We start from the raw sequence: 115,343 nt of genomic DNA on the forward strand, positions 1-115,343 counted from the left end.
TGGGTGTTCTCATGGATGCAAAACCGCCTAATGCTACCTGCTTGGTATGGCTTTGGTACAGCGATTGAGACGCTGATCAATGAAGATGCAGATCATTTAGAAAATCTCAAAACACACGCCCAGGACAGTGCCTTTGTATATGCCATGCTGTCAAATATGGAGCAAGTGCTTGCCAAGACCGACCTTGGCATCGCTAAGACTTATGTCGAGCTTGCCGAAGACAAGGCATCTGCCCAAGCCATCTATGCGATGATCGAAGCAGAATACACACGCAGTAAAAACGCCCTACTTCAGCTGACCGGTCACGAAGTCTTGCTTGAAAATAACCGCTCACTGGCTCGTTCATTGGCACTGCGCCTACCCTATCTAAATGCACTCAACTGGCTACAGGTACTACTGCTCAAAGAACGACGCGGTGATGAGTCGCTGGATCGAACGGACGGCTTTGATGACGATCGCCTATTGCAGCTGATTCACCTGACCATCAATGGCGTGGCGCAAGGTTTGCGTAATACCGGCTGAGCCATTCATCGGCGAAACTTATGGTTTCACCTTTTTTATTTTATAAACCAAAAAAGAGTATCCTATGTGCGAAACTTTATTAGATCACTTATCTACCGATTCAAATGCCACTAACAATAACAAACCCACCGCACCACAGATCAATGATGAACAGCGTACAGCATTGACGCTGCTGTGTGATTTGATCAAAATTGACAGCCAAAACGATCATGAAGCCAAAGTCGCTCTGCATTTACAACAATTTTTGGCGTCTTATGGTATCTCATCAAAGCTGGTTGAATTTTGTGAAGGTCGGTCAAGCTTGGTCGCTGAGATTCATCATGGCAATGGAAAGACGCTTGCCATCTCAGGGCATCTGGATGTGGTGAGTGCTGGTGATGTTAGTCTTTGGACGCATCCGCCATTTTCGGCGCACATTGATGACGATGGTGTGCTGTGGGGTCGGGGTGCATCGGATATGAAGTCAGGTCTTGCTGCACTGGTGATGGCGATGATTCATCTGAATGAGACCAAAAACTTCACCGGCACGATTCGCCTGATGGCAACCGTCGGCGAAGAAGTTGGAGAATACGGATCTCAGCAGCTGACCAAGCTTGGTTATATGGATGATGTCGATGGCTTACTGATTGCTGAGCCTTGCAATGTCGGCATCATCCACGCCCACAAAGGCTCGCTCAATTATAAAGTCATCGCCAAAGGGATGGCCGCACACTCATCCATGCCTGAGCTTGGCAATAACGCCATCGAGCAGCTGAACAACGCCATGACGCAGATCACTGCCGATATCCGCACTAAGGCTGATGCCATCACCAATCCACTACTTGGCAATACCCTGCATAATATCACGCTCATCCAAGGCGGCACGCAGGTAAATTCCATTCCAGATCATGCCGAATTTGAAGCCAATGCCCGCACCATCCCAGAGTATGATAACCAAGCGGTCATTCATGACATCCAAGCCATCATCGATACACTGAACGCCAAAGACGGCTATGAGCTCAGTCTAATCGTCACCGCCGATCAGCCGCCTGTGTACGCCGCACCAGATTCACCCTTGATTTGTAGCATCATCAATAGCACCCAAGATCTGCCAAGATTACAAGTGCCTTATCTGCTAGATAGCATGGGTCAAGTGCTAGGCCAAGATCTTGGCGCCCTTGCCCAAAAATTCGCCAAGGGGCTTGCGCCGATCACGGCTTCAGGCACCACCGATGCGGCACAGTTTTTGCGTCATCGTGATGACATTGAACTAGCCATCTACGGGCCAGGTATCCCAATGCTGAACCATAAGATTGATGAGCGGATCAATATCGGACAGTATTTTGATTTTATTGATGCATATCAAGCAATCATTGCCAGTTATTTAAATGGCAAATCGTGATCTTGGAAATACACATTGATCTGATTGATTTTGCCATCAGATGTGCGTATCCATATCAAATCCATATCAAGATGCGACCGATGGCTGTTGCTAATAAAGGGGGTGCTATCTGCACCCCTTGGCAATAGATCAAAATAGCGCTATCAGCTTATCGATTACTCCAGCCAGGATAATCGCTGCGTATTTTGAGCTCTTCTGTGATGATGCTGGTGCGTTTTTGGCCAGCTTCATCGATGTACTGCGCCGTATAGGTCGTATCGCCTGGATATCTTTGGATGTCAGTGTAGGCAGTGTATTGGATGATGAATTGGCCATGTTGGTCGATGATGGCATATTGGTCTGCAGGATGGCTTGCACCCTCTTCACGATAAATCTGCGCATCCTTGGCATAATTTATCACCGCGGCATGACCATTAAAGAATGCGCGGCTTGACAGATGATCCTTATTGGTATGGCCAAATCTAAAAGGAATCGCCACACGCCCATCGGCAAATAAATACCCTGATCGATAAGTATCATCGCGTGGATCTTTGATCACCGCATAGATCAGGCCATCAGATTCTTCACCCAGATAGTCATAAATACGGGTATCAAAGCCATATTTAGCTTGGTCGGCAGGCGTGACAGGCTTATTATCAACTGGGATATAAGGTCTTCTAGGGTCTTCGAGGTATCTGCGCGCCGAATCGGTGCCGATGAGCCATTCAAGTCTTTTAAAATTACTCAGCTGTTTATCGTATGCTTGTTCGGGTGTTATGTCTGCTGTTGTGGTGGCGCAAGCGCCAAGCAGTGAGGCTGATAGTATCAGTGCCAGAATTTTTGTCATCATTTCATCCTTTTTAATTTGACTTGGTGAGTGCATCCAGATACAGCGGTTGCACAGATGATTGTAGCGCTTGTAGCTCTTTGATGCGGTTGGTGGAGGTCGGATGTGTACTCAAAAATCCAATGCGCAGATCTTGGCTACTTGCCTCGATGGCCTGCATCTTTTGCCATAAGCTGACCGCCGCCTGTGGATCAAAACCTGCACGAGCCATGATCTCAAGACCGATGCGATCTGCCTCAGATTCTTGGGAGCGAGAATGCGGTAACATCAAGCCCAAGGTGCCTGCCAAGCCCAAAGCCTGCATACCACTGGTGCCCAGACCCAAGGCCGCCGATGCAATGCCCAAAGAGGCACTGGCCGCCGTGCGATGGCTCATCTTTTCGCGAGAATGCTCTCTGAGCGCATGTGCCATCTCATGACCCATGATGGCGGCGATCTCAGCATCACTAAGCGACAGCTTATCAATGATACCGCTATAAAAAATGATCTTGGCATTTGGCATCACATAGGCATTGACGGTATCTTCGCTGATGACATGCACTTTCCAAGACCAATTCGCCGCATCGGCTCGTAGCAGCGTGGTCTGTGGAATTAAGCGATCAGCGATGCGTCGGACACGATTAACCTGAGCAGCATTGACATCCAGCACGCCTTGGGTACGCGCCTTGGCCAATGTCTCACGATAATAGGTATCTGCCATACGCTGTAGCTCTGAATTAGAATAGATCATCAGCTGCTTACGATCAGGACTGATGGTGCCAGCTGTGGTGGAGCTGGCGCAGCCTGTAATCACTAGCAGTGATGACAGCACAACGCCCATGACTTGATGAGACATATCCCCTCCGATTTTAATGCGTGCATTAGGTATGCAAGACTGTTTTACGCTTTTGAATTTAAAAATTATTATAACACAATTATAAATACAGTATATAAAAAAATAAAAAAGCAGAAACTGATCATTTCTGCTTTTTTGGCTAGGGATTAAAGAGCTATGCCCATTGACCGCTTTTCATCTCAAGTATCTGATCAGCACGCGCGGCCAGCTGTCTGTCATGCGTCACCATCAGTAGCGCCATGCCGATGGATGATTGTAATTCGGTCAGTAGCTCAAATACTGCAGTAGCATTTTCATCATCCAAATTACCCGTTGGCTCATCTGCCAAGACCAATGCAGGCTCAGTGACCAAAGCACGAGCGATCGCTACTCTTTGGCGCTCACCACCAGACAGCTCGCTTGGGCGATGATGTAGTCGATGACCCAGCCCCACACGCTCAAGCAGTGCATTGGCGCGGCGTTCGGCCTCTTTGATACTGATATCAGCACGCATCAGTAGTGGCATCGCGACATTTTCGGTGGCATTAAACTCAGCGAGCAGATGGTGAAATTGGTAAATAAACCCCAAGTGCCGATTGCGCAGCTCGCCACGACGCGTCTCATTCAGCTGATTTAGGCAAGCGCCTTTTAGCCATACCTCACCTGTGGTCGGCGTATCTAGGCCACCGAGCAGATGCAGCAGGGTTGATTTGCCCGAGCCGCTACTGCCAACGATGGCGATGCGCTCGCCTGCATGAACGGTGAGATCCAGCCCTGATAGCACGGTGGTTTTGATTTTGCCTTCATCATAGACTTTGCTGATGTTTTTGGCTTGTAAAATGATACTCATCACACACCCCTTATTCGTATCGCAAAGTCTGCGCAGGCTCGATGCGCGATGCTCTGAGCGCAGGATAAATCGTCATCAAAAAACTCAATAAAAACGATGCTGTGGTAATCATCAGCACATCACTGACTTTCACCTCAGATGGCAAAAAGTCCACTGGATACACACTGCCATCGAATAAGCTCACCCCAAACACGCTGCTGATCCCCACCACGATGTCATTGACCGAATACGCCAAAGCCACACCCAATACGGTACCAACAACAGTGCCAATCACCCCAATGATCATCCCTTGTACCATAAACACTTGCATCACAAGCTTGGGTGATGCGCCAAGAGTCTTTAGGATAGCGATGTCAGATTTTTTATCGGTGACGAGCATCACAAGACTTGAGACGATATTAAACGCTGCCACAACGACAATAAGAAATAGCAACAAGCCAATCATCGCCTTCTCCATTTGGATGGCGCTAAACAGATTGCCATGCGTCGTCGTCCAGTCGCTTGGGTATAAGCGCGCAGGCTCCAGACTCGCTGCATTATTGGCTACTTGAGGCGCCTTAAAGATATCATCAAGCTTCATGCGCAGACCTTGAGCGCCCTCAGGCAGCCTAAGCATCACACCAGCATCGCGCATCTGCACAAAGCCTATCATGCCATCGATCTCGCTGCTGATGTGATACACCCCGACCAAAGTAAAGCGCTTAAATCTCGGGATCACGCCTGCTGCCGATGGCGTCGCCTCAGGCAACACCAAAGTCACCTGATCGCCCAGCTGCAGTCCCATATTCATCGCCATCGACTCACCCAAGACGATGCCAAATTCCCCCGCTCTTAGCGCATCCAAACTGCCTGCCGTCATATGCTCATCAATGATCGAGACTTGTTTTTCATAGTCAGGTTCGATGCCTGAGATCATGATGCCTGCGACCTGACCTTCGGCGGTGAGCATGCCTTGTAGCTGTATGAATGGCGCCACCGCTTGCACTTCTTTATTTTGATCTTGAATGCTTTTGGCCAATGGCTGCCAGTCAGAGATGATCTCAGTGGAGCTTACTGCCGCCTGAGGCACTGTACCCAAAATCCGTGATTTGATTTCGCGATCAAAGCCGTTCATCACCGACAACACCGTGATCAGCACCGCCACGCCGAGCGTCAGACCGATTGTCGAGATGAAAGAAATGAAAGAAATAAAGCCATTTTTACGCTTGGCTTTGGTATATCGCAGTCCGATAAATAATGCCAAAGGACGAAACATAAATTTTATCTCAAGTAAATTCAGCGCTATAGTTTAGCACTATTTACCCCAAATACCAACGAAAATACCAATCAATTTGATGGCAAGATCAGCCACTAAGATCAGTTTTTTATTGGTCAAATCCACATAAAATCTCAGTATTTTATCATCGGTTGCTTGATATTTTCAAACCACATCCCCATCAAAGGCTCATCGATTACTTGAGAAACCATCATGAGTCATCAAACTTTACATTACCAATACACCCACGAATTACCGCCTGCCAAGATCGATCTGCCCTGTGACAAAAACGCCAGTCACGGCGATCATTGGGCGATTTTGACCCAAAACATCGGCGAAGATGTGCCGCATTGGCTACAGCAAATGCTCGATCATGCCACCTTGCCCGAAGGTCTATCCGCCCAAGACAGCAGCAATAATGCCAAGCTGCTACTAGGCATGAATCAGCCATGTCACATTAAGCAAATCCTCACCGTCCAAGATGGCACACCCCAAGCATTCATCAATGCCTTTCCTGCGGTGAATAGCCCTTATGGTCTGACTTGCAGCATCGAGCGCATCATCCGCTGTGACTCAACCTCCGATGCCATCTTGTGCCTAAAGAGCACGGACGGTGCGCTGATCTATGCGTTCGATCAGCTGTATGCCATCAATCGCGCTGATTATCGTTCGCCAAAGAAATATTTTGTCAATTTCTCAGCTTGGACATACCACATCGAACCCAGCCGTCAAGATGAGACCATCTTAATCGAAGATCAAGAAGCCATCCGTCATCATCGCGCCTTTAATGACATCGTCGCGAAGCATGATGGCAATATTCCTGATGACATCGATGATCAAATTCGCAATTGGCAGCCCACAGACCATCCTGCCGGCGTGCCGTTTGCACCCGTCGAGATCAACTTAGGCCACATGTGCGCTTATCTGTACGGAGAGACTTTCGGCCAAGAAGATGAGGCGTGGTGCCAAGGCCAAGTGCTGGGCAAATCTCAGACCGAGTTTTTTGGTCAGAGCATTACTTTGTTTGATGTGGTGATTTTGCGCGAGCCTGATGCTGATCCGTTTGTGGTGCGCATCGCGGCTGTTAGTAATGAGCAGACCGAGGCGATCGCGGTCAATGACTACATCCAAGCCAACATCTGGTTACAAGCTGCAATCTACGCCGCTAACCAAAAATAAGCCATCTGTCATCAACAGATGGCATGGATGACCGATGATTTGGTCATGACCGATTCACGATGGCTGCCGATAGCCATCAAAATCGGCGATCAGATATATCCGTCACCATCATGCAGCAAATTGATTTTGCTGCTTTTTTAGCCAGTGATCAATCAAAGATGGCACAAATTTGACCCAGTTGATCGCCAATGCCATTATTGATTAAGACTTGGCAAATAACTCATTCATCCATGCACCAATCGCTTTGATTTGTGCAAGGCAGACTTGATGCGCCATCGGATAGGTGTGATGAGTTGGGTTTAGCCCCAAGTTTTGTAGTGTTTCTTTGGCTTTTACGCCCAGTACCGGCGATACGATGTCATCAAAGTCGCCATGATCGATTTTGACGGCGATGTCTTGGTTGATGCCGACGCTTGGTACTTCGCTGGCTGTCGCAAAATAAGTCGATAAAGCCAGTAGCCCGCCAAGCTTACGAGTATTGGTCAAGACAGTGTGATATGCCACCGCACCCCCTTGTGAGAAGCCTGCAATGATGATGTTTTGGCTTGGTATGCCTGCGCTGATTTGTTCATCGATCAGCTCATTGATGGCAGCGGCTGATGCAGCGATCTGGGTAACATCGACCTTGCGATCAAGTGTCATCTCAAGGATGTCATACCATGCTGGCATGATGTAGCCCCCATTGATTGTCACTGGTATCTGAGGCGCATGCGGAAAAATAAAGCGCACACCCACATCATCTGACAAGCCAAGCTCAGGTACGATTGGCTCAAAATCATGGCCACTTGCCCCAAGGCCATGCAGCCAAATGACAGCATGAGTGATGGGCAGCTGTTTGGGGTTGTGTTCGGTGATGACGGTCTTTAGCATGATAAATCCTTAGGTTTAAAATTAACCCAATCTTACGCGCAATACACCAAAAATGCAAGCAAGCCATTGCCATGCCATCACCAAGCCCCAAAAAATAACTTTGTAAAATATCGTAACCCATCCCCCATTTATCGACATCGTTTTGTATAATAAGCGATATTTACCAACTCAAAGGATCATTCTATGCAATGGCGTGGACGCAGACAAAGCAGCAATATCGAAGACAGACGCGGCGGCGGTGGCAAAAAAGTCGGCGGTGTCAGTATCATCGGCTTAATCATCGCCTTCGTTCTATGGCAAGTCTTTGGCATCAGCCCAGAGACGACGATGGGCGTAACCCAACAAATTCAGACCCAGACCCAGTCCTCTGCCCCTGCGACCGAGACTGCCGATATGGCCGAGTCTCGTGAATTTGTCGCGACAGTGCTTGCTGATACCGAAGATGTTTGGACGCCGATTTTTGCACAGGCAGGTCAGCGTTATCAGCCGCCAAGCCTGGTGCTGTTTACTGGTGCAGTGCAGTCAGCGTGCGGCTCTGCGACTTCTGCCAGTGGGCCATTTTATTGCCCTGCCGATCAAAAAGTGTATTTGGACACACAGTTTTTCCGTGATATGCGTACGCAAATGAACATCGGCGGTGAACAAAATAGCACTGAGCTGACACGCACCGACCAAGCAGGCGACTTTGCTCAAGCTTATGTCATCGCCCATGAAGTCGGCCATCATGTACAGACTTTGCTAGGTATCTCACAACAAGTCCGCCAAGCCCAAGCACAAGCCAGCACCGCTGCCGCCAATAACCTATCCGTCCGCCAAGAGCTACAAGCCGACTGCTTCGCTGGCATGTGGGCGCGCCACAACCACGAACGTACGCAGTTTTTGCAGCCAGGTGACATCGAAGAAGCACTGGATGCCGCCGAAAAAATCGGTGATGATTATCTACAACGCCAAGCGCGCGGCCATGCCGTGCCTGATAGCTTTACACATGGCACGAGCGCTCAGCGCAAACGCTGGTTCTATCACGGCTTTGAGACAGGTGATGTGAATCAATGCGATACTTTCGCCACGCGTGAACTTTGATCGCACTACCGCCACAGCCTGATTTACGGCGGATTTGTTGAATCATGATCAAATATTGGGGTACAATGGCGTATCCCAATTTTTTTAAGGATACTTCATGACCACCTTACCAAATGAGCTCATCGCCCTACTCACCCAGTATCTCACCGAACGCACCGCACAGCCGATCACCATCGATGCTGATGTGCTTGCCTATCGCTGGGTGGGCGGTCTGCATGGCAAGCTTTTGCCGATTGATGTCAGCTTCGGGGGTGATTTGGCAGACCTACTGGGTATTGATGTCCAAAAAGACAAGCTGATTACCAATACTGAGCAGTTTTTGCAGGGTTTACCTGCCAATCATGTGCTGATGACGGGCGCTCGTGGTGCGGGTAAATCATCGCTGATTCGTGCTCTACTCAAGGCTTATCACACCCAAGGGCTTCGCATCATCGAAGTGGCACGAGATGAGTTATTGCACCTAGACACCATCCGCCATGCCATCAAAACCGCTGCCGAGAGTGGCAATACCAACCGCTACATCATCTACTGTGATGACTTGGCTTTCAACGCCCAAGATGAGAATTATCGCACCCTAAAAAGCGTACTCGATGGCGCACTCGGCAGCGAACAAAATAACCTACTCGTCTATGCCACCAGTAACCGCCGTCATCTGCTACCACAACTGATGAAAGACAATGTCAACATTTATAATGGTCAAACCGATGAAGTCAATCCTTATGAGACCATCGACGAGACAGTGTCGCTATCAGACCGCTTTGGGATTTGGCTGTCGTTTTATCCGATGAATCAAGTACTGTATCTGGACATCGTCAAGCATCTACTTGCCAAGCATGGTATCAGCTATGATGACACCATCGAAGCTGAAGCGCTCAAATGGGCAAGCACTCGGGGCGGCCGCTCGGGGCGTGTGGCGTATCAATTTAGCCAACATTGGGTAGGGATGACTGGGCTAAACCAAAGATGGATGACTGATATATGACAGTTGCACCGCCATTTTTTCTGATATTTGTTCTGCTGTTGGTGATGGGTATCAGCGTCTTATTGGCGATTGTCGTTGATGTTCGACTGCTTTTGCGTATCAAAAAAACCAAATCACACGGTGATCATTATCAGATAACTCGAGCCGAAAAGCTGTGGCTGATGATTGCAAATATACCGGCTCTGCTGTGTTTGATTGGTTATGGCATCATCGATTATCAGGGTTATCAATCAGAGCAGCGAGATCAAATTCAAGACTTATATCGTTATGCAACCTTGAGCAGTGAGAAGCCTTATGGTGCCATCACCCTGCCGATCGGCACTCATGTAAAATATGATGTGCCTTATGGCGGTGATGTCCAAAATAACGCCAATGCCAAAATTCTATCAGCCAAATTGCCCGCACCCATGCTCATCAATGGCATATCGGTCATCTATATCAATACAAGATGGCAAATCACTGTCATCAATACCGAACCATTTACACCAAGCGAACTGTTTGTAGATGCCTACGATCGCAGTGATTATGATACCATTACCTGCCCTGCATATTCATGGGTAAGATTTGATATCGGCTTTGAGCAAGCACAGAAAAATCAAGGTACACTGACTTTAGATGGTTGGAAATTTAAAGATTGTAACAAGCCCTATGATTTTGTGGATAAAGACAGTTATGTCGCCGTGCCTTATTGGAAAGATGGCAAATTGATAAGAAATTGGTAAAAAAACCGCCACCGAATGACAGTGGCGGTTTGGTGTAATGGCAGAAAATTAATCTACTTTTTGTAGCATCTTTTTCAACATCGGTGAAATCAGCAAAAATACCACGCCTGCACCAATACCCAGATAAATCATCATATAATAATAATCAATCGGGTTGGCTTCATTAAAATATTCACCAAATAAAATCCCACCAAAAGTCATACCAATCGACAATGCCAAAAAGTTCAATGCCACCATCTGCGTCTTAAAAAAGTCAGGGGCAATCTTGGTCGCAAATGACAGTGAAATCGGTGAAATCAGCAGCTCCGCCACTGTCATCGCCGCCAGCGAAAACAGATATACCAAAATTGGCATCGCATCGCCTGATTTGAGATAAGGCAAATAAAAGGCAAAGGTGATGGCAGTAATCAGCAGTGATAAGCTGAATTTGACTGGCGTGCTCGGTGATTTATTGCCAAGATGTGTCCACAGTGCCGACATCACGCCAGCCAAGGCAATCACCCAAAAGCTTTGCATCGATGGCTGCCAACCCACAGGAAATTCAAAGCCGCCCAGCATACGATCAACTTGGGTATCAAAAAACACCACAAGCAAAGTATAGTTTTGGAAAAATAACGCCCAAAACACACAGATGCACACAAACAGCGGAATGTATGCCAAAATGTGGCGTTTTTGGTCACCAGTGACACGACTGTCGCTCAATAGTCGAATAAAATAAATCGTCGCAATGACAATCACCGCACCAAACAGCATCATCTTAAAGTTTGACAATGTCAACACATCGGAAACCACTAGTGCCGAAACAGCCACCACACCAATCACAAGACCAATCAGCGCTTTGGTCTTATCCGATGCAGTCAGTTGATTTGGCGGGGTTTTTTGACCCAAATCCTTACGCCCAAAGCTATACAGCACCAAGCCCAATGCCATGCCGACAGCCGCCGCACCAAAGCCATAGTGAAAGCCGACACGACTTTGTAGATAGCCGACCAGTAGTGGGCCCAATAGACCGCCGATATTAATCGCAATATAAAAAATCGAAAAACCAGCATCACGCAGCGAACGGTATTTTTCATTTTCATACAATGAACCAACCATCGCACTCACTGGTGCCTTGACACCACCAGAACCCAATGCTACGAACACCAAGCCCAAAATCAAGCCCTGCAGCCCTGGCACAATCGCAAGCAAAATATGACCAATCATGATCACGATGCCTGAATAAAATAGCGTTCGCTCTGCACCAAGTACCCGATCGGCAAACCAACCACCAATCAGCGTTGATAAATACACGCTACCACTATAAGCACCCACGATACCGCCTGCGACGCCTTTATCAATACCCAAGCCACCTTCGGTCAGCGAGTAGTACAGATAAATCATCAAAATTGCTTGCATACCGTAGTATGAGAACCGCTCCCACAGCTCTAGATGAAACAGACTGCCAAGCTGTTTGGGATGTCCAAAAAACTGCTTTTCTTGCATAAAAATCCTTAATGCAGTGCTCGTACTTGGGCTTTATTCATCAGCAAATCGGTTGATGGGATATAGGTATGATTGATTGATGGTTATGAAAAATTCACATCCTGATCAATCAACAATCCAAACACCACAACGATACCACTCATTTGACTCATCACGCCCAAGTACCAATAAGATTAAGCCAAACTTAATCCACCAAACTTGCAATTATATCGCAAATGAGAATAATTGTGAAATAAATTCCACCAGCCAATAAATCAGCCAAGTTTGAACACCTTGCTCAAGACTACATCAAGGCTACATCATGGATACAGTACCCTCTTTTGTGGCGGTACTCACCACTATCAAATCACTTGCCAATATCAATTTACCCTCATAACTAGATTCAGCCTCATGGCGTATATGCCCCATGTTTGGCGTACTATCATCAGGGTCGTCAAACAGCATAAACCGCGCACTAAAATGCGTCAGCACAAGACAAGGCACGCCTGCATCACGAGCAAACTTAGCCACCATCTTGGCGCTTGAATGCTTGGGGTCAAACACCCCTTTGGCAAGTATCTTATCCATCACTGCCTGCGTATAGGTTGCTTCATGCACCAGCATCACGGCACCTTTGACGGCATCAGTCAGCAGGCTTGGTGTATCATTATCACCTGCGATGACGATTTTTTGGGAAGTTTCGTTCAGGTGTAGATAATCTGCCACCAGCACGGTGCGTCCATCAATGCTAAGACTTGGCGTATCAGATTTTAAAATACTGCCCCAGTGGCGTGTGGCAATATGATCAAGCGAGAGTTTGTCGGTATTTAGCTTTTTTTGGCGGTGGATTTGGGTCAGTCCAAACCCAAAACTATCACAGCGGTGGCTAAGTGGGTGAATATCGATTTCTAAGGATAATTCATCAGACAACTCAAGCACAAGCCCTGTATCTAGCACACTATGAATATCAATAAAATCAATCTCATAGCTCAAATTCATCTCAGTTAGGCGGATGAATGCATCCAAAAGCTCCCCCAAAGCAGGCGGTGCGATGATCGGCAAGCTTGTGGTGCGGCCATGCATGGCAAGACTTGCCAATAAACCCATCAAGCCATAACAATGATCACCATGCATATGAGTAATCAAAATCGCTTGTAGCATACTAGGCTTATGTGGCGTGCGTAGTAGCTGATGCTGTGTGGCTTCACCACAGTCGATGAGTATCCACGGTGTTGATTTGCCCGTCTGATGGCTTTTGGCAAGTAGCGATACCGCAAGTCCAGAGACATTGCGACGCAAAGTTGGTACACCGCTTGATGTGCCCAAAAATGTCAATTCAAACATATATTTACTCTTTATTTTCGGTGATGAGATAGCGTACAATAACTGCTGTTATTTTGCATCATTTTTCTTTTGTGCATTTTTTGGAATCTTATGACAAAGTCCGCTGTCGCCATCTGGTCACTGGTCGCCATCGCTGCGACGATTCTACTCATCACCACTGGCATTCGCTTGTCATTAGGCTTATTCATTCAGCCGATTACCGCTGAGACGACGGTCAATATCGTACAAATCAGCTTTGCCTTGGCGATGACACAGCTGATGTGGGGTGTATCACAGCCAATCACAGGGGCGATTGCCGATCGCTTCGGCGCAAGGTGGGTGCTATTTATTGGTACGCTGGTATTGATGCTCGGCTGTGCTTTGGTGCCGCATCTATTGTCCGCTTGGGGGCTGACTTTGACTTTGGGCGTGCTGATTGCCTTTGGTGCAGGTGCAGGCAGTTTCTCGGTACTCATGGGACAAGTCGCCAATCAAGTACCTGAGTACGCTCGGGGTACGGCATCTGGCATCATCAATGCCGGCTCAAGCTTTGGGCAGTTTTTATTCGCACCGATGCTACAGCTACTCATCAGCTTGCCACTCATCGGCTGGTCAAAGGCATTTTATGTTTTGGCAGCCATCAGTCTGCTGTGCTTGCCTTTGGCATGGTATCTGACACGCCATCAATCAGCACCCAAAGCCATCATGCCCACTGAACCGACACAGACGCTCTCACAGGCTGTCAAGTCTGCCATGACTGATCGCAATTATCTATTAATTCACTTGGCATTTTTTACCTGTGGTTTTCATATCGCCTTTTTGGTGACGCATCTACCAACCGAAGTGACACTGGCGGGGCTTAGCTCATCAGTGGCATCATGATCGTTGGCATTGATTGGGCTATCTAATGTCGTGGGCAGTCTGTTTGTCGGATGGTCGGTGGGTCATTGGCGGTGTAAATATATCTTGTTTTGGATGTATTTAAGCCGTGTGATTTTGGTGGCGATTTATTTGATGGCACCGCAGACTCCGATAACTTTTTATATCTTTGCCATCGGTCTTGGCCTGACTTGGCTTGCGACCGTGCCACCGACTGCAGGGGCGATTGGCAAGCTGTTTGGCGTGCGATATTTGGCGACTTTGTTTGGTCTTACCTTGCTTAGCCATCAAATCGGCGGTTTTCTTGGGGCGTATTTTGGCGGACTTGCCATTGACAGCTTTGGCAATTATGCCTATATGTGGTATGCTGACATGGCTTTGGCATTTTTGGCGGCGGTGAGTAATTTACCCATCAAAGAACCCAAAGTTGTGCGTACTACCACCGCTTAAATGAACGATATCATGACCATTCAATTATTCATCTTCTTTGCCATCAGCACCCTACTGGTCTCTGCCACCCCAGGCTCAAATATGCTGTTCGCCTTTCAATGCGGTCTCAACCACGGATTGCGTCGTACACTGTGGGCGATGGCAGGTCTGATGCTTGGACTGATGATATTGCTTGGTGCATCACTGTTTGGCCTAAGCATCATCAGCCGATACCCTATGGTATTGGACAGCGTCAAGGTTTTGGGTGCGATATATTTATGCTATCTTGGCGTGCAGTCATGGCGAAGTGATGGCGGCAGTTTTGGCAGTGATATCGAAGCGAACGGCTCGCACTGGGCATTGTTTCGCACAGGCATTTGGGTATCGTTATCCAATCCCAAAGCGATCTTGTTTTTTGCGGCATTTTTCCCAAAATTCATCAACTTCTCAGCACCACTACTGCCTCAATATGTGATTTTAGTGATTGGCTTTTATGTCATTGAGACCTTTTGGCAGTTTATGTATGCCATCAGCGGTCAAAAGCTTGCCAACTGGCTGGGACAAGGCAACCGCTTATTATGGCTCAATCGCTTATGCGGTGCGGTATTTATCGCCATTGCCGCAGCGCTTATTTGAGAAGTTGTGGCATAAAAAAGCCTGCACATACTCATGCAGGCTTCATATTTTATCAAATCGAACAAGTGCTATATTCAGCACCAAACCCATTTGACATGGTAATTCCAGTATATTCATTATTAAAATTACTAAAATCTTTAGTGATAAAATAATCTCTCATAATACCACCACCGGCCGTCCCTGCCGTATCACCCATTTCAAAGACATACAATGGCTCATACCCTGCTTTTTTCCAAACATAAAATTTTTGATAAAGATGAATAAAATCATCTAATTCTTCAGGAATCGTGCAGTTTGATTTAACTTCTTTAAGTTCTTTTTTGTCAAATAACTGGTTAATTTTATAAACATCCTTGCCATTTTCACTTTCACGATACAATTGAGATGAAGAAATATGAATCATCTCAGGCATTGAGCGACTACCATACGCTGTCAGAGTTCCGTATTTAGAGATACTGCCAGTAATTTCATACATACCGCTATAATTTTTTTTGGGTGTTTTGTTTTGCCATTTGACTTTTGGGGTTTTCGCCAAATTCGCCCAAGTCCAGTTTTGATTTTTCTTAAGCGCAAAATGATTAACCTGCGCTGCATATTTTGGTGCCGCCATCGCCATCATTGGCAATGTACACAACGCTACCGTACATATCAGCTTTTTCATCTCTATCCTCCATAACAAAAGCCTAACTTAATTATATCAAGCTAGGCTTTTGTTTGTAAATCTGTTTTTATAAATTTAAAACAGATAATTAAGCTGCGTCAAAGTTTTCTTGAGCTTTGTCCCAGTTAACCACGCTCCAGAATGCTTTGATGTAGTCTGGGCGTTTGTTTTGGTATTTTAGGTAGTAGGCATGCTCCCACACATCCAAACCAATGATCGGCGTACCTTCGCAGCCTGCAACTGCTTTACCCATCAATGGGCTGTCTTGGTTAGCCGTTGAAACGACAGCAAGCTTATCGCCTTGCTTAACTAGCCATGCCCAGCCTGAACCAAAACGCGTTTGAGCTGCTTTTTCAAACTCTTCTTTGAATGCGTCTACCGAACCAAAATCACGCTCGATGGCTTCTTTTAGTGAGCCGCCAAGTTCAGTGCCAGTTTTTAGGATTGTCCAAAATAGGCTATGGTTGGCATGACCGCCTGCGTTGTTGCGTACAGCAGTTTGCTTATCGCTTGGGATTTTGTCTAGGTTTGCGATCACTTCTTCGGCTGACTTGTCCGCCCACTCAGTGCCTTCTAGCGCAGCGTTAGCATTATTGACATACGCTTGATGGTGCTTTGAGTGGTGGATTTCCATGGTTTCTTTGTCAAAATGTGGCTCTAGTGCATCGTAGCTGTAGCCTAGCTCAGGTAGAGTAAATGCCATTGCGGTATTCCTTCTTTGTTGATTGTTGATAAATTTGCGAACATTGCCAAATGCCTTGTCCGTACTTTCACTATATAGCCATTAGATGACAATTTCAAGAAAAAACTGCAAAAAAGCCAAAAGAACTTCATCATCCGCTGTCGGATTGATGACGGATATGTCATGCTAAGTGATGAGTTTTTGTGATCAAATAATTGATTTTATTGTATTTTTTAAATTTTATTTGGCTTGATTTTGGCTTTTTTCGTGATATAATTTTTCATTTTATCATGCCGACATCCACCAGACGCCCCCTTGACCATATCGCCATCAGTACGATGGTGGTATGCTGTTTGTTTCTTGGATTGAGCAATGTCGCCATCAAGCTTAGCCACCACGAAATCTCGCCAGTGATGCAGCTGTCGATGCGTTCGCTGTTTGGTTTGCTGATTTTGCTTGGCTTTATGGTGTATCAAAAAGAACTGCGGTTCAATCCCAAGCAAATCAAGCTTGGGCTATTTGTCGGTGCATTGTTCGCCTTTGAGTCACTTTTGGCAGGCGAGTCGCTACGCTATACCAGTGCATCTCGCAGTGTGGTGTTCTTATATACATCGCCCCTATTTTCGGCGTTGTTTTTGCATTTTTTGGTCAAAGATGAGCGGCTATCTTGGGTGCAGTGGCTTGGCATGGGGCTTGCTTTTGGTGGGATTGCGGTGGCGTTTTTGCTGTCATCACAGGCGGATGGCTCGCTACTGGGTGATGGCTTGGCACTGGCGGCGGGCTTGTCGTGGGGCTTGACGACGGTGATTATCCGTATGACAAGCCTAGGTACACTGCCTGCCAAACAGGTGCTTGCCTATCAGCTGTTTGCCATTGGCGTGCTACTGTGGCTATATGCGATAGCGACCGATCAAGCGGTGATGAATTGGCAAACTGCCAGCGTGCTTAGCGTCGGATTTCAAGCGGTGTTTGTGGCGTTTTTGGCGACAGTGGCATGGTTTTGGCTATTGACTCGCTATCGCTCAGCAGATATTGGGGCATTGATTTTGATGACACCAATTTTTGGGGTGGTGCTGGGCGCGTGGATTTTGGGCGATGAGATGACCACAAGCTTTATCATCGGAGCGGTGATGGTGCTGGTTGGGATTGTATTGGTGGGCAAGCGGTCAAAGGCTAAAGTAGAGCGTGATTAAATGAATAACAAATTAATAACATCCAAGCCAAATATGTACGCCGATATCCAGCCAAGTCTAGGCGCTGCTGGCTATCAGATAGGCATGGATTTTAATCAATTTTTTCAGGCAATCTCTGGTAATTTTATTTTTCAAAGAACCGATATCGACTTATCTTTGATAAAGAAAGATATTTGGGTGGTGGAATTTTTCTCCAGTGAATATTATCCTGACAGAAAGTTTGCATCTTGGAATAATTCAGTCATATTGATTTTTGACAATAATACACTGTCGAGCATCACACTAAAAAATGAATACAAAGGCAAATTCTTAAACAAAATCGGCATTGGCGACAAGGTAGATTTATTACTTGATCAATTTTATCTGCATTTTTATTGCGAAGAGCATATCTTGGCATTTAAATCAGAAAACAGACAAGTGATTGAGAAATATTTATTTGATAATGATTTATATGATTTAGATATTGACAACGACTATGACATCATGGGTATTATTGACGATATTGACAATCTTAAATACCTTCAAGACATCAGCTTTAGAACAAATTATTTAACACAATATTCTATCGAATCTTCAGATCAATATATTGAAGAGTTTTATGTATTTTAAAAATATTTCAGAATAATTTACTTTACCAAAACGACAATATTAAAGTAGAATATTTAAAAAACGCCAATAGTAATCAGCTTAGAACCACCCAAGCATGATGGACAAATCAACTGGGTAAAGCAAAACCAGATCTGCTATAATAACATATTTTCATCATCGATCACTCATCATGTCACAAATCCAAACTCTGGTAAATCTTATCCATCATTATCAGTCACTGCCTCATCATCGCGATGCATCTATGCGCCAAGCACTTGGCCAGATCCAAGCATGGCAACGCGATCGCATTCATCGTACGCATCGGGCGTTGTTTGATGATCCTAAGACTGCACCACTGGCCAACTATTTGATCCATCGCATTTATGACTACAGCACTTTTGATGCCATCGCAAGCCAGCTACTCACCGCAGGACAAAACGCCCTAAACGGCTCAGGCAAGCTTGAAAAACTGGTGCCAAAAAATGCACTTGCCACAGGACTATTGAGCATCCGTGCTGCCATCACAGCCATTGAGCTGGATCTGGCCTTGGCTGAGCATTATTTGGCTCACCATTTTGATGCCATCATCGATGAGGCATTGATGATTCAGATGTATCAAGCGGTCAATGCCAAAGACCAACGCATCGCTCAGATTCATCAGGTCGGTGAAGTCTGCCAAGCTTGCTATCAAAGCTTCAATTCTTATTTATTATACCAAGCATTCAAACTTGCCAAATCAACCGCGCATGCCAATGGCTATCAGCCTTTGTATGATTTTATTCACGATGGCCTTATGGCGATTCGTGCCATCGATCACATTGAGCGCTTCAGCCAACCATTTACCCGTGCCGAGCTTGCGGTTATTCATGATATCCATAATGGTATGGGTATAGACGGCGACCTCAAGGGCATTTGATGAGTTTTGCGACGACTTGTAAAATTTATCAAAAGATCAGTAAATTCTCCCAATTCACCTGAAAAATAGTGTATCATTAAAGGTTGAAATTTTATTCAAAATTAGGCTTACAATCATGAGCGAAAACCACAACGACACCCAATTTAGCAACCCAAACATCCTACCGACTGGCACACCGCAAGGTCAAAGCGAACTACAACGCCCACAAGGCAGTGAGCCTGTCAGTGAAGAGACCACGCATTTTGGCTATCAAACCGTGCGTAAATCAGAAAAACAAGCCAAAGTCGCCGAAGTGTTCACTTCTGTAGCTCGCAAGTATGATGTGATGAATGACTTGATGAGCTTTGGCATTCATCGCCTGTGGAAACGCTTTGCCATCAGTCTGACAGGTGTGCGTAGCGGTCAGCACGTACTTGATATCGCTGGTGGTACAGGGGATCTTGCCAAGGTATTTAGCCGTGAAGTGGGTCGCTCAGGACGAGTGGTGCTGTCCGATATCAACGAAGCGATGTTGGAAGTAGGTCGCACTCGCCTGATCAATGCCGGCTGCAATAATGTCGATTTTGTCCTTGCCAATGCTGAGACACTTGAGCCATTTGCGGATAATTCGTTTGATCTAGTGACCATCAGCTTTGGCCTGCGTAATGTCACGGACAAAGACAAAGCCCTTGCTGCCATGCACCGTGTGCTAAAACCAGGCGGACGCCTATTGGTACTTGAATTTAGTAAGCCTGTGTTTGAACCACTGTCCAAAGCATACGATTTGTACTCATTCACCGCCCTACCAATCATGGGTAAGCTGGTCGCAGGCGATGCCGAAAGCTATCAATATCTGGCTGAATCTATCCGTATGCATCCTGACCAAGCCACACTCAAAGGCATGATGGAAAATGCAGGCTTTGTCAACTGCGATTATCACAACCTAACCGGCGGTATCGTCGCTGTGCATCGTGGCTTTAAGGCACGCTGATGAGTATGCTTGGTGTACTGACCCTAGCGATGTGCGAAAAGCTACTCAACAGCGTCATCGCCACAGATAACTATACCCAAGAAGGGTTGTCTGCCCTATCAGGCAAAACTTTACGCATCAATATGCATGCGCCTGCCATCAGCATTGATGTGCTGTTTGGCGATGGGCGTGTGCGATTTGAGCCTGTTGCGTCAGCGATTTTTGAGCCACAAGGCGGTATCAGCACGATGCCTGATTGCACCTTGAGTGTGGATAATTTGGCGCATCTGTTAAGCCTGATCCAACATCCTGTGGGCAATCTGCCAATCCGTGGCGATCATCAGGTACTCTTACAAGCCAAGTCCTTATTTGAAGGCTTTGAGCCAGATATCTGGTATCAGCTTGAACAAATCATCGGCACCGATGCCACAAGCCATCTGTATCTACTTGGCAAAGAAATCAGCCCTGTGCTATCGCCGATTGGTGAGTTGATCAAGCAATCAGCCACGCAGCTATTATCACCACGCACGCCATCGGCACGCAGTATCGATGATGAATTATTGGACTTACAAATCCAAGATAAAAAGCAAGAATTACTTCGCTTACAAGCAGATATCGAACGCAGTCAAGCACGCCTAGCACAGCTTCAAAGCTCGCTTGATGACCAAACCAACGCCTAATTTGACAGATCGCCATGCTCATCACTCATCGCAAACGCCTATTGACACTGTATCGTATCGCTGCCAAATATCGGCTCGATACGCACTTTGCTGATGTGCCTGAACTTGCGCCCATCGCTCGACTGATTCGCTTGCATCCTGCATCAGTTGGCAAATCTCATCAAGCACTTGGTGTAAAACTGGCACTCGAAGAGATGGGGACGCTGTTTTTAAAGCTTGGTCAGCTGCTCTCTACTCGTTCGGACCTGTTACCGCCTGAGATTATCGCTCAGCTGGCACTACTACAAGATAAAGTTGCCCCTTTTGATGTCACCACCGCCAAATCAGTCATTGAAGATGGCAAATTTGGCTTGGGTCAGCCGATTGATACGCTGTTTGCTCGCTTTGATGATGTGCCATTGGCTGCTGCCAGTATTGCACAGGTACATACCGCCGCACTGCCTGATGGCCGTGAAGTGGTGGTCAAAGTGGTGCGTCCTGATATTCGTGATGGCATCATTGATGACTTTGAGTTACTGCGGCAGATGGCATCATGGGCATCCGCTCGCATCGAAGCAGCTCGAGCCATTCATCTGATTGATATCGTCGAAGACTATCGCCAAATCATGCTCAATGAGCTGGATTTGACACTCGAAGCCGCCAACAGCACCAAGATGCGTCATAATTTCACCGGCTCACGACTCATCTATGTGCCACAAGTCTATGCTGCCGCCAAGCAAGTGATGGTCGCTGAGCGTGTGTTTGGCGTGCCGATCTCACACACCCAAGTCTTTGATCAGCTCAATTATGACCGTGCAACCCTTGCCGAAAAAGGCTTGACCATCTTTTTTACCCAAGTCTTTCGAGATAACTTTTTCCATGCGGATATGCACCCTGGCAATATCTTTGTGGAGACCATGCCTGATGGTAGCGGTGTCGCTGAGCCACGCTATATCGGGCTTGACTGCGCCATCATGGGTGAGCTGTCCAAAGCAGATCAGCTGATTGTCGCTCGCCTGCTACTGTCGGTGATGAATGGCAATTATACCGCACTCGTCGATATCATCGCTGCCGCTGGCTGGATACCGCCATCTGCCGATAAGCACGCCTTGATCCGTGATATGAGCCGTACGGTCAGCCCCATGGTGACCAAGCCCATTGATGAGATTGACTTTGTCGGTGTGCTGTTTGAGATTTTATCTATCGCACGACGCCATCGCATGAGTATCCCGCCACAGCTGATGCTACTACTCAAGACTTTGGTGCATGTCGAAGGGCTTGGGCGTGAGCTGTATCCTGAGCTCGACATTTGGTCACTTGCCAAGCCGATTTTGACCGCTTGGGTCAAAGATCAGCTTGACCCTGTCAAAAACTTACAAGACATCAAAAGCGAGCTGCCCGAGATTTTATTATCCACCACCGATTTGCCCAAGCTACTTAGCCAAAGCATCCAAAGCCTAGCCACACTTGGTGCCAGTCAAGACACCACCATCCGTGAGCTACAAGCCATGCGTGCCGATATACTCAATGAGCGACGCCATGACTGGATTGCAGGCGGTGGCTTTGTGCTGATGATGGCGTTGGCGTGGTGGTCGGCAGCTGCGATTCATTTGTATCTTGCCCCTGTGTTTTTTGTGCTTGCCATTGGCTTTGTCATTTGGCGAGTGTTGCTATAAGCTTATCCAAGTTATCAAAGGAAGTTCATCCAATGACACATCCATTATGGGAACATATCCGCATTGCGCCCGATTTCCCAAAATCAGGCATCGAATTTTATGACATCACCCCACTTCTGAACGGTCATCATGACAAGCTCATCGATGCCATGATTGCCGCTGTGCCTGCTGATGTGATGGCTGAGACGGATGCCATCGTCGGTATCGAGTCGCGTGGCTTTGTGCTAGCAAGCCTGCTCGCTGTTCACCTAAACAAAAAACTCATCTTAGTACGCAAAGCAGGCAAACTACCGCCACCTGTGCACGCCCAAAGCTATGGGCTAGAATACGGGCAAGACACCCTAGAAATCAGCGCCGAGCTTGAGCCTGCCAAAGTGCTGATCATCGATGATGTGCTTGCCACCGGTGGCACGCTCACCGCTGCTCATTCGTTGTGTGTCAAGGCGAACCTAACACCGCTTGGCTCATTGGTACTGCTTGATTTGCCGGCATTGCATGGGGAGTTGGGGCTAACCTATTGGACTGTGCTTGAAAAATAACCCCACCAAAAAGCGTCTGCAACTGTGCAAACGCTTTTTTTAGTGTATCATTATTAAAAGATGGTAATGCAAGTGCGTAGGGTGCAAACCGTGCACCATTGATTGAATGAAATTTGATGGTGCGTGGTACGCACCCTACTGCTAACTAATAAATGCTGTGTCATCAAAAAAAGCTTTTCTAAAGCCAAAACCTTTTAACCCTGCATCAACTACTCGCTGTTTAAATTGTTCTGTGACATAGATGATTGCTGGATTGTCAGGTAAGACAAACATTAAATTATCGCCAATTTCCTCTTCTCTAAAAACCCATTCTCGAATCAAATCAAAATAACCATATTTTTCATGATCTTCAAACTCATTAACTGTTCCAACAGACTGCTCACGGTCGATACAATCAATCACAGTATGAACGACGACCATATAATAAGGTTCATCAGGTCTATCTTCTAATATCACAGGATATAAAGTTGCGTGCTTTTCCCAGACATCTGATAGCAGTTCGGCTGTTTTTTGATTAATAAGAGAATGCAAACCTGCGTTTATGCAATCAGTTACTTTTTTAAGTTTTTTTCTGCCATTAAGATATTGTACAAGTGTTGGCGTAGTCCACTGCTCAAGTGGTGGCAATGGCTTTCCAAGCACAGGACTATCCCACAGTATACACTCACGATCTTGCTCCGTTTTACCACCATACTCAGCATATTCCATGCTTGAATTTAACCATAAGTAAACCATAATATCTCCTATCGTGTTGAGCGATTGTTTAAGGGGGTGAATTTGTTTTCTAATAATTGATCTCTGATTATTTGGCAATTTGATATATGATAAACCAACACCACCCCCACCCACAAAAAAAAGCGTTTGCACGATACAGTTGCAAACGCTTATCAGCCATCAGTGCTTAAACTTCACCACTTGCTCGGCATTTGGGTAATGATGGTCATGCTCGACATCACACTCTTCACCAATGGTATTGCCCTGCTTATCTTTGGGCTTATGGATGTAGCCTGTGCGTTCGGTGACGGGCAGATACTCATGTTCCCACACCATCACCGCTTGCATACAGGTGGTGCGTTGTGCATCGGTGAGTTTTTCGCCATTTTCCCAGCGACCAATCTCAATGGCGGTGCGGAATTTTTCGACGATTTCGGGGGTTAGGCTGTCTAGGATATCTTGTTTGTTCATTGTAGGATTCCTTATGTACGCTTGGCTGTCGTTGGGTTATTTATCTAGGGCAAATTCTTCGCTGTATAAGTTCCAGTTCAGCTTGGTGCGACACGCTTCATAAAAACTATAACTGTCAGGGTGCAGCAGCAGTAAGGTCTTGTCATGCTTGGCAATCAGTAGCGTCTGGTCATTCTCAAGTGGTGCTGATGCCTTGCCATCTGCGCCCACCATCGGCTGCGTGCGGTTGTCCTTGTGGATATTGATGGCAATCTGACAGCTACCTGCCACCACCAAAGGACGGCTAGACAGCGTATGCGGATGCATCGGCACCAAGCAAATCGCATCGAGCGTCGGATGGATAATCGGCCCACCTGCTGAGAGTGCATAGGCTGTCGAGCCAGTTGGCGTTGCCACGATTAGCCCATCAGCGTGCTGACGATAGACATCATGCTGATTAATTTTTAGTTTAAAATCAATGGTATGCACTGATTTTCCTGCGTGTAGTACGATGTCATTGAGCGCCACATCTTCATGGATGACTTCATCGGTTGGATTGCCTTGTTCGTCATTTTGGACGATGCGAAATTTTAACAAAAACCGCTCAACCAACCAATATTGCCCATCGAGTACCTGACCGACTTTTTCGGTCAGCTCATCAGGATTGACATCCGCCAAAAAGCCCAATCGACCACGATTGATGCCCAATACAGGCACATCTGTCCCTGCCATCACGGACGCTGCTTGGAGCATCGAGCCATCACCGCCGACGACGATGACCAGATCACAATGCTCGCCCATCTTTTGGCGTGGCACGATTTTTAGGCGAACGCCATCAATCTGATCAAAATCAATCGACATACCCTCGATGGCAGCGGTCTCAGTATCGATGATGATGGACAAATCACGCCCTTTGAGCAAGGTGATCAGCTCATTGAGCGTCTCAACGATACTTGCTTTGCCTGCACGCCCCATGACACCGATACGGCGAAACGGCGGGCGTTTTGGGTGATTGTTAATAAAATTTGACATGAAATGACACTTAGCGACAAATTAAAGGTGTATGATACCCAAATTCGCCCATCAACACAATAAAACTCACGCTTTGGGCATAAAATTTATACCATCTTGACAAATGCCCTTGCATTTTGTATTGTTAAACACATATATAGCTTTCAATACATTGAATAAATTGGTAATTAAAACTCGTTAAGGAACTTGATTTTATGGCAAATCCGATCATCAGTCGCACTACACTCATGACCAGCAGTGTCGCCATGCGAACCCAAGGCGTCGTCGCCAAAAGTGCATTTTTATTAAGCTTGGCTGCCGTGTCAGGCTTTGGCGTGTTCTTTTATGGCTTGGCAACCGCCCTATCATCAGGCATTCTGTATGCCATGGCAATCGTTGCGGTATTTGCCGGTATGGGACTGGGTTTGGCAAGCTCATTTAAGCCACATCTAGCCAAGTCGCTTGCCATACCTTATGCACTGACCGAAGGCGTGCTGTTAGGTGCGTTTAGCTTGATCATGTATCGGATGTACCCAAGCGTGCCACTGTCTGCTTTGTCAGCGACTTTCATCACCGCCGCTGTGATGCTGACACTGTATGTCACAGGCATGGTCAAGGTCACCGAAAAATTCCGCTCTATCATCACTTCAGCCATCATTGCCATCGGTATCTTGTACCTTGTACAGCTTGGCTTTAGATTGTTTGGCTCAAGCCTGCCACTACTATTTGATGGTGGCTTGGTGGCGATTGGCTTTAGCGTGTTTGTCACTTTGATTGCGTCATTTAGCCTATTACTAGACTTTGATAATGTCGAAAAAGGCGTACAATATGGCGTCGCTCGCGAGTACGAATGGGTATTTAGTATCGGTATTTTATCAACGCTGGTATGGATGTACATTGAGTTCTTGCGTTTGATCGGCTATCTACAAAGCGAATAATGATAAAAACGCTTAAATATAAAAACGCTTGTCTGATGGCAAGCGTTTTTTGATGCTTATGCGCGCTTAATCCGCATGGCATTGGCGACCACAGCTAGACTTGATAGACTCATGCCGATGGCAGCCAGCCAAGGCGGTACATAGCCAAAGGCGGCAGGCAGTAGCACGGATGAATTATAAATCAATGCCCAACGCAGGTTTTGGCGGATGATGGCTTGACTCTTAATGGACAGTCCGATGGCACGGTCGATCGCCAATAGCTTACCACCTAGCAGTACGCTATCGCTTGAGACTTGGGCAAGGTCTGCAGCACCTGCGATGGATGTCGAGACATTGGCGGCAGCTAGTACGGGCGCATCATTGATGCCATCGCCGACCATCAGCACAGTTTCGCCATTGGTTTGTAGTCGCTTGATATGATTGACTTTATCTTCAGGGCTAAGTCCATAGTAAGCTTCGCCGATACCCAAGTCGGTAGCGACTGCAAGTGCATTTGGGTTCGGGTCGCCTGTCAGCATCAATGGCGTGATGCCACGAGCTTTTAGCCCATCAATCATCGCTTTGGCATCGGCTCGCAGCGAATCATTAAAATAAAAACGCGCCACAATTTGCCAAGCATCACCCTGCCATCTTGACATCAACACCGACATATTGGCTTGATACTCGCTTAAGTTTTCGGCAAATTGCCCCAGAGATGAGCTATCAGCATCAATGGCAGAATCACTGACAAAACGCAGATGCCCGATGCGATAACGCACGCCATCCATCACCCCTTCGATACCACCTGCGGTATGATGCACGACATCCGTCACGACAGGCAGATGCAAACCATGCGCCGCCGTCAACAATGCCTTTGCCACAGGATGACGACTGCCAATCTCAAGCGCCGCTGCTTTGGCAAGTAGTTCAGCCTTGTCAGCATCGCTAACCACCGCCAATAAATTCGCCTGCCCTGTCGTCAGCGTCCCTGTCTTATCAAACGCCACTTGTGTCACCGTCGAGAGCGTCTGTACCGTATGCCCTCGTGTGGTCAAAAAACCAAAACTTGCCAAGCGGTTGGTCGCCACTGTCAAAGCAATCGGCGTCGCCAGTGACAATGCACACGGACAAGTCGCCACCAGTACCGCCACCGTCGCCCACAGTGCTTCATGTTTATCAATAAACCACCACACAGCGAACACCAGCAGTGACAGCACCAACACTCGTGCGACGAACCAGCGTGCCATGCGGTCGGCATCTTGGGCGATTTTGGGTTTTTCGCTCATCGCTCGGTTCATCAAACGGTCAATGAGCGCGATTTGGCTATTATCCACATCGGCAGTAACCAGCATCACAAAGGGCTGTGAGTCATTTTGAGCACCGCCCACCATCGCATCACCACGAGTCTTGACAATCAAATCACTCTCGCCAGTCAATAGACTCTGTGACACGGTCGCCGTCTCGGATAATAGCACCCCATCCGCGACAATCTGACTGCCTGCATCGATGGCGATGACATCCCCCACTTTGACGCTTTGGGCAAGGATTTTGTCCGTATCATCAAGCGCAGATTTGGATAAACTTTGTCCGACATCCTGCCACCATGACTCGATAACGGATGCATCCAAAGCACCTGCCTGCATTTGTGTGATGAGCGGACTGTTTTCGTCCAATCGCTTGACCAAAGTCGGCTCAATCACCACCAAATCCGATGCCATGTTTGATGCTTTTAGGCGAGCATTTTGTTCGATAAATCGCCCAGCAAGCAAAAAGAAAATAAACATCGCCACTGAGTCAAAATAAGTCTCACCACCGCCGATGACGGTGGCATACAGACTTGCGGTAAACGTGGTAATCAGTGCAATCGACACTGGCACATCCATGTTGACTTGACGAGCTTTGATAGCATAAAATGCCGATACAAAAAACGGCACAGCCGCATAAAAAAACACTGGAATACTGACAAATAATGAGACATAACGCAAAAAATCTCGATGCTCAATCAGCATCCCGCTATACTCGCCAAAATACATCCCAATAGAGAACATCATCGCCTGCATCGCCCCAAGCGCAGCAATCCCTAGGCGAATGAGCATTTTTTTGTTTTGGCGTTTGAGCATCGCTTCGTGCGTGTCTTGGCGATACGGCTTGGCATCATAACCCACCGAATGCACTGCCTTTAAGATCTCACTGATGGGTAAGATGGTATCATCCCAATTCACCCGCATCCGCTGCTGAGTCAAATTGACTTGACAATCCTTGACCCCCGCCATCGAACGCAGACGCGTCTCGATCAGCCAAGTACACGCTGAGCATTTGAGATTGGCGACGGATAATTCAGCCGTGCTACCGCCATTTTCGGCATAGACGAACTGCCCTTTGATATCCGCATGATCATAAGCACTAAAATTGATGGCATCAGGTAGGCTTGCCGTTGGACTGATCTCACGGCGATCCAGATAATATTGGCTAAGATTGGCTTCAACGATACTTTGGCTCGCCAGCTGACAACCCAAGCAGCACATCGCCCTTGGCCGTTCAAATATCACAGTATAAAACGGCTCTTTGGGCAGCACTTCACCACAGTGAAAACAGCTACCCTCAGGCGGCAAAATCAAGCTTTGTTCTAGGGTGTCAGTATCGGTCTGATAATCAGTCGAACTCTTTACGGTCATGATGGGTCATCAAATGGTGGTAAATAAGATATTATAGCACATTCGCCATACAAGTTATCCCAAATCAAACCATGCTTTTATACACCAAACCATATCTATTTTTTATTAAGCCCTCAATTTTTGATGACATTTAATATTTCCAACAAAAATCCTACAATCAAGCAAATCTTAGCCAATTTTCTACGCGGATTTGGCTTGAAAATTGAACAAATTTGGGCGATAGTATGACTTTTGATTTTCCGAGGTTTTGCGGTGTTAAAATCGGCTTCATCAACAAAACATCCCCACAAATCACAGCCTCATCAATATGGTTTTGTGATGAGTTTATTGGCATTATTGATGATGGCTGCGGTTGCGGCTATGGTTTTTTATGTGGTGCATCTCAATGCCACGGTCGTCAGCAAATTTGAAGCACGCAAATGGGACATTCCTGCTACCTTATATTCACGGCCGCTGACTTTATATCAAGGTGCAGCGCTGTCGGCATCAGAGCTTGAGTCTTGGCTGAAGTTGTTGCGCTATAGCCAAGATGCCACCACCCAAACTGGCCGCTATCAAAAAAATGCTAACACCTACACCATCTACAGTCGCGGCTTTCATTATGGTGACAGCGACAGTGAAGCGGCGCAGCTCATCGAAGTGCAATTTGATGACAATGCCATCACTAGCCTAAAAAGCACCATTCCAAACAACCGCGGCATGGTGCGCATCGAACCCATCAAGATCGGCAGCATCTATCCAGACAATAACGAAGACCGCTTATTGATCGATGATAAGCAAATCCCGCAGCCGCTCATTGATGCACTCATCGCCACCGAAGATCGCGGCTACTATGATCATTATGGCATCTCGATCCGCGGCATCAGTCGCGCCATCGTCGCCAATGTCACTGGTCAGCCGATGCAAGGCGGCTCTACCATCACTCAGCAGCTGATCAAAAATTTTTATTTAAATTCTGATCGCACATTAAAGCGCAAGGTCAACGAAGCGCTGATGGCGATGCTCTTAGAATTGCATTATGACAAACAAGAAATCTTATTGGCTTATTTAAATGAAATTAATCTGGGTCAAAATGGCAATCACTCGGTGAATGGCTTTGGCATCGCCTCACAATTTTATTTTGATAAGCCATTAAATGAATTGACTTTGGATCAATATGCATTGTTGGTCGGACTTGCCAAAGGGCCAAGCCATTATAATCCGCGCAATCATCCTGATCGTGCGCTGTTACGGCGTAATGTTGTCCTAAAAAACATGCTCACCACTGGCAAAATCGATGACGCTACCTATCAAGATGCCATCAAAAAACCACTGGGCGTGGTCAAAACACCTGCCATCGCCAAGCCCAGATTCCCCGATTTTTTGGATGCTGTTAGCCGAGAAATTAAGCAGTATTATCGCAAAGAAGATCTGCAAAATCGCGGATTAAAAATCATCTCAACGCTTGATCCCATCGCCCAACAAGCCGCCGATACCGCAATGGCCAATAGGCTTGGCGAACTGCGCAAAAAAGGTGGCGCCACCAAAGATCTGCAAGGCGCACTGGTCAGCGCACACCCTGCCACAGGGGAGCTTGTGGCATTGGTTGGCTCAGGCAGCGAGTTTACTGGCTTTAACCGAGCCATCGACGCCAAACGCCAAGTCGGCTCACTGCTTAAGCCTGTGATTTATCTGACCGCTTTTCAGTCTGGCCGCTATCATCTGACCACGCCGGTCAATGATCAGCCAGTCAGCTATACGGTCGGCACTGAGCGCTGGACGCCCAAAAACTACGGTGGCGCGTCGCATGGCCAAGTGCCTTTGATGACAGCTTTGGCCAATTCTTATAACCAAGCAGCGGTGAATGTCGGCCTGTCTTTAGGGATGAACGCCTTTAAGGCACAGATGGCAAATTTATCCATCACCACTGAGATTCCGCCTTATCCATCGGTGATGCTCGGTGCTATCGACTTATCGCCAATGCAGATGCTTGGGATGTATCAGATTTTTGCCAATGGTGGTGCTTATACACCCATTCATACCGTGCGTACGGTGATCGATGATCAAGGCCGAGTATTGCAGCGCAGTCAAACGCATCAGCAATTTCGCGCACCACCTGAGGCGGTGTATCTACTCAATCGCGGTTTACAAGAAGTCATCCGCTCAGGCACCGCCAAAGCTGCCAATGGCATCAATAAAGATCTGGGACTGGCTGGCAAAACTGGCACCACCAATGACAATAAAGATGCGTGGTTCGCTGGTTACAGCGGCAACTATGTCAGTGTGGTATGGGTCGGTCGTGATGATAACAAGCCAATCGGACTGACTGGCGGTACTGGCGCGCTGCCCATCTGGACGGATTATATGCGCAGACTTACCCTAAGTCCTGTCAATCTGGCACTGCCATCAGGCGTGACTTGGCAGTGGATGGATGGCTATGATGGCACGCTGTCTGCCCAAGGCTGCACAGGCGCGCTGTGGCTGCCTGTGATTGATGCCTATCGTCCATCACAGATGAATGACTGCGCCGCTTTGATGGCATATCAGCAGCAGCAAGCACGCATGCAGTCACTGGGAGATAGTCTGGATATGGGCGGCTATTATCAGGATGATGGCTACTACATCGAGGCCGATCCGCTGTATGCTCCAGAATCAGAGTCATCGACACAGGATTATCTCATCGACGACTATGCCGAACCGATGATGCCAAATAGCCAAGATGGGTATTGATTGTTACCCATCTTGGTGATTGGCTTTACAAATTATCACTTTAAATTCGCTTAATTTCGCCAAAGTTTAATGATTAACTCAAGCCATCAGATAGCATGATGCTCTAAAAACTGTGCCAGCACCATCTTTTGGTCATCGATGTGTGCGGTATTGATGCCAAATGTCCGAGTTAATAACTCAAACAGCTCATCGACCGAGCCGATGTCATGGCTTTGGCTTGACTGTCCGATGTGATGGCGACGATAGCGGGTATTGAGCAGGCTGTGTCGCACGCCATGTGGCTCGATGCGTGATGCCATCAGCCGTGTGCGAAATGGCGATGATGGATGCGTTGATACGAACCAATTACCCATCTCAAGCAGCGGCTGATCAGCTGGCGTCAAATCAAAAGCATACAGCATCTGCCATTGTCCCTTGATCTGTACCGACAGCACCCATTGATCCCCAAAAGCTGTGAGCCAATACTCGCCGTGTGGCGTCGTCTGTATGGTGTCAAATTCCAGCTTCAAAGGCGCGGTCGGCACCTGCCCACCAAAGCCCACATCCACCAGATAAGCCACCCCATCTACCATCACCTTTAATAAAGTATGTGTGCGTGCTTTTGGGGTGGCAGGATTGTTCTCATGTACGATATAGCCTGTCAGTGTTACTGCCTCGAAGCCTAGTGCCACGAGTGCCTGACGCAGCAGTTCATTTTGTTCATAGCAATAGCCGCCACGGCGCTCGATCACCAATTTTTGATAGATGGCGGCAGGGTCGATGTCCACTGTCTCATGCAGCACCGTCGATAGGCTTTGAAAGGGATAACGGCACAGATGCATCAGTTGCAGGCGTGACAGCGTTGTCATGCTTGCCCCATTTTTTTGAATGTCTGATGGCGTGATGTCCAGTGTTGTTAGATAATGATCCAGCTGTGATTTAGTTAGCATAATTACTCCTTGTTTTGATTCATTTGTCTGATGAGATCATATTCACATCAATTATAACCAGTCATCTACCTATCACTCAAGCACCGACTGCGACCGCTGTGGTCATTGATATTCATAAATCTGCATCATTTATTAAGCTTGCGATCTTTGTTATAATACATATACTCATTTATTTTTTAGGATCTGCTATGTCTTGGCAACAACTTCATCTACAATGCCCAAAATCCGCCGTCGAGCTTGCCGAAGCTTTATTTTATGAAGCTGGTGCTGTCTCGATTTTGCTCGAAGATGCTGGCGATGAGCCATTGTTTGAGCCGATGCCTGGTGAAGAGCCGCTGTGGAGCGATGTGGTAATGACGGCGATTTTTGATACTAATAGCGATGATAGTTTTGCTGGTACCGATTTTGAAAGCCTTGCCAGTGAGATGGCCACCGAAGTGGATGCGACCCGTTTTTGGCTTACTCGCTTAGATGATAAGGACTGGACACGTGAGTGGATGACTTATTATAAGCCAATCAAATGCGCGGGCAATCTATGGATTGTCCCTGAATGGCTAGAAGCACCTGAGCCAGATGCGACCAACCTAATCCTAGACCCTGGCCTTGCCTTTGGTACAGGCTATCATGCCACCACTCGCCTATGCTTAGATTGGCTATCTGAACAGGATTTGACCGATAAACTGGTCATCGACTATGGCTGCGGCTCGGGTATTCTAGGCGTGGCTGCGCTACTGCTGGGTGCTCGCCAAGTGCTTGCGGTGGATATCGACCCACAGGCGGTGCTTGCCACTCGTCAAAATGCTGCATTAAATGGTGTTGAAGATAAGCTTATTGCCTTTTTACCTGATGAGTTTGTCGCGTATCGCCAAGACCATCCTGAGCTGTGCGATACCATCACCGCCAATATTTTGGCCAAGCCATTAATTCACTTTGCCCCGACTTTTAGCGAGCTACTTAAAGATGGCGGCAGCATCGTGCTGGCAGGTCTGATCCAAAATCAAACCCAAGATGTCATCGATGCCTACACCCCATATTTTGATATCGATGCGCCATATGCCTATGATAATACCGAAGATCATCACTGGCATCGCCTAAGCGGCCATAAGCGCGCAAGCTAAATCACGCCCATCACAAGCCCACATCAGGCAGACTTAAGACTTAAGTCTGCCTGATTTATTCATCATTTACAAAGTCACTACATGCCATAACATAACGGCAATGGCGAGATTTGTCATCGTTTGGTAAGATTTGGCCATATTTTGAGGTTGATATCGATAAGCGGTGCTATCTGACAGTCCCCATATTGAGATCAACCACCCAAATTCAACCCTATCATTATAAGTCGCACTGCACCAACAGGTGTTCTATTTGTGCTCGTTTGTGGATTTATATACATGCACACCACCTCTTACATCGATGCCGACCCAAGCCTTCACGATTCTATGGATGCAGCCATCGAGACCAATGACAAAGATTCGATGCCGCTGCATGTGCATGTTGAGCTTGCAGTGCAGCGCTATTTTGATGCATTGGGCGATGAAGACGCCAGCAATTTATATAATCTTTTTTTGGCAGAATTTGAAAAGCCACTTTTGATGGCGACATTGCAGCACACCCGAGGCAATCAATCCAAAACCGCACAAATTCTTGGGCTTAACCGCGGCACCCTACGCACCAAGCTTAAAAGTTATGGGCTGCTCTAATTTCCTACACCACCCCACCCAAGGCTGATCGCTTTGAGTTTTGTTTATCAAAGCAGAAAATTTTGGATAAATGTACAATTTGACTTTATAAAAATCGCCATCAATGGTATCATTTTGTTTTTAAATTGTCGGTCGAGAATTGCTCGATTGTCATTATCAATTTTATCCATTGTTAAGGGTGATTTATGAGTTCTAAGCGTTTTGCTTTATTGTCCGTATCTGACAAAGCAGGTATCGTTGAGTTTGCCAAAGGTCTGGTCGATGCAGGCTTTGGAATTTTGTCAACAGGTGGTACTTTTAAGCTCTTGACCGACAGCGGTATCAATGCCATCGAAGTCTCAGCACACACAGGCTTTAGCGAGATGATGGACGGCCGTGTCAAGACCTTACACCCAAAAATTCATGGTGGCATCCTAGGTCGTCGTGGTGTGGATGATGCCATCATGGCAGAGCATGGCATCGACCGCATCGACATCGTCGCAGTGAACCTATATCCATTCGCTGCCACCGTCGCCAAGCCTGATGTAACCATGGGTGATGCCATCGAAAATATCGACATCGGCGGCCCTGCGATGGTACGCTCAGCTGCCAAAAACCATGCCCATGTGGGTATCGTGACCAACCCTGCCGACTATGAACGCGTCCTTACTGAGCTAAAAGCCGGTGGCATACTGAGCTTTGCGACCCGTTTTGATTTGGCGGTCAAAGCCTTTGAACACACGGCTGCCTATGATGGCATGATCGCAAGCTGGCTGGGTGCTCGTCTGCCTGCAGACAGCGATGCACAGCCAACGGACGACGCTACTGCAAATACCCAATTCCCACGCACTTTTAACAGCCAATTCATCAAAGCCCAAGATCTACGCTATGGCGAAAACCCACACCAATCAGCGGCGTTTTATGTTGAAAGCACCGCCCGTGAAGCATCCGTCTCAACCGCCAAACAGCTACAAGGCAAAGAGCTGTCATACAACAACATCGCCGATACGGATGCTGCACTTGAATGTGTCAAATCATTCGCCAAGCCTGCTTGCGTCATCGTCAAGCACGCCAACCCTTGCGGTGTCGCTGTCTCACTAGACGGCATCCTAGAAGCCTACAATTTGGCTTATGCCACCGACCCTGAGTCAGCCTTTGGTGGCATCATCGCATTCAACCGTGAACTGGATATCGAGACCGCCAAAGCCATCGTTGAGCGTCAATTTGTCGAAGTCATCATCGCACCAAGCGTCGCTGATGGCGTACTTGAAGTCACCGGCGCCAAGAAAAATGTCCGTGTCCTAGTCTGCGGCGAACTGCCTGCCATCGATGAGCGCGCTAGCCAATTTGACTTCAAGCGTGTCAATGGCGGCCTACTTGTCCAAGACCAAGACCTAGGCATGATCACCAAAGACGACCTAAAAGTCGTCACCGACAAAGCACCAACAGATGCTGAGCTTGACGATTTGATCTTTGCTTGGAAAGTCGCCAAATATGTCAAATCAAACGCCATCGTCTACGCCAAAAACCGCCAAACCATCGGTGTGGGCGCAGGTCAGATGAGCCGTGTCAACTCTGCACGTATCGCCGCCATCAAGGCTGAACACGCAGGTCTGGAGGTCGAAGGCGCTGTGATGGCATCGGATGCGTTCTTCCCATTCCGTGATGGTATCGACAATGCCGCTGCCGCTGGCATCAAGTGCATCATCCAGCCAGGTGGCTCAATGCGTGATGATGAAGTCATCGTCGCTGCCAATGAGCATGGTATTGCAATGGTATTTACCGGTATGCGTCATTTCCGCCATTGATTTTTGATTTTATGATAAGCACAGCCTTAGGGTTGTGCTTATTTTTTATCGGATAAGCCAATAAATAAAACAAAATTTTATATAAATAATAATTATAATAACAAAATTTTAATAATTTGGATGGAATTTGAACCATTTTTCATTTGACGCTGTGGTCGGATTTACCTAATATAAAAGCAGACACACAATAAGGACATTGTATGACCAACTATCATGCTCATACGCCAGATGCGTCAGGATTTATCCAATACAGCGATGATGAGCACGCCATTTGGTATGATTTATTTGTCCGTCAAGAGTTAAGTATCATTGGCAAGGCTTGCCCAGATTATCTTGATGGGCTGAATAAGCTTGCACTGCCAACCGCACAGATTCCACAGCTTGCCGATATTGACCGAGTATTATAGCAGACGACAGGCTTTGCTGCGGCTGCAGTGCCTGCGCTGATTTCATTTTCCAAATTCTTTGGGCTGCTTGCTGACCAAAAATTTCCTGTAGCGACCTTTATCCGCACTCGTGAAGATTTTGACTACATCCAAGAGCCTGATATTTTTCATGAAATTGTCGGTCATTGTCCGCTATTGACCCACCCTGTCTTTGCTAAATTCACCCATACCTATGGCAAGCTTGGGCTAAAATCAGATAAGGCGACACGGGTATTTTTGGCACGCCTGTATTGGTTCACGATGGAGTTTGGACTGATTGATACCACAGAAGGACTGCGTATCTATGGTGGCGGCATCCTAAGCTCGCCAGCCGAGAGCGAATATGCCCTATCAGGCAAGCCTGAATATCGACCATTTAATCTCAATGATATTTTGCGTACGCCCTATCGCATTGATAAGATTCAGCCGATTTATTATGTGATTGAGTCGCCTGATGTGCTGTTTGATCTAGATGAAGCCACGCTACTATCCGCCATCAGCCAAGCCCAAAGCGATGGATTGTATGAGATGCACCCAAGTTTATTAGATAAATAATAGGAAATAACCATGAACACCCCACTCAAAGACCAAGCCTGTGAAGTCTGTCGCCTAGATGCACCCCTATTATGCGATGACCAACTGCCCGTATTGCTTGAGCAAATCCCTACTTGGCAGATGATCGAAGTGGATGGCATCAAGCGACTGACCAAGGTATTTAAGTTCAAAAATTATAAACAAGCACTGGCCTTTACCAACCAAGTCAGTGAGATCGCTGAGTCTGCCGGTCATCATCCTGCTATCTTACTCGAATGGGGCAAGGCGACTGTATCATGGTGGTCGCACGAAGCTGGCGGACTACACAAGAATGACTTTATCTTGGCCGCTCGGACGGATGCATTGGTTCATGATTGAAATGTAAAAAATACCCCAAAAACAAAGCTTTGGGGTATTTTTTATCAATCAAATCAGCGCTGAGCCTTGAGTGCATCTTCGTTAATGATGACCTCTGAAGTGTCGCGCAGGTAGCGGACATAATCCTCTAACTGATCGGCGCCGACATTATCACGGATGACTGCTACAGCTTGCGCCCGATCAGCGGCTGACAGCTGTGATTCTTGTGTTTTTTGGACTGGGCCGCCAACGATGACGCTTGCTCCCTCTTCGGTCTGCACTGCCCAAACATCGTGATCACCACTTTGATGCAAGAATAAGCTTGCTTTTTCTAGGGCGCTCAAGAGCGGAGTTGCGCGCGTGACCATGCCCAAATTGGCATTAGGCACTCTAAGTGCTGCCGAATCTGATGCCGCTGCTTTTTGAGCATCTGCCAGCGCAAGCTTGATGGCTTGTTCTTTTGCCAGAGTTTGGCGGATTTGTTCTTTGGCTTCCTCAAAAGTCAGAGGGCGCGATGCTTGGTAGTTGCTTGGCTGCACCCAGACATTCTTATTACCCAAAGACACATTCGGACTTACCCCTTGATCTTGAATGGTAAAGTCATCAAAAGCCGCTGCGATTACTGCAGGCTGTGCCAATGCAGTGGTATTGTTCACCTGCGGATAAGCATTAATCTGCTGCACAGTCAGACCAGTTTCTTTGGCAATATCAGCCACACCCATGCCATCGGTAGCCATGGTGTTAATGCGTGCTGACAGATCTTCAAAAGCTTGGCTGCGCTTAAATGCCGCTGCTCGATCCATCATCTGATCGCGCATTGAGGCTAGATTCGGCGCATCATCACTGATCGAGGTGACCTTAAACAGATGCAAGCCAAAACCCGTCTGCACAGGCTGACTCACTTGACCCACGCCCACGCCTGCCAAGGTCGCTTCGACTTTGGCAGCGTCTTGGCCAAATACCGCAGGATTAAAGCTGCCGATGGCACCGCCGTTGCTGCCACTTGGATCATCAGAGTACTGTGCCGCCAAGCTTTCAAAAGACTCGCCAGCGGAGAGCTTCGTCTGAATCTCAGCTGCGCGTGCTTCAGCATCAGCACCTGTTAGCAAAATCTGTGCAAGCTGTCTGCCATCACTGATGCCATTTTCGCGCATATAGGCCGTCTGCTGCGCGCTGATCTCCGCCTCAGTCGGTGCCTCGATCTTCAGTGTCATAGGATCCAGCTCGATGTAACTCAAATCCACTGTGGCAGGCTTAATCAGTGTATCTTTATTGGCATCAAAATAGGCTTGGATTTGCGCATCTGTGATTTGTACTTGATCGACATAATCCTGCCAGTGATAGCGCTGCACCCAGACTTCGCGCGACTCCAGCTGCAAATCGATCAGATGGCCAATTTGGCTATTTGGATAGATCGCTGTGCCTACGATGCTGTTAATCAGCTGTCTTAAGCTTAGGCGCAAACGCTCAATGCCAAACAACACATCTTTGGTCAAACCATTTTGCTGCAAATACGCAGCAAAGCGATCATTAGAAAACTGCCCATTGTCCTGAAACACTTCATACTGCTGCAAAAGCTGTGTGATCATCTCATCAGAGACGGTCATGCCCAGACTCAATGCCTGATTTTCCAATAGCGCACGGTCAGTTAAGCGCTTTAGAGTCATCTCAAACAAAGCCGATTCATTGATCAAACTGGCATCGATGCCCCGCTCAATCAGTGCATTGCGCTCAGCGTTCATTTCGGCTTGAAAGGTGCTGACATCGACCACCTGATCACCAACTTTGATCAGTTCATTGGGCTGAATGTTTGGGCCGCCAAATGTCCCCACGCCCAAAAAAGCCATGGGAATCAAAGTACCTATCAAAACCAACCGACCTGGCCAGCTTTTTAAGAAATTGCGCATGTTTTCCATTATTTTGTACTCTTATTCGTGTGCCAAAATTGAAATGCCACGGGTGCAAAACGCAAAAAAAGCGATGATGACTATTTGGCTCAATGTTGGCTAAAACTAAAACCCTACTATGATACGCTAGTTTTGGCAAATTCTCAAAATACTTTTTGTAATTTGCCATAAATTTCCTTAGCAATTAAAATCAGCACAAAACAAAAAAGCCGCTCAATGAGCGACTTATCGATTCGATAATTGATTTATCAAAAATAACAATCAGTTTACAGAATCTTTTAGGCCTTTACCTGCTTTAAAGCTAGGTACTTTGCTGGCAGCGATTTGGATTTCTTCGCCAGTCTTAGGATTGCGGCCAGTGCGAGCTGCACGCTCTTTTACACTGAATGTACCAAAACCAACCAATACAACGTCATCACCACGTTGTAGTGCACCTTGTACGCTCTCGGTGAATGCATTGACTGCTTTTGCAGCTTGCTCTTTGGTAAGGCCAGCGCTTTGTGCGATGCTATCTACCAATTCTGACTTATTCATAACTGATCCTCTTTACAATGGAACAATGGATGGAAAATTTCCAAAATGGGTTTGCTAGTGTTATAGCAGCTTTAATAAGGATGCATTTTAAAAGCATCATCGCGGTTTTACAAGTGCTAAATACAAAATTTTGCACAAAAATTGCAAAATTTTGTAGTTTTATGCTTAAAACTCACACAAATTTTAAAAATAACGCCAAAACACCGCAAACAATACCTACCTTTATAACAAGTGGCGCAACAATAAGCAAGTAAAATTACATATTTTTATGTAAAAGCTGCAAAAAACCGCTATTTTTCTTATCAAAGATACAGTAAGATGACAAGCATGCGTTAATGTGTCGGTGCAGGTCGCTGTCATACCCCTGAGAGCCATGCTGTTAAAGCCAAGCTATCTTTGCCCACTGGCAAAATTGTTGCAGATGTGCTATTTTATGGCTGCTAGACGATGGTTTATGCGTTTGGCATATTGGACAGTTAAATTACCACCAAGACCATACAGACAGCCATTAAGCGCTTAGAATAAAGTGATCGCTATGATCAAACAGATTGTGGATAATATCGATTAAAATAACTTTAGGAAAATTCAATGATTCAAGACAACTCCAATTCAGCACAAAACCAAGCACCAAAGCCTGCAGCTGAGAGCCATTCTGGTGGTGTCATCTCAAAAAGCCTGCTTAGCATTGTGCTGATTTTTATCGAATCGGCGCTGACTTTGATGCTGCGATTTGACCCAAAGCTGCGCCAACTGGCCTACCCATTGGCCAAAGCTGGTACTGTCGTTTGCATTCGCTCTTATTTGCCACATGTCACTGTGTATGCCACTTTCGGCTATCGCGGCGTGTTACTCGACAATGAACTACCCCAAGACAAGCAAGCAGCAGATATCACCGTTAATGCCTACAGCTTTCAGCTGATCAATGCTTTGATCAACCACAATCCTGATCACATCGAAGCGTTGCAGATTCGAGGTGAGGCTGCTCAAGTTGAGAATCTCAAAGGCTTTTTGGTGCGCGTCGGCGTCGGTGGCGCGATTCAAAATGTCTTAGCCAAGTTTACAGGCGGCGACAAACAAAAACCAACGCCCGAAGAGCGCGCCGAAAAAATCGCCAATTATCAAATCAAGATCAACGAGCAAGCCGAACGCATCGATACTTTGACAATGGAAAATCAGCGTCTCGCCACCCAACTTATCGAAGCCAAAAGCAAACAAAAATCTGCGATCATTGCAGCCATCGTCGCTGCCGTCATCGCTTTGGTGAGCATTGTTTTGCATTTTGTGATCTAAGTCATCGTCGCATCACGCTTGGCCAGTACATCCGGCAGTGATGATCAGCTTGGCGTGATAAGCCATCAACCAGCGGCTCTGGCATTGACATTGCATTGATAATATCAATCCATCGAATTGAAAATTCTGATGGATTTTTTTATGCAAATAATCTTGACCTATTTACTCGGAATTATTATAATAAGCGACATTGTGAATAAGCCAAGTGATTGGCAGATTATTTATTTACCTAGGTTTGACTTGTTCAAACTCGGCAATTTTGGGATTTCGTATGCGTTTAACCACTCGTGGACGGTATGCCGTCACTGCCTTGCTTGATCTGGCTGTCCAAGAGAACCGCCATCAAGGTGCAGTGTCGTTATCAGACATTGCAAAACGCCAATCCATCTCCATATCTTACCTAGAGCAGCTATTTTCAAAGCTTCGCAAAAAAGGCTTGGTTAATAGCACACGGGGTGCATCAGGCGGTTATCATCTTGCCAAGCCACTTTCCGAAATTGACATCATGAGCATCATCACCGCTGTCGATGAGAGTATCAATGCGACTCAGTGCGGCGGCAAAGGCGACTGTCATGACGGCTCGATGTGCTTGACACATGATCTGTGGCATGATTTATCTGCACACATCGAATCATACCTAAAAAATGTCACCCTAGCACAGTTATTAGAAACTAAAAACACACAAGCCATCGCCGACCGCCAAGAACATCGCGTCTGCGGGGCAAAAAAAGACTCACAAATCACAACAATCAATTTAATTGGAAATCTAGCATGAGCCAGACATCACTGATTTATCTCGACTACGCAGCCACCACCCCAGTCGCCAAAGAAGTGGCGGATAAGATGGTGCAGTACCTCACTTTTGATGGTATCTTTGGTAACCCTGCTTCTCGCTCGCATGGCTTTGGCTGGCAAGCAGAAGAAGCGGTCGAAACCGCCCGTGACCAAATCGCCCAAACTGTCGGTGCTGACCCTCGTGAAATCGTCTTCACCAGCGGTGCGACCGAGTCGGATAACCTTGCCCTAAAAGGCGTGGCACATTTTTATCATAGCAAAGGCAAGCACATCATCACCTCCAAGATTGAGCATAAGGCCATTTTGGACACTTGCCGTCAGCTTGAAGAAGAAGGTTTTGAGATTACTTATCTTGAGCCAGAGCAAGGCACAGGCCTGATTACTCCAGCTCAAGTCGAATCGGCACTGCGTGATGATACCATCTTGGTTAGCCTAATGGCGGTGAATAACGAGCTTGGTACTGTCACAGACATCGCTGCGATTGGTGAGATTACTCGTGCCAAACGCGTACTGTTCCATGTCGATGCCGCTCAAGCAGTCGGCAAAATCAAAATCAACCTAGCTGAACTAAAAGTTGATTTGATGAGTTTCTCAGCACACAAAATTTATGGCCCAAAAGGTATTGGTGCGCTTTATGTCAGTCGCAAGCCTCGCGTACGCATCAAAGCAGAACAGCATGGCGGCGGTCATGAGCGTGGTATGCGTTCAGGTACCCTAGCGACACATCAGATCGTCGGTATGGGTGAAGCATTTGCCCTATCGGTTCAGCGTTTTGATGAAGATCATGCGCACATCAAAGCATTGCGTGACAAGCTATGGAATGGCCTACAAGACATCGAAGAAGTTTATCTAAACGGTAGCCTTGAGCATGGTATTCCAAATATCATCAATGTCAGCTTCAACTTCGTCGAAGGCGAGAGTCTGATGATGAGCCTAAAAGATTTGGCAGTATCATCAGGTTCGGCGTGTACCTCAGCGACACTTGAGCCATCGTATGTACTGCGCGCGATTGGTCGTCCTGATGAGCTTGCACATTCATCGATTCGCTTTAGTATCGGTCGCTACACCACCGAAGCAGATATTGACCGTGTACTTGCCCAAATTCATGAAGCGGTGGACAAACTGCGTGAACTATCACCATTGTGGGATATGTTCAAAGAGGGGATTGATTTATCCACCGTTGAATGGCAAGAACACTGATTGTCTGTGTGGTTATGCCTATTGCATCGTTAGGCTCACTTGATGTACTAGATGTACACCATCGTTCGCCTGCCTAGCACTAGGCAATAACCACCACGACAATGGCTATTTATAGGTTGTAGGACTGATGCTCAATGTACACAAGTACACCAGTGCTCACCCACCTAGCACTAGCCACCTATAAATAAACGATTACAATACAGCAGATAAAAATTTAGTAGAAAATTTGGCAAATCCAGCCAACGCACGATTTGTCAATTCACCAAACTTAAAAGAGATACAGTTATGGCATATTCAGATAAAGTCATCGATCATTATGAAAATCCACGCAATGTGGGCAACCTAGACAAAAACGCCAAAAATGTCGGCACTGGTATGGTTGGTGCACCTGCTTGTGGTGATGTGATGCGCCTACAAATCCAAGTCAGCGATGATGGTATCATTGAAGATGCCAAATTCAAAACTTATGGCTGCGGCTCTGCCATCGCATCAAGCTCGCTCGTTACCGAATGGCTAAAAGGCAAAACCCTAGATCAAGCCGCTGCCATCAAAAATAAAGATATCGCAGAAGAACTGGCACTACCACCAGTCAAGGTACACTGCTCAGTACTTGCCGAAGATGCCATCAAAGCGGCGATTGAAGATTATCAAACCAAAGCACAAGCTTAATTTGACTACCATTCATCGTATCAATTAAATAAGCCAATCTTTAGAGAATTTTAAGGAATTGTCATGATTACCCTAACTGCCCGTGCTGCACAGCATGTCAAAGATTTCTTGGAGAACCGTGGAAGCGGCGAAGGTATCCGTGTCGGTGTGCGTACAGCTGGCTGCTCGGGATTGGCTTATGTGCTTGAGTTCGTCGATGAGCCAAACGATACCGATGAGAAGTTCTCAAGCGGTGGCGTGAATGTCTTTGTTGACCCAAAAAGCCTTGTGTACCTAAACGGTCTTGAGATGGATTATGTCACCGAAGGACTAAATTCAGGGTTCAAATTCACCAATCCCAACCAAAAAGGCGAATGTGGCTGCGGCGAATCTTTCACCGTCTAGGGCATATCGATGAACGAGAATCATTTTTTTGCATTATTTGGTCTGCCGATCAGCTTTCGGATTGATGCAGATCAGCTTAAGGCGCGTCTGCTGGATCTCCAAAAAACGCATCATCCTGACCGTCAAGACGGCGACAGTATCGCCATCACCCAAAACGCATCATTGATTAATCATGCTTATGACACCCTAAAGCGTGATGATAGCCGTGCTGCTTATTTGCTTAGTCTAAATGGTGAAGATATCGATTTGGATAAATCGATCAGCGATTGGGATTTTTTGGGTGAGATGATGGAAATTCGCATTGCGCTTGATGATACTGATGATAAGACAGCTCTGAATCAGATGGCGGATGAAATCACTCAAACCAGCCAAGCTTTGGCAGATGGTTTTGATCATGCATATCAAGCCCAAGACTGGATAAGCGCACGAGATCTTGCCCAAAAATTACAATTCGTCGGTAAGCTACATGATGATATCATCGCAAAAATCAGCGAAATCCTACAACATCATACCGATGATGACGATTTGTATGTCTGATTGCATGATGTTAGGGAAAGTTAGAATTGGCACGCCAGATTGATGCCTTTTGGCGTGTTTTTATGATGAACTATTTTGGATAACGCATCAAAATTTAGTATAATTAGCCACTGGAAAACACTTTTCCAATCGCCACTTTTTTATTAATTTTAAGAATTTGCCATGTCATTATTACAAATCAGCGAACCAAATCAAAGCAAAAACCCCCACCAGCATCGTTTTGCCCTAGGTATTGACCTTGGCACGACACATTCTTTGGTTGGCGTGGTTCGCTCAGGCAAGGCACAAGTCTTGCCATTTAATGACACACCGCTATTGCCATCAGTCGTGTATTATGGCGACCAAAGCGATACGCCATTGACAGGTAAAGAAGCTTTGGCTTATGCTGATGACACGGCTAACACCATCATCTCCGCCAAGCGATTCATGGGGCGAGCTCGCAGTGATATTAAGTTTTCACACCCTTATACATTAAGCGGTGATGATGCCAATATGCCTGCTTTTGTCACCGCTCAAGGGGATAAATCCCCAGTTGAGACATCAGCTCATCTATTGTCACGCCTATATCGCCACGCCGCTGCTGCACTACCTGATGACAGCATCCAAGGTGCGGTGATTACTGTGCCTGCGTATTTTGATGATGCACAGCGTACAGCCACTAAGGATGCAGCCACTGCGGCAGGTCTGACCGTCCTACGCCTACTCAATGAACCGACAGCCGCTGCCATTGCTTATGGCTTGGATAAAGCGACTACTCATGGCAATTATTTGGTGTATGACTTGGGTGGTGGTACTTTTGATGTCTCCATCCTTCGACTTAGTGATGGCGTGTTTGAAGTACTGGCTACTGGTGGTAATTCAGCCTTGGGCGGTGATGACATTGACCGCTTACTTGCCAACTGGCTCATCAAGCAAGCCAAGCTTGATCCTGCTCACATTGACAATAGCGAAAAATCAACGCTCGCCAAACTTGCCAAAGGCTATAAGCAAGCCCTGACCGATACCGACAGTGTCACAGTTGATGCCACTATTGCAGGTACGCCACTGTCGCTACAGCTTGATAATCAAACACTTAGCCAAATCATTGAGCCTGTCATCCGTCGCACGCTACAAGCCTGTGAGCAGGTGCTACTTGATGCCAAGCTTGACAAATCAGCACTCAATGATGTCATCCTAGTCGGTGGCTCAACTCGTATGCCGGTGATTATTCATGCTGTCGAAGCGTATTTTAATCGTGCGCCACTGTGTAGCATCAACCCTGATGAAGTCGTCGCACTTGGCGCAAGTATCGCCGCTGACCAGCTGATTAATAAAAAAGGCGATGGCTTATTGCTGCTTGATGTCACACCGTTATCGCTTGGACTTGAGACGATGGGCGGACTGGTCGAAGTCATCATCCCACGTAACACACCAATTCCTGTGGCTCGTCGTCAGACCTTTACCACGCACCAAGATGGTCAGACAGGCATGATTGTCCATGTCGTCCAAGGCGAGCGCGATACCGTCGCAGATTGTCGCAGTTTGGCGCGCTTTGAGCTGTATGGCATCCCACCGATGAAAGCAGGCTTGGCGCGTATCGAAGTCACCTTTAGCATCGATGCCAATGGTCAGCTAACCGTATCTGCCCAAGAAACCACCACCGGTGTCAAAAGCCATATCGAAGTCAGCCCAAGCTATGGGCTGTCAGAAGCACAGCAAGAGCAGCTACTCTTGGCAGGCTTTACACACGCCAACGAAGACAAAAAGGTGCGTATGCTGATTGAAGCCAAAGTCGAAGCCGATCGAGAGCTGATTGCACTGACCTCTGCATTGGCGGAATTTGGCGATCTATTAAGTGATGATGAAAAAAACACCCTACAAGCACTGATGAATGATGTGCGTCATGCGATTGATGGCGATGATAAAGCTTTGCTTGATGATGCCGTCGCTAGACTAAAACCTGCCAGCGATCACTTTGCTGGCGTCATCATGGATAAGAATGTCAAAGATGCCCTTGCAGGCACACGCACCAGCGATTGGTAATGACGAATTTATTATAAATTTCAAATCAAAAGAGATATTTATGACCACTGTAACCCTACTACCCCACCATGAGATCTGCCCAGAAGGTGCGACTGTCGAAATCAATGCTGGTGAAAATCTATGTGAAGCCCTACTAGATCGCGGCATCAAAATCGAACACGCCTGCGATATGTCAAAAGCCTGCACCACTTGCCATGTGGTTATCCGCAAAGGCTTTGATAGCCTAGAAGAGATGGATGACATCGAAGGCGATTTACTTGACCGCGCTTGGGGTCTTGAGCCCGATTCTCGACTGGCTTGTCAGTGTATCGTCGCCGATGAAGATTTGGTGATTGAGATACCAAAATACACACTCAATCACGCCAAAGAGAATCATTGATCATCCATAAAAGCCATTGAGGTATTTAGCCGAGCATTCACACTCGAAAATTGACGATGCCAACTACTTAATTTTAGGCGCATCATTTAATTCGCCAAAACTCAAAAAGTGCGATAAAATCACTTATCGCACTTTTTTTATTTACACTTATGAATCATCAGCATTTTGAGCAGTATCTCGCCCAAATTAGACAGACAGATTCTATTTTGGACTTACCTAAGATTACCATTCATATCCATCGTCCTTTGTTGAACTTCAATGCCCTATTAGGTGTTGTTTTTGGGATTCCTCTGGCTGTGCTTGGCATTCATATCATCATTCATGATTGGCACTTTATTTTTGGTTGGGTTGTTCTATTGGCAGGACTTTTATTACTTGGTATGGTTTATGAACAAAAACAAAATCACAAGTTTAGCCTAAGCACAGACCCAAATTCTTATTTTCTACAGCTAACACCTGATGGCTTGACGCACCATCTTGATAATAAGACGATATATATTCCATGGCAAAATTTCTCATCCGTAGAAACGTTCGGCAGGCATAAAACGCAAGGCGCACACATTACGATTTTTGATAAATCTCTGAAAAACATTGAAATTTATCATGAAAATCTACCCATTCACTACAAAAAACTTGCCTTACTGATTCATGATTATCACCTTAAGGCAACTGGCAGACGAATTATCTTAATCAAATAACCCGCCCATCATTTACCAAAAGCCCACAACATTCCCCCAATTTGAATAAAATTCATGCTAAAATGAGAAGTTTTCATTATTACTTTTTATTTGGTAACGCTATCCATGTCCACCGCTTATAAACACCGCCAAACTGCCAAAAATATTTTAGATTATGATAAATATTGGGCAAGTTGTTTTGAACCTGCACCATTTTTACCCATGTCCAAAGCAGAAATGGATATGCTTGGTTGGGATAGTTGCGATTTTATTTTAGTGTGTGGTGATGCCTATATTGACCATCCATCATTTTGTTCAGGGGTGATTGGACGCACGCTTGAAGCACAAGGTTTTCGTGTTGGCATTATTGCCCAGCCCGATTGGACATCTGCTGATGCATTTAAAGTACTTGGCAAACCAAACATTGCCTTTGGCGTTACCGCAGGCAATATGGACAGTATGATTAACCGCTATACGGCTGACCGCAAAATCCGTTCTGATGATGCCTATTCCCCTGATAATGTACCAAATAAACGCCCTGACCGTGCGGCGACAGTGTATTGTCAGCGTTGCCGTGAAGCCTTTCCAGATGTGCCGATTATTTTAGGGGGAATTGAAGGCAGTTTACGCCGTATCGCCCATTATGATTATTGGTCAGATAAAGTGCGTCGCTCCATTTTAATGGACGCAAAACCTGATATTTTGGTTTATGGTAATGGTGAGCGTGCAATTATTGAAATCATGCACCGCTTGGCTCGTGGTGAAACTATCAAAACGATTGTCGATGTGCGTGGTACAGCATTTATTTTAAATAAATCTAATCGTCATCTTAAAAAAGATTTTATTGAAATTGCCAGTAATGATGTAGATACGATTGGGCGAGTTGACCCAATTATCAATCCTTATGTGATGATGGAAGATGTTGCCGATTGTGAAATTGAGCAAAATAAAACAGAACAATATCAAAACTTTAATAAAGATGTGGTCGAAAATCCAATCGTAAAAGCAGGTGATGATTTGCCAAGTGATACGCAAATTGTCAGTCTGCAACCATTAAAAGCCATTAAACACAAATTACCACCACGAGAATTGGCAGTGATTCGTATGCCAAGTTTTGAACAAGTGGCAAATGACCGTGTGATGTATGCCCATGCCAATCGTATTTTGCACCTAGAAACCAACCCCGGCAATGCCCGAGCCTTGGTACAACGTCATGGCGATAGAGATGTTTGGCTAAATCCACCAGCAATTCCACTCACCACCGAAGAGATGGATTATATTTTTGATTTGCCTTATGCTCGCTTGCCACATCCAAGCTATGGTAATGCTCGTTTCCCTGCCTTTGATATGATTAAGTTTTCGGTCAATATTATGCGGGGTTGTTTTGGGGGCTGTACCTTCTGTTCCATTACCGAACATGAAGGGCGAATTATCCAAAATCGTTCGGAAGAATCCATTTTAAGAGAAGTGGAAAAAATCCGTGATACCGCACCAAATTTTACAGGCATTATTTCTGACCTTGGGGGGCCAACAGCGAATATGTATCGCTTGCATTGCAAAGACCCTGAAATTGAAAAAAATTGCCGTAAACCATCATGTGTTTACCCAGGTGTGTGTCAAAATCTGCATACTGACCATGCTCCACTGACCCAACTTTATCGTAAAGCACGTGAAATCCGCGGCATTAAAAAGATTTTGATTGGTTCAGGATTGCGTTATGATTTGGCGGTGTTAAATCCTGAATATGTCAAAGAATTGGTTACGCATCATGTAGGCGGATATCTGAAAATTGCCCCAGAACATACTGAAGCAAACCCTTTATCCAAAATGATGAAGCCCGGCATTGGTACTTATGACCGCTTTAAACAGATGTTTGACCGTTTTAGCCGCGAGGCAGGTAAAGAGCAATATTTAATTCCATATTTTATCGCTGCCCACCCCGGAACTAGTGATTATGATATGATGAATTTGGCAATTTGGCTAAAGAAAAATGGTTTCCGTGCTGACCAAGTGCAAACCTTTTATCCAAGTCCGATGGCAAGTGCAACGACCATGTATTATTCTGGGAAAAATCCGCTAGCAAAAGTCTCTCGCACCAGTGAAGATGTGGATATTGTCAAAGGTGAGAAACGTCGCCGTTTACATAAAGCCTTTTTGCGTTATCATGACCCCAATAATTGGGAATTGTTACGCCATGCCTTAAAAGAAATGGGCAGAAGTGATTTAATTGGTAATAGTAAACAGCATTTAATTCCAACTTATCAACCGGCTGGCACGGGCAGTTATCAATCAGCTCGTAAAAAGAACTCCAGTGCTAATGGTGATAGCATCAAGCGGACAGGCAACGCCGCTACAAAAGGTGCAGAAAGCCAAAATCAAGGCAAATCGCAACACCGTCAGCCACCCAAAGGGCGAGTGCTGACCCAGCATACTGGACTGCCACCACGCAAGACAGGTGAGCACAAGGCTCGTAAAGGCAAATAATGCTAGTTAAAGGCTAAATAATGACAGCGTATGGGCGTTTTGGGCAGGTGTATCGCCTACTGGCATGGCTTGGTCTGATGGCTTGGTGGGCAGCTGCAGCTTTGGTGGCGTATTCACTCATCACTTATCAAGTTGGCGTTTTGGCTCATGGTGTCTTTTTGGGGCTGTTTTTTGGTTTTGGTGTGGTGAGTGGCAAATTAGCCCTACTTTATCACACCAAACTAAAATACATCGGCGTTGTGGTGCTACTGATTGCTTTTTTGGTCGCATTATTGGCAATATCCGCTGAACATCATCGGCTGTTCGTAGAAAGATTGCCACTGTTTGATTAATTTTTTTCAAAATCATTAGGAGATTTTATGAAACTTCCCATCATCATCACTTTAGGCTGTCTATTAACTGCCTGTGTCAGCGGTCAAACACCTGGCCATGCTCAGAGCAGCCAAACTAAACCCGCCCCAGCCCAGAACTTTCGCTTTAGCGATGCAGAAAATTTTGACATCGCCAACGAAAACAAACTGGCTTGGCGTGTGTTTTATGATAAACCATCCACAGGTCCTGATGCAGCGTGGTTTGATGCGGTCAAGCGTGGCGATTTACCAACAGTCAAATACATGGTAGAGCATGGTCAAAACATTGAAGCCAAAGATGTGGGCAGTCTTGAGCAGACAGCTTTGGGCTGGGCGGCGTTTATCGGCTATGAAGACATGGTGGACTACTTAATCGCCCAAGGTGCCGACCTATACGCCACCGACAAAGGCGATGTGTATAATGTTATGAAATCGGCAGTACTGGGCAAAAACACCAACATCGTCAAAAAAGTCCACCAGCAACTAAACGCCAAAAAGCCTGTGGATCTTAACGACCAAACTGTTGAAAGCGATGGCGAAACTTTGGTGATGGTCGCCGCCAGCAACAACCGCCTTGAAACGGTGAAATATTTGGCAGCTCAAGGTGCAAATCTCAACTTGGTCGCCACCACCGATGACCCAAAAATGGGTTCTTATAATCAATCCGCTTATTCTTATGCGTGTACTCGTGGTCATGTACAGATGCAACAGCTATTGGCAAGCCTTGGTACCGTCAATCACCGCACCGGCAAGGCAAGCTGTCAATAAATCTTAAAACCGCTGTGATGCATCGCAGCGGTTTTTTAGATAATACCCATTGTCTGTAGATTAGCTTTGGCATCATCAGGCAGTTTGTCAAGCAATGCCAATTTCATATGCTCATCACCCTCTTTGAGCACAAGCTCAACCAGTGGTAAGCCATCAAAAGGCAAATCCTGCACTTGCATGGCAAAATTCGCCAAATAATACGCCCCATCGACATCACGATCCGCCATCACACGGTTGTACACCACTTGCCATGCCAGCTCGCCTGCACCGCTATGCTGAATGATGAGATGAATGGCTTGTAATGCGGTATTCGGCGACTCACACAGCGTTAGAATTTGCTCGGAGATTTGTTTGATTGGGTTCATGGGTTATCCTTATTGTCATCTTACGGTATTTAATATGGACAAAAGTAGGATTTGCAAGGCAAGCCCATGACGGATTGGCAAGTCGCCAAAAAAATATCCAACCTAAATAGATTGGATATTTAAACTGCACACAAGCCTGATAACTAATCGCCCATAACCTTACCTTCGCGGCGTGGGTCAGCACCACCCACCAAGCTTTCAGGGTGAATTACAATCGCTTGCACGCCCGAGTTAAGCTCTCGCACATCCGTTTTATAACCCAATTGCTCAAGCGGAGCTGCCCAATTGCTGGCTTGCGTGTCTTTTTCTAGCTCATAGCTGCCAAAGCGATTAAGTACATTGGGTGCAGAAATGGCTTCCTGGATACCCATATTCCAATCACTATGTGCCACAATGGTTTTGGCAACATAGCCAATGATACGACTACCACCAGGTGAGCCGACTGCCATATAAGGCTTGCCATCTTTTAGTACAATGGTGGGTGCCATCGATGAGCGTGGGCGTTTACCCCCTTCTACACGGTTAGCAACCAATTTACCTTCTTTGGTCGGCTCAAAGCTAAAATCGGTCAATTCATTGTTTAATAAATAGCCATTTGCCATCAATGTAGAACCAAAGGCATTTTCAATCGATGTGGTCATTGACAATACATTGCCATCTTTGTCCACAATAGAAATATGACTGGTGGACGGCAATTCCATGCCATTACCCACCACCCATTCATGTACAAACTCACCTGCTTTAACTTCGCTCAATGCTTGGCTACTATTGGCAATCAGCTGACTACGTTGTTTGAGATAATCATTGCTAATCAATGACTTGGTTGGCACAGGAACAAACTCAGGATCAGCCACATACATATCACGGTCGGCAAACGCCAAACGAGACGCATCACCAAGCCGTCTTAGTCCATCGGCATGATAGCCTGTTTGACTTGGATCAAAATTATTTAACATCCCCAAAATCTGCCCAACAGCGATACCGCCAGAGCTTGGGGCGCCCATGCCACACACTTCATATACACGGTAAGTGACGCATACAGGATGCCTTTGGATAACTTTATAAGCCCCAAAATCTGCCATGGATAGGTCACCTGCATTATCGCCAGTTTGTACCACATCAACGATATTTTGAGCATATTTACCCGTATAAAATGGTTGTGAGCCCGCTTTGGCAAGTGTACTAACCGTTTCGGCAAATTCAGGGTTTTTAAGAATATCCCCCGCCTTTAAAGCCTGCCCATTGGGCAAAAAATATTCGGCAGTTTTGGCATGGCGTTTAAGATATTGTTCGTTTTGGCTGATGGATATTGCCATACGCGGCGATACTTCAAAGCCATCAGTAGCTAGACGAATAGGAGTATCAAACAAACTACCCCAAGGCAATACGCCATAGCGACCATGCAAGCTTTCCATCAATAGCGGTACGGCAGGCACACCTACCGAACGACCACCGACCACCGCATCCATGAATTTTAAAGGCTTACCCTCTTTATCCAAAAACAGCTCAGGCGTTGCCGACATTGGAGCGGTTTCACGCCCATCAAAGGTGGTCAAAGTCTTGGTTTTGTTATCCCAATACACCACAAAGGCACCGCCGCCCAGCCCTGATGATTGTGGCTCAACCAAACTAAGCGTCGTCTGAGCAGCCACCATCGCATCCACAGCACTGCCGCCTTTTTTTAGGATATCATAGCCTGCTTCGGTCGCCAAAGGATTGGCAGTGGCGATCATAAAGTCTTTGGCATGAATCTCACTTTGCTCAGTCAATCCCGTAGCACGCTCAGGTGCGTAAGCATCTGCCCCTGTTGGCGTCGTGGTGGGTTGAGTAGATTTTAAGGCGACTTGAGTGTCGATGGGTGCAACGACTGTCTGGCAAGCGGTCAATAACGCCACAGTGATGGCGAGCGGCAGGATGCGAAACATAACAATTCCTTGTAAATTAACGGTATAACGATTGTATCCAATCAGTTATTTAAAAGCAATAAAAAAATAACCCAGTTAAAAAACCAGGTTATTGTCTACAAAAGGTCAAATTACATTACACCGCTTGTGTATGCTCTTCAATCAATGGCTTAAGCTCGCCTGATTGATACATTTGTAGGATGATGTCGCTACCGCCGATCAGCTCGCCATTGACCCACAGCTGTGGGAAGGTTGGCCAGTTGGCAATCAGTGGCAAGGTGCTACGAATATCAGGATTTTCTAGGATATTGACGAACGCAAATGGGCGACCGATTTGGGTCAGTACTTCTACCGCACGAGCAGAAAAACCACATTGTGGGAACTGTGGTGTGCCTTTCATGTACAGTAGCACGGCATGGTCTTTGATTTGGTTTTCGATCAATTCTTTGATTTGTGGGTTGATGTCGGTCATGGATTTTTCCTTGATTGAGATAAATAAACTTTCAGCTATTATAAGGCTTGTTGGCGAATTTTTAAAGGTGGATTTGTAATCTTTGGACAATTACCATCAGCAATCACCCTACCATCGCCAAAATCTCATCGCTTGTTAACACTGTGGCAAATTCACCATGTAAATTAGCAAGACTGATGTCATGCACAAGCTGACTGTCAAAGCGTTCGCCATTTACCCCAATTCTATCAAAAGTCGCCGTGCCGTCCGATACCACAAAAGTGGTAAAACCCAAATTACCTGCCATGCGTGCGGTGGTGGATACGCAGTGATTGGTAGTCAGCCCCGCCAAAACAAGTGTATCAATACCCGCTTGATGTAGTCGACTTTGTAAATCTGTACCAATTAACGCACTGTTCACCATCTTATCAATCACGCATTCATTTGCCATCGGTGCCGTCGCTGGCATAAAGGCAAAGCCTGCGTGTTTTGGATTTAATGGTGAATCAGCTTCTGTGGAGTGATGGCGTATATGAAAAATTGGTAGCTTATGCGTTCGCCAATGGGTCAATAATTTTAAGCAGATTTGTTCGGCATCAGGATTGTTACGATTACCGCCCCAATGCGTTTCATCATTAAAGCCTTGTTGTAAATCTATCAATAGTAATGCAGGGCGTGGTGAAAAATTTTGATGATTCATATTAAACCTTAATCATTCGCCTTTTGTAGCAGCACCACACTGCTGGCAAAAATCCCTTCTTTTCGCCCCAAATAGCCCATTTTTTCGTTGGTGGTGGCTTTGATGCTGATACAGTCTAGATTGATGCCAAGCACGCCTGCGATACAGTCACGCATGGCAAGGTTGTGCGGTGATAGTTTTGGTGCTTCACAAATCACCGTCATATCAGCATTGACAAGCTCGTAGCCCTTTGATTTGACCAAGTCATACACATGAGCAAGTAAGACCTTGCTATCCGCCCCTTTATAGGCGTCATCAGTATCAGGAAAATGCATACCAATATCACCGAGTGCCAACGCACCCAAAAGTGCATCGCACAAAGCATGAAGCAGCACATCACCGTCTGAATGTGCCTTGATGCCATGTGTATGGGGAATTTGGATACCACCAAGCGTCACAAAATCGCCATCGGTAAATGCGTGTACATCCAAGCCCTGACCAATTCTTAGCATGATAATTCCTTAAAAACCTTGAATTATTCAATTATAACACAAAATAACTGGCTAAATTTGCTATAATAAATCATTCATTTTTATCAATTTAAGAACAACTATGACCACACCATTCACTCTAACCGATGTCGCCAAATCACTTGGCAAAGAACCCAAAGACATCAAAGTCATCGTCGGTATGTCTGGCGGTGTTGATTCTTCCGTTTCTGCGGTACTGCTCAAAGAAGCGGGTTTTGCCGTGGAAGGCTTATTTATGAAAAACTGGGAAGAAGACGACGGCACCGAGTATTGCACCGCCTTAGAAGACTTGGCAGACGCACAAGCGGTCGCTGACAAAATCGGCATCAAGCTACACACCGCCAATTTTGCGATGGAATATTGGGACAGAGTGTTTGAGCATTTTTTGGCGGAATACAGTGCAGGTCGCACGCCAAATCCTGATATTTTGTGCAATAAAGAAGTAAAATTCAAAGCCTTTTTGGATTATGCTTTGACTTTGGGTGCGGATTTTATTGCCACAGGGCATTATACCCGTCGTAGCTTTGCAGTAGATGGCAAGGCGAAGCTACTTCGTGGACTAGATGGCAACAAAGACCAAAGCTATTTTTTACACGCTGTTGGCGGGGACAAAATCGCCAAAACGCTGTTTCCTGTGGGTGAGCTTGAAAAACCTGCTGTACGTGCCATCGCCGAAAAATACGAACTTGCCACTGCTAAGAAAAAAGACAGTACGGGCATTTGCTTTATTGGTGAGCGTAAATTCAAAGACTTTTTACAAACTTATCTGCCTGCCAAGCAAGGTGATATCTATACCGATGATGGCATGTGTATCGGCAAGCACGATGGTCTGATGTACTACACCATCGGTCAGCGTGGCGGTATCGGTATCGGTGGCGTATCAGGTCGCCCTGAAGAGCCTTGGTTTGTCTTACACAAAGACCTTGATAATAATCGCCTCATCGTCGGTCAAGGGCATGAGCATCCCTATCTGATGTCCACTGAGCTGACCGCTTATAAGCTCGACTGGGTGGTCGCACCGCCTACCGATGGGGCGAAACTGACCGCCAAAACTCGCTATCGTCAGCCTGACCAAGCTTGCACCTTGTATCATGATGGCGATAAAGTGCGTGTGGTATTTGATGAGCCACAGCGTGCCGTTACGCTTGGGCAATCTGTCGTGTTTTATGATGGTGATGTATGTCTAGGTGGTGGTGTGATTGATGGCTGTAATGTCAAAATTGGCTAATGGGTTATCATAAATAAAAGACGGTTATTAGCCGTCTTTTTGCTTTGTATCATCTCGATTCACTGAAACTTCAAGCGTTTTTGCTGATAAATGCGTTCATAAAAATCCATCGCCGCTGCCACGCCAACTTGCTCAATCGGTATGATAGCAATAGATACACCAAGCTTAATGGTCAAATACCGCTCATCGAGTGAAAAATCACCCACCTTATGCCACGCCCACTGCTTAGTCTTGCCGCTCATCGTCTCTTGGATGCTAGTATCAGTAATTTCAATCACTGCAGGCTTGCACCAAAACGACAGCAAGCCAATGATTAACGCATACACCATGACCATGGTTACAGTCAATACACCCACCCCAACCCAAGCAAATCCCAAACCTTGATTGACAGACTGCACACCTACCACAATCGCACAGATTACCATCACCATGATTAGCCAATCAAATTTACGGGCAAAATATCGATTCAGCTCCCCAACTGTCAAATGATACTCAAGTTTCATGATACATCTCCTTGATTTTATTTATCACATATTTACCTTATCAAACCCTGACAACCAAGTCAAACTTGTTCACCATTCATAAAATTTGAGCAACACAAGCACTTTTTGACCACAAATTCCCAAAACTGTGTAAACTTTTGTTATAATACGCCAAGCCCTTTTTCTTGATGATTTTAAGGATTATTCATGACCCTATCTACCCTGACCGCCCTATCGCCACTTGATGGCCGCTATGCATCAAAAGTCGATGCACTTCGCCCTTATCTGTCTGAATTTGGTCTGATTCACGCTCGTGTCACTGTGGAAGTTCGTTGGCTACAAGCCCTAGCCAATCACCCACAAATCAGCGAAATTGCCCCATTTTCGGCCGAGACCAACGCTCGCCTTGATGCGATTGTGGTAAACTTTTCAGAAACTGATGCCGAACGCATCAAAGAAATCGAACGCACCACCAACCACGATGTCAAAGCGGTGGAATATTTCTTAAAAGAACAAATTGCCGACATCGCAGAGCTTGCCAATACAGGTGAGTTTATCCATTTTGCGTGCACTTCAGAAGATATCAACAACCTATCTCATGCATTGATGCTCAAATCAGGCCGTGATGTGCTTGTGGCAAGTATGCAAAAAATCGTCGATGAAATTGCCGCTTTGGCAGATAAGCATGCCGCCCAACCGATGCTATCACGCACCCACGGTCAAACCGCAAGCCCAACCACGCTAGGCAAAGAGATGGCGAATGTCGCTTATCGCCTACATCGCCAAATTCAGCAGTTCAAAGCAGTGGAATTGTTAGGTAAAATTAACGGTGCTGTCGGTAACTATAATGCTCATCTATCTGCTTATCCAAACATTGACTGGCCAAAACACTCACAAGCGTTTGTAGAAAGCCTAGGTCTGACCTTTAACCCATACACCACACAGATTGAACCGCACGACTACATGGCTGAGATGTTTGATGCGCTGCGTCGTTTTAACACCATCTTGATTGACTTTAACCGTGATGTATGGGGTTATATTTCACTGGGTTATTTCAAACAAAAACTAAAAGAAGGTGAAGTAGGCTCATCAACCATGCCACACAAAGTCAATCCGATTGATTTTGAAAATTCTGAAGGCAACCTAGGCATCGCCAACGCTGTACTTGCACACTTGGGCGAAAAATTACCTATCAGCCGCTGGCAGCGTGATTTGACTGACTCGACAGTACTTCGCAATATGGGTGTTGGTTTTGCCCAAAGCTTGATCGCATTTGATGCCTGCCTAAAAGGTATCGGCAAGCTTGAACTCAATGCTGACCGCCTACTTGAAGATTTGGACAATGCTCAAGAAGTACTAGCCGAGCCTATCCAAACCGTGATGCGTCGTTATAATGTCGAAAAACCTTACGAAAAGCTAAAAGCCCTAACTCGTGGTCAAGCGATGACTCGTGAGATGATGGTGAATTTTGTGGGTGGTGATGAGCTTGCGACCGTGCCTGACGCCGACCGTCAGCGTCTGGCCGAGATGACACCAGCGACCTATACAGGTAATGCTGCTGATCAAGCTCGTGCATTAAAAGATTATCTAAAATAATCCTTCAAAAAAATCACCATCCAATCGGGTGGTGATTTTTTATGGCCATTAAAAATAGTTAAACCAAATGGCAGTCAGCCATCTATCATTAAGCTTTAGGTGCACGATTTGGGCCACCAGTCAAGGCACTGATTTTTTTGGTCACGACCAAAGCGACAGGCAAGCTGATCACCGCACCAATAACAATCGCTCCAATGATATGCATAGCTTTATCAAAACCAGTCACAAAAGCGATAATCATCAAAATACCAATAATCACTGTAAAGGCAATCGAAAAAATAGCACTGAATAATGGAAAATTCATCTTAACACCCCATTGTTTGTGTGGAATACTATATTTATACACCTTTTTTGCCAAAATGTTAAGCACTTTTTCAAAAAATCCCTTAAATTTAACAAAGGAATATATGATGCTATGAAAAAATTGACTGATTTTGAATAAACGCTCTGCTATTTATAAAAATTTTATGCTAAAATTAGGCGTTTTTGGCAGACTATTTTAGCACCACGCCAACAGATTGATTTAATTATTATGACCCAAGCTTCGCCATTATCGGCCAAGGATTTTTTTATGAAAACCATGCAGCTTAGCCAAGTTCGTCAAGCGTTTATTGATTTTTTTGTGAGCAAAAATCACACCCATGTGCCATCATCTAGCCTAATTCCGCACAATGACCCAACCTTGCTATTTACCAACGCAGGGATGAACCAGTTTAAAGACACCTTTCTAGGTCTAGAAAAGCGTGATTATGTGCGTGCCGTGACTTCCCAAAAATGCGTGCGCGCAGGCGGTAAACACAATGACCTTGATAATGTCGGCTATACAGCACGCCATCACACTTTTTTTGAGATGCTCGGTAACTTTTCATTTGGTGATTATTTTAAAGCCAATGCCATCGCTTATGCGTGGGAGTTTTTGACTTCTGATGAGTGGCTCGCCCTACCAAAAGAGCGCCTGTATGTCACCATCTATGAGACCGATGATGAAGCCTTTGATATTTGGCATAAGGACATCGGACTTGCGCCTGAGCGTATCATCCGCATCGGTGATAACAAAGGCGGTGCGTATCAGTCGGATAACTTTTGGATGATGGGTGATACTGGCCCATGCGGTCCATGTACTGAGATTTTTTATGATCACGGCGACCACATCGAGGGCGGTCTGCCAGGTACACCCGAAGAAGATGGCGACCGCTATATCGAAGTGTGGAACTGCGTCTTTATGCAGTTCAACCGCCAAAAAGACGGCACGATGGAGCCACTACCAAAACCATCAGTCGATACTGGCATGGGCCTTGAGCGCATCAGCGCCATCATGCAAGGCGTACATGGCAACTATGAAGTGGATGTCTTTGTTAATCTGATGAACGCCGCCGCCAAGCTACTTGGTATCGACAACCAAGAGCAGCCATCGCTAAAAGTCATCGCCGACCATATCCGTGCAGTGTCATTCCTAATCGCTGATGGCGTACGCCCAAGCAACGAAGGCCGTGGCTATGTGCTACGCCGCATCATCCGCCGTGCTGTGCGTCATGGTAATAAGCTTGGTGCTGACGGCGCATTCTTTTATCAAATGGTGCCTGCATTGGCAGCCGAGATGGGTGCTGCTTACCCACAGCTGAACGAAAAATTAAGCGAGATCCAAGCCGTCATCCAAAAAGAAGAAGAGCAATTCGCCAAGACGCTTGCTCAAGGCCTACGCCTACTCTCAGGCGAGCTTGAGAAGCTAAACGATGGTGATACGCTCGATGGCGAAACTGTGTTCAAGCTATATGATACTTATGGTTTCCCTGTCGATTTGACCGCTGATATCGCTCGTGAGCGCACGATCGGCATCGATGAAGCAGGCTTTGAGACGCATATGCAGGCACAGCGTGAGCGTGCTCGTGATGCCGGTAAATTTGATGTTGATTATTCTGCCGCTATCAAGGTGGACACCCCGACACAGTTCTTGGGTTATGACAGCCTAGCCGCTGACACTGACATCGTCGGCCTATACCAAGATGGCAAAGAAGTAGAAGTGCTTGGTGAAGGTGACACAGGCGTGATTGTCCTGACTGCGACGCCATTTTATGCCGAAGGCGGTGGTCAAGTTGGTGAAACAGGCGAAATCAGCACCGGGACAGGTGTATTCGCCGTCGAAGATACCAAAAAATCAGGTCAAGCCATTATCCATCATGGCACAGTAAAAATGGGTCAAATCACAGCCAAGCAGTCGGCTAGCGCACAAGTTATCTTTGATGTGCGTGCTGCATCTGCTAAGAACCACTCAGCCACCCACCTACTGCACGCTGCCCTACGCACTGTGCTTGGTGATGGCGTCGCCCAAAAAGGCTCATTGGTCTCAAGCGAAGTGCTGCGCTTTGACTTCTCATATGATGGCAGCATCTCAGCCGATGAATTGGCACAGGTCGAACGCTTAGTCAATGAACAAATCCAAAAGAACACCGCAGTCAGCATCGAGCATATGGATATCGACAGCGCCATGAAAAAAGGCGCGATGGCGCTATTTGGCGAAAAATACGGCGAGACTGTGCGCGTCTTGACGATGGGCGAAAAATCGGACAAAACACCATTTTCTATCGAGCTATGCGGTGGTATCCATGTCCTGCGTACCGGTGATATCGGTATGTTCAAGATCACCTCAGAAAGCGGTATCGCTGCCGGTATCCGCCGTATCGAAGCCTTGACCGGTATGGGTGCACTACGCTATATCCAAGCTGGTGAACGCACCTTGACTACTTTGGCAAATAACCTAAAAGCCAAGCGCAACGAGATCTTGCCACGCATCACAAGCCAAAGCGAGAAACAGCGTGAACTTGAAAAACAAATCGAACAGCTGAACCAAAAGCTAGCGAGCCTTCAAGCAGTGAGCCTGGTGGATAACGCCATCCGCGTCGGCGAGTATCAGCTACTGATCGCCAAAGTCGCAGGCATCGATGGCAAGAGCATTCGTGGCCTAACCGACACGCTAAAATCTCGCCTAAATAACGGCGTCATCGTACTGGTTGGCGAAACCGATGACCTTGCTATCACCGCAAGCGTCGCCAAAGGTGCTCAAGACAAGGTCAAAGCAGGCGACATCATTCGCCATCTGGCAGGTGAGCTTGGTGGTAAAGGCGGTGGTAAGCCTGACTATGCTCAAGGCGGCGCACCGAAGTCAGACAATTTGGCAAGCGTGCTAGATGCACTGACCGCCAAACTAACTGCGGATTTGGCATAAGCTTATCCCAAATCCGCCGATGAAATTCTGCTAGGATGTGCCAAAATGGTTTGGATTGCATTGGGCGCATCCAGTTTTTCATCAACGAACTTGGGCAGACGCATGATCTGTCGTCATTGTTGTATTTATTGGCATTGTCGTCCTAACCGATGACAATTCACCACACCGACCCGTATTTGGGTTAGACTACAAGGCAAATGTAATGGCACTAATCGTACAAAAATACGGCGGGACTTCGATGGGCAACATCACCCGCATCAAAAATGTCGCTCAGCGAGTCAAACGCTGGCACGACAATGGACATCAAGTCGTCGTTGTCGTCTCTGCCATGAGCGGTGAAACAAACCGACTGATCGGTTTGGCTCGTGAGATCGCGACCGAACCCAACGCTCGTGAATACGACCAGATGGTCTGCACCGGTGAGCAAGTCTCGATTTCTCTACTGTCGATGGCACTACAGTCGATCGGCGTCAAGGCCAAATCAATGACTGGCGGTCAAGTAGCCATTCGCACCGATGGCACCCACACCAAAGCTCGCATCCAAAGCATCGACACCGATGCCATCATGAATGAGCTGAACGCTGGCGGCGTCGTGGTCGTTGCAGGCTTTCAAGGCATCAATGAACATGGCGATGTCACCACGCTAGGCCGTGGCGGCTCGGACACCACAGGTGTTGCACTGGCTGCCGCCCTAAAAGCTGATGAATGCCAAATCTACACCGATGTCGATGGCGTCTATACCACCGACCCACGAGTCACTTCAAAAGCCAAAAAACTCTCAAAAATCACCTTTGAAGAGATGATTGAGATGGCAAGTCTTGGCTCAAAAGTCCTACAAATCCGCTCTGTGGAATTTGCGGGCAAATACCAAGTACCGCTGCGTGTGTTATCAAGCTTTGATGACAATGCTGACGGTGTATTTGATGATAACTTTAAACAAAATGTAGGCACACTTATCACGATTGATGAAGGAGACGATATGGAACGAGCTGTAATTTCTGGCATTGCATTTAACCGAGACGAAGCAAAAATCGTAGTGCGTGGCGTGCCAGACCGCCCAGGTATCGCTTCAGCCATCCTAAGCCCAGTGAGCGCCGCCAATATCGAAATCGATATGATCATCCAAAATGCATCACAAGAAGGCTATACGGATTTTAGTTTCACCGTACAGCGTGGCGACTTTGATAAGACCCTAAAAATCCTTAACGAGCGTGTCAAAGATGACATCGGCGCAACCGAGGTATTTGGCGCAAATGATGTGGTCAAAGTCTCAATCGTCGGCGTTGGTATGCGCTCTCATGCCGGCGTGGCAAGCAAAATGTTTGACACCCTAGCCAGCAACAACATCAACTTACAAATGATCTCAACCAGCGAAATCAAGGTCTCTGTACTTATCCAAGAACAGCACCTAGAAAAAGCGGTCAAAGAGCTACACACCGCCTTTGGTCTGGATCGTGAAGACGGCGAAAGTAAAGTCGCTGGCCTATAATCGTTGATCATTGTAACGATTGATTGAATTTTTCAAAGCCATCGTTAAACAAAATACAACGAAAACGGCAGAAAAATTACTGACAAGCTGCCTAATGCAGATTATAATATCGCATTAGGCAGTTTTTTTGGGCAAAATTCGTACAGCCCATTCACCTATCAACTTAATTGATAAAACGGATATCAAGGCTAACAATAACGATTGAGTTGATGAGTATTTAAGGAGTGTAATATGCTAATCCTAACCCGCCGTGTCGGCGAAACCCTAATGATTGGTGATGAAGTCAGCGTCACTGTACTTGGCGTTAAAGGCAACCAAGTTCGCCTAGGTGTCAATGCGCCAAAAGACATCGCTGTACACCGTGAAGAGATCTATCAACGCATTCAGCACGAACGCTCAATGCAAATGCACATGAGCCACTTAGAACAAGGCGGTAACTTTGCGCCACCATCATTTGATGATGATGACTACTTTAACCGTTAATGGGTGATGTATGCGCACAACTGATATTTCTCGCCTATTGGCCGGCATCGCTAACCAAAGCTTAAGTTTCTCTGATGTCATCGCCTTTATCGATGCCAATTATCACTATACGCCAGTTGAGTTTAGCAATGGCGAAGTGGTCAATCCAGCAGGCACCAATGAAGGCAGTGCCAAAGTATTTAGCCTAGCTAAGCTGCACGGCCTAAATCAGCTCGACACCCTATCGCTATTTGCCGAGCATTATCAATCAGTGCTCGCCACGCCTGCAGGTACGGATCATGCCAATATCCGCAACTTTTTGCATTATGGTTGGCAGGCTTTTGGGATGCCGACATTGGCACTAACACCAAAAGCATAATCATCAGCGATATAAAACAGTTTATCCGCCCTAGACTTTATGCCATTTGCTTGAAAATACTTGTCAAGTGATTTTATTTCGTGTATAATTCGGGCTTTAATTTTTTCTGCTACTTCTTGATTGTCGTCGCCTTTAACGGTAAGCAAAGAGTGGCCTAACCATAAAAAGTCACACTTTATTTGTGCCGTGTCCATACCACAAATAAATAAGCACCAAAGCTGTGACTGGCACACCTGATACCGCTCAATATCCGTGCCGCTAAGATTAGGAGTTCACCATGTCTCGAGTCTGTCAAGTGACTGGAAAACGCCCACAAGTGGGTAACAATGTATCACACGCGAACAACAAAACTCGCCGTCGTTTCCTTCCAAACCTACACAACCATCGTTTTTGGGTAGAGTCTGAGAACCGTTTTGTTCGTCTGCGCGTTTCTTCTAAAGGTATGCGTATCATTGACAAGCACGGCATCGAAAAAGTGCTTGCTGACCTACGCGCCCAAGGTCAAAAAATCTAATTTGACCCCACATACCATTAGTTAAAGGATACGATCATGAGAGATAAAATTAAACTAGTTTCTACTGCTGGTACTGGTTATTTCTACACTACCACCAAGAACAAGCGTACTATGCCTGGCAAAATGGAAATCAAAAAATTTGATCCAAAAGTTCGCCAACATGTACTATTCAAAGAAGCAAAAATCAAATAATCGCTTCTTAATGAAATGCCCATCGACTTCGATGGGCATTTTTGTACCTGCAAGCAATAAATTGGTAAAAAATTAATTAAAATCAAACAGTTGCTTTATAAAATAGCAGTCATTATCCATTCAATCAACTTGAAAAATTTGCTCAATTTGGTATAATAAAGTTTCTGAAGTACTCGCCAGTGAAGCGTATTCCTGAGCCGATAATCTTATATTAGGATTTGGGTTCAATGTTTCTGTTGTGCAGGCCTGCATCCTTGTGATGAATCAGGAAGCCGTAATGAGCATTACCCTTATCCGCCTTGAACTTCACGGTTCATGGTCACCCCTTCACAGCGGTACTTTGGTTCTTTTTATTTTATGCGTATTTGATGGAAATTTTCGATTATTTTTGAAAATTTCCATCAAAAAAGTGTTGACAGGTCAAAATAACCTGCTATAATACGCACCATCTTAAGCATACAGCGAAAGATACCGACATTCCCCAATAGCTCAGTCGGTAGAGCATCGGACTGTTAATCCGTGTGTCCCTGGTTCGAGCCCAGGTTGGGGAGCCATATTAAAAAGCCCTTAGTCATAAGCTAAGGGCTTTTGCTTGTCTATGATAGCTCAGCAAAAGACCATTCGGGATTTGACAGCCATCCTCATCGTGGTATAATCGCTCATATCGCTTTATTCGCGCTTGACAGATCAAGCCGACCCAACTAAAAAAAGGATACTCATGCTTCCACCACGCATTAAGAATCGCTATTCTGACCATCCGCAAACCATCATGCGCCCTGTACATTTGCGCTTATCTGAAGAAATCATCAAGCATCTGGAGGTTACCGCCCAAGATCATGGATTTGATCGTATCCAAGGTTTGATTCGTCTGTATATTCGCCAAGGGCTTGACCGCGATAATTCTGATTATACTTTGGCTGATGATGTGCTATTTATCGAAAAACTGCGTAAAAAAGGTGTCAGCCAAAAGATCATCGATGAGGCACTGGCCGATGTGAATCAAAAATGCGATTTGGGCTAATCCGCCCTACTTTATCGCACTAAAAAAACCTGCCGTCATCAAATGCGCAGGTTTTTTTGTGGCTTAAAAAGATTATTTGATACTCGTTGGCGTATCTTCGCCAAAGCTTAGCTTGACGCCTTCACCCAGACCTTTGCCAATTTGCACCCCAAAGCGATCAAAAAATACATTCATTGGATTGACATAGCTATAATCCACCGTCTCAAGCTCCAGCTGTTTTTTTAGTTGGCTGATGCCACCAGTTTTATCCGCCAAGCCCAGCGCCACTGCATCATCTCCTGTCCAAAACAGCCCGCTGAACAGCTGATTTTCATCTGGATTTTTTAGCTTATCGCCACGGCCTTGTTTGACGGCATCGATGAAATTTTGATGGGTATTATCAAGCAATTTTTGAACATGCGCCTCTTCAGCAGCGGTCATTTCACGCGTCACGCTTAAAATATCTTTATACTCGCCAGAGGTCAGCGTGCGATCTTTGACGCCGATTTTATTCATCAACTCCTCGATATTATAGCCAGACATGATCACACCGATTGAGCCAACTAGGCTTGAAGAATTGACCCAGATCTCATCAGCAGCAGAAGCGATGTAGTACGCACCCGACGCGCCCATATCGCCGATGATGGCGTACAGCTTTTTGTCAGGGTGTTCTTGGCGCAGATCCATCGCCATTTGCCAGATCTCATCAGATTGAACTGGGGAGCCACCAGGTGAATTGATGCTTAATACCACAGCCTGTGCTTGTTCATTTTCAAAAGCTTGTACCAATGAATCATTAATATTTTGGGCATTGGTATCGCTATTTGGTGCGATGGCGCCACTGACATTAATCACAGCGATGTGTGGCTCGCTCATGCCAATGCGATCCAGTGAGCTGCCCGTAGTGCCGCTACAGCCGATGCCGATCGCCGTCAAAATGAATAATAAATAACAAAAGGTCAAAAGCTTAAAGAAGATCGACCAACGGCGGCTGGCCTTTTGTTCTTCGATGCTGGCTAACAAAGTCTTTTCAAGCAGACGCCATTCCTCGCCTTGACGAGGTGGTGTCATCGGTGCGCCTGCTGGCAGCTGATCATTGGGTTTGTTGGGATTTGGTGGCCATGCCATGAAATATTACCTTTAAAAGATGATAAAATTAAGATAAAAGTGTTTGACTTAGTATTCTACCTCAAAAGATGGGTAAGCGATAGCACCAAGTGCATCTTAAAGCAGCCACAGTCAAAAAGTCACTCCAATATAATCTGTGAAGCATCTGACAGCTTTGGGTTGAGAGCATCGCTATTGGCGGTACGACTCGTGGATAGCCAGTATCGCTGATGGCTCAAATCATTAGTAATTTTTAGTGACTCGTCGCTTGCGCACATCATCTCCCATAGCTGCCATAACAGTGGCTCACTGCTGGTGTTAAAGATCAGCTGCGTTTTATTTTTGGTATTACTAGACTGCTCCATGATGCCCGGCAGCGCATCCGATGCCATCGACATGCCCATCACAGTCAGCGACTGATCACTCAAAAGCTCAATCTCGCAGTGCTGCACGCGCTCATCATCGATCTCATGCCAGCCTGTCAGCGCGCGCAGCATCAGCCCATCGGCTTGCCAAGTCATGCCCGCTTGACATGGCTCATGCCGCAGTGATGCCAGCGGCTGATGATTGCCAGCTTGCCAGTAGCGATGCACAGGCATTCTTGTAGCCAGCTCAGCGATCATCGGCATAAATATCGCACTGGTGGACTGTACAATAACACCATCCAAACCAGATCGCGCCACACCTTGACGATGCAGCTGATCGATAAGGGTGTTTGAGTGGTTGGCGCGTAGCGATTTGGCACCCAAGTCATTTAATATCAGCCAATGGCGCTTTTTTTGACCATCGGATTGGATCAATAAGAGTTGGCTCGTCTGTTGGCTGTCGGTGGGCAGGTGCATCAATACCAGTGATGGCTGCGAATGATCCGATGCCAAAAATACGATGGCAAGTATTGGCATCAGCATCAGTGATCGCGGCAGCACTTTTGGCAAAATCAGCAGTCCCACCAACAAAAAACACAACAAAAAACCTGCCATGGTAAACGGTGCATACCACCAAGCGCTGATCGCGCCCAGTTGATGGCCAAGACTAAAATTCAGCGCCTCGTGCAGCGCATACAGCAGTGATGATGCCAAAAACCATAAGCCATCGGCCAGCTGGGGCAGCAGCCAAAATAACGATCCTGCCAATAAATTTAGCGGCACAACCACAAAACCAAATAAACCAATGGCAAATAAATTGACCACCAGACCCCAAATGGATATTTTCCCAAACAACAAAATCGACAGCGGCAACATCGCAAAAAACAGCCAAAACTGCAACTTGGCCAACTGCCACGCTGCTTGCGGCCACAATTTAGGCTGCCACAGCACGCTAATATCAGAAGCCAGCTGCGCCTCTGACAACTCATATCGCATCAACACCAGTACCGCAATGAAGGACAGCCAAAACCCTGCCTGCCATAGCACATAAGGATCCAGCCAAATCATCAATAAGGCCACCCAAGACAGCGCTGAGACCATCCCAATCGGCAGCACAAAATAACGAATCAGCCAGGCTGCCATCAAAAGATACACCGTACGCACCGCTGGCACCTCAAATCCTGTAAATAGTGCGTACAGCACGCTTGCTGCAACCATAACCGCCATACGAATTTGCCATCGCGGCAGTGTTTGATAGATATTAAGCGCAAATCGATCCGTAATCCCCGTCACCACGGTGGATAAAATCATCGCCAAAAACAGCACATGCGTCCCAGAGATCGCAAGCAAATGCGAAATACCAGCCAGCTGATACAGATCCTTGGTGCTTTTATCAATCAAAGCACGATCACCCGTCATTAGACTTAAGGTCACAGCATCAGCTTGTGCCTGTGCGTAAGTTTTCGTGCTCCAATTCTGATAAAAATGCGTCCGAAGTCGTTGCCGATACTGCTCAAGCTTTAAGCCAAGCTGCGCTCGTGGTGATTGAGCTGATCTTGGTTTTATCTCGTCTATTGATAATATCTGTGCATTTGCATGAACATGGCGCGTCTTAAGCCATTGATTGGCGTCAAACCCATCGGCACTGACTGTACGATCGATGGGTGTGATCAACAGCTGCATCGATACCGCCATCGCTGGCTTAAGATTGCTTAGCTCATCAAGATTTGTTTTGGTAAAATTCGGGTGCGCGCTCAGCATCACGGTCGCCCCCTCCATCGCCTGATGTGCTGACGAATCTAAAGCGGGCACAGCCATCGCACCATCATTAAATGGGTTAAATACATCCAAAGCCTGCATCTTTGATGCGGATGCAGGCTTGATATGATGGATGGTGGCAACTTGACGATACGCGCTTCCCATCACAGGATCATAGACGCCATCACTGATGGTATCTATGTACGCCGTGGCGCTGATGATATGACGCGATTTGGGCGTGAGTTTTTCATAAGCCACATAGGCGGTCAGTGCTTTTATGATAAATAAACCCAGCATCAGCACGCCAAAGACCAGCTTTGCCGCCCTACGCAGTAGCTTATCAAGTTTCGGCCATAATAACACCGATCCCATCGTCAGCAGCAAAGCAGCTGTCAAGCCAATGCTTAGGCGATCATCACCAAAAATCTGTAGCCAAAACTCATCAAACCAAAAACCCTCAACCGTACCCAGTAGCACCAAAAGCACTGCCGAGATCAACCCAAACAGCCAAATTGCCATCACAGCGCCCTACCAAAGAATCTCACGCATCACTCTGTGTGATCAAAGCCTGAATTAATGGCAGATCCTCTGGATAAGTCAGCTTAATATTCATGCGCGAGGCTGCGATGATATCTACGGCCACACCCATCGCCTCGCATGCAGCCGCCTCATCGGTGATGTGAATGTCATTTGTCATCACATAGTCAAAGGCAGCTTTAAGCGTCTTGATTTGAAATGCCTGTGGTGTCAGCGATTGCCACAGATTCTCACGATCGACAGTGTGACTGATACGGCCATCTTTGGCGTATTTGAGCGTATCGACAACTGCGCTGGCCAAGATGATGGCGCACGCATCGTTAGAGTGGATTTTATCAATGATTTTTTGTAAATCAGATCGTGGCAAACAAGGGCGCGCCGCATCATGGATCAATACCCAATCGTCCGCTTTAGCGCCCAGTTGACAGATGCTGTTGAGACCATTCATCACCGACTGCCAACGCTCAGCACCTCCTATCGCCAAATGTATTGGCAATGAATATGACGCCTCAATATCCACATACGCATCCTTAATCCAAACATCCTGTGCAGAGACCACCAAAGTTAATGCCGAAAGCGCAGGATGGTTGAGTCTCTCGACACTGTGCGCCAAGATGCTTTTATTCAAAATTCTAAGGTACTGCTTGGGCAGATCGCCACCGAATCGAGATCCGGTACCAGCGGCGACGATGAGTGGATAAATCGTACTCATATCAATAAGGTCTTTGGATTAATGATATTAAATGGCTGTCTTTCAAAGAGTGATCGTATCACAATGCATGCAGGCCATCTAAACATGAGTGAAAATAAAATCGCCAAGTTGATCAGCTTGGCGAAGGATGTTGCGTATAAAGCATGAGCCGATAAAAAGCGTGATGTACTGCATTCATTGATAATCAAATGCCATCATCAAAGCTTATTGCGCTTGATCGGTCACAGCAGGCTCTGGCAAGGCATCGACAGCCTCAACATCCGCCTGCACTTCAGGCAGAGGCTGACGAGAGTAAGTGATCGGCGCATTAGACAGCTGTACAAAAGTCTCACCGCGCTTAATCAAACCCAAATCCAATCGTGCATGCTCTTCGATGGCAGACAGTCCAGATTTTAGGTCTTTAACATCCGCCAATAAGATGCTGTTTTTATAGCTTTGCTCTTGATTGAGACGAGTCTGTTCGGCCAGCTGGCTTTTGACTTCAGCCAAATTGGCATGGCCATATTCACCATACCAATATTGATACTGCATCATGGCCAATATCACTGCGGCGATCACAATGGCTAATATATAGCTAAAGTTAGCTCCCCTCAATCGATGTGCATTTTTGATGATTTTCACCGCAGTGTTACCCCGCCTTAACTCATCCATCAGCCACGCAGGCCAATGAACTCTTCGCGACCACGATAAGCCGCGCGTACTTGCTGTTCAATACGCAGCAGCTGGTTGTATTTAGCGACGCGATCAGAGCGGCACAGCGAGCCAGTTTTGATTTGGCCGGCAGCTGTACCAACTGCCAAATCAGCGATGGTTGAATCTTCAGTTTCGCCAGAACGATGGCTGATGACGGTGGCATAGCCGTTTTGTTTGGCCAAATAAATCGCATCCAAAGTTTCGCTCAGCGTACCGATTTGATTGAACTTAATCAAAATGGCGTTGGCAATGTTTTTGTCGATGCCTTCTTGTAGGATTTTTGGATTGGTGACAAATAGGTCATCACCCACAAGCTGCACTTTATTGCCCAACTGCTTGGTCAGATAAGCCCAACCCTCCCAATCACTCTCATCCAGACCATCTTCGATAGAGATGATCGGGTATTGGTTGCAAAGACCGGTCAGATAATCGCTAAATCCTTGACTATCAAAGGCTTTATTGCCTTCGCCCGCTAGGATATATTGACCATTTTTATAAAACTCTGAAGAGGCACAGTCTAGCGCAAGGAAGATGTCTTGGCCTGCTTTATAGCCTGCTTTGTCGATCGCTTGCATGATGACAGTGATGGCTTCTTCGTTTGAGCGTAGATTTGGTGCAAAACCACCCTCATCACCGACTGCGGTGTTTAGACCTTGAGATTTTAGCACTGATTTTAGGCTATGGAAAATCTCAGTACCTGCACGCAGCGCTTCAGAGAATGAATCAAAGCCCACAGGCTCGATCATAAACTCTTGGATATCTACCGTGTTATCAGCGTGCGCACCACCGTTTAGGATGTTCATCATTGGCACAGGCATGGTCAAGCTGGTTTGGCCGCGCAGATTGGCGATGTATTGATGCAGTGGCAGATTTTGAGACAGTGCTGCAGCTTTGGCAGCTGCCAAAGAGACCGCCAACATGGCATTGGCACCCATATTGCCCTTATTTTCAGTGCCATCAAGCTCGATTAAAATCTTATCAATTTCGCTTTGTTGGGTGACATCCTGATCCATCAAAGCGGTGCGAATTTGGCTGTTGGCGTTGGCGACGGCTTTTTTGACGCCTTTACCCAGATAGCGATTGGTATCACCATCGCGCAATTCAAGCGCCTCACGAGAGCCCGTTGATGCGCCACTTGGTGCTGCTGCACGACCGCAGATGCCATTGGCCAAAATCACATCGGCTTCAATGGTTGGGTTGCCGCGCGAATCAAGAATTTCACGGGCGATGATGTCTTTGATTTCTACAACATTTTTGGTATCTTCAGCGTACATAACAGCTCCTATATTTATGTGAATTTAAAATTAAAAAAACTAACTTTCAGTCCATTAAAATCATCCATCAACATGCATAAGCAGTCTTGGATTATTTGGTGTCTAGCACCTCAAAGCCTTTGACAAGATCATCAATTTGCTTTAACTGGGTCAAAAACGGCTCAAGCTGATCCAAACGCAGCGCACAAGGGCCATCGCATTTGGCTTTATCAGGATCAGGGTGTGCCTCCAAGAACAAGCCCGCCAGCCCTGTCGCCATACCCGCCTTAGCAAGCGTGGTGATTTGATGGCGACGACCGCCGGCACTGTCTGAGCGCGCGCCAGGCTCTTGCAGCGCATGTGTCACATCAAAAAACACCGGTACATTCATCGCTTTCATGGTGTCAAAACCCAGCATATCGACGATCAGATTATTATAGCCAAATGCCGATCCGCGCTCACAAAGGATCACTTGGTCATTCCCCGCTTCAAGGCATTTGTTGATAATATGACGCATCTCGTGCGGCGCTAGAAACTGTGCTTTTTTGACATTGATGACTTTACCAGTGCGCGCAATGGCGCTGACCAAGTCAGTTTGACGCGACAAAAACGCAGGCAACTGTAAGACATCAGCGACTTTTGCCACAGGGGCAGCTTGATATGGCTCATGCACATCTGTAATGATGGGTACATTATAAGCTTCTTTGATGTCATTTAGCCAAGTCAAGCCCGTTTCAAGACTTGGGCCACGAAACGAGTACAAGCTTGAGCGGTTCGCCTTATCAAAGCTTGCCTTAAATACATAGCCAATACCCAAACGATTACAAATATCAATATATCGCTCTGCAATCTCAAAAGCCAATTCGCGGCTTTCAAGCACATTCATACCGCCGAACAAGACGAATGGCTTATCATTGGCAATCTCAATCCCAGCAACGCTGACGGTAGATTGAGCAGCTGTCATTGGCTGTGTCATGTCAAAATCCTTAGAATCAAGTAAAGACCATTAAGATGGACTTGCTTATTATACTACCAACCGATCATAAAAACACGCGCATTCACAAAAAAGCACACCAAACGAACATGGCTTGATGTGCTTTGAATGTCAGTCTTTTTTCAAATCAATGGCTGCTTTGATAAAGCTATTAAACAACGGATGACCACCGCGCGGTGAACTGGTAAATTCTGGGTGATACTGCACCGCGACAAACCAAGGATGGCTGTCAATCTCAACCGCCTCCACCAGATGCTGTTTGGCAGAATAGCCTGAGATTTTCATACCAGCATTTTCAAGTGGCTCGACATAGCGATTATTCATCTCATAGCGATGACGATGGCGCTCGGTGATGTTGTTCGCTCCATAGATTTTGGCAAGTTTTGATCCTGCCACCAGTTCAGCTTCTTGAGCGCCAAGACGCATCGTGCCACCCAAGTCTGAATCATCTGAGCGAATTTGCAGCTCGCCTTTTTCGTCAAACCATTCGGTGATCAAGCCAATGATCGGATCAGAAGTTTTGCGGTCAAATTCGGTTGAGTTGGCTTCAAGTCCAAGTACATTACGAGCAAATTCGATCACCGCCAACTGCATGCCCAAACAGATGCCCAAAAACGGCTTACTGTTTTCACGCGCGTATTGGATGGCTTTCATTTTGCCAAGTGTGCCGCGCTCACCAAAACCGCCTGGCACCAAGATGGCATCAGCGCGCGTCAGATCTTCCATCGCTGTGCTGTCTGTCTCCAAGGTCTCGGCATTGATGTATTGGATGCGGACTTTGGTTTTGTTGTGGATGCCAGCGTGCAGTAGTGCTTCATTGACCGATTTATAAGCATCGGGCAACTCGACATATTTACCCACCATCGCCACGACGATTTCGCCTTGAGAGTTAAATAGATCATTGACCACCTGATCCCAATCTGACAGATCGGCTTCAGGGGCTGTAATACCAAAGCGCTCACAAATCAAATCATCCAAATCCTGCTCATAAAAACGGCGTGGGATTTGATAGATGGATTTGGCATCTTCACACAAGATGACGCCACGAGTCTCAACATTGGTAAATAGTGCGATTTTTTGGCGATTATCTTCTGAGATTGGCTGTTCTGAACGGCAAATCAGCACATCAGGCTGTAGGCCAATTGAGCGCAATTCTTTGACCGAATGCTGTGTCGGCTTGGTCTTAGATTCACCTGCTGAGGCAATATAAGGCACCAAAGTCAAGTGCATCAGTAGTGAATTGTTGCGACCAAGCTCCACCTGCATCTGGCGTACCGCTTCCATAAATGGCAAGCTTTCGATATCACCGACTGTACCACCGATTTCGATGATGGCAATGTCATAGCCCTCGCCACTGGCGCGGATCTTATGTTTGATTTCATCGGTGATGTGGGGAATGACTTGTACAGTACCACCAAGATAATCACCACGACGCTCTTTAGCAAGTACGGTTTGATAGATGCGGCCACTGGTGAAATTGTTGGCTTTACTCATCTTAGAGCGACGCAGGAAACGCTCATAATAGCCTAGGTCAAGGTCGGTCTCAGCACCATCTTCAGTGACAAAGACTTCACCATGCTGAAACGGGCTCATCGTGCCAGGATCGACATTGATATAAGGATCCATCTTAGTCATGGTCACTTTTAGACCACGGGCTTCTAAAACAGCTGCAAGAGATGCGGCAGCGATGCCTTTGCCAAGTGATGACACGACGCCGCCGGTTACAAAGATAAATTTAGTCGTCATAAGAATAAATCTGTTGCTGGTAAAATAGAATTTTACTAAAAATTGGTGAAAAAATATAGGGGGCAGGCTAAATTTTTATATAAAAAAGAGCCACACTTGGCGGCTCTTTTTTACCAATTGCAATTATTGCGCTTGGTTTTGAGATAGCGAGCGCACATATGCTGCAAGTAGCATCACGCGTTCATTACCCAATTTGGTTTGCCATTCAGGCATCACACCAGCACGACCATGACGAATCGTCGTCTCGATGGTAGCGCGATCGCCGCCAAACAACCAGATATCATCGGTCAGATTCGGTGCGCCCATGGCGATTTGGCCTTTTGCGTCTGCACCATGGCATAGTGCACAGTTTTGAGGATTCTCAAAAATGGCCTTACCTTGAGCAACTTTGGCTGGATCTAGTTCATAGCCATTTTGGTTGCCAGAAATGCTCAGCACATATTCAGCGGTCGCTTTGACGCCTGCTTCACCGATTTTTGGTTGCCATGCTTCCATCGCACCCACACGGCCATTATGAATGGTCAACAGTACTTGTTCAGCATCGCCACCATACAGCCAATCATTATCCGTCAAATCAGGATAGCCAGTCGCACCTTTGGCGTTTGAACCGTGGCAAAGTGCGCAGTTTTGTAGGAATAGACGGTTACCGATTTTTTGTGCTTCAGGATCGGCAGCCAGCTTATCTACATATGGCGCTAGCAATTTGATTTGATCATTGATCTGCGTTTGTAGTGCAGGATCATCTTCACCTGGCTGGCGGCTGGCTTGTAGCTCATTAAGCTTAGCCAATACAGCTGTGGCTTCTGATGCACCCGCATTTGCCAAGATATTTTGTTCAAAGTTTTCGGTAAACACGCGGTTGTTGGCTTGTAGTTGGCTATTCAGCTCATTGGCTGAAGTCCAAGGTACTTGCTGGCCATCGACCTCTACCGTCGTCACACCTTTCCATGCATTTGGCTGAATCGCTGGGAACAAAATGAAGTAACCCAAGCCCCAAATCAAGGTGCCAAAGAAAATCACCAACCACCATTTTGGCAGTGGTTTGTCATACTCTCGGATGCCATCATATGAGTGGCCTGTGGTTTCATCTTCTTCAAGTACTGGCTTAGATCTCAAGGTCCACACCAATACGCCAAAGATGAATAACCAGCAGCCTAGTGACAAGATGGTAATCCAAGAACTCCAAAAAAAGCTCATTGTGTATCCTTAGTGCGCTGTTTTGATGACAAAGCATTTAGATCTTTGTCATCCAGCGCAAGTTGTGCATCTTCTTCAAAGCGTTTTTTATTTTTGGGTGAATATGCCCACCATGCGATACCGATGAAAGCAATGAATGCCGCCACGGTCGCAATGCTATGTAAAACGCCCCAATTCATTAGCGTTGACCTTGCATGGCGATACCCAGCTGTTGCAGATAAGCAACAAGGGCGTCAAGCTCGGTGGCACCTTGAACTTGGTCAGGTGCAGCTTCAATGTCTGCTTCTGTATAAGGCAAGCCAAAACGATCTTTAAACAGACGCATTTTTTCTTGAACCTTAGCGCCATTAACTTCATTCTTAGCAAGCCAAGGATAAGCAGGCATCACAGATTCAGGCACAACAGAACGCGGATCGATCAAATGATCAATGTGCCATTGGTCAGAATAGCGACCGCCCACACGAGCTAGGTCAGGACCAGTACGCTTCGAACCCCATAGGAATGGGTGATCCCACGCTGATTCTGCCGCACGGCTGTATGGTCCATAGCGTTCAACTTCTGCACGCAGTGGACGAACCATCTGCGTATGGCAAACATGACAGCCTTCACGAATATAAATATCGCGACCTTCTAGCTCAAGTGCAGTCCAAGGACGCATATTTGGCAATGGCTTGTTCACACCGCCTTCTTCTGGCGCTGTGCGATCGAAAATCAATGGCACAATCTCAACCAAAGTCGCAAAGCTGATCGCGATCACGATAAAGATGACAAGCAAGCCGGTGTTTTTTTCAACTAGTTCATGAGTGATTTTAGACATCATTAACCCCTTATGCTTGCACGGTAGCGGTATCGCTGCCAGTGTTCACTTCTTCTGGCTCAGCAATGTGTTCAGGAACGCCAGGCATCTTGATGGTGCGATAGCAGTTATAAGCCATCACAAACATACCTGCCACATACAGCGCGCCACCCAATGCACGAACCACATACGGCCAGTGTGACACCACAACAGTTTGGATAAAGTCATATGCCAAAGTACCATCTGGGTTCGTCGCACGCCACATCATACCTTGGGTAATGCCCGAGATCCATAGCGCAACGATGTACAGTACCGTACCAGTAGTCGCCAACCAAAAATGCAATGTGATCAAGCTGGTTGAATACATTTTGGCTTTATTATAGATGCGTGGCAATAGTACATAGATCGAACCGATGGTGATCATACCTACCCAGCCTAGTGCGCCTGAGTGTACATGGCCAACTGTCCAGTCAGTGTTATGGCTGATGGCGTTGACTGCTTTGATAGATAGCATCGGACCTTCAAAGGTACTCATCGCATAGAATGACAGCGCAACGATCAAGAAGCGAATGATAGGGTCAGTACGCAATTTATCCCAGCTGCCTGATAGAGTAAGCACACCGTTGATCATACCACCCCACGATGGAGCAAATAGGATCAATGAGAACACCATACCTAAAGACTGAGTCCAGTCAGGTAGTGCTGAATAATGTAGATGGTGACCACCTGCCCACATATATGACGCGATCAGTGCCCAGAAGTGAACGATCGATAGACGATATGAATACACTGGACGGCCGACTTGCACAGGAATGAAATAATACATCATACCCAAGAATGCAGCAGTCAAATAAAAACCAACCGCATTATGACCATACCACCATTGAACCATCGCATCAGTCGCACCACCAAATAGTGAGTATGATTTAAGCGCACCAACCGGGATCGCAAAACTGTTCACGATATGTAGCAACGCGATGGTAATGATGAATGCAGCAAAGAACCAGTTTGCTACATAGATGTGTGAAGTTTGGCGCTTGATGATGGTGCCAAAGAAGACGATGGCATAAGCTACCCATACCAAGGCGATAGCGATATCGATTGGCCATTCAAGCTCAGCATACTCTTTAGCTGATGTAAAACCAAGCGGCAATGTAATTACCGCAGCGACAATAACCGCCTGCCATCCCCAGAAAGTAAACCACGCCAAATACGGAGCGAACAATCTGGTTTTACAAGTACGCTGTACGATATAGTAAGATGTTGCAAAAAGTGCCGATCCCCCAAACGCAAAAATCACCGCATTGGTATGTAGCGGTCTTAAGCGTCCAAAAGATAGCCAAGAAGTGTCAAAGTTCAATGCTGGCCATGCCAACTGCGATGCAATGAATACACCGACAGCCATGCCAATGATGCCCCAAACCACAGCCATGATAGTAAAAAATCTCACGATGGTGATTTCATACTCATGATCAACGGATAACGGGGCTACTGCTGATTTATATAGACTCATTGGATATTTTCCTGTGCAGCCCGATTTAGTTAGCGTCGCAGTTTATCAAAATGATTTAAAAACTACGCTTGCTTTGATCTTGTGTGTCTATTGTAACGCAAAGTTAGGCAAATATCATCAAGTCAGGCCAGCAAAAATGAAAAAATCCTTATTTTTTCTATGGAATAAGGGCAAATCACAAAATTTTTTGAGATGTTGCTGCTGTTTTGCTCGCTTGGCTTGTATTGCGCTTGGCTTGCGTCAGACGGCATGGCAATACGCCTCTGCCAAATATATCCCTACTGACAACATGGTATTGCCAGCAGCTTTCACCTTTTATTATACAACACAAATGTAATTTTTGGGTATATTTTGTAAAAATATTGAAATTTTTTGGCAATATTTAATCGGATTCATCATCTTTTTTCAGTTTTTATAAAATTTTGGCTGTTTTTATGTCCCATTTTATGACCAAGTCGTCAAATTTTATCCAAAAATCTTCTGACAAGCCGCTTGCTTTTGCTTTATAATAAAATCCATGCGCCCTCGCGCTATGATCATCAATGCACCACACTGATCAAGTTGATCATTTGTGTTTATATTTTTTTAGTTATTTACAAGGAATCTTTCATGGCAAAATTTTTGAGCCAAGCTTGGTTTGATCAAGTTAATGAATTAAACGCCCAAGCTGGCGATCTGAATCTGCCACCAAATCTTGCTTCGGTCATCCTAAATGCCTCGGTTACTGGTGAACAAGGTGCAAATCTGTACCTAAAAGAAGGCAAGATCCATCAAGGCAACACGCCTGATGCCATCAGTAACGTCGTCATCGACGATGCCACCTTGTCAAATATCATCAGCACAGGCGATGTCAATCAAGCGATCGAAGCCTTTATGATGGGTAAAATTCGCATCGATGGCGATATGACACAGGTGATGGCGCTGCAGTCAGCCAAACCAAGCCAAGAACAAAAAGCCTTATTTAAGCAGATTTTGGCGATCACCGAGTTTTGATCTGGTTTTGATCTAAAATTATCACCATCATACGAGCCGATGGGTGGATAATACTCCGCCCATTTTCTTTGGCTATTAATAATCCGCCCATTTTTTTTGGTCATTGATGCCACCGATTCGTCAATTTTCCACCATTTGTCTTCTTTGATTGATAATTTACAAATTTTCGTACAAAAACCCCACAAAAAATGGTAGTATAATATCAATTTGTCTTATGAAATTTTGTCATCAGCTTTGAACGATTTTTACTAAGCCGCTGATTTCACTTATCATCACCCAGCTGCATCAAGTTATATTCAGCCAGCTACTTTGCCTAAAATGCGATCGATGATCGTGATTTTGATTTATTTAGGAAGAAAGCAGTCACAGCCAAAGATAACTTGCAGCAAGCCAAGGTCACTACCATGTCAGAGCAAGAAAAACCAAAGAAAAAACCGCGTCCTGCGCCTGAGAAAATCATTCCTACCTCCAAAGACATGGATGCCACCAAAAAACGCGTGCATCCTCGTTTCGTTACTGGTAAATACCAAAACATCCGCTTGGTGAGCATGTATGCCATCTTGATTGGCTTTTTGATTTTGCCGTGGCTTAGATGGAATGGTCGTCAGGCGATTTTGTTTGATGTGATTGAGCCGAAGTTTTATATCTTTGGGGCGACTTTTATGCCTCAGGATTTTTATTTCTTTGCCTTTGTATTCATCATCGCAGCGATGATGTTGTTTATGGTGACGGTTTATGCTGGCCGTGTATGGTGCGGTTATGCCTGTCCGCAGACCATCTATGTACACCTGTATCAGCAGATCGAAAAGCTGGTGCTGGGTGAGCGCAATAAGCGCATCAAGTTCGATCGTGAGCCGATGAGCGCTAATAAATTTGCCAAGCTTGCACTGATCCATCTGATCTGGGGCGTGTTCTCGATTGTGACGGCTTTGACCTTTATGTCACTGGTTGTCGGCGTTGACACATTAATCTTGAACGGCAATCCCCTATTCTTTATGGAATGGGGCAAGATGAGCTGGATTTTCTTTTTGATCATCACTTTCGTTACCCACATCAACGCAGGCTACATGCGTGAGCATATGTGCGTGTACATCTGCCCTTATGGCCGTTTCCAGTCGGTGATGTTTGACAAAGACACCTTGATCGTCTCTTATGACTATGAGCGTGGCGAACCGCGTGGTGCGCGCAAAAAAGACAGCCACCCTGAAGGCTATGGCGACTGCGTGGACTGCACCATGTGTGTACAAGTCTGTCCGACCGGTATCGATATCCGCAATGGCTTACAAGTCGAGTGTATCCAGTGCGCTGCCTGTATCGATGCGTGTAATGAGATCATGGATAAGGTCGGCTATCCGCGCGGCTTGATCCGCTACACCACCGAGCGTCAACTGGTCGAAAAACAAAAAACCAAAATCATCGGCTGGCGTATCTTTGCTTATATCGCCGTACTTAGCGTGGCCATCATCGCCGCCGCTCTCATCGCTGTCGGCCGAGCGCCACTTGAGATGGAGATTCGCCATGACCGTAAGCAGCTCTCCAGCATCGGCCGTGATGGCATGGTTGAGAATAGCTATGTGCTAAAAATCGTCAATAAAACGGACGAGCGCCAAGTCTATCAAGTGCGCTTAGATGGCGATAATACCGCTGGCATGACACTGCGTTCACGCTTTAAAGAATTGCCATTACAGGCCAATGAACCTTACGATCTGCCAGTTAGCATCATCGGTGATCCTAATGTCGTGCCCGTGGGCAGCACACCGATCACCATCACGGTATTTAGCAAAGATGGCACTTATAGCGCCTCAGCTCAAGATGTGTTCATTTACACACCAAAAGACGCCAAATAATACCATTTACCAAAAACAGGCTGCATTGTGTTACAATGGAGCCTGTTTTTGAATTTGCTCTTTGGTAATTTGCTTATGCATCACACTTCATCAAATCAACCAAACAACCTTTGGTACAAAAACTACATGGTATTGGTTTTCGTCATCGGTCTGCCTGCCTTGGTGGTAATTGTCTGCTTGTTTTTTATTTATTATTCTATCAAAATACAAGACTCAACCGTCCGCGATGACTGGTACATGGATGGCAAAGCACTGTACCAAGACGCCTCGCGTGATCAGATGACCTACGATCTAGGCATCAGCGGTGTGATGCGATTTGAGCAGCAAGACGACAAAACTCGCCTGCGCTTTGAGTTGAATTATCCTGCCGACAATCTAACAACCCATACTCTAAACGATGGTACGCCTTTGGTCTATCCCAAAACCCTAAGCGCCAAAATCTCGCATGCCACCGACATCTCCAAAGATCGCGATGTCGCTTTGGTGCACCAGTCTGACAATGTGTATTATGGGGAAGTCGTGATGGATCAAAGCCCTGCCAAATATTATGTGCAAATTGAAAATGATGGCGCGCATAATTGGCGTTTGGTGCAGCACGAAACTTTTCCCATCAACAATATCAGCTTTCATCCTCTGACAAGCTTCGATCATACTGGCAATCACCTGCCTGATCAGCGTAATAAACGCGCTGATGTCAGTGACAAAGTCGAGTGAGTTAATTCTCAAAACTCATCTTTCATCCAAACAAAAAAAGATTATGCATGTACATAATCTTTTTTTGTTTGTCGTGTTATTTGTCAGTATGTTTTGCCGCCTGCTCTTCTTCGGCGATGACTTGACGCGCCACATGCAAAATCAGCTGCCGTAGCCAGCGATGTGCTGGATGATGCTGAAGCAGCGGTGACCATGCCATCGTCAGCTCAAATTCGGGAATAAAAAACGGCGGTTCTTTGACGACGATTTGCGGGTTGTTATCCGCCTGTAGTTTTGCCACACGAGTAGGTAGTGTCGCAATCAAATCCTTATTTGCCGCAAGCATCGCAGGCATCTGATAATGACGGGTAAAGACGCTGATTTGGCGTTTTTGACCAAGTCGTTGCAATGCTTGGTCGATAGAGCCTAGCCCGCCTGATTTTTCGGGATTGACCCCAAAGCCGACACCCATTCCCGTCTTTGATACCCAGACATGCTGCGCTTTTAGGTAGTTTTTTAGATTAAAGCGATGGGCATAAGGGCTATCAGCAGACAACAGACAACTGAATGTATCACGCCACACCAAGACCTGATGAAAGCTTTGGGGGATTTCATTAAAGCGGTTAATCGCCAAATCCACCCGTCCTTGTTCCATATCACGATACGACACATCCGATGGTGTCAAAAAGTCCAAAATGACATTGGGTGCTTCTGAACGCAGTGCCTTGACCAGTCGTGGCACAAGCGTCGCTTCGGCATAGTCACTTGTCATGATACGAAACACACGAGAGGTGCTATACGGACGAAACTCGGTGCGAGGCTCAAGTAAAGTCGTGATGTCTGACAGCACTTCTCGCACTCGCGGCTGTAGCTCAAAAGCCCGTTCGGTCGGTGTCATCCCTTCGGACGAACGCACCAACAACGGATCGTTGAGCAGTGAACGCAACCGGCGCAAAATATTACTCATCGCAGGCTGAGTGATGCCCAGCTGTTCAGCAGCACGAGTGACATTTTTTTCTCTGAGTAACACATCTAAATAAAACAGTAAATTGAGATCGACTTTTTGTAAATTCATAAAAACAACCTTGTAAGTATTATGCCATCATCGTAGCGTCATTGTGACTCTGACGGCGTCGGCAAGCCAATCTTTTGCACCGTATCACGCTGTACGCTTAGCACGCCTTTTAGCTGTTGATAAGCACTGATGGTAGCATCTACAGGATGATACATTGGACGAATGGCGATGCCGTTAAAATTCTCATAGCTATAAATCAGCTCATCGCCACGGCGTTTGACCATCTCAAGCACTGACGCCTTGTCCGATGGCTCAAAAAAGATCATCAGATTACCTGTTTCGGCGGCGTTTTGGGTGACTTGTGGGGCATATTTGAGTGCATGATCCGCAGGCAAGCTATGCTTAGGTGCAGTGTTTGGTACGGCGGTGGTCATGCCATCTTTTTTGGTGATAACAAGGCCTTCGGTGCTTTGGCAGGCACTGATAACACTGACAGCCGCTACGATTATTGCTAATTTTTTCATCTGAGTTTCCCCTAAGTATCCAATGATTATCTAATAATCACTTCACAGCCGACAGCGACTTGATCATATAACCAAACCAGCTCTTCATTACGCATACGCACACAGCCATGCGACATCGGCACACCCATCGGCTCTGTATCAGGCGTACCATGAATATAGACATAGCGAGACTTGGTATCGACGCAGATGTCATTAGCATCATAGCCTTTATTAACGCCCTCTTCGCAGCCATCTAGCCATAATATCCGACCCAAAATCCAATCACGCTCAGGGTGCTCACAGGCAAGATTGTCATCATACAGCTCACCGGTGAATCGACGCGCGACAAACACTGCATTATTTGGCAATCCATCACCAAATTTTTCGCTAATCTGATGCTTACCAAGCGGTGTGCAGCCACTGCCTTCAGCTTGCCCTGTGCCGTTTTTGGCAGTTGAAACCAAAAAACTTCGCACCATCTGACCATCACGCATCAAGTACAGCGCCTGTGTCTGAGTGTCGATGTGCAGTTGAATTGTCATGCCGCCCCCTTACAGATAGCATGCGTAGATCGTATAGATGACATGTTAAGAAATAATCATCATTTTCAAAATTGATAGTATAGCAAAGCTTTGGGTATTTTGGTGATATTTCTATAAAACTTGTCCTAAAATTTGTCATTTTTTAAGAAAATCTCACTAAAAATTCCCACATCGCTTGCCAAAATGTTATAATCAGCCATGACCTTATTTCTTTTTGTGATAAATCAAGGATTATGCAATGAGTAATGCAACCATTTTACAAAATTTGCCAACTGGCAAAAAAGTTGGTATCGCTTTTTCTGGCGGTTTGGACACTTCTGCAGCACTGCTTTGGATGAAGCAAAAAGGTGCTGAACCTTATGCTTATACTGCCAACCTTGGTCAGCCTGATGAAGATGATTATAACGCCATCCCTGCTAAGGCTGAACAATACGGCGCGATCAAGGCGCGTTTGGTGGATTGCCGCCTACAGCTTGCCCAAGAAGGTATCGCCGCCATTCAGTGCGGTGCATTTCATGTGACAACAGGCGGTATGCCATACTTTAACACCACACCACTCGGCCGTGCGGTGACTGGCACGATGCTGGTGTCAGCGATGCGTGAAGATGATGTCAATATCTGGGGCGATGGCTCAACTTATAAGGGCAATGATATTGAGCGTTTTTATCGCTATGGCCTACTTGCCAATCCTGAACTAAAAATCTATAAACCATGGCTTGACCAAACTTTCATCGATGAGCTTGGCGGTCGTGCTGAGATGAGCCAATTTTTGATTGATAATGGCTTTGATTATAAGATGAGCAAAGAAAAAGCCTACTCAACTGACTCAAATATGCTTGGTGCAACGCATGAAGCCAAAGACCTAGAATATCTAGATGCCAGCCATAAAATCGTCGAGCCTATCATGGGCGTACGCTACTGGGATGAGACAGTTGAAGTCAAAGCCGAAACCGTCAGCGTCACTTTCGAAGAAGGTGTACCTGTCGCCATCAATGGTGAGAAATTTGACAGCCCAGTCGATCTAATCCTAAAAGCCAACGAAATCGGTGGTCGCCACGGTCTTGGCATGACTGACCAAATCGAAAACCGCATCATCGAAGCCAAATCTCGTGGCATCTATGAAGCACCAGGCATGGCGCTACTTCACATCACCTATGAGCGTCTGGTGACTGGTATCCACAACGAAGACACCATCGAGCAATACCGCATCAATGGTCTGCGTCTGGGTCGCCTACTGTATCAAGGTCGCTGGTTCGACTCACAAGCACTGATGCTGCGTGAGACCGCTCAGCGTTGGGTTGCCAAAGCCATCACAGGCACAGTCACTGTTGAGCTACGCCGTGGCAATGACTACAGCATCCTAAATACCGAATCACCAAACCTAACCTACGAAGCGGATCGTCTATCGATGGAAAAAGTCGAAGATGCAGCATTCACACCGCTAGATCGTATCGGTCAGCTAACCATGCGTAACCTAGACATCGCCGACACTCGCCAAAAGCTGGGTCTGTATGTCCAATCAGGTCTGCTTGGCCTAGGCGGTGGTAATGCCGTACCACAGCTTGAAAACAAAGGTAAATAAGGTAATTAGGGCAAATCAGCCTAGTATAAACCTATCAAATTCCCAATCGTTATCGGTTGGGAATTTTTTTTGGCAAAGCATCACTGATGCCAAAAGCGCCTTTATTCAGCAAATTTATCCTGCAAACACCTTGACAAAAGCGCCCCATGCTAGAATAATGACAAGATATTGATTTTCAGCCATTTCATTGAGAAATATTGTATAATTTATCAATCATTACTCAATAGATCATCAGCCAAGCGAGCCTTTTATGACCACCACTCTGACCCTAATCCAACCTGACGACTGGCATATCCATCTGCGTGATGGCGATGCTCTAGCCACCACCGTACCACACGCCGCTAGTAGCTTTAACCGTGTGATTTGTATGCCAAATCTCGTACCACCAGTCAAAACCACAGAACAAGCCATGGCTTACCGTGAGCGTATCTTGGATGCACTGATGGCAAGCGATTTGGCTCAAGCTCGTAAAGATGCCTTTGACCCACGCATGGTATTGTACCTGACCGATCACACCACCAGTGATGACATCCGTGCAGCAGTCGCATCAGGCGTCGTGTCAGCGGTCAAGCTATACCCAGCAGGTGCAACCACCAACTCAGCCGATGGCGTGACCGACATCAAAGGTCGTTACAGCATCTTTGAGACCATGCAAGAGATTGGCTTGCCGCTACTGGTGCATGGCGAAGTCACTCACAGTGAGATTGATATTTTTGATCGCGAAAAACGATTCTTAGACGATGTACTAAGCGATATCATCACACATTTCCCAACGCTAAAAGTCGTCTGTGAACATATCACCACCGCTGATGCTGCTGACTTTGTACTTGCTCAAGCTGATAATGTCGCTGCTACCATTACGCCACAACATCTACTATTTAACCGCAATCATCTACTGGTCGGTGGTGTCAAGCCGCATTATTACTGCTTGCCAATCCTAAAACGCCAAAGCCATCAACAGCGTCTGCTTGAAGTTGCCACTAGCGGCAATCCGAAGTTTTTCTTGGGCACAGATTCTGCACCACACGCGACGCACACCAAAGAGTCTGCTTGTGGTTGTGCTGGCTGTTATAGCGCGGTACACGCCCTACCTTTGTATACCGCCGCCTTTGAACAGATGAATGCACTAGATAAGCTTGAAAACTTCGCATCGGTATATGGTGCCAATTTTTATGGCCTGCCTGTCAACACCAGCACCATCACGCTCATCAAGCAAGCCCAAACCGTCCCATCGCATTATGACTATTTGGGTGACAAGACCTTGACGCCACTACTGGCAGGTACGGATATCGACTGGCAAGTGGTGCGCTGATGAGTGAAGTTGTAACACCAACGATTGCCAATCGTTTTCGTGGATTTTTGCCTGTGGTGGTCGATGTTGAGACCGCAGGGTTTAATGCCGCCACCGATGCACTACTTGAAATTGCTTGCGTGCCGATTTTGATGGATGAGCACGGCAAACTCTACCAAGGCGAAGCACTCAATGCACATATTGAGCCTTTTGCAGGGGCAAATCTTGAGCCTGCCGCGCTCAAATTTACTGGCATTAATCCTGATAGCCCATTTCGCAAAGCCATCAGCAAAGACGAGAAAGTCGCCTTGCGTCGTATTTTTAAGCAACTAAAAGCACTCAAAAAAGAACATGGCTGTCGTCAGTGCATCCTTGTTGGGCATAATGCACATTTTGATTTGGGATTTTTGAATGCGGCGATCGCCCGCACCAATAGCAAAAATCACTCGCCTTTTCATGCCTTTAGCGTGCTAGATACCGCAAGCTTTGCCGCTCTTGCCTATGGACATACGGTGCTGGCTCGCACTTGCATCATGGCAGGGATTGAGTTTGATAATTCACACGCCCATTCTGCCTTGTACGACACCCAAAAAACCGCCGAACTGTTTTGCCATATCGTCAATCACACGCCGCTACTATCGCCAGTCGCTTGTGATGATACATCGACTGATGATAATGGTGTAGAGTGTTGATTTTAAATAGTTTAATGAATAAATTGGAGTAAAAAATATGCCATCTTTTGATATCGTTTCTGAATTAAATGTTCAAGAAGTCCGCAACGCCATCGGCAATGCTGACAAAGAAATCGCCACTCGCTTTGACTTTAAAGGCAGCGACATCAGCATTGAGCTGAACGAAAAAGCCAAAACCATCACCATCACCACGGATAATGAGCTACAAGCGGACAACGTCTATGCCATCTTGGAAAAACAGCTGATCAAACGCGGCGTTGACTTACAGTCGCTTGACCCACAAGACAAGGCTCAATCAGGCAAACACACCAAGCAAGTCATCAACCTAAAAGACGGTCTGGATGCCGACAGTGCTAAAAAAATCGCCAAAGCACTCAAAGAATCCGACCTAAAAGTCGCCGCCAGCATCCAAGGCGACAAAGTGCGTGTCAGCGACAAGAAAAAGGACAATCTACAAACAGCAATGGCATTCTTGAAAGAAAAATCGTTTGGTGTACCGCTTCAATTTAATAATTTTAAAGATTGATCGATACCAAATCATCAAACCGTTCGTTCTTGGCTTGTAAGCCCCATCATAGAACGAACGGTTTTTTGTTTTACAAAGATACATCAATAACTTGGACTGATTACAATGGATGGTTTTTTTCAATTTAAAATCCTTATAAATCAATTGCTTATAAAAATATTGTCTATTTTGGCAAAATTATTAGAAAAAATGCTTGACCACCATCAAAACTGTGCTATAATGTGCGCACTTTCGGAACAACGGTGAAAGCGCCGAAAGTTGGTAAAGCAAACTGATTCAGATTGACTTTACAACCTAGTGTCCCATTCGTCTAGAGGCCTAGGACACCGCCCTTTCACGGCGGTAACAGGGGTTCGAATCCCCTATGGGATGCCAATATTCTAAAACACGCTTGAGCGATTTGCTTAAGCGTGTTTTTCTTTGTGGGGGGCTTATATGGCTAGGTGTATGATGTGCGCCCCATGCGCTACGCAGACGCCAAGTTTATAGGAGTAAAACTAATTAACAGCCCTGTTTTTAGAATACAGGCTATTTCATAAATTAAATACACCTTGTGCAAAACCTTATTATTTGGATTAATGCAAATAAAATCATATAGAATTTTTCCCAACGCTTCAAAATCCTTAAAAAAAATCAATTCATCTTCGTAATCACCGACCAATACATCCAGTTGTTTATTGATTTCAGCAAATACTCCTGTTTTCAATAAAGAATCAAATTCAGATTCTTCAATAATCATTTCAAGCAAATCTCCACTCTCGCAAACATCGTAATTTAATCTATTTAAAGCATCCATAGATACAGGTATGGAAATTTTTCTTATTTTAGCCATATTTAATTATCCGCTCACCTTGAAATAAGTAACTTCATGATACTCAGGTTTTGTTTCGCCAGTACGTAGGGTACGCACGGCGCACCATCAAACCATTCAATCAATAGTGCGTGGTACGCACCCTGCTGGACTCAATTTGTTTTAAGTCTGATGTCGTAGGTATGGTTATCACATCACTTGGTGTATATCTATTTCCGTTCAAATCCTGCAAAAATCCACAGGTTCTGCACTCATAAACAAGTGATTTTTCTTTAACCACAATCAGTCCACCTGCACCACAATTGGCGCAATCAAAGTCTATTTCCACAAAAAATAACTCTTCTAAACAATCTCTAAATAACACGGCTAATGATTCAGTGCATGTCTTAAATTTCAAGAAATTTTTCAGTCCATACATAAGATTTGCATGATTGGTACAGGAAACGGGATAATCCAAAACGCTCAAATCTTTAAATCGAAAAATATCATAAACTTCATCAAAAATTGTATCCGCCAATTCAGCTTGATGGCTGTTAATCCATTCTGTCAAACGCTCGGCAATTATTTGATTGCTGGCATTGTTTTGAATTAGCAATTCTACACATTGTATAAGACTGCTAATCAGCATCTTTTTAACCTGTTTGCGAGCTTGATATTTTTTTATCATAAACTTCTCTTACAAATGCATAGGATATGCACTCTACACCATACACCATTTATCCAAAATATCTTTTTAAAAGCGTGACATCCGCTCAATACACTTTTATCGATATTATAAGCGGTATCACCAAGTTTGCCTATAGTGCGGTGGCAGTTTCGCTCAAATCCTCGTAACGGGCTGTCTTGAGAAGTTCTTAATATGGGTAATCTGTTGACAAGTCATTACTTGTCAGATCGCCCACAAAAAAAGCCCTGCCATCGCAGAGCTTTTAAGTCACTAAAAGGCTTATAAAAAGTTGGTCAATAGCAAGAATGAGATGGCACTGATCGCTGCCGCCGCAGGCAATGTAATCACCCACGCCAGACCGATCGGCTTCATCAATCTCCAGTTGGTGTTCTTATTCACCATACCAATACCCAATACTGCACCCACTAGGATGTGAGTACTCGATACAGGAATGCCCAAACTTGATGCACCCATCACGACCGCAGCAGCAGCCAATTCTGCTGCAAATCCTGAGGCAGGATGCATCTCGGTCAGATTGGTACCGACGGTTTGGATCACTTCTTTGCCAATAAACCACAAGCCCACGATCAATGCGACACCAAAAGTAATCATCACAGGGCCTGGAACAGTTGCTTTAGCTTCGATGGCATTGTTTTTGATCACATCCATGATGGCAACGAACGGGCCAACCGCATTGGCGATGTCATTCGAGCCGTGACTAAACGCGAACGCACACGCGGTAAATACCTGCATCCAGCTGAACATGACGAAGGTTGCCTTGCCCAAATCCTCTTTATGCTTGCCGCGAATGGTTTTGGTGTAAATAAAGGCCGTCAGCCATACCATCGCACCCAGCATACCCATCACAAGTCCTGCCTGCAGTGTCGATAGCTCAAGACCAGTATTAGACAGACCCTTAAAGACCACCATTGCGGTCATGATCACGGCACCGAGCGCTGCAATCAAAGGCACCCAAGTTTTAAGGGCTTTTAGTGTGTCCAGATTCTCGCGCTTACGCTCAAGCTCAAACAATGAACGATAATATTCTGTCTCCAAATCTTCACGCTGGCAGTCGCTGTCCTGATACACCTCTTGGTCGCGCAGCATGGCGTTGGTATATGGCAGCTTCTCATGCTCTGAAAGCGTGTCGAAATATTCTTTTTGTTGGCGCTTAAGGCTTTTCTTTTGGGCTTTGATGGCCTTGACTTCGATCTCGGCTTTATCATTATAAGCCAAGATGTTTTTCTTAATGATGCTATATAAAATATACGACAACAAGCCACCCAGTACTGGTGATAGTACCCACGACATAGCAATGTCACGGATCTTCGACCAACGCACCGTCTCAAATGCCAACTCAGTACCGCCAATGCTGATGCCAAGCACGATCGAGCTGCCGACGATACCACCAATGATGGCATGCGTCGTCGATACTGGCAAACCGCGCTTGGTGGCGAACAATAGCCAAAAAGCCGCAGCAATCAATGCTGACAGCATCAGATAAATGAATTGATTGGGTGTCACGCCCAATCCGCTGATATCAACGATGCCACTGCGAATCGTGTCGGTCACTGCCGCACCTGCCAGCACCGCGCCTGATACCTCAAAAATCGCAGCAACTGCCAACGCTTGCGTTACTGTCAAAGTACCAGCACCAACAGAGGTACCAAAAGAGTTGGCAACATCGTTACCACCGATGTTGAACGCCATAAAAATACCAAAGAAACTTGCCACCATGAATAGCATCACTTGTTGATGCATGGTGTAGTTCAGGCCCCATTGGATAAAATAAATGCTCATACCTGCCAACAACAAACCAAAAAACACATTGGCTGCCATTGGCGTGCTTTGCTTCGCTGAATTTACCATAAATCCGCCAAAATATACAAAAAAACCACCATCCAGAGCGCTTTCTCCCTAAGGTGGCCGTCTAACGATTTGATCTGTGCAGATTATAAATTTACAATATGACAGTTTGATGACATTTTAACACAGTTAAGCAAGTTTCGCTAAAATTTTTGAGGATGCTGTCATCAAATCACTTGTCGTTTGCATCATTTTTTTGATTGGTTCAATGATAAGATTGAGCCACACTGTTCAAATTCAGCAGTGTCAGAGCAACGATCGCCGCAAACACATAACGCCCCACCCACGCATTGTGACGAAATGCTGCAAAGCACGCCAAGCGCTCACGGTCTTTGATTAGAGGGTATTGAATCCCAAAAAACATCACAAGCACCGGCGCCAAAGACAGCATCGACAATAGCCCAAAATAATGCGCCAAAGCCATTGCCATCAATACCAAAAACCCGACTTGTAACAAAGTAATGATCAGCACATCATAGCGACCAAATAAAATCGCCGTGGATTTGACCCCGATTTTAACATCATCATCACGGTCACACATCGCATACTGTGTATCATACGCCACCGTCCAGCACATATAAGCGACGAACAGCACCCAAGTCCACACATCGGTATGCCCCTGCACTGCCACATACGCCATCGGTATCGCCCAGCCAAATGCCGCTGCCAGCACCAGCTGTGGCAAATTGGTGTATCGCTTCATAAATGGATAGATGAATGCAAGCGCCACCGCTCCAAGCGACCAATAAAACACCGCAACTGGCAAGAAAAACAGCAAGCACGCTGACAGCAATGACAACCCCACGAATGTCGCTACTGCAGTCTTGGCAGACAGTCGCCCATCAGCCAGCGGTCTGCCATTGGTACGCTTGACCTGTCCATCCACCTTGCGATCAGCAAAGTCATTAATGGCACAGCCCGCTGCACGCATCAGCACAGCACCAAGCGTAAAAATCAGCACCACGAGCCAGTCGATGGATCGAGCGGCACCGACATACGCCAATAGCACCGCCCACAAGGTCGGATAAAGCAAAAGCTCAGTGCCGACTGGTTTGTCAAATCGGGTCAACTGCAGCCATGCAGTCAGCTTATCACGAAGCGTCATCGGCTCGCCTGTTTGATGGTTTTTCATGCTACTACTCAATCACTGTTTGGCGATGGTATAAAGCTGCAAAGCCTGCCTTAGGCTCAGCTCAGGAAACTGTGTACGAATGGCCTTGACTGACTGTGCCATCGGTAAGTGCGCCTGTGTCCGCGCAAATGGTAGCCATTCATGCTGTTTTAGCTTAAAGATCTCATCCTCAAGCGTGCGGATACGGCGTTTGTGATTGAAATTTTGGATAAGCAGTAATACGCTGATGCCCAAATACGCCCAAACAATAAAATTATCCATCCTTATTATCCTCATATCATCAAGTCATCGATTTGGCCATCACCACTTCGTCAGGGCATTTGGCCATCATATCTGTCAAAACGGATGGCGTCATTTTGCCATGACTGAATGGGTGGCTCGTTCGCCAAAAAAGGTGCATTTAGCGGTCTTTTTACCACCACTCGTCCATCCGCACTGTGCAATAATGATTTAGCATGGCTTAATAGCTCATTTTCATCATCAAGAGTTGGTGGTGATACAAAACTGTGCAAGGCTTGCATATATTTATTCACTTTGGCATCATAGCTATCCTTGGGAAACATCGGATCTAGATAGACGACATCAGCACCATCACTGCAATCACGCACATCACCATAGCGGATAGACAGCCGTGATAATAGACCTTGCCAATTTTGATTGTCCTGCATATAAGCATATTCAGCATACAGCATCAGCGCCATGATAGGATTACTCTCAAGCATCAAGACACTCGCCCCAGTGCTAGCAAGTATTAGGCTGTCATGCCCAAAGCCTGCTGTGCCGTCAATCGCCATCATGCCTGCATTGAGCCGACACGCCTGCAATACAAGCTCCGACTTACGCCCTGCCGATACCACACGACGAGTCTGTGATGCCCAATCAGGGCTGACTTTGATGATATCGTCGCCTAGCTTTTGGATCAGTAGCAATCTATCTTTTTCAACGATAAATGCCTGATTGGCATGATGATCGCAAAATGCGAAATTCAGATGCTTATTATTAAGTTTTGATAATTTAATAAAATCCAACTGTATCGGCAACTCGTGCGTGCTGATCAGTGACTCAATTGGCTTAATCTGCTCAATATCCACACCAAAAAATAGCATCGCACACCCCTTTTTAACCACCGATTAGCCTTGAATCTGATAACCAAATCCAAAAAACGCAATCAACACCACCACGCCTGTGATGATACGCAGCCAAGCAAAAATCATAAAGTCTTTTTTGGAGACCCAGCCCACCATCAAGCGGATACAAAGCAGTGCTACGATGAATGACACCACTGTACCGACAGCCAAGATCATCCAGTCACTACTGGTCTGTAGCGCATCTTTGTGTTTGACCAAATCAAGCAGTGCCGCACCAACAATCACAGGAATGCCCAAGAAAAACGAAAACTCAGTCGCCGCCTTGCGTGATGTACCAAGTAGCAACGCCCCAATGATGGTTGCCCCCGAACGGCTCGTGCCTGGAATGAGCGCCAGACATTGACACAGACCAATATACAGTGCGGTCTTAAAGCTGATGTTCTCGGCCTCGATAGCGATGATTTTACGAGGAGTTTTCTCAGCATAAATAATCAGTAGCGCGCCAATGATCAGCATGGTCGCCACCACCAAAGGATGGAACAGCACCTCGGTAATCACATCAGCGAACAAAAAGCCCATCACCATCACAGGTATGGTCGCTACAATCAAAGCAAGACCCAGCTGGCGAGGCTTGGCAAGGCCTTCTGCCTTACCGGTCAATAGCCCGATAAAGGCATTCCACAATCTGCCCCAGTAATCATAAATGACCGCCAAAATCGCCCCAAGCTGAATAAAAACGATGAATAGATTGCGAAATTCACCGCTCAAAAAATTCATCATATCCGCTGACAAAATCAAATAGCCAGTGCTAGAAATCGGCAAAAATTCTGCAATGCCTTCAACAATACCCATGATGACGGCTTTGATAATCAGCAAAATATCCATAGTACAACCTAAGAAAAATAAAAAGACGGCGTATTGTACACCACAAATCTGAAATTTGGCTTAAGCCAAACCCGAAAGCTTAAGCTTTGCCCTGTTCAGCCAGCGTTTTCCACGCATTATCTCGCAGATACACAGGCAATGCATTGTCGGCACTCACCGCTTTGCCTGCCAAAAAGTCAATCAGCCCAAGGCGTGCAATATCCACCGCCGTAGGATGCACCTGCACAGTTTGGGCATTGTCAGTCTGCACGAGCTGCACCCCATCACCTACGACCACATCACAAATAAGATGGCTGTCATAATCCAGCAAAGCTTCATCACCGACTATCCCATCGGCATCATCACGGTTAAGCGTGCCATTTTTGGTGACAAATCGCCCATGATATACTTGGTTTTGGCGAGCGTCCATCACTGCTGATATGACGGTGTTGTCTTTAAAGTCATCATTTTGGCAGGCAGTATCGGCAAGTACAGCCAAGCTTGACACACCGACACAGGGTGTATCACTGGCGACAGATAATGCCTGCACCACCGCTGTATTAATGCGAATACCGCTAAACGCACCTGGTCCACGGTTGAACGCCAAGCAGTCTAGTTGAGCTAATGACAAGCCTGTCTGCATCAAGGCCTCATCTACCATCCCAAGGATAATCTCAGTCTGCCCACGATTGCCCGCAACACTCTTATGATACAGCACCGTGCCATCTTGTACGATTGCCACCGAACACTGCTCAAATACCGTATCAAACGCCATTAAGATTGCCATGTTTTACCCTATATACTGATTTTGCTGACAATTTATACCGACAATTTAAGACCCAAGCCATGATAGCTTGGGCGTCGTGATACCATGAATGCATCAGAAGCGTTTTTTGAATTGTGGTGGTAGCTGACCGCCCATTTCTTGCATTTTTTTCTGCATTTCTTCCATGCTTGGCAAGTCGTTCGGGTTTAGTCCCAAATCCTGCATCGATTTTTGCATCTCTGCCATATTCGCTGCTTGATTGGCATCACCACCTTTATTGCCAAACAATGGACCACCGCCTGACATACCACGAGTCAAGCCCTGTACCGCTTTCATCATCTTGCCGATACCATCAGGACGGCTGATCATTTTCATCATTTTTGCCATCTGCTTGTGTTGCTTGAGCAAGCGATTGACATCTTGGATTTGTTTACCCGAACCTGCAGCGATACGACGCTTACGGCTTGGGGTGATTTTGTCTGGATTTTGGCGTTCAAATGGCGTCATCGAATGAATCAATGCTTCCATTTCTTTGACCTTTTCTTCTGGTTTGGCTTCTGCCATCGCCTTTTGGATATCTGCACCGCCTAAGCCTGGCATCTTATCTAGAAAACCTGCCATACCGCCTAGATTTTTCATTTGTTGGAATTGGGTCAAAAGATCTTCAAGGTCAAATTCACCGCCCTTTTGCATCTTTTTCGCCATTTGTTCGGCTTTTTCGCGGTCGATTTTTGCTTCGACTTCTTCGACCAAACTCAGCACATCACCCATGCCAAGAATACGCTGTGCGATACGCTCAGGGTGGAATAACTCAAGCGCTTCTAGTTTTTCGCCACGACCCAAAAACTTAATCGGCTTACCAGTAATCGCACGCACCGACAGAGCCGCACCACCACGGGCATCGCCATCGGTCTTGGTCAAAATCACGCCAGTCAGTGGCAGTGCATCATTGAACGCTTTGGCGGTATTGGCAGCGTCTTGACCAGTCATCGCATCGACGACGAACAGCGTCTCTACTGGATTGACCGCTGCGGTCAGCTCTTTGATTTCATCCATCATCTCATCATCGATATGCAAGCGACCTGCGGTGTCGATGATTAGGATGTCTTGATACTGCAGCTTAGCTTCATTAATCGCACGACGAGCGATATCAATCGGCTTTTCATCCACCGATGATGGTACAAAGCTTGCTTTGACTTGTCCTGCCACCTGCTCAAGCTGCTTAATCGCCGCAGGACGATACACGTCCGCTGATACCAGCATGACTTTTTTGCCTTGTTTTTCTTGCAAAAACTTCGCCAATTTACCCGCCGTGGTCGTCTTACCTGCACCTTGCAAACCAGCCAACAGATAGACCATTGGTGGCTTACCTGTCATCTCAAGCGATTGGTTTGCACTCCCCATCATTTCGGTCAGCTCATCATAGACGATTTTGACAAAGGCTTGACCCGGTGCCAGCTCTTTTAGGACATCTTGACCCAATGCCTGCTCTTTGACCTTAGCGACAAAATCTCGTGCCACAGGCAATGCCACATCCGCTTCAAGCAGTGCCATACGCACTTCACGCAGCGTGTCTTTGATGTTATCTTCGGTAAGCTGACCAGTACCCGCGATATTACGCAAACTGCCAGAGAGTCGTTCTGTTAAAGTATCAAACATATCAAATCCGTCATTATCAAGTGACAAGCGCGTCAAGATAGCCACTTGCCAAAACTATTGCTACAAATAACTGCTATTTTATGCTAAATTAGGCAAATATTCCAATTTAATTGCACGAATCCCATCAATATTGACTATTTTTGCTGTATTTTAGCGTGTAATCACGCAACACAAGCAGGCTTGATGTGTTGATGGTATAAGAATAAAGGGGTTTTTGTGCTGTTGATTTTTTTGAGTGTCGTGCTGATTTATACAGCAAGCAGTCTGTATTTGGCAAATGCCTTAGTCAAGCAAAGCAGCATTTCAAAAGGTTTGCTACTGGGCGTACTTGGCATTGGGCTAGTTTTACATGGCTGTTTATTGTATCCACAAATCATCACCACAGATGGACTGAATTTTAATCTATATAATACGCTAAATCTTACCAGTTTATTTTTCCTACTATTTTATGTGCTGTTTGGCTTATATCGTCCGATTTTAAGCCTTGGGATTTTGGCAGTGCCAAGTGCGTTGATTGGGGTGAGCTTGGGCTATATCGGCGATGCCACTTATGAGCCGATTGAACAGCTTGGCATTTATCTTCAAGTGCATATCCTGCTGTCTTTTGCCGCTTATTGTGTGCTGTTGATGGCAGCGGTACAAGGATTGCTGCTTCGCCTACAAATTCGTGAACTCAAGCACAAAACCATTCACCGTTTTTGGGTATCTCGCCTGCCATCACTACAGAGCATGGAGAGCTTGTTATTTGATATGATTTTGATGGGCTTTGTGATTTTGAGCATCGCACTGGGCTTGGGCTTTGGGGCGACTTATGACATCATGACACAGCACATCGCACATAAGATGGTGTTTAGCGTGCTCAGCTGGCTATTATATGGCGTGCTGATTGCTGGTCATTATCGCTATGGCTGGCGGGGTAAGCGCGCGGCGAATTTTGCCATCTATGGCTTTGTACTGTTGGCGGTGGGCTTTGTGGGATCTAAGGCAGTGATGGAGTTTTTGTTAAGCTGACTGATGGTTTTTGGCTCTTTTAATTGGCCAAATCATCCCCATTAAGTACTCAAACATTTTTAGTAGGAAATTTTTATGACCCAATCTCAAAAACCCGCACGCACCGAAATCCAAAACCCTGATCTGTGGCATTTTCCAATGGATTATCCGATGAGCATCATCGGCCATGAAGGTCATCACGACAGCCTGCTCAATGAAGTTAAGCTGATCTTGGCTGAGTTGTTTCCTGAGTTTGATCATGCCACGATTCAGGTGCGTCCTTCGCGTACAGGCCGTTTTCATTCGCTGCGTGTCAATTTACACCTGACGCACGCCGATCAAGTCAATCGCTTGTACACCGCCTTGGATAAGGCCGAAAGCGTCCGTACTGTCGTCTAAAACGAAGACCGTCTTGCACGGTCTTTTTGGTATCTGTTATGTCAATACTAAAAACCCACCTGATCGATCAAAGTCTGGCAGCGCCTGAGTTGCCCAAGCCTGATGAGCATTTACGCATTTTACATACCTCCGATTGGCATCTGGGCAAGATGCTATATCACCAGTCTCGTTATGATGAATTTGCTAAATTTTTAGATTGGCTACAAGATTCATTGAAAATTTATCAAGTGGATGTGCTGATTGTTGCTGGCGATATTTTTGATACCATGACGCCAAGCAACCGCGCCGAGCATCTGTATCATCAGTTTTTGGCGACAGCATTTAAAAACGACATCAAGCACATCATCATCGTCGCAGGCAATCACGATTCACCCACCAGCCTACATAAAACCAAAGAAGTGCTTGGCGTGCTTAATACGCATGTCATCGGCAGCATCAGTGATCAGATCGATGATGAGTTGATCACTCTTAGCAATGATGCAGGCGTACCTTGTGCCATCATCATGGCTGTCCCCTATCTGCGTGATCGAGATGTGCGTACCAGCATCGATTCCACCAGTATCGACAATAAAAATCAGCTACTGATTGATGGCATGTTTGATCATTACCATTGTTTAGCAGATCTTGCCAAAAATCAGCAAAATCACATTTATAAAACACATCAAAAAACCATCCCGATCATCGCCACAGGTCACCTATATGCCGCAGGCGCCGCCGTCTCTTCTACCGATGATGGGATGCGTGATATTCAGATCGGCACCCTCGGCCAGATCAGCAGTGAGGTTTTTGATGAGGCCATCGATTATGTCGCCTTAGGACACATTCATGCCGCCCAAATCGTCGGCAAACAATCCCGCATTCGCTATAGCGGCTCACCGATCGCGATGGGATTTGGGGAGATTGGGCGGCACAAACAAGTACTGATCGTTGATCTGCCTTATGACAAGCCACCAAAGCAGCCCGTTGATCAGCCAGATCTGATGCAATTTTTTGATGGCGCGGATACCTCAGCTGTACGCATTCATAGCCTGCCTGTACCGATTTTTCAGAGTCTTGCCAAAATCAGTGGCGATATGGCATTCATCGAATCCTCCATCAATGACCTAAAAGCGCACGATCAGCCCATTTGGCTTGAGATCGAATACACAGGCGACAGTCTGATGCCAAATCTAAAGCAGCAGATCAACGCACTCACCAAAGACAGTCAACTACTGGCGCTGAGTATCAAAAACACCCAGACGCACTCAGGTAGCCTGCGCGCCAAATCGATGGATATTACTTTAGATAAGCTAAATGAAATGCAAGTTTTTAAAAAGCGGCTGGCCAAAGAAAATCTGCCAGATGATGAACAAGAGCAGCTGATTCAAGCGTATCAGGCACTGATAAAACAGATGCAAGAGACAGATAATAATGCTCAATAAAGCCAAAGTGATGCATGGCGTCAGATTTCAGGAATGATGGATGAAAATTTTAAAACTGGTCTTTGAGAACATCAACTCTTTGAAGGGAAAGTGGCAGATTGACTTTGAGGATCCTGCCTTTCATAATCATGCTCTGTTCACCATCACAGGCGCAACTGGTGCTGGCAAGACGACGATATTGGATGCCATCTGCTTGGCTCTATATGGCGAGACGCCACGACTGAACATCTCTGCCAATCAAAATGAGCTGATGAGCATCGGTACCGCTTTTGCAGCCAGCACGGTGATTTTTCGCGCCAATGATAAGCTATATCAAGCCAGCTGGTCGCAGCGCCGTGCCAATCAAAAAAGTGATGGCAAATTACAAGCGGTCAGTCGCGAGATCAGCGAGCTTAAGCATGTCAATGATCCTGATGGCAAGATCATCGAAGAAAAATCCAGCTTGGTCAATAAGCAGATTGAGCGAATTTTGGGGATGAATAAAGCGCAGTTCACCCGATCGGTGATGCTGGTGCAAGGCGAATTTGCTGCTTTTTTACGCTCGGATGCTGCCGAACGCGGACAGATACTAGAGCAAATCACCGGCACGCAGATCTACGCGCAGATCAGTCAAGCCGCCTATGAAAAGCACAAACAGCAAAATAATTTGTTAAAAGAACGCCAATTAAAACTGGCAGAATTACAGCTGTTAAGCACCGAAGATTATGATGCTTTGATTGATCGTATCAGCAGCATCAGCGAACAAAAATCACAAATTGACAGCCAAATTGAGCAGACTCAAGCTCAACTAAAGCTGGCCGAGCAGTACGCCACCTTAACAGATGAAGTGACCACATGGCAAAATAAAATCCTTAAAAATCAATCAGATATTAATGAATTTTCTGATGAAATGGCGCGCCTTAATCAAGCCAAGCACGCCCAAGCGCTCAGTCCATTATACCAAGCCGTCGCACAAACCTCCGAGCAGCACGATCATAAAACACAGGACAGAATAAAGCTCACCGAAAGCCTAACCGCCCTTCAAAGTAGCGTCGATGACCATCGTGTTCAGCAATCAAATATTCAAGAAAAACTACAAAAATATACCCAAGATTACGAAGCCATCAAGCCCAATTTGCAAGCAGCGCGCAAGCTTGATTTGCAGATTTCATCATTGACACAAAACTTGACTCATCAGACAAAGGCTCTAGAAAAAAATCAGCTGGATTTGCAGCACAGTGAGCAGATACTGGCCCAGCTTATCAGCGATCGGCAGCGCATCCAAGCAGTCATCGCAGAATTAAACAGCAATTATCATGACAATCAGCTAGAGCATTTGTCAGAAAAATTTCATAAAAAATCCCAAAATCTGGCACAATTTGATGCCCTGTCGGATTCGATGATGCGTGCATATCAGCTATATCAAACCGACTTAGCAAAACTAAAACACACCCTGATTGAATTACAAAATATCCGAGAAAATTTCAAAGAAAAAGATAATCTAATCAGAAAAACAAGTAATGAAATGCGCTCACAGAGGCAAGCATTTTATCAGCTGTTAAATCTAGATCACATCCATGAAGATCTCAACATCGCTTCGCTTCAGCAGCAGCTGAACGAACTTCAAAATACCATCAAAAACAGCAGCCAGACACGACAAATCCTCGAGCAAATTCAGCAGCACTACCAGCACTATTTGCCGATATCCGATGAGATCGCGCGATTAAACCAACAAAAAATTCAGCTGTCAGATGAGCAGTCCTCAATCGAAGATGCCATGCAGTCTCTGCAAGGTCAAATTGAGCAAACCCAGAAGAATCATAGCTTGCAGCTCGATAACTTCAGCCTACAAACTCAACTGATACAGCTAAAAGCGCAATTAGATCACTTAAATGATGGCGCTCCTTGCCCACTGTGTGGCAGCACCGAGCATCCTTATAAGCATGCAGATCACCCCAGTGACACTGATGATGTCACATTGGCAAAAGAGCAGCTTGAGTCTATCGAACACAGCCTTGAGCAGCAACGACTGCAGCTCGAACACTACAAAAACTCACTGCAACAGCTACAGATTAACCTTCAAAATAACGCGTATCAGCTGTCCACTCAGCACAAAAACAGCGAGCATATCCAGCAAAGGATGCGCGATCTATGGGCGCAGATTTCACAGGATTTTTCTGAACATAGCGATCTACCCTCTCACAGCGACATTGACATGTTAAGCCATCAGTTGCATGCCGATGTCGAGCATAAGATGCGCACTTTTGAGGATGCCAATCATCTCATGGCTCAGATTCAGATCAGTGAGAATAATTTAGATAAATTCAATTATGAGAATCAGTCACTCGAGAATGCAGGGGTCAAAACCAATCAAGAAGCACGAGCGCTGATCTTGACAGTGCATGATGCAGCCTGTCATTTGCAGCAACATCTCATACCCTCACTGATGGCATTGTTACAGTCAGAAGGCAATGACACTTATGGTGAACTTAGCTTGCATTTGGCGACATTGAGCGACAGCCTACCGAATCTGTCTGTTTGTGCTGAGCGCGTTGAGCAATATCAATATCAATCTGATCCTCACAATCAACCTGCGTTTAAAGGTTTTCCAGATGCAAATGCCATCATCATACCGCATGATGCTGATCTGGCCCTAATCACCGACATGCGTGCTGCTCTAGATCATGACTGCAGCACCTTAAAAATACAGATTGATGCCGCCAAAGCACACAGTCAAAAGCTTAATCACGCACAGTCACAGCTGGCCGAGCTGATGATAAAAATCGATGTTGAGCAGCACAAAATCCAAGTGCTAAAACCTGATATTAACGATCTGCACACAGCATTACAGTCAACATCCGCCGAGATACAAGTTTTGCGCGATCAAAAGGTACAGCTCATTGGCGATGCTGACATCGATGCTTTGGGGCAGTCTTATCAAACAAAACTTGGCGATCTGCGCAATCAACTTGATCAGCTCACCACAAAATTACAAAGCGATCTTGTACAGCTTGAATCTCAAAAAGCCAAAGCCACAAGCCTTGATGCCATCATCGATGAGATCGCCCAAAAGCTCACCGCTCATCAAAGCGACTATCAGACAGCCTTGGCCGAATCCATCTTTAGCGATGAGGCGGAATTTTTGGCATCCAGACTGCCAGATGAACAGATCGCCAATCTGCAGCAAACTGCCGATCAGCTACACGAGGCACTCAAACAAACCCAAATATCACTCAAAAACAGCCAAGCCAGATTAGATGAACTGATAACACGACATGCAGATATTGCACTCCTGGATCAGTCTGCATTACAGGCGCAGTCAGCTGAGCTGCATGAGGCTTGGACATCGATTCATCAGCAGATCGGTGAGATGAATGCCATCAAAGCCCAAGAATTAAAAAATCGTGAGCGCCAAGCTGCCTTATTGGCCGACATTGAAAAACAACAACAAGACAACGCCATCTGGGCAAAGCTCAATGCCTTGATCGGCTCAGAAAATGGGAATAAATATCGCAATTTTGTGCAGGGATTGACGCTCGATCTGGTGTTGCAGCATGCCAATCAGATTTTAAGTAAGATGAATGACCGCTATCTATTGACCACCGATGATCAAGATGGCAAAGCGCTTGAGATCTTAGTGACCGATCTGCATCAAGGCGATGCCATTCGCAGCAGCAAAAACCTATCTGGTGGCGAAAGCTTCATCATCTCGCTGGCGTTGGCTTTGGGATTATCACAAATCAATAGCCAAAATGTACAAATCGAATCGCTGTTTTTGGATGAAGGTTTTGGGACGCTGGATGAAGCGGCACTGGATTTGGCGCTAAGCACTTTATTTGAGCTACAACAAAGCGGCAAAAGCATCGGCATCATCAGCCATGTCGCAAGCCTAAAAGAGCGCATCGACACTCAGATCGTCGTGCAAAAACACGCCGGTGGCCACAGTATCTTATATGGCGCCGGCGTTACTCAGCTTGGCTAGTTTGAGTTACTAATCCACGCTCGTATTGGCTGATATGCTCGTGATCACAAACTGCATCGAATTGCATTTTTGTGGTGATTGGTCAGCCATTTTCTGGTGATTGGTCAGCCATTATTACGCTCAAAGGTGCTATGCTCCACTTCATATAAAGCACCCAAACGCTGCTGCTGCTCGTCATCCAAAATCTTTTTGGCTTCCTTAAAAAATTCTTGCTCTTCTTCTTTGAGATGATGGCGCACTTCATCGATCAGTGATTGACAGGTGGTCTGCCAAGTCTCATCACTGATGCGGCCATCATTGAGCGTGTGCATCAACTCATCCATTTCGTGATGCTCAGCGATGGCATGGCGCGACAAATCCAGACCCTCATCATACTGCATCACAGGCACATACAGGTGACGCTCTTCGGCAGCAGCATGAGCTTGCAACTCGATTTCAAGTTCAGGATAGGCTTTTTTGGCAGCTTTAATGTCTGTTGATAGTAGCGATTCTAGATCATCGCACAGCGCACGCTGTGTCTGATGTGATGAGATAAGTGCTTGAAAAATATCTTGATTCTGACTCATGTGCTTTCCTTGAAATTCTATTAATAAACTAAAACATTACTACTGACAAATGGGCTGATAAGTTCAGACATCGATGGAAAATCATCTCACCAGCACAGCGAACGATCTTTTATTCATATGCCGATCTTAATAATCATTTGATCACAAACGACTGTTGTTTTGGATAAAACGAAATCAATCCAACCACTTGTCTTGGTTTTATGATAACAGCCTGAGCTAAAAGGCGTGCATATTTTTGTTGTGATTATGCTATCAATTTGTAGCCAGACGCTCACACCCAACCCAAAACCCTTAAAATCGCCATACCAACTGCCATGCCAATCATCCCAAATACCGTGGTAAAGCCCAAAATATTCGCCGCAAGCACATCGTTGCCACCCATGGCTTTGGCCATCACATAGCTTGCCGCTGCAACTGGGCTTGCGACCATCAAATACAATACCCCAAATTGCAAAGGCGGTAGCGCCATCACCACGCCCGTGATCACTGCGATCAACGGCGCGATAAGGATTCTCCCGATGCTGGCTTGCATAGACACCCCAGATGGCTGCATCATCGAACGAATGTCTAAGGTCGCCCCAGCGCAAATGAGCGCCAAAGGCAGCGCCACTGCACCCAACAGCGCACCTGTGGTATTGATAAATTCTGGCAATGCGGGCAGATTTAGACCTTTATAAATAAAAGCCAATAACAGCGCGATGATTAAAGGATTTTTAAAAATTTTGATGGCAATGTCTGTCGCTTGATTGAACCAGTTGCCTGTTTTTTGGGTGGTGCGTGACAAGGTAATCACCGCCAGCACATTATATAAAATGGTGATAATGCCCATATAGACCGCGCCGACGCCAAGTCCTGCATCGCCGTAGGCATTGGCGACAGTGGCCAGACTAATGATCGCCATATTCGAGCGAAACACACCTTGGACGAACACACCTTTATCGCCAAGCTTTGGGACAAAAAATTTGGCATAAATCTCTGCCAAAAAGAACAGCCCAAAAGTGGTGATAAATCCCGCCAACAGCAGCCAAGATTGATCAAAGATGCTCACCTCGCTTTTTAGTACACTAAAAAATAGCAGGCAAGGCAAGCAATAATTAAACACCATGCTCGACGCCGTCTCAATAAAGCCTGCATTAATAATCAGGCGTCGCTGCATAACATAGCCCAAGGCCATCAAAGCCAAGTTTGGAAACACAATCACAAAAGCGAAGCTTAACGCAGATAAGACAGCTTGGACAGTCATGATTTACACCGTCTGTTCAAGGATGGCTTGGGATTTTTTCTGCTTTTTGAGTGTCATACCAAGTAGACTGATCGCCGCTGGTGTGACACCACTGATACGCGATGCCTGACCCAAGGTGGCTGGGCGGATTTGGCTGAGTTTTTGGATGATTTCATTGGACAAACCTGACACAGAGGCATAATCAAAATCCAAAGGCAAAGCCGTATCCTCAAGCCGCTTCATCTGTGCGATCTCTTCATTTTGGCGATCGATGTAGCCTGCGTATTTTACCGCGATCTCGATCTGCTCGCCCACTTCATTGCTGACGCTACTGTCAGAGACTTTGGCGATGTCATCAAAGGTGATGTTCGGGCGTTTTAAAAGATCAAGCAGAGTATTTTCTTTGGTTAATACCTCATCGGTATGCGCCATGAATGCTTTGCCGATCGCATTATTTGGCGTCGCCCAGATGTCTTGCAGTCGCGCGGTTTCTTGGGCGATGGCTTCTTGTTTTTGCTCAAATTTCTCCCAGCGCGCATCACTGATCAAGCCAAGCTTACGCCCGATGGCAGTCAGACGCTCATCGGCATTGTCCTCACGCAAAAGCAGGCGATGCTCAGCGCGACTGGTAAACATGCGATACGGCTCTTTGGTACCGTGCGTGATCAAATCATCAACCAATACCCCAAGGTATGCTTCATGACGCATCGGCGTCCAAGGCGATTCATCCATCGCTTGGCGTGCAGCGTTCAGTCCAGCCAACAAGCCTTGTGCTGCAGCCTCTTCGTAACCTGTCGTACCGTTAATTTGTCCAGCAAAAAACAACCCATCAATGGACTTGGTTTCCAAAGTCGGCTTGAGATTTTGCGGATCAAAATAATCGTACTCGATGGCATATCCTGGGCGTGTGATATGCGCGTTTTCAAGACCTTTCATCGAATGAATGAATGCCACTTGCACATCAAACGGCAGACTGGTTGAGATACCATTAGGGTACAACTCATGGGTGGTCAAGCCCTCAGGCTCAATAAAAATCTGATGACTGTCTTTATCGGCAAAACGATGAATCTTATCCTCAATCGAAGGGCAATAACGTGGGCCGACACCCTCAATTTTACCGCTGAACATCGGGCTGCGATCGAGATTTTGGCGGATGATCTCATGTGTGCGCTCATTGGTGTGGGTGATGTAGCAGCTGATCTGACGAGGATGCATGCTGACATCACCCATATAGCTCATCACTGGCAGCGGTGTATCGCCTGGTTGCTCGATCATCACGCTAAAATCCACCGTACGGGCATCAATACGCGCAGGTGTGCCTGTCTTCAAGCGGCCAACAGGCAGCTTAAGTTCGCGCAGACGATCAGCCAGTCGAATCGATGGCATATCACCAGCGCGGCCGCCACTTTGACTGTCTAGACCCACATGGATCACCCCACCCAAAAAAGTCCCCGAGGTTAACACCACCGCGCGCGTATTAAAGCGCACGCCTGATGCCGTCACCACCGCGACCGCACGACCATTTTCGATAATAATGTCATCAACAGGCTGCTGAAATAAGTCAAGATTTGGCTGATTTTCAAGGGTGTGGCGAATCGCGGCTTTATAAAGTATGCGGTCAGCCTGCGCACGCGTCGCTCGCACAGCCGCGCCCTTTCGGCTATTTAATACCCGAAATTGGATACCCGCTTGGTCGGTGGCCAGCGCCATCGCCCCACCCAGAGCATCGACCTCGCGCACCAGATGTGACTTGCCGATGCCGCCGATGGCAGGGTTGCAGCTCATCTGACCCAAAGTTTCGATGTTATGCGTCACCAGCAGCGTCTGACTGCCCATGCGAGCTGCAGCCAAAGCCGCTTCGGTGCCTGCATGTCCGCCGCCGACGACGATGACATCATAAGTTTTTGAAAAGTGATAAGTGCTTGTCATAAATTCATCCACCTGATTTTTGTTGCAGATCGTCTGTCAGATGCCGACCTCTTAAGATCCCGACCTTTTAACAGATCAAACACTAAATACTGACCAAACATCGGCTCATCGCCTAAGCCAACAACAAAAAAATCCAAATCTAAACTGCTTATTTTAGCATAGTTTTATCACAAAACTGCGAAAATCTGAGCTCTGTACTCAGAATTTCTTCAGTTGCATTTTGTTGCATCATTGATTATGATAAGCCAATCTATCGCATGGGAGCTGACCGATGAAATTGGTACATTTTTTGACCCTGTTTACACTAAGTGTGGCATTAAGTGGCTGCGTGCATAAAGTCGTCACTGTCCCCGCCAAAATCGCCTACAAGACCACCAAAGGCGTCGTCAAAGGCACGGTTGCGGTTGGCAAAGCCATCATCCCAGGCGATGCTGATAACAAAGACAAAAAAGACTAAAAATCCAAGCGCACGATGGCGAGCGATACAGCCGCTTGACTTAGCCAAACTCTTTAACCTTTTGGCATCAGATTATCATTTATCCACACAAACAATCAAATAATGCTTGCATAAGCCATCAATAATTTGGTATAATCGCGGCTGTTTTTTGAGAGCCCTTCGTTTCCCCAACTTAAAAAACAACTAAAATCAAGCATTGCTTGAGATTTTTTTGTTTATACTCTCTCAAACTCAACTAAATAGGTTTTTTATGACTACTACTATCAGTGCCAAACCCGCTGAAGTTGTACATGACTGGTATGTCGTGGACGCTGAAGGCAAAACTCTAGGTCGTCTAGCTTCTGAGATTGCTTCTCGTCTGCGTGGTAAACACAAGCCATCGTACACTCCACATGTTGATACTGGCGATTATATCGTTGTTATCAATGCTGACAAAATTGCTGTAACTGGCAAAAAAGCTCAGGACAAGAAGTACTACCGTCACACTGGCTATCCAGGCGGTATCAAAGAGACCAACTTCACAAAACTTCTAGCACACAAGCCAGAAGATGTGTTGCACAAAGCTGTTAAAGGCATGCTTCCAAAAGGTCCTTTGGGCTATGCGATGATTAAAAAGCTAAAACTGTATGCGGGTACTGAACACCCACACGCAGCTCAGCAACCTAAAGTACTAGACATCTAAGGAGACATTATGGAACGCAATTACGGCACTGGTCGCCGCAAGACTTCTACCGCTCGTGTCTTCTTGTCTAAAGGCACAGGTAACATCGTTGTAAACGGTAAATCACTTGACGAATACTTTGGTCGTGAAACTTCTCGCATGGTTGTTCGTCAGCCACTAGAGCTGCTAGAATTGACTGACAGTGTTGATCTATACATCACTGTTGTTGGTGGCGGCATCAACGGTCAAGCAGGTGCGATCCGTCATGGCATCACCCGCGCTTTGATCGAACAAGATGAAACCTTCAAGCCTGCCCTAAAAGCAGCTGGCTTCGTCACTCGTGATGCTCGTGAAGTTGAGCGTAAAAAACTTGGTCTACGCAAAGCACGTCGTCGTCCACAGTTCTCAAAGCGTTAATTTTACGATTATCGTTCAAAAAACTCTCGATGCATATCGGGAGTTTTTTTGTGCCAATCAGTCAGCACCATTTCCACCAAGACCCAATGGCTAAGTTTCAGCATTTAGCATCAAGACCGCTAACTGATAATTTTTTTGTAATTTTCGCCGCTTTTAACACATGTAGTGCAGAAAAAAAGTTTAAAATATGGTAACATTATAGAGATAATTTTTTTGCGAAAATTTCAGATTTAGCAACTTTACTTTAATATTACACAAACCAATATTCAGTAAACTCGCATTTTCGTTAAATCATTAAATTTTTTGCGACTTTTTTTGCCAAGTTTGTAAGAGAAGAATTTATTTTATTACAAAAATAGCTTAAAATAGTCATATTTAGCAAAAATAGGCACAGCAAATGTGGCAAATTTGATAAAAGTGTTTTATCATAGCCACACACCCAGCATGGGAATATTCCCATTCTTTTTCTGGAGGAAGTTTTAATGAGCCATGCCGAAGGCGTGAATGTTAAACGCCGTAGAGTCCTAATCGCGACGACCGCTGCCATCGGCGCAGTCGGCGTCGGTGCGATTGCCACCCCATTTGTCCGTTCTTGGTATCCAAGTGCAAAGGCGGAAGCTGCGGGTGCTGCTGTTGTAACAGACATCAGTGGCATTGAAAACGGTCAAATGATTACCGTAAAATATCGCGGCAAGCCAATCTTCGTCGTTAAGCGTACCGATGAAATGGTGGCAAATCTTAGCAAAGTAACCCCAAAACTTGCCGACCCAACATCCGATGGGTCTGTACAGCCTGAATACTGCAAAAACGAGACACGCTCTATCGAACCAAATATTTTGGTCGTTGAGGGTGTTTGTACGCATCTGGGCTGTGCGCCAATATTCCGTCCTGAAGTTGGTGCAGCCGATCTGGGCGGTGCTGACTGGTATGGCGGCTTCTTCTGCCCTTGCCACGGTTCTATGTACGACTTATCAGGTCGTGTTTATAGCGGCATGCCAGCTCCGCTTAATCTACCTATTCCAGAATACAGTATTGATGGCACAATCTTGACTGTTGGGGAGGCCTAATCATGAGTGCTGCTAAGAAATTCATGAGCTGGATAGATGCTCGCTATCCTGCGACTGAGACTTATGAATATCATATGTCTAAATACTACGCACCAAAGAATTTTAACTTTTGGTATTTCTTTGGCGTATTATCCATGGTGGTACTAGTAAACCAGCTGGTTACTGGTATTTGGCTTACCATGATGTTTAACCCAAGTGCCGAGGGTGCTTTTGCCTCACTTGAATACATCATGCGTGATGTCAAGGGCGGCTGGCTGATCCGCTACATGCACTCCACTGGCGCGTCAGCTTTCTTTGTCGTCGTGTATCTGCACATGTTCCGTGGCCTACTGTATGGTTCGTACAAAAAACCGCGTGAGCTGGTTTGGATCATTGGTATGGCGATTTACCTATGCTTGATGGCTGAAGGTTTCTTTGGTTATCTACTGCCATGGGGTAACATGTCATTCTGGGGCGCTCAAGTTATTTTGAACCTGCCAGCAGCCATTCCATTCATTGGCGATGCATTGGGTGAATGGGTGAAAGGTGACTACATCATCTCAGGCATCACTTTGAACCGCTTCTTTGCACTGCATGTCGTGGCCATTCCACTGATTTTGGTTGGCTTGGTATTCATGCATCTGGTTGCACTACACCATGTTGGCTCAAACAACCCTGATGGCATCGATATTAAGAAACTAAAAGACAAAAATGGCGTGCCGCTAGATGGCGTTCCATTCCATCCTTACTATACCGTGCATGACATGGTTGGTATCGTGGTATTCTTCATCTTGTTCTTTGCTGTGGTGTTCTTCTTCCCAGAAGGCGGTGGTTACTTCCTAGAAAAGCCAAACTTTGAAGCTGCTAATGCATTGAAAACGCCAGCACACATTGCTCCTGTTTGGTACTACATGCCATACTACGCGATGCTGCGTGCAACACCATCAATGTTCGGTTCAGCGCTGCCTGGTGTCATCGTGATGTTTGGTGCGATTGCCATCTTGTTCGTATTGCCTTGGTTGGATCGTTCACCTGTTCGCTCAATCCGCTACAAGGGCACACTGTCTAAGATTGCTCTGGCCATCTTTGTGGTAAGCTTCCTGATCCTAGGCTATCTGGGCGGTGTTACCTCTACACCAACAGGCACCATCGTTGGTCGTATTTGTACTATCCTATACTTCTTGTATTTCCTATTGATGCCTTTTTACACCTCAATTGAGAAGTGTAAACAACCACCAGAACGCGTAACCGGAGGCCACTAATGAAAGCACTTAATTCACTTGTTAAATTTGGTGCAGGTGCCGTTTTGGCGACAGTTGGTGCTTTTGCCAGCACCAACGCCATGGCAGCTGGTGGTGATGGCTGTGGTACATTTACCGAAGCTGATGGCACTGTGGTGACTTTAGAATGTAGCAAAGCACCGATCGACCTGACTAACAAAGGCTCGCTACAACGCGGTGCTGCAATGTTCATGAACTACTGTGTCGGCTGTCACTCAGCCCAGTATGTGCGCCACTCTCGCATCGCCCAAGACTTGGACATTCCACCTGAATTGGTCGAAAAATATTTGATGGTCAGTGCCAACCAAATCGGTGATCACATCACCGCAGGCATCGATCCTGAGCTACAAGGTGCATGGTTTGGTGCGCCGCCACCAGATTTGTCACTAGAAACTCGCCTGCGTGGTGATGACTGGGTTTATACCTATCTACTCAGTTTCTATGAAGATCCAAGCCGCCCTTGGGGCGCCAACAACTTGGTCTTGGCCAATGCCGCCATGCCGCATGTGCTTCACAACCTACAAGAAGAATTGGGTCAAGAAGCGTATGAACAGCGCGTCGGTGATTTGGTCAACTTCATGGCGTGGATGGCTGAGCCAGTCCGTCATGATCGTAAGATCTATGGTGCGTTTGTGATTTTATTCCTGTTAATTCTTTTAATCCCAGTTTATCTGTTGAATAAAGAATTTTGGAAAGATGTCAAATAATCTGCATTAAGCAGATTGGGCGACACCCAACAAAGACCGATGATATGTGTCATCGGTCTTTTTTTGATAAATATGCCAATGAATTGAGAAATTGGGCAGATAATTACACACAGCTTGGCAAATTTTTGATAAACTAATATGCTCATTTAGGCAATGGTATTTTATGGAATTACCGCATCTTTCATTGACACAATTTGTCTTGTATGCCGATCATGGCATACACAGTCATATCGTGCGCCTACTGCTCGAAGAAAAACAACTTAACTATCAGCTGGTCATAATGGAAGATGAGCGCTCTGAAGAGCTGACGGAACTCAACCCCTATCGCACCCTGCCAGTACTGGTGAACCGCGATGTCGCTTTGTATGAGTTGACTGTCATTTTTGAATACCTAGAAGAGCGCCATCAATCACCGAGGCTGCTGCCTAGCGTACCCAGTGAGCGCGCCAAAATTCGTCAGTTGGCTTGGCGATTACAGAATGATTGGCTATCCCAAGCGTTCATTTTAATGACACATCCTGACAGCTTTGATGAACAAAGTGCACTTAATGCCAAAAAATCGTTATCCGATTCACTGGTGACGCTCGCCCCTTTATTTGGACATAAGCCCTATTTTTTATCCGATGAATTTGGGTGGTGTGATGCATTACTGTTGCCTTTATTATGGCGCTTACCTGACATGAACATCAACTTGCCCACACATCTGATTCGCCCCTTATTAGAATATCAAGATCGGCTATTTTCACGCCCCAGTTTTATTGCCAGTATTAGACCCATGGAGTCACTATGATCACACCAAAACGCCCTTACCTTATCCGCGCCTTTCATGAATGGATGCAGGATAATGACTATACGCCTTATTTGATGATCGACGCCACTCACAACGATCTGCACGCACCATTGCAATACGCCCAAGACGGCCGTTTGGTGTTGGCAGCATCTTATCAAGCCACCCACAATCTACAGATTGATAATGATGCCATCAGCTTTGCTGCCCGATTTAGCGGCGTGTCTGAAGAAGTCTGGATACCGATGGCTGCCGTGATGGCGATCTATGCCAAAGAAGATCCTGAGCACGGCATATTCTTCGACCCTTCAGAATATGATGGCTATGAAGCGCATGAGGCCATCGAGGAAGCTTTTGATACAGATGAGCAGGATCGCCCCAAAGGCAGTACCTTGCGCATCTTGGATTGATTGCGCTTACCGAGCAGTCATTGTTTCAAGTCTATCTAAAATGAAAGATTTGCTATAATACAGATCAAATTTAGCACAGATAATGGCCCCATGATGCGACATCTCATCAGACTGGTAGGGGCGGTGATGTGTTTATACACCTCTACAGCCCTTGCCAGTACTTACAGCTTTGAGCAAGCACAGTCCAAGCTATTGACTTCCTCAAAGCGTTTACAATCCTCGGCATTACTCAGTCAAGCCAGTCAATTACAAGCAGACGCTGTACAAGGACTGCACAGACCTAATGTATCGTTGAATGTACGCGCGCTCAGCTATCATCAGACTGCCGATGTATCGACGCAGCCTCTAATAAATACCCTAAATCAACAAATCTCAGGCAGTATCGATGAACACATCCAACAGCTCAATGCTCAAGGCTTAGACCCTGCCTTATCTGAGCTGATGAGCAGCAGCGCGCAATCACTGTTAAGCCGTGCCAATGATCGCCTACCAAATGAGCTACATCTGGACGCCAAAGACACGACAGTTAAGCCAAGCATTGCTGTCACTTTGCCCATTTATACAGGCGGCGCGATCAGTAGCCTCCAACAAATCGCACAGCTAAACGCCAAGCGCCATCTGCTGTCCGAACAAGAACAGCAGCAGCTTGAGAAACTTAATCTCATCGGCAAATATTTTGGCACCCAGCTTAGCCAGTCTCTACAAAGCACCACAGGCTACCAATTCCAAGCCATGCAGCTGCATGTCGATCACGCCCATCAGCTTGAGCAAGCAGGCTTTATCAGTCGTGGCCAGCGCATGCAGTTCGAGGTGGCGCGCAACCATGCAGACCGTCTGCATCACTCTGCTGCACTCACGCACCAACAAAATATCTTCGAGATTCGAACCTTATTACAAGATCCGACGATTAGTCAGCTAACCACACCGCTATTTATAAATACCAATGAACAGCCAAATTATGACGCGCTGCTTGAAAAACTAACATCCAATTCTCCGATCACCCAAAAGCTGAGCACCGATGTGCGCATCGCCCAAAACCAAGTCACACTCCAAGAAGCCAGCAAAAAGCCTAAAGTATTCGCCTTAGGTGAAGTGGCGCTTGATGACCAAGACTGGTTCGTGGGCGTCGCTGCCAATTATACCCTATATTCAGGCATGGATCGCAACGCACAGATCAAAGCCAGTCGATTACAAGCAGATGCTGCCAATCTGGTCGCGCTCCAAACCACCCAAGACATGACCAGCAGTCTGCACCGAGCCTATTTGGATATTCAAAATACCCAAAACACCCATCGACTGCTCACCGATAACCGCATCGCTGCACTTGAGAATCTGCGCATTCAGCGACTCTCTTTTCAAGAAGGCTTTGGTACCGTCGCAGAAGTGGTCGATGCTGAGACTCGCGTCCATCAGATCCAAAGCGACATCGCCACCAATGCCTATCACTACATCATGGCACTGGCGACTGTATTGCACCACACAGGTGAACTCGATCGCTTTGGTGAGTATCTATACCGCGCCGACACCACCATGATCGTAACCGAATGATGATTTGCCATGACACAAGATCTCAAAAAACCCATGACGCCTGCCGATGAACCCACCAAAACATCGACCGCTGAACAATCAGACATCGATCATATGCAATCACAGACTAAGCACAGCTATAAAAAACCCAAAAAACCCATCGCCTTAATCGCACTGATCGCGCTGTTCGTGCTACTGATTTTGGGGATTTTATATGGATTATTACAAAGCTATAGCGCGCCCTCGCCTGCCTCAAGTGCGCCATCGTCAGGCGGGCTCTTTCATGCTGCCAAAAGCAAATTGGCAAGTGGCGGTCAAATCGTCACTTTACAAGGTGAGGTGGATAGCGAAACGGTCAACCTAAGCACGAAGCTGCCCAGTCGCATCGACGCCATCTATGTCCAAGAAGGCCAAAGCGTCCAACAAGGCACACTACTGGCTAAGCTGATCAGCCCTGAGATCATCGCCAAAAAAGAACAAGCCGACGCTATGCTACAGTCGGCACTGGCCTCTCAGTCACTGGCAAATCGCGGCACACGCCAAGAAAATACCGACAGCTTATATGCCAACTGGCAAAGT

General features: G+C 46.2%; 115 protein-coding genes, 2 tRNA genes, 1 other RNA gene and 2 pseudogenes (2 of these 120 only partly in view). 71 read left to right on the forward strand and 49 right to left on the reverse strand.

Translation table 11 applies throughout. The annotated features are described in order from the left end of the window. Positions 1 to 522, forward strand: partial view of a phosphoenolpyruvate carboxylase gene (gene ppc, locus AZ602_RS01770; RefSeq protein ID WP_199174061.1) — the 3' end only. 2,232 nt of this gene lie to the left of the window's left edge; only the last 522 of its 2,754 coding nucleotides appear in the window; its start codon lies off the left edge, out of view; its stop codon occupies positions 520 to 522. A 64-nt stretch (positions 523 to 586) separates the two neighbouring features. Continuing rightward, positions 587 to 1,903 carry an ArgE/DapE family deacylase gene (locus AZ602_RS01775; RefSeq protein ID WP_103033419.1) on the forward strand — a complete coding sequence of 439 codons (1,317 nt, stop codon included), beginning with the start codon at positions 587 to 589 and terminating at the stop codon, positions 1,901 to 1,903. A 148-nt stretch (positions 1,904 to 2,051) separates the two neighbouring features. On the opposite strand, the gene AZ602_RS01780 is transcribed toward AZ602_RS01775, so the two are convergent. From AZ602_RS01780 to AZ602_RS01795, 4 genes are all read right to left on the reverse strand, one after another. Beyond that, positions 2,052 to 2,729, reverse strand: coding sequence for a hypothetical protein (locus AZ602_RS01780; RefSeq protein ID WP_103033420.1), 678 nt, complete (start codon positions 2,727 to 2,729; stop codon positions 2,052 to 2,054). 13 nt (positions 2,730 to 2,742) lie between these two features. After that, positions 2,743 to 3,576, reverse strand: coding sequence for a M48 family metallopeptidase (locus AZ602_RS01785; RefSeq protein ID WP_369803851.1), 834 nt, complete (start codon positions 3,574 to 3,576; stop codon positions 2,743 to 2,745). 142 nt (positions 3,577 to 3,718) lie between these two features. Continuing rightward, positions 3,719 to 4,393: a lipoprotein-releasing ABC transporter ATP-binding protein LolD gene (lolD, locus tag AZ602_RS01790; RefSeq protein WP_103033422.1), complete on the reverse strand. Its 675-nt coding sequence runs from the start codon at positions 4,391 to 4,393 to the stop codon at positions 3,719 to 3,721. Between the two features lie 10 nt (positions 4,394 to 4,403). Continuing rightward, positions 4,404 to 5,648, reverse strand: a complete 1,245-nt coding sequence (locus tag AZ602_RS01795) for a lipoprotein-releasing ABC transporter permease subunit (RefSeq protein WP_103033423.1) — start codon at positions 5,646 to 5,648, stop codon at positions 4,404 to 4,406. A gap of 213 nt (positions 5,649 to 5,861) precedes the next feature. Between AZ602_RS01795 and AZ602_RS01800 the strand changes: the two genes are divergently transcribed. Next, entirely contained in the window at positions 5,862 to 6,827 is a 966-nt protein-coding gene (locus AZ602_RS01800; RefSeq protein ID WP_103033424.1) for a hypothetical protein, read from the forward strand. 201 nt (positions 6,828 to 7,028) lie between these two features. On the opposite strand, the gene AZ602_RS01805 is transcribed toward AZ602_RS01800, so the two are convergent. Further along, complete coding sequence (locus AZ602_RS01805) at positions 7,029 to 7,697, reverse strand: alpha/beta hydrolase (protein WP_103033425.1); 669 nt, start codon at positions 7,695 to 7,697, stop codon at positions 7,029 to 7,031. Between the two features lie 183 nt (positions 7,698 to 7,880). Here AZ602_RS01805 and AZ602_RS01810 point away from each other — a divergent pair, with 183 nt between their 5' ends. The 3 genes from AZ602_RS01810 to AZ602_RS01820 all read left to right on the forward strand — a co-directional run bounded on the left by AZ602_RS01810 (position 7,881) and on the right by AZ602_RS01820 (position 10,481). After that, positions 7,881 to 8,777 (forward strand): neutral zinc metallopeptidase, encoded by an 897-nt coding sequence (locus AZ602_RS01810; RefSeq protein ID WP_103033426.1) that lies wholly within the window; start codon positions 7,881 to 7,883, stop codon positions 8,775 to 8,777. A 97-nt stretch (positions 8,778 to 8,874) separates the two neighbouring features. Then, positions 8,875 to 9,759: an ATP-binding protein gene (locus AZ602_RS01815; RefSeq protein ID WP_103033427.1), complete on the forward strand. Its 885-nt coding sequence runs from the start codon at positions 8,875 to 8,877 to the stop codon at positions 9,757 to 9,759. Next, on the forward strand, positions 9,756 to 10,481 hold the full coding sequence (locus AZ602_RS01820) for a hypothetical protein (protein WP_103033428.1): 726 nt from the start codon (positions 9,756 to 9,758) through the stop codon (positions 10,479 to 10,481). Before AZ602_RS01815 ends, AZ602_RS01820 begins: the two co-directional genes overlap by 4 nt. 48 nt (positions 10,482 to 10,529) lie before the next feature. Here AZ602_RS01820 and AZ602_RS01825 read toward each other — a convergent pair whose 3' ends face one another. Further along, positions 10,530 to 11,966 carry a peptide MFS transporter gene (locus tag AZ602_RS01825; RefSeq protein ID WP_103033429.1) on the reverse strand — a complete coding sequence of 479 codons (1,437 nt, stop codon included), beginning with the start codon at positions 11,964 to 11,966 and terminating at the stop codon, positions 10,530 to 10,532. 294 nt (positions 11,967 to 12,260) lie between these two features. Beyond that, the gene (locus tag AZ602_RS01830; protein ID WP_103033430.1) at positions 12,261 to 13,289 is read right to left on the reverse strand and encodes a ribonuclease Z; all 1,029 of its coding nucleotides are present in this window, start codon (positions 13,287 to 13,289) and stop codon (positions 12,261 to 12,263) included. Positions 13,290 to 13,379: 90 nt separating this feature from the next. Here AZ602_RS01830 and AZ602_RS10255 point away from each other — a divergent pair, with 90 nt between their 5' ends. The 3 genes from AZ602_RS10255 to AZ602_RS01840 are packed head-to-tail and all read left to right on the forward strand — an operon-like array spanning position 13,380 to position 15,212. After that, entirely contained in the window at positions 13,380 to 14,150 is a 771-nt protein-coding gene (locus AZ602_RS10255; RefSeq protein ID WP_199174062.1) for an MFS transporter, read from the forward strand. Positions 14,151 to 14,153: 3 nt separating this feature from the next. Then, positions 14,154 to 14,597, forward strand: a complete 444-nt coding sequence (locus AZ602_RS10260; protein ID WP_199174063.1) for a hypothetical protein — start codon at positions 14,154 to 14,156, stop codon at positions 14,595 to 14,597. A 12-nt stretch (positions 14,598 to 14,609) separates the two neighbouring features. After that, positions 14,610 to 15,212, forward strand: coding sequence for a LysE family translocator (locus AZ602_RS01840; RefSeq protein ID WP_103033548.1), 603 nt, complete (start codon positions 14,610 to 14,612; stop codon positions 15,210 to 15,212). Between the two features lie 52 nt (positions 15,213 to 15,264). Here the strand turns inward: AZ602_RS01840 and AZ602_RS01845 are convergent, their stop codons facing one another. Both AZ602_RS01845 and sodA read right to left on the reverse strand, forming a co-directional pair. After that, the gene (locus AZ602_RS01845) at positions 15,265 to 15,873 is read right to left on the reverse strand and encodes a hypothetical protein (RefSeq protein ID WP_103033431.1); all 609 of its coding nucleotides are present in this window, start codon (positions 15,871 to 15,873) and stop codon (positions 15,265 to 15,267) included. A gap of 88 nt (positions 15,874 to 15,961) precedes the next feature. Continuing rightward, the gene (gene sodA, locus AZ602_RS01850; protein WP_103033432.1) at positions 15,962 to 16,576 is read right to left on the reverse strand and encodes a superoxide dismutase [Mn]; all 615 of its coding nucleotides are present in this window, start codon (positions 16,574 to 16,576) and stop codon (positions 15,962 to 15,964) included. Between the two features lie 269 nt (positions 16,577 to 16,845). On the opposite strand from sodA, the gene AZ602_RS01855 reads away from it, so the two are divergent. The 7 genes from AZ602_RS01855 to AZ602_RS01885 all read left to right on the forward strand — a co-directional run bounded on the left by AZ602_RS01855 (position 16,846) and on the right by AZ602_RS01885 (position 23,075). Continuing rightward, on the forward strand, positions 16,846 to 17,748 hold the full coding sequence (locus AZ602_RS01855; protein ID WP_146025211.1) for a DMT family transporter: 903 nt from the start codon (positions 16,846 to 16,848) through the stop codon (positions 17,746 to 17,748). Then, the gene (locus AZ602_RS01860; RefSeq protein ID WP_103033434.1) at positions 17,749 to 18,357 is read left to right on the forward strand and encodes a hypothetical protein; all 609 of its coding nucleotides are present in this window, start codon (positions 17,749 to 17,751) and stop codon (positions 18,355 to 18,357) included. It begins immediately after the preceding gene. Positions 18,358 to 18,526: 169 nt separating this feature from the next. Continuing rightward, entirely contained in the window at positions 18,527 to 19,252 is a 726-nt protein-coding gene (locus AZ602_RS01865; RefSeq protein WP_103033435.1) for a hypothetical protein, read from the forward strand. Between the two features lie 115 nt (positions 19,253 to 19,367). Continuing rightward, on the forward strand, positions 19,368 to 20,222 hold the full coding sequence (gene ubiE / locus AZ602_RS01870) for a bifunctional demethylmenaquinone methyltransferase/2-methoxy-6-polyprenyl-1,4-benzoquinol methylase UbiE (protein WP_078316823.1): 855 nt from the start codon (positions 19,368 to 19,370) through the stop codon (positions 20,220 to 20,222). Then, on the forward strand, positions 20,222 to 20,881 hold the full coding sequence (locus AZ602_RS01875) for a hypothetical protein (protein WP_227525139.1): 660 nt from the start codon (positions 20,222 to 20,224) through the stop codon (positions 20,879 to 20,881). The genes ubiE and AZ602_RS01875 overlap by 1 nt, the downstream gene beginning before the upstream one ends. Before the next feature lie 14 nt (positions 20,882 to 20,895). Continuing rightward, positions 20,896 to 22,536, forward strand: coding sequence for an AarF/ABC1/UbiB kinase family protein (locus tag AZ602_RS01880; protein ID WP_103033436.1), 1,641 nt, complete (start codon positions 20,896 to 20,898; stop codon positions 22,534 to 22,536). Positions 22,537 to 22,568: 32 nt separating this feature from the next. Further along, positions 22,569 to 23,075 carry an adenine phosphoribosyltransferase gene (locus AZ602_RS01885; protein ID WP_103033437.1) on the forward strand — a complete coding sequence of 169 codons (507 nt, stop codon included), beginning with the start codon at positions 22,569 to 22,571 and terminating at the stop codon, positions 23,073 to 23,075. 141 nt (positions 23,076 to 23,216) lie between these two features. Here the strand turns inward: AZ602_RS01885 and AZ602_RS01890 are convergent, their stop codons facing one another. The 3 genes from AZ602_RS01890 to AZ602_RS01900 are packed head-to-tail and all read right to left on the reverse strand — an operon-like array spanning position 23,217 to position 25,271. Next, a complete protein-coding gene (locus AZ602_RS01890) occupies positions 23,217 to 23,942 on the reverse strand; it encodes an imm11 family protein (RefSeq protein WP_199174064.1) in 726 nt (241 codons plus the stop codon). 27 nt (positions 23,943 to 23,969) lie between these two features. After that, a complete protein-coding gene (locus AZ602_RS01895) occupies positions 23,970 to 24,260 on the reverse strand; it encodes a YeaC family protein (protein WP_078253378.1) in 291 nt (96 codons plus the stop codon). Between the two features lie 36 nt (positions 24,261 to 24,296). Beyond that, on the reverse strand, positions 24,297 to 25,271 hold the full coding sequence (locus AZ602_RS01900) for an NAD(+) kinase (protein WP_103033439.1): 975 nt from the start codon (positions 25,269 to 25,271) through the stop codon (positions 24,297 to 24,299). A gap of 194 nt (positions 25,272 to 25,465) precedes the next feature. On the opposite strand from AZ602_RS01900, the gene AZ602_RS01905 reads away from it, so the two are divergent. Continuing rightward, a complete protein-coding gene (locus AZ602_RS01905) occupies positions 25,466 to 26,188 on the forward strand; it encodes a Bax inhibitor-1/YccA family protein (protein WP_103033440.1) in 723 nt (240 codons plus the stop codon). Between the two features lie 56 nt (positions 26,189 to 26,244). On the opposite strand, the gene AZ602_RS01910 is transcribed toward AZ602_RS01905, so the two are convergent. Beyond that, the gene (locus tag AZ602_RS01910) at positions 26,245 to 28,842 is read right to left on the reverse strand and encodes a heavy metal translocating P-type ATPase (RefSeq protein ID WP_103033441.1); all 2,598 of its coding nucleotides are present in this window, start codon (positions 28,840 to 28,842) and stop codon (positions 26,245 to 26,247) included. 318 nt (positions 28,843 to 29,160) lie between these two features. On the opposite strand from AZ602_RS01910, the gene mrcB reads away from it, so the two are divergent. After that, entirely contained in the window at positions 29,161 to 31,551 is a 2,391-nt protein-coding gene (gene mrcB / locus AZ602_RS01915) for a penicillin-binding protein 1B (protein ID WP_103033442.1), read from the forward strand. A gap of 86 nt (positions 31,552 to 31,637) precedes the next feature. Here the strand turns inward: mrcB and AZ602_RS01920 are convergent, their stop codons facing one another. Beyond that, positions 31,638 to 32,480, reverse strand: a complete 843-nt coding sequence (locus AZ602_RS01920) for an arylamine N-acetyltransferase (RefSeq protein WP_103033443.1) — start codon at positions 32,478 to 32,480, stop codon at positions 31,638 to 31,640. A gap of 188 nt (positions 32,481 to 32,668) precedes the next feature. Between AZ602_RS01920 and prmA the strand changes: the two genes are divergently transcribed. From prmA to AZ602_RS01945, 6 genes and pseudogenes are all read left to right on the forward strand, one after another. Continuing rightward, complete coding sequence (gene prmA / locus AZ602_RS01925) at positions 32,669 to 33,598, forward strand: 50S ribosomal protein L11 methyltransferase (protein WP_103033444.1); 930 nt, start codon at positions 32,669 to 32,671, stop codon at positions 33,596 to 33,598. Between the two features lie 324 nt (positions 33,599 to 33,922). Next, positions 33,923 to 34,183, forward strand: a complete 261-nt coding sequence (locus tag AZ602_RS01930) for a helix-turn-helix domain-containing protein (protein WP_199174072.1) — start codon at positions 33,923 to 33,925, stop codon at positions 34,181 to 34,183. Between the two features lie 185 nt (positions 34,184 to 34,368). Continuing rightward, positions 34,369 to 35,970, forward strand: coding sequence for a bifunctional phosphoribosylaminoimidazolecarboxamide formyltransferase/IMP cyclohydrolase (gene purH, locus AZ602_RS01935; protein WP_103033445.1), 1,602 nt, complete (start codon positions 34,369 to 34,371; stop codon positions 35,968 to 35,970). Positions 35,971 to 36,170: 200 nt separating this feature from the next. Next, positions 36,171 to 36,377: a hypothetical protein gene (locus AZ602_RS10265; protein WP_255409058.1), complete on the forward strand. Its 207-nt coding sequence runs from the start codon at positions 36,171 to 36,173 to the stop codon at positions 36,375 to 36,377. 15 nt (positions 36,378 to 36,392) lie between these two features. Continuing rightward, positions 36,393 to 36,950 (forward strand): annotated as a pseudogene (locus tag AZ602_RS01940) (phenylalanine 4-monooxygenase); the annotation flags it as partial. Positions 36,951 to 36,962: 12 nt separating this feature from the next. Further along, positions 36,963 to 37,307 (forward strand): 4a-hydroxytetrahydrobiopterin dehydratase, encoded by a 345-nt coding sequence (locus AZ602_RS01945; protein WP_103033446.1) that lies wholly within the window; start codon positions 36,963 to 36,965, stop codon positions 37,305 to 37,307. A 53-nt stretch (positions 37,308 to 37,360) separates the two neighbouring features. Here the strand turns inward: AZ602_RS01945 and AZ602_RS01950 are convergent, their stop codons facing one another. Beyond that, positions 37,361 to 39,202, reverse strand: a complete 1,842-nt coding sequence (locus tag AZ602_RS01950; protein ID WP_103033447.1) for a SurA N-terminal domain-containing protein — start codon at positions 39,200 to 39,202, stop codon at positions 37,361 to 37,363. Between the two features lie 252 nt (positions 39,203 to 39,454). After that, positions 39,455 to 39,727: an HU family DNA-binding protein gene (locus AZ602_RS01955; RefSeq protein WP_078316805.1), complete on the reverse strand. Its 273-nt coding sequence runs from the start codon at positions 39,725 to 39,727 to the stop codon at positions 39,455 to 39,457. A 29-nt stretch (positions 39,728 to 39,756) separates the two neighbouring features. Here AZ602_RS01955 and AZ602_RS01960 point away from each other — a divergent pair, with 29 nt between their 5' ends. The 13 genes from AZ602_RS01960 to AZ602_RS02020 all read left to right on the forward strand — a co-directional run bounded on the left by AZ602_RS01960 (position 39,757) and on the right by AZ602_RS02020 (position 51,282). Beyond that, positions 39,757 to 39,981 carry a hypothetical protein gene (locus AZ602_RS01960; RefSeq protein WP_103033448.1) on the forward strand — a complete coding sequence of 75 codons (225 nt, stop codon included), beginning with the start codon at positions 39,757 to 39,759 and terminating at the stop codon, positions 39,979 to 39,981. A 334-nt stretch (positions 39,982 to 40,315) separates the two neighbouring features. Then, positions 40,316 to 41,017, forward strand: coding sequence for a hypothetical protein (locus AZ602_RS01965; RefSeq protein ID WP_078316803.1), 702 nt, complete (start codon positions 40,316 to 40,318; stop codon positions 41,015 to 41,017). 271 nt (positions 41,018 to 41,288) lie between these two features. Beyond that, a complete protein-coding gene (locus tag AZ602_RS01970; RefSeq protein WP_078316802.1) occupies positions 41,289 to 41,792 on the forward strand; it encodes an Rrf2 family transcriptional regulator in 504 nt (167 codons plus the stop codon). Further along, on the forward strand, positions 41,789 to 43,012 hold the full coding sequence (locus tag AZ602_RS01975; RefSeq protein WP_103033449.1) for an IscS subfamily cysteine desulfurase: 1,224 nt from the start codon (positions 41,789 to 41,791) through the stop codon (positions 43,010 to 43,012). The genes AZ602_RS01970 and AZ602_RS01975 overlap by 4 nt, the downstream gene beginning before the upstream one ends. A gap of 285 nt (positions 43,013 to 43,297) precedes the next feature. Beyond that, on the forward strand, positions 43,298 to 43,681 hold the full coding sequence (gene iscU / locus AZ602_RS01980; protein ID WP_078316800.1) for a Fe-S cluster assembly scaffold IscU: 384 nt from the start codon (positions 43,298 to 43,300) through the stop codon (positions 43,679 to 43,681). A gap of 63 nt (positions 43,682 to 43,744) precedes the next feature. Continuing rightward, entirely contained in the window at positions 43,745 to 44,065 is a 321-nt protein-coding gene (iscA, locus tag AZ602_RS01985; RefSeq protein ID WP_078254323.1) for an iron-sulfur cluster assembly protein IscA, read from the forward strand. Between the two features lie 9 nt (positions 44,066 to 44,074). Further along, complete coding sequence (gene hscB, locus AZ602_RS01990) at positions 44,075 to 44,602, forward strand: Fe-S protein assembly co-chaperone HscB (protein WP_103033450.1); 528 nt, start codon at positions 44,075 to 44,077, stop codon at positions 44,600 to 44,602. 162 nt (positions 44,603 to 44,764) lie between these two features. Next, positions 44,765 to 46,624, forward strand: a complete 1,860-nt coding sequence (gene hscA / locus AZ602_RS01995) for a Fe-S protein assembly chaperone HscA (protein WP_103033451.1) — start codon at positions 44,765 to 44,767, stop codon at positions 46,622 to 46,624. A 40-nt stretch (positions 46,625 to 46,664) separates the two neighbouring features. Then, entirely contained in the window at positions 46,665 to 47,003 is a 339-nt protein-coding gene (gene fdx, locus AZ602_RS02000; protein WP_078316797.1) for an ISC system 2Fe-2S type ferredoxin, read from the forward strand. A gap of 149 nt (positions 47,004 to 47,152) precedes the next feature. Beyond that, positions 47,153 to 47,701 carry a hypothetical protein gene (locus AZ602_RS02005; RefSeq protein ID WP_103033452.1) on the forward strand — a complete coding sequence of 183 codons (549 nt, stop codon included), beginning with the start codon at positions 47,153 to 47,155 and terminating at the stop codon, positions 47,699 to 47,701. Between the two features lie 105 nt (positions 47,702 to 47,806). Beyond that, complete coding sequence (locus tag AZ602_RS02010; protein ID WP_103033453.1) at positions 47,807 to 50,164, forward strand: YgiQ family radical SAM protein; 2,358 nt, start codon at positions 47,807 to 47,809, stop codon at positions 50,162 to 50,164. Positions 50,165 to 50,184: 20 nt separating this feature from the next. After that, a complete protein-coding gene (locus AZ602_RS02015) occupies positions 50,185 to 50,496 on the forward strand; it encodes a hypothetical protein (protein ID WP_103033454.1) in 312 nt (103 codons plus the stop codon). Positions 50,497 to 50,523: 27 nt separating this feature from the next. Further along, complete coding sequence (locus AZ602_RS02020) at positions 50,524 to 51,282, forward strand: ankyrin repeat domain-containing protein (protein ID WP_103033455.1); 759 nt, start codon at positions 50,524 to 50,526, stop codon at positions 51,280 to 51,282. Positions 51,283 to 51,317: 35 nt separating this feature from the next. Here AZ602_RS02020 and AZ602_RS02025 read toward each other — a convergent pair whose 3' ends face one another. The 5 genes from AZ602_RS02025 to ispF form a co-directional block, all read right to left on the reverse strand. Then, the gene (locus AZ602_RS02025; RefSeq protein ID WP_103033456.1) at positions 51,318 to 51,647 is read right to left on the reverse strand and encodes a hypothetical protein; all 330 of its coding nucleotides are present in this window, start codon (positions 51,645 to 51,647) and stop codon (positions 51,318 to 51,320) included. A gap of 143 nt (positions 51,648 to 51,790) precedes the next feature. Beyond that, positions 51,791 to 53,572 carry a gamma-glutamyltransferase gene (gene ggt, locus AZ602_RS02030; protein WP_158245106.1) on the reverse strand — a complete coding sequence of 594 codons (1,782 nt, stop codon included), beginning with the start codon at positions 53,570 to 53,572 and terminating at the stop codon, positions 51,791 to 51,793. 115 nt (positions 53,573 to 53,687) lie between these two features. After that, positions 53,688 to 54,023, reverse strand: a complete 336-nt coding sequence (gene grxD, locus AZ602_RS02035; protein ID WP_078316791.1) for a Grx4 family monothiol glutaredoxin — start codon at positions 54,021 to 54,023, stop codon at positions 53,688 to 53,690. A gap of 103 nt (positions 54,024 to 54,126) precedes the next feature. Further along, positions 54,127 to 54,702, reverse strand: a complete 576-nt coding sequence (locus AZ602_RS02040; RefSeq protein ID WP_103033457.1) for a cysteine hydrolase family protein — start codon at positions 54,700 to 54,702, stop codon at positions 54,127 to 54,129. A gap of 8 nt (positions 54,703 to 54,710) precedes the next feature. Further along, positions 54,711 to 55,193 (reverse strand): 2-C-methyl-D-erythritol 2,4-cyclodiphosphate synthase, encoded by a 483-nt coding sequence (gene ispF, locus AZ602_RS02045; protein ID WP_103033458.1) that lies wholly within the window; start codon positions 55,191 to 55,193, stop codon positions 54,711 to 54,713. Positions 55,194 to 55,293: 100 nt separating this feature from the next. Here ispF and mnmA point away from each other — a divergent pair, with 100 nt between their 5' ends. Then, entirely contained in the window at positions 55,294 to 56,439 is a 1,146-nt protein-coding gene (mnmA, locus tag AZ602_RS02050) for a tRNA 2-thiouridine(34) synthase MnmA (RefSeq protein ID WP_103033459.1), read from the forward strand. Positions 56,440 to 56,498: 59 nt separating this feature from the next. On the opposite strand, the gene AZ602_RS02055 is transcribed toward mnmA, so the two are convergent. Further along, the gene (locus AZ602_RS02055; RefSeq protein ID WP_103033460.1) at positions 56,499 to 56,942 is read right to left on the reverse strand and encodes a hypothetical protein; all 444 of its coding nucleotides are present in this window, start codon (positions 56,940 to 56,942) and stop codon (positions 56,499 to 56,501) included. A gap of 186 nt (positions 56,943 to 57,128) precedes the next feature. Between AZ602_RS02055 and purB the strand changes: the two genes are divergently transcribed. Further along, complete coding sequence (purB, locus tag AZ602_RS02060) at positions 57,129 to 58,517, forward strand: adenylosuccinate lyase (RefSeq protein ID WP_103033461.1); 1,389 nt, start codon at positions 57,129 to 57,131, stop codon at positions 58,515 to 58,517. A gap of 88 nt (positions 58,518 to 58,605) precedes the next feature. On the opposite strand, the gene AZ602_RS02065 is transcribed toward purB, so the two are convergent. Continuing rightward, complete coding sequence (locus AZ602_RS02065; RefSeq protein WP_369803844.1) at positions 58,606 to 58,875, reverse strand: hypothetical protein; 270 nt, start codon at positions 58,873 to 58,875, stop codon at positions 58,606 to 58,608. 213 nt (positions 58,876 to 59,088) lie between these two features. Between AZ602_RS02065 and alaS the strand changes: the two genes are divergently transcribed. The 9 genes and pseudogenes from alaS to AZ602_RS02110 all read left to right on the forward strand — a co-directional run bounded on the left by alaS (position 59,089) and on the right by AZ602_RS02110 (position 65,797). Further along, complete coding sequence (gene alaS / locus AZ602_RS02070; protein ID WP_103033463.1) at positions 59,089 to 61,740, forward strand: alanine--tRNA ligase; 2,652 nt, start codon at positions 59,089 to 59,091, stop codon at positions 61,738 to 61,740. Between the two features lie 202 nt (positions 61,741 to 61,942). Further along, positions 61,943 to 63,229: an aspartate kinase gene (locus AZ602_RS02075; protein WP_103033464.1), complete on the forward strand. Its 1,287-nt coding sequence runs from the start codon at positions 61,943 to 61,945 to the stop codon at positions 63,227 to 63,229. Positions 63,230 to 63,460: 231 nt separating this feature from the next. Continuing rightward, positions 63,461 to 63,628 (forward strand): annotated as a pseudogene (gene csrA, locus AZ602_RS02080) (carbon storage regulator CsrA); the annotation flags it as partial. A 94-nt stretch (positions 63,629 to 63,722) separates the two neighbouring features. Beyond that, the gene (locus AZ602_RS02085) at positions 63,723 to 64,070 is read left to right on the forward strand and encodes a HopJ type III effector protein (RefSeq protein ID WP_103033465.1); all 348 of its coding nucleotides are present in this window, start codon (positions 63,723 to 63,725) and stop codon (positions 64,068 to 64,070) included. Positions 64,071 to 64,347: 277 nt separating this feature from the next. Then, positions 64,348 to 64,584, forward strand: coding sequence for a 50S ribosomal protein L28 (rpmB, locus tag AZ602_RS02090; RefSeq protein WP_064602088.1), 237 nt, complete (start codon positions 64,348 to 64,350; stop codon positions 64,582 to 64,584). A gap of 36 nt (positions 64,585 to 64,620) precedes the next feature. Continuing rightward, positions 64,621 to 64,776 (forward strand): 50S ribosomal protein L33, encoded by a 156-nt coding sequence (gene rpmG, locus AZ602_RS02095; protein ID WP_078253122.1) that lies wholly within the window; start codon positions 64,621 to 64,623, stop codon positions 64,774 to 64,776. Positions 64,777 to 64,934: 158 nt separating this feature from the next. Next, a non-coding RNA gene (gene ssrS, locus AZ602_RS02100) (6S RNA) lies at positions 64,935 to 65,127 on the forward strand. 127 nt (positions 65,128 to 65,254) lie between these two features. Further along, a tRNA-Asn gene (locus tag AZ602_RS02105) sits at positions 65,255 to 65,330 on the forward strand. A gap of 164 nt (positions 65,331 to 65,494) precedes the next feature. Beyond that, a complete protein-coding gene (locus tag AZ602_RS02110) occupies positions 65,495 to 65,797 on the forward strand; it encodes a CopG family transcriptional regulator (RefSeq protein WP_078316781.1) in 303 nt (100 codons plus the stop codon). A gap of 72 nt (positions 65,798 to 65,869) precedes the next feature. Here AZ602_RS02110 and sppA read toward each other — a convergent pair whose 3' ends face one another. From sppA to ccoN, 11 genes are all read right to left on the reverse strand, one after another. Then, positions 65,870 to 66,904: a signal peptide peptidase SppA gene (gene sppA, locus AZ602_RS02115; protein WP_103033466.1), complete on the reverse strand. Its 1,035-nt coding sequence runs from the start codon at positions 66,902 to 66,904 to the stop codon at positions 65,870 to 65,872. Positions 66,905 to 67,023: 119 nt separating this feature from the next. Next, entirely contained in the window at positions 67,024 to 69,525 is a 2,502-nt protein-coding gene (locus AZ602_RS02120) for a ComEC/Rec2 family competence protein (protein ID WP_103033467.1), read from the reverse strand. A gap of 22 nt (positions 69,526 to 69,547) precedes the next feature. Continuing rightward, the gene (ispD, locus tag AZ602_RS02125) at positions 69,548 to 70,255 is read right to left on the reverse strand and encodes a 2-C-methyl-D-erythritol 4-phosphate cytidylyltransferase (RefSeq protein WP_103033468.1); all 708 of its coding nucleotides are present in this window, start codon (positions 70,253 to 70,255) and stop codon (positions 69,548 to 69,550) included. A 204-nt stretch (positions 70,256 to 70,459) separates the two neighbouring features. After that, positions 70,460 to 70,789: a septum formation initiator family protein gene (locus AZ602_RS02130; RefSeq protein ID WP_227525140.1), complete on the reverse strand. Its 330-nt coding sequence runs from the start codon at positions 70,787 to 70,789 to the stop codon at positions 70,460 to 70,462. A gap of 116 nt (positions 70,790 to 70,905) precedes the next feature. Then, complete coding sequence (gene eno / locus AZ602_RS02135; RefSeq protein WP_103033469.1) at positions 70,906 to 72,222, reverse strand: phosphopyruvate hydratase; 1,317 nt, start codon at positions 72,220 to 72,222, stop codon at positions 70,906 to 70,908. Positions 72,223 to 72,313: 91 nt separating this feature from the next. Beyond that, positions 72,314 to 73,165: a 3-deoxy-8-phosphooctulonate synthase gene (gene kdsA / locus AZ602_RS02140; protein WP_199174073.1), complete on the reverse strand. Its 852-nt coding sequence runs from the start codon at positions 73,163 to 73,165 to the stop codon at positions 72,314 to 72,316. 141 nt (positions 73,166 to 73,306) lie between these two features. Beyond that, on the reverse strand, positions 73,307 to 74,941 hold the full coding sequence (locus AZ602_RS02145) for a CTP synthase (protein ID WP_103033470.1): 1,635 nt from the start codon (positions 74,939 to 74,941) through the stop codon (positions 73,307 to 73,309). Between the two features lie 123 nt (positions 74,942 to 75,064). Then, a complete protein-coding gene (gene ccoP, locus AZ602_RS02150) occupies positions 75,065 to 76,138 on the reverse strand; it encodes a cytochrome-c oxidase, cbb3-type subunit III (protein ID WP_103033471.1) in 1,074 nt (357 codons plus the stop codon). Then, entirely contained in the window at positions 76,135 to 76,317 is a 183-nt protein-coding gene (locus tag AZ602_RS02155; protein ID WP_103033472.1) for a cbb3-type cytochrome c oxidase subunit 3, read from the reverse strand. The genes ccoP and AZ602_RS02155 overlap by 4 nt, the downstream gene beginning before the upstream one ends. Beyond that, positions 76,317 to 76,946 carry a cytochrome-c oxidase, cbb3-type subunit II gene (gene ccoO / locus AZ602_RS02160; protein ID WP_304442087.1) on the reverse strand — a complete coding sequence of 210 codons (630 nt, stop codon included), beginning with the start codon at positions 76,944 to 76,946 and terminating at the stop codon, positions 76,317 to 76,319. Before ccoO ends, AZ602_RS02155 begins: the two co-directional genes overlap by 1 nt. Positions 76,947 to 76,965: 19 nt before the next feature. Then, positions 76,966 to 78,447: a cytochrome-c oxidase, cbb3-type subunit I gene (ccoN, locus tag AZ602_RS02165; protein WP_103033474.1), complete on the reverse strand. Its 1,482-nt coding sequence runs from the start codon at positions 78,445 to 78,447 to the stop codon at positions 76,966 to 76,968. Between the two features lie 13 nt (positions 78,448 to 78,460). On the opposite strand from ccoN, the gene AZ602_RS10115 reads away from it, so the two are divergent. The 4 genes from AZ602_RS10115 to AZ602_RS02180 all read left to right on the forward strand — a co-directional run bounded on the left by AZ602_RS10115 (position 78,461) and on the right by AZ602_RS02180 (position 82,001). Beyond that, complete coding sequence (locus AZ602_RS10115; RefSeq protein ID WP_199174075.1) at positions 78,461 to 78,784, forward strand: hypothetical protein; 324 nt, start codon at positions 78,461 to 78,463, stop codon at positions 78,782 to 78,784. A gap of 272 nt (positions 78,785 to 79,056) precedes the next feature. Further along, entirely contained in the window at positions 79,057 to 79,440 is a 384-nt protein-coding gene (locus AZ602_RS02170) for an SCP2 sterol-binding domain-containing protein (protein WP_103033475.1), read from the forward strand. Between the two features lie 404 nt (positions 79,441 to 79,844). After that, positions 79,845 to 81,287 (forward strand): cytochrome c oxidase accessory protein CcoG, encoded by a 1,443-nt coding sequence (gene ccoG / locus AZ602_RS02175; RefSeq protein WP_103033552.1) that lies wholly within the window; start codon positions 79,845 to 79,847, stop codon positions 81,285 to 81,287. Between the two features lie 126 nt (positions 81,288 to 81,413). Beyond that, positions 81,414 to 82,001 carry a FixH family protein gene (locus AZ602_RS02180; RefSeq protein WP_369803845.1) on the forward strand — a complete coding sequence of 196 codons (588 nt, stop codon included), beginning with the start codon at positions 81,414 to 81,416 and terminating at the stop codon, positions 81,999 to 82,001. A 76-nt stretch (positions 82,002 to 82,077) separates the two neighbouring features. Here the strand turns inward: AZ602_RS02180 and AZ602_RS02185 are convergent, their stop codons facing one another. The 3 genes from AZ602_RS02185 to AZ602_RS02195 are packed head-to-tail and all read right to left on the reverse strand — an operon-like array spanning position 82,078 to position 84,040. Beyond that, entirely contained in the window at positions 82,078 to 83,055 is a 978-nt protein-coding gene (locus tag AZ602_RS02185) for a LysR family transcriptional regulator (protein ID WP_078316766.1), read from the reverse strand. A gap of 38 nt (positions 83,056 to 83,093) precedes the next feature. After that, positions 83,094 to 83,519, reverse strand: a complete 426-nt coding sequence (locus AZ602_RS02190) for a hypothetical protein (protein ID WP_103033476.1) — start codon at positions 83,517 to 83,519, stop codon at positions 83,094 to 83,096. A 26-nt stretch (positions 83,520 to 83,545) separates the two neighbouring features. Continuing rightward, positions 83,546 to 84,040 (reverse strand): L,D-transpeptidase, encoded by a 495-nt coding sequence (locus AZ602_RS02195; protein WP_103033477.1) that lies wholly within the window; start codon positions 84,038 to 84,040, stop codon positions 83,546 to 83,548. Between the two features lie 238 nt (positions 84,041 to 84,278). Between AZ602_RS02195 and argG the strand changes: the two genes are divergently transcribed. The 5 genes from argG to AZ602_RS02220 all read left to right on the forward strand — a co-directional run bounded on the left by argG (position 84,279) and on the right by AZ602_RS02220 (position 88,506). Next, positions 84,279 to 85,622 carry an argininosuccinate synthase gene (argG, locus tag AZ602_RS02200; RefSeq protein ID WP_078316763.1) on the forward strand — a complete coding sequence of 448 codons (1,344 nt, stop codon included), beginning with the start codon at positions 84,279 to 84,281 and terminating at the stop codon, positions 85,620 to 85,622. A 250-nt stretch (positions 85,623 to 85,872) separates the two neighbouring features. Next, positions 85,873 to 86,934: a dihydroorotase gene (gene pyrC / locus AZ602_RS02205; RefSeq protein ID WP_103033478.1), complete on the forward strand. Its 1,062-nt coding sequence runs from the start codon at positions 85,873 to 85,875 to the stop codon at positions 86,932 to 86,934. After that, positions 86,934 to 87,605, forward strand: coding sequence for a ribonuclease T (gene rnt / locus AZ602_RS02210; RefSeq protein WP_103033479.1), 672 nt, complete (start codon positions 86,934 to 86,936; stop codon positions 87,603 to 87,605). The genes pyrC and rnt overlap by 1 nt, the downstream gene beginning before the upstream one ends. Before the next feature lie 37 nt (positions 87,606 to 87,642). Continuing rightward, positions 87,643 to 88,131, forward strand: coding sequence for a YajQ family cyclic di-GMP-binding protein (locus tag AZ602_RS02215; protein ID WP_103033480.1), 489 nt, complete (start codon positions 87,643 to 87,645; stop codon positions 88,129 to 88,131). Between the two features lie 299 nt (positions 88,132 to 88,430). Further along, a tRNA-Glu gene (locus tag AZ602_RS02220) sits at positions 88,431 to 88,506 on the forward strand. A gap of 91 nt (positions 88,507 to 88,597) precedes the next feature. Here AZ602_RS02220 and AZ602_RS02225 read toward each other — a convergent pair. From AZ602_RS02225 to ffh, 9 genes are all read right to left on the reverse strand, one after another. Then, positions 88,598 to 88,963: a hypothetical protein gene (locus tag AZ602_RS02225; RefSeq protein ID WP_078316759.1), complete on the reverse strand. Its 366-nt coding sequence runs from the start codon at positions 88,961 to 88,963 to the stop codon at positions 88,598 to 88,600. Between the two features lie 100 nt (positions 88,964 to 89,063). Then, positions 89,064 to 89,609 carry a hypothetical protein gene (locus AZ602_RS02230; RefSeq protein ID WP_227525141.1) on the reverse strand — a complete coding sequence of 182 codons (546 nt, stop codon included), beginning with the start codon at positions 89,607 to 89,609 and terminating at the stop codon, positions 89,064 to 89,066. Positions 89,610 to 89,888: 279 nt separating this feature from the next. Then, positions 89,889 to 91,478, reverse strand: coding sequence for an inorganic phosphate transporter (locus AZ602_RS02235; protein WP_078316758.1), 1,590 nt, complete (start codon positions 91,476 to 91,478; stop codon positions 89,889 to 89,891). Between the two features lie 202 nt (positions 91,479 to 91,680). Then, complete coding sequence (ubiA, locus tag AZ602_RS02240) at positions 91,681 to 92,607, reverse strand: 4-hydroxybenzoate octaprenyltransferase (RefSeq protein ID WP_103033481.1); 927 nt, start codon at positions 92,605 to 92,607, stop codon at positions 91,681 to 91,683. Between the two features lie 12 nt (positions 92,608 to 92,619). Continuing rightward, on the reverse strand, positions 92,620 to 92,868 hold the full coding sequence (locus tag AZ602_RS02245; protein ID WP_103033482.1) for a hypothetical protein: 249 nt from the start codon (positions 92,866 to 92,868) through the stop codon (positions 92,620 to 92,622). A 50-nt stretch (positions 92,869 to 92,918) separates the two neighbouring features. Next, positions 92,919 to 93,713, reverse strand: coding sequence for a class I SAM-dependent methyltransferase (locus AZ602_RS02250; protein ID WP_103033483.1), 795 nt, complete (start codon positions 93,711 to 93,713; stop codon positions 92,919 to 92,921). A 24-nt stretch (positions 93,714 to 93,737) separates the two neighbouring features. After that, entirely contained in the window at positions 93,738 to 94,580 is an 843-nt protein-coding gene (locus tag AZ602_RS02255) for an undecaprenyl-diphosphate phosphatase (RefSeq protein WP_103033484.1), read from the reverse strand. 79 nt (positions 94,581 to 94,659) lie between these two features. Continuing rightward, positions 94,660 to 95,346 carry a tRNA (adenosine(37)-N6)-threonylcarbamoyltransferase complex dimerization subunit type 1 TsaB gene (gene tsaB, locus AZ602_RS02260; RefSeq protein WP_103033485.1) on the reverse strand — a complete coding sequence of 229 codons (687 nt, stop codon included), beginning with the start codon at positions 95,344 to 95,346 and terminating at the stop codon, positions 94,660 to 94,662. A 93-nt stretch (positions 95,347 to 95,439) separates the two neighbouring features. Continuing rightward, the gene (gene ffh, locus AZ602_RS02265) at positions 95,440 to 96,984 is read right to left on the reverse strand and encodes a signal recognition particle protein (RefSeq protein ID WP_078316752.1); all 1,545 of its coding nucleotides are present in this window, start codon (positions 96,982 to 96,984) and stop codon (positions 95,440 to 95,442) included. Between the two features lie 216 nt (positions 96,985 to 97,200). On the opposite strand from ffh, the gene AZ602_RS02270 reads away from it, so the two are divergent. The 4 genes from AZ602_RS02270 to AZ602_RS02285 all read left to right on the forward strand — a co-directional run bounded on the left by AZ602_RS02270 (position 97,201) and on the right by AZ602_RS02285 (position 103,755). Next, complete coding sequence (locus AZ602_RS02270; protein WP_199174065.1) at positions 97,201 to 97,995, forward strand: inner membrane protein YpjD; 795 nt, start codon at positions 97,201 to 97,203, stop codon at positions 97,993 to 97,995. Positions 97,996 to 98,070: 75 nt separating this feature from the next. Beyond that, the gene (locus AZ602_RS02275; RefSeq protein ID WP_078316751.1) at positions 98,071 to 98,373 is read left to right on the forward strand and encodes a YbeD family protein; all 303 of its coding nucleotides are present in this window, start codon (positions 98,071 to 98,073) and stop codon (positions 98,371 to 98,373) included. Between the two features lie 38 nt (positions 98,374 to 98,411). Continuing rightward, positions 98,412 to 99,794: an exonuclease SbcCD subunit D C-terminal domain-containing protein gene (locus tag AZ602_RS02280; RefSeq protein ID WP_103033486.1), complete on the forward strand. Its 1,383-nt coding sequence runs from the start codon at positions 98,412 to 98,414 to the stop codon at positions 99,792 to 99,794. A gap of 40 nt (positions 99,795 to 99,834) precedes the next feature. Continuing rightward, entirely contained in the window at positions 99,835 to 103,755 is a 3,921-nt protein-coding gene (locus tag AZ602_RS02285) for an AAA family ATPase (protein ID WP_103033487.1), read from the forward strand. 104 nt (positions 103,756 to 103,859) lie between these two features. Here AZ602_RS02285 and AZ602_RS02290 read toward each other — a convergent pair whose 3' ends face one another. The 3 genes from AZ602_RS02290 to mnmG all read right to left on the reverse strand — a co-directional run bounded on the left by AZ602_RS02290 (position 103,860) and on the right by mnmG (position 107,472). Continuing rightward, positions 103,860 to 104,321: a hemerythrin domain-containing protein gene (locus AZ602_RS02290; protein ID WP_103033488.1), complete on the reverse strand. Its 462-nt coding sequence runs from the start codon at positions 104,319 to 104,321 to the stop codon at positions 103,860 to 103,862. A 271-nt stretch (positions 104,322 to 104,592) separates the two neighbouring features. Continuing rightward, on the reverse strand, positions 104,593 to 105,564 hold the full coding sequence (locus AZ602_RS02295) for an AEC family transporter (RefSeq protein ID WP_103033489.1): 972 nt from the start codon (positions 105,562 to 105,564) through the stop codon (positions 104,593 to 104,595). A 3-nt stretch (positions 105,565 to 105,567) separates the two neighbouring features. Next, positions 105,568 to 107,472, reverse strand: coding sequence for a tRNA uridine-5-carboxymethylaminomethyl(34) synthesis enzyme MnmG (gene mnmG / locus AZ602_RS02300; RefSeq protein WP_103033490.1), 1,905 nt, complete (start codon positions 107,470 to 107,472; stop codon positions 105,568 to 105,570). Between the two features lie 271 nt (positions 107,473 to 107,743). On the opposite strand from mnmG, the gene AZ602_RS02305 reads away from it, so the two are divergent. The 10 genes from AZ602_RS02305 to AZ602_RS02350 all read left to right on the forward strand — a co-directional run. Next, positions 107,744 to 107,929 (forward strand): NF038104 family lipoprotein, encoded by a 186-nt coding sequence (locus AZ602_RS02305; RefSeq protein ID WP_103033491.1) that lies wholly within the window; start codon positions 107,744 to 107,746, stop codon positions 107,927 to 107,929. Between the two features lie 250 nt (positions 107,930 to 108,179). After that, complete coding sequence (rplM, locus tag AZ602_RS02310; protein ID WP_078254213.1) at positions 108,180 to 108,611, forward strand: 50S ribosomal protein L13; 432 nt, start codon at positions 108,180 to 108,182, stop codon at positions 108,609 to 108,611. A 9-nt stretch (positions 108,612 to 108,620) separates the two neighbouring features. Next, positions 108,621 to 109,007: a 30S ribosomal protein S9 gene (gene rpsI / locus AZ602_RS02315; RefSeq protein WP_078316744.1), complete on the forward strand. Its 387-nt coding sequence runs from the start codon at positions 108,621 to 108,623 to the stop codon at positions 109,005 to 109,007. Positions 109,008 to 109,489: 482 nt separating this feature from the next. Beyond that, positions 109,490 to 110,074 (forward strand): ubiquinol-cytochrome c reductase iron-sulfur subunit, encoded by a 585-nt coding sequence (gene petA, locus AZ602_RS02320; RefSeq protein WP_078316743.1) that lies wholly within the window; start codon positions 109,490 to 109,492, stop codon positions 110,072 to 110,074. A 23-nt stretch (positions 110,075 to 110,097) separates the two neighbouring features. Continuing rightward, a complete protein-coding gene (locus AZ602_RS02325) occupies positions 110,098 to 111,315 on the forward strand; it encodes a cytochrome bc complex cytochrome b subunit (RefSeq protein WP_199174066.1) in 1,218 nt (405 codons plus the stop codon). Next, a complete protein-coding gene (locus AZ602_RS02330) occupies positions 111,315 to 112,040 on the forward strand; it encodes a cytochrome c1 (protein WP_078316741.1) in 726 nt (241 codons plus the stop codon). The genes AZ602_RS02325 and AZ602_RS02330 overlap by 1 nt, the downstream gene beginning before the upstream one ends. A gap of 163 nt (positions 112,041 to 112,203) precedes the next feature. Next, positions 112,204 to 112,830, forward strand: a complete 627-nt coding sequence (locus AZ602_RS02335) for a glutathione S-transferase N-terminal domain-containing protein (RefSeq protein WP_103033492.1) — start codon at positions 112,204 to 112,206, stop codon at positions 112,828 to 112,830. Further along, on the forward strand, positions 112,830 to 113,237 hold the full coding sequence (locus AZ602_RS02340; RefSeq protein WP_103033555.1) for a ClpXP protease specificity-enhancing factor: 408 nt from the start codon (positions 112,830 to 112,832) through the stop codon (positions 113,235 to 113,237). The genes AZ602_RS02335 and AZ602_RS02340 overlap by 1 nt, the downstream gene beginning before the upstream one ends. 93 nt (positions 113,238 to 113,330) lie before the next feature. Then, positions 113,331 to 114,785: a TolC family protein gene (locus AZ602_RS02345; RefSeq protein WP_158245107.1), complete on the forward strand. Its 1,455-nt coding sequence runs from the start codon at positions 113,331 to 113,333 to the stop codon at positions 114,783 to 114,785. A 33-nt stretch (positions 114,786 to 114,818) separates the two neighbouring features. Continuing rightward, positions 114,819 to 115,343 carry the beginning of an HlyD family secretion protein gene (locus AZ602_RS02350; RefSeq protein ID WP_227525149.1) on the forward strand. The gene runs 630 nt beyond the window's last position, so the window shows 525 of its 1,155 coding nt (coding positions 1–525); the start codon lies at positions 114,819 to 114,821; its stop codon lies off the right edge, out of view.

Origin of the sequence: Moraxella sp. RCAD0137 (assembly GCF_002894025.1) — a bacterium.
Taxonomy (GTDB): domain Bacteria; phylum Pseudomonadota; class Gammaproteobacteria; order Pseudomonadales; family Moraxellaceae; genus Moraxella; species Moraxella porci.

What these genes read in the sequence shown, in the direction of transcription:
- AZ602_RS01775 (WP_103033419.1), top strand. Translation starts at nt 587, where the DNA reads ATGTGCGAAACTTTATTAGATCACTTATCTACCGATTCAAATGCCACT.
- AZ602_RS01780 (WP_103033420.1), bottom strand. Translation starts at nt 2,729, where the DNA reads ATGACAAAAATTCTGGCACTGATACTATCAGCCTCACTGCTTGGCGCT.
- lolD (WP_103033422.1), bottom strand. Translation starts at nt 4,393, where the DNA reads ATGAGTATCATTTTACAAGCCAAAAACATCAGCAAAGTCTATGATGAA.
- AZ602_RS01795 (WP_103033423.1), bottom strand. Translation starts at nt 5,648, where the DNA reads ATGTTTCGTCCTTTGGCATTATTTATCGGACTGCGATATACCAAAGCC.
- AZ602_RS01800 (WP_103033424.1), top strand. Translation starts at nt 5,862, where the DNA reads ATGAGTCATCAAACTTTACATTACCAATACACCCACGAATTACCGCCT.
- AZ602_RS01805 (WP_103033425.1), bottom strand. Translation starts at nt 7,697, where the DNA reads ATGCTAAAGACCGTCATCACCGAACACAACCCCAAACAGCTGCCCATC.
- AZ602_RS01810 (WP_103033426.1), top strand. Translation starts at nt 7,881, where the DNA reads ATGCAATGGCGTGGACGCAGACAAAGCAGCAATATCGAAGACAGACGC.
- AZ602_RS01815 (WP_103033427.1), top strand. Translation starts at nt 8,875, where the DNA reads ATGACCACCTTACCAAATGAGCTCATCGCCCTACTCACCCAGTATCTC.
- AZ602_RS01820 (WP_103033428.1), top strand. Translation starts at nt 9,756, where the DNA reads ATGACAGTTGCACCGCCATTTTTTCTGATATTTGTTCTGCTGTTGGTG.
- AZ602_RS01825 (WP_103033429.1), bottom strand. Translation starts at nt 11,966, where the DNA reads ATGCAAGAAAAGCAGTTTTTTGGACATCCCAAACAGCTTGGCAGTCTG.
- AZ602_RS01830 (WP_103033430.1), bottom strand. Translation starts at nt 13,289, where the DNA reads ATGTTTGAATTGACATTTTTGGGCACATCAAGCGGTGTACCAACTTTG.
- AZ602_RS10255 (WP_199174062.1), top strand. Translation starts at nt 13,380, where the DNA reads ATGACAAAGTCCGCTGTCGCCATCTGGTCACTGGTCGCCATCGCTGCG.
- AZ602_RS01840 (WP_103033548.1), top strand. Translation starts at nt 14,610, where the DNA reads ATGACCATTCAATTATTCATCTTCTTTGCCATCAGCACCCTACTGGTC.
- AZ602_RS01845 (WP_103033431.1), bottom strand. Translation starts at nt 15,873, where the DNA reads ATGAAAAAGCTGATATGTACGGTAGCGTTGTGTACATTGCCAATGATG.
- sodA (WP_103033432.1), bottom strand. Translation starts at nt 16,576, where the DNA reads ATGGCATTTACTCTACCTGAGCTAGGCTACAGCTACGATGCACTAGAG.
- AZ602_RS01855 (WP_146025211.1), top strand. Translation starts at nt 16,846, where the DNA reads ATGCCGACATCCACCAGACGCCCCCTTGACCATATCGCCATCAGTACG.
- AZ602_RS01860 (WP_103033434.1), top strand. Translation starts at nt 17,749, where the DNA reads ATGAATAACAAATTAATAACATCCAAGCCAAATATGTACGCCGATATC.
- AZ602_RS01865 (WP_103033435.1), top strand. Translation starts at nt 18,527, where the DNA reads ATGTCACAAATCCAAACTCTGGTAAATCTTATCCATCATTATCAGTCA.
- ubiE (WP_078316823.1), top strand. Translation starts at nt 19,368, where the DNA reads ATGAGCGAAAACCACAACGACACCCAATTTAGCAACCCAAACATCCTA.
- AZ602_RS01875 (WP_227525139.1), top strand. Translation starts at nt 20,222, where the DNA reads ATGAGTATGCTTGGTGTACTGACCCTAGCGATGTGCGAAAAGCTACTC.
- AZ602_RS01880 (WP_103033436.1), top strand. Translation starts at nt 20,896, where the DNA reads ATGCTCATCACTCATCGCAAACGCCTATTGACACTGTATCGTATCGCT.
- AZ602_RS01885 (WP_103033437.1), top strand. Translation starts at nt 22,569, where the DNA reads ATGACACATCCATTATGGGAACATATCCGCATTGCGCCCGATTTCCCA.
- AZ602_RS01895 (WP_078253378.1), bottom strand. Translation starts at nt 24,260, where the DNA reads ATGAACAAACAAGATATCCTAGACAGCCTAACCCCCGAAATCGTCGAA.
- AZ602_RS01900 (WP_103033439.1), bottom strand. Translation starts at nt 25,271, where the DNA reads ATGTCAAATTTTATTAACAATCACCCAAAACGCCCGCCGTTTCGCCGT.
- AZ602_RS01905 (WP_103033440.1), top strand. Translation starts at nt 25,466, where the DNA reads ATGGCAAATCCGATCATCAGTCGCACTACACTCATGACCAGCAGTGTC.
- AZ602_RS01910 (WP_103033441.1), bottom strand. Translation starts at nt 28,842, where the DNA reads ATGACCGTAAAGAGTTCGACTGATTATCAGACCGATACTGACACCCTA.
- mrcB (WP_103033442.1), top strand. Translation starts at nt 29,161, where the DNA reads ATGAGTTTATTGGCATTATTGATGATGGCTGCGGTTGCGGCTATGGTT.
- AZ602_RS01920 (WP_103033443.1), bottom strand. Translation starts at nt 32,480, where the DNA reads ATGCTAACTAAATCACAGCTGGATCATTATCTAACAACACTGGACATC.
- prmA (WP_103033444.1), top strand. Translation starts at nt 32,669, where the DNA reads ATGTCTTGGCAACAACTTCATCTACAATGCCCAAAATCCGCCGTCGAG.
- AZ602_RS01930 (WP_199174072.1), top strand. Translation starts at nt 33,923, where the DNA reads ATGGATGCAGCCATCGAGACCAATGACAAAGATTCGATGCCGCTGCAT.
- purH (WP_103033445.1), top strand. Translation starts at nt 34,369, where the DNA reads ATGAGTTCTAAGCGTTTTGCTTTATTGTCCGTATCTGACAAAGCAGGT.
- AZ602_RS10265 (WP_255409058.1), top strand. Translation starts at nt 36,171, where the DNA reads ATGACCAACTATCATGCTCATACGCCAGATGCGTCAGGATTTATCCAA.
- AZ602_RS01945 (WP_103033446.1), top strand. Translation starts at nt 36,963, where the DNA reads ATGAACACCCCACTCAAAGACCAAGCCTGTGAAGTCTGTCGCCTAGAT.
- AZ602_RS01950 (WP_103033447.1), bottom strand. Translation starts at nt 39,202, where the DNA reads ATGGAAAACATGCGCAATTTCTTAAAAAGCTGGCCAGGTCGGTTGGTT.
- AZ602_RS01955 (WP_078316805.1), bottom strand. Translation starts at nt 39,727, where the DNA reads ATGAATAAGTCAGAATTGGTAGATAGCATCGCACAAAGCGCTGGCCTT.
- AZ602_RS01960 (WP_103033448.1), top strand. Translation starts at nt 39,757, where the DNA reads ATGGAAAATTTCCAAAATGGGTTTGCTAGTGTTATAGCAGCTTTAATA.
- AZ602_RS01965 (WP_078316803.1), top strand. Translation starts at nt 40,316, where the DNA reads ATGATTCAAGACAACTCCAATTCAGCACAAAACCAAGCACCAAAGCCT.
- AZ602_RS01970 (WP_078316802.1), top strand. Translation starts at nt 41,289, where the DNA reads ATGCGTTTAACCACTCGTGGACGGTATGCCGTCACTGCCTTGCTTGAT.
- AZ602_RS01975 (WP_103033449.1), top strand. Translation starts at nt 41,789, where the DNA reads ATGAGCCAGACATCACTGATTTATCTCGACTACGCAGCCACCACCCCA.
- iscU (WP_078316800.1), top strand. Translation starts at nt 43,298, where the DNA reads ATGGCATATTCAGATAAAGTCATCGATCATTATGAAAATCCACGCAAT.
- iscA (WP_078254323.1), top strand. Translation starts at nt 43,745, where the DNA reads ATGATTACCCTAACTGCCCGTGCTGCACAGCATGTCAAAGATTTCTTG.
- hscB (WP_103033450.1), top strand. Translation starts at nt 44,075, where the DNA reads ATGAACGAGAATCATTTTTTTGCATTATTTGGTCTGCCGATCAGCTTT.
- hscA (WP_103033451.1), top strand. Translation starts at nt 44,765, where the DNA reads ATGTCATTATTACAAATCAGCGAACCAAATCAAAGCAAAAACCCCCAC.
- fdx (WP_078316797.1), top strand. Translation starts at nt 46,665, where the DNA reads ATGACCACTGTAACCCTACTACCCCACCATGAGATCTGCCCAGAAGGT.
- AZ602_RS02005 (WP_103033452.1), top strand. Translation starts at nt 47,153, where the DNA reads ATGAATCATCAGCATTTTGAGCAGTATCTCGCCCAAATTAGACAGACA.
- AZ602_RS02010 (WP_103033453.1), top strand. Translation starts at nt 47,807, where the DNA reads ATGTCCACCGCTTATAAACACCGCCAAACTGCCAAAAATATTTTAGAT.
- AZ602_RS02015 (WP_103033454.1), top strand. Translation starts at nt 50,185, where the DNA reads ATGACAGCGTATGGGCGTTTTGGGCAGGTGTATCGCCTACTGGCATGG.
- AZ602_RS02020 (WP_103033455.1), top strand. Translation starts at nt 50,524, where the DNA reads ATGAAACTTCCCATCATCATCACTTTAGGCTGTCTATTAACTGCCTGT.
- AZ602_RS02025 (WP_103033456.1), bottom strand. Translation starts at nt 51,647, where the DNA reads ATGAACCCAATCAAACAAATCTCCGAGCAAATTCTAACGCTGTGTGAG.
- ggt (WP_158245106.1), bottom strand. Translation starts at nt 53,572, where the DNA reads ATGTTTCGCATCCTGCCGCTCGCCATCACTGTGGCGTTATTGACCGCT.
- grxD (WP_078316791.1), bottom strand. Translation starts at nt 54,023, where the DNA reads ATGACCGACATCAACCCACAAATCAAAGAATTGATCGAAAACCAAATC.
- AZ602_RS02040 (WP_103033457.1), bottom strand. Translation starts at nt 54,702, where the DNA reads ATGAATCATCAAAATTTTTCACCACGCCCTGCATTACTATTGATAGAT.
- ispF (WP_103033458.1), bottom strand. Translation starts at nt 55,193, where the DNA reads ATGCTAAGAATTGGTCAGGGCTTGGATGTACACGCATTTACCGATGGC.
- mnmA (WP_103033459.1), top strand. Translation starts at nt 55,294, where the DNA reads ATGACCACACCATTCACTCTAACCGATGTCGCCAAATCACTTGGCAAA.
- AZ602_RS02055 (WP_103033460.1), bottom strand. Translation starts at nt 56,942, where the DNA reads ATGAAACTTGAGTATCATTTGACAGTTGGGGAGCTGAATCGATATTTT.
- purB (WP_103033461.1), top strand. Translation starts at nt 57,129, where the DNA reads ATGACCCTATCTACCCTGACCGCCCTATCGCCACTTGATGGCCGCTAT.
- alaS (WP_103033463.1), top strand. Translation starts at nt 59,089, where the DNA reads ATGAAAACCATGCAGCTTAGCCAAGTTCGTCAAGCGTTTATTGATTTT.
- AZ602_RS02075 (WP_103033464.1), top strand. Translation starts at nt 61,943, where the DNA reads ATGGCACTAATCGTACAAAAATACGGCGGGACTTCGATGGGCAACATC.
- AZ602_RS02085 (WP_103033465.1), top strand. Translation starts at nt 63,723, where the DNA reads ATGCGCACAACTGATATTTCTCGCCTATTGGCCGGCATCGCTAACCAA.
- rpmB (WP_064602088.1), top strand. Translation starts at nt 64,348, where the DNA reads ATGTCTCGAGTCTGTCAAGTGACTGGAAAACGCCCACAAGTGGGTAAC.
- rpmG (WP_078253122.1), top strand. Translation starts at nt 64,621, where the DNA reads ATGAGAGATAAAATTAAACTAGTTTCTACTGCTGGTACTGGTTATTTC.
- AZ602_RS02110 (WP_078316781.1), top strand. Translation starts at nt 65,495, where the DNA reads ATGCTTCCACCACGCATTAAGAATCGCTATTCTGACCATCCGCAAACC.
- sppA (WP_103033466.1), bottom strand. Translation starts at nt 66,904, where the DNA reads ATGGCATGGCCACCAAATCCCAACAAACCCAATGATCAGCTGCCAGCA.
- AZ602_RS02120 (WP_103033467.1), bottom strand. Translation starts at nt 69,525, where the DNA reads ATGGCAATTTGGCTGTTTGGGTTGATCTCGGCAGTGCTTTTGGTGCTA.
- ispD (WP_103033468.1), bottom strand. Translation starts at nt 70,255, where the DNA reads ATGAGTACGATTTATCCACTCATCGTCGCCGCTGGTACCGGATCTCGA.
- AZ602_RS02130 (WP_227525140.1), bottom strand. Translation starts at nt 70,789, where the DNA reads ATGATGCAGTATCAATATTGGTATGGTGAATATGGCCATGCCAATTTG.
- eno (WP_103033469.1), bottom strand. Translation starts at nt 72,222, where the DNA reads ATGTACGCTGAAGATACCAAAAATGTTGTAGAAATCAAAGACATCATC.
- kdsA (WP_199174073.1), bottom strand. Translation starts at nt 73,165, where the DNA reads ATGACAGCTGCTCAATCTACCGTCAGCGTTGCTGGGATTGAGATTGCC.
- AZ602_RS02145 (WP_103033470.1), bottom strand. Translation starts at nt 74,941, where the DNA reads ATGACGACTAAATTTATCTTTGTAACCGGCGGCGTCGTGTCATCACTT.
- ccoP (WP_103033471.1), bottom strand. Translation starts at nt 76,138, where the DNA reads ATGAGCTTTTTTTGGAGTTCTTGGATTACCATCTTGTCACTAGGCTGC.
- AZ602_RS02155 (WP_103033472.1), bottom strand. Translation starts at nt 76,317, where the DNA reads ATGAATTGGGGCGTTTTACATAGCATTGCGACCGTGGCGGCATTCATT.
- ccoN (WP_103033474.1), bottom strand. Translation starts at nt 78,447, where the DNA reads ATGAGTCTATATAAATCAGCAGTAGCCCCGTTATCCGTTGATCATGAG.
- AZ602_RS02170 (WP_103033475.1), top strand. Translation starts at nt 79,057, where the DNA reads ATGGCAAAATTTTTGAGCCAAGCTTGGTTTGATCAAGTTAATGAATTA.
- ccoG (WP_103033552.1), top strand. Translation starts at nt 79,845, where the DNA reads ATGTCAGAGCAAGAAAAACCAAAGAAAAAACCGCGTCCTGCGCCTGAG.
- AZ602_RS02180 (WP_369803845.1), top strand. Translation starts at nt 81,414, where the DNA reads ATGGTATTGGTTTTCGTCATCGGTCTGCCTGCCTTGGTGGTAATTGTC.
- AZ602_RS02185 (WP_078316766.1), bottom strand. Translation starts at nt 83,055, where the DNA reads ATGAATTTACAAAAAGTCGATCTCAATTTACTGTTTTATTTAGATGTG.
- AZ602_RS02190 (WP_103033476.1), bottom strand. Translation starts at nt 83,519, where the DNA reads ATGAAAAAATTAGCAATAATCGTAGCGGCTGTCAGTGTTATCAGTGCC.
- AZ602_RS02195 (WP_103033477.1), bottom strand. Translation starts at nt 84,040, where the DNA reads ATGACAATTCAACTGCACATCGACACTCAGACACAGGCGCTGTACTTG.
- argG (WP_078316763.1), top strand. Translation starts at nt 84,279, where the DNA reads ATGAGTAATGCAACCATTTTACAAAATTTGCCAACTGGCAAAAAAGTT.
- pyrC (WP_103033478.1), top strand. Translation starts at nt 85,873, where the DNA reads ATGACCACCACTCTGACCCTAATCCAACCTGACGACTGGCATATCCAT.
- rnt (WP_103033479.1), top strand. Translation starts at nt 86,934, where the DNA reads ATGAGTGAAGTTGTAACACCAACGATTGCCAATCGTTTTCGTGGATTT.
- AZ602_RS02215 (WP_103033480.1), top strand. Translation starts at nt 87,643, where the DNA reads ATGCCATCTTTTGATATCGTTTCTGAATTAAATGTTCAAGAAGTCCGC.
- AZ602_RS02225 (WP_078316759.1), bottom strand. Translation starts at nt 88,963, where the DNA reads ATGGCTAAAATAAGAAAAATTTCCATACCTGTATCTATGGATGCTTTA.
- AZ602_RS02230 (WP_227525141.1), bottom strand. Translation starts at nt 89,609, where the DNA reads ATGATAAAAAAATATCAAGCTCGCAAACAGGTTAAAAAGATGCTGATT.
- AZ602_RS02235 (WP_078316758.1), bottom strand. Translation starts at nt 91,478, where the DNA reads ATGGTAAATTCAGCGAAGCAAAGCACGCCAATGGCAGCCAATGTGTTT.
- ubiA (WP_103033481.1), bottom strand. Translation starts at nt 92,607, where the DNA reads ATGAAAAACCATCAAACAGGCGAGCCGATGACGCTTCGTGATAAGCTG.
- AZ602_RS02245 (WP_103033482.1), bottom strand. Translation starts at nt 92,868, where the DNA reads ATGGATAATTTTATTGTTTGGGCGTATTTGGGCATCAGCGTATTACTG.
- AZ602_RS02250 (WP_103033483.1), bottom strand. Translation starts at nt 93,713, where the DNA reads ATGCTATTTTTTGGTGTGGATATTGAGCAGATTAAGCCAATTGAGTCA.
- AZ602_RS02255 (WP_103033484.1), bottom strand. Translation starts at nt 94,580, where the DNA reads ATGGATATTTTGCTGATTATCAAAGCCGTCATCATGGGTATTGTTGAA.
- tsaB (WP_103033485.1), bottom strand. Translation starts at nt 95,346, where the DNA reads ATGGCAATCTTAATGGCGTTTGATACGGTATTTGAGCAGTGTTCGGTG.
- ffh (WP_078316752.1), bottom strand. Translation starts at nt 96,984, where the DNA reads ATGTTTGATACTTTAACAGAACGACTCTCTGGCAGTTTGCGTAATATC.
- AZ602_RS02275 (WP_078316751.1), top strand. Translation starts at nt 98,071, where the DNA reads ATGACCCAATCTCAAAAACCCGCACGCACCGAAATCCAAAACCCTGAT.
- AZ602_RS02280 (WP_103033486.1), top strand. Translation starts at nt 98,412, where the DNA reads ATGTCAATACTAAAAACCCACCTGATCGATCAAAGTCTGGCAGCGCCT.
- AZ602_RS02285 (WP_103033487.1), top strand. Translation starts at nt 99,835, where the DNA reads ATGAAAATTTTAAAACTGGTCTTTGAGAACATCAACTCTTTGAAGGGA.
- AZ602_RS02290 (WP_103033488.1), bottom strand. Translation starts at nt 104,321, where the DNA reads ATGAGTCAGAATCAAGATATTTTTCAAGCACTTATCTCATCACATCAG.
- AZ602_RS02295 (WP_103033489.1), bottom strand. Translation starts at nt 105,564, where the DNA reads ATGACTGTCCAAGCTGTCTTATCTGCGTTAAGCTTCGCTTTTGTGATT.
- mnmG (WP_103033490.1), bottom strand. Translation starts at nt 107,472, where the DNA reads ATGACAAGCACTTATCACTTTTCAAAAACTTATGATGTCATCGTCGTC.
- AZ602_RS02305 (WP_103033491.1), top strand. Translation starts at nt 107,744, where the DNA reads ATGAAATTGGTACATTTTTTGACCCTGTTTACACTAAGTGTGGCATTA.
- rplM (WP_078254213.1), top strand. Translation starts at nt 108,180, where the DNA reads ATGACTACTACTATCAGTGCCAAACCCGCTGAAGTTGTACATGACTGG.
- rpsI (WP_078316744.1), top strand. Translation starts at nt 108,621, where the DNA reads ATGGAACGCAATTACGGCACTGGTCGCCGCAAGACTTCTACCGCTCGT.
- petA (WP_078316743.1), top strand. Translation starts at nt 109,490, where the DNA reads ATGAGCCATGCCGAAGGCGTGAATGTTAAACGCCGTAGAGTCCTAATC.
- AZ602_RS02325 (WP_199174066.1), top strand. Translation starts at nt 110,098, where the DNA reads ATGAGCTGGATAGATGCTCGCTATCCTGCGACTGAGACTTATGAATAT.
- AZ602_RS02330 (WP_078316741.1), top strand. Translation starts at nt 111,315, where the DNA reads ATGAAAGCACTTAATTCACTTGTTAAATTTGGTGCAGGTGCCGTTTTG.
- AZ602_RS02335 (WP_103033492.1), top strand. Translation starts at nt 112,204, where the DNA reads ATGGAATTACCGCATCTTTCATTGACACAATTTGTCTTGTATGCCGAT.
- AZ602_RS02345 (WP_158245107.1), top strand. Translation starts at nt 113,331, where the DNA reads ATGCGACATCTCATCAGACTGGTAGGGGCGGTGATGTGTTTATACACC.